This is a genomic window from Niveispirillum lacus (assembly GCF_002251795.1).
GTDB lineage: Bacteria > Pseudomonadota > Alphaproteobacteria > Azospirillales > Azospirillaceae > Niveispirillum > Niveispirillum lacus.
Map to the genome: position 1 here is coordinate 1 of NZ_NOXU01000023.1, position 115,343 is coordinate 115,343.

Annotated in this window: 95 protein-coding genes (1 of these 95 running past the window's edge); 54 read left to right on the forward strand and 41 right to left on the reverse strand. The window is 62.9% G+C overall.

The annotated features are described in order from the left end of the window. Positions 1 to 150: 150 nt before the first annotated feature. Positions 151 to 2,577, reverse strand: a complete 2,427-nt coding sequence (locus CHU95_RS04930) for a TonB-dependent receptor (RefSeq protein ID WP_094454330.1) — start codon at positions 2,575 to 2,577, stop codon at positions 151 to 153. Between the two features lie 492 nt (positions 2,578 to 3,069). Between CHU95_RS04930 and CHU95_RS04935 the strand changes: the two genes are divergently transcribed. The 3 genes from CHU95_RS04935 to CHU95_RS04945 all read left to right on the forward strand — a co-directional run bounded on the left by CHU95_RS04935 (position 3,070) and on the right by CHU95_RS04945 (position 6,259). Further along, the gene (locus CHU95_RS04935) at positions 3,070 to 3,741 is read left to right on the forward strand and encodes a GntR family transcriptional regulator (protein WP_094454332.1); all 672 of its coding nucleotides are present in this window, start codon (positions 3,070 to 3,072) and stop codon (positions 3,739 to 3,741) included. Between the two features lie 174 nt (positions 3,742 to 3,915). Beyond that, the gene (locus tag CHU95_RS04940; protein ID WP_094454334.1) at positions 3,916 to 5,151 is read left to right on the forward strand and encodes an NAD(P)/FAD-dependent oxidoreductase; all 1,236 of its coding nucleotides are present in this window, start codon (positions 3,916 to 3,918) and stop codon (positions 5,149 to 5,151) included. Between the two features lie 136 nt (positions 5,152 to 5,287). Beyond that, positions 5,288 to 6,259, forward strand: coding sequence for an asparaginase (locus CHU95_RS04945; protein WP_165772020.1), 972 nt, complete (start codon positions 5,288 to 5,290; stop codon positions 6,257 to 6,259). A 34-nt stretch (positions 6,260 to 6,293) separates the two neighbouring features. Here CHU95_RS04945 and CHU95_RS04950 read toward each other — a convergent pair whose 3' ends face one another. Together CHU95_RS04950 and CHU95_RS04955 are read right to left on the reverse strand one after the other, a co-directional pair. Further along, entirely contained in the window at positions 6,294 to 6,605 is a 312-nt protein-coding gene (locus CHU95_RS04950) for a Rieske (2Fe-2S) protein (RefSeq protein WP_094454338.1), read from the reverse strand. 13 nt (positions 6,606 to 6,618) lie between these two features. Continuing rightward, positions 6,619 to 7,782: an acyl-CoA dehydrogenase family protein gene (locus tag CHU95_RS04955; RefSeq protein WP_094454340.1), complete on the reverse strand. Its 1,164-nt coding sequence runs from the start codon at positions 7,780 to 7,782 to the stop codon at positions 6,619 to 6,621. A 281-nt stretch (positions 7,783 to 8,063) separates the two neighbouring features. Here CHU95_RS04955 and CHU95_RS04960 point away from each other — a divergent pair, with 281 nt between their 5' ends. The 5 genes from CHU95_RS04960 to CHU95_RS04980 all read left to right on the forward strand — a co-directional run bounded on the left by CHU95_RS04960 (position 8,064) and on the right by CHU95_RS04980 (position 14,031). Next, positions 8,064 to 8,825 (forward strand): SDR family NAD(P)-dependent oxidoreductase, encoded by a 762-nt coding sequence (locus CHU95_RS04960; RefSeq protein WP_094454342.1) that lies wholly within the window; start codon positions 8,064 to 8,066, stop codon positions 8,823 to 8,825. A gap of 17 nt (positions 8,826 to 8,842) precedes the next feature. Then, a complete protein-coding gene (locus CHU95_RS04965) occupies positions 8,843 to 10,141 on the forward strand; it encodes an aromatic ring-hydroxylating oxygenase subunit alpha (RefSeq protein ID WP_207762381.1) in 1,299 nt (432 codons plus the stop codon). A gap of 170 nt (positions 10,142 to 10,311) precedes the next feature. Then, positions 10,312 to 11,280, forward strand: coding sequence for a thiamine pyrophosphate-dependent dehydrogenase E1 component subunit alpha (locus tag CHU95_RS04970; protein WP_094454346.1), 969 nt, complete (start codon positions 10,312 to 10,314; stop codon positions 11,278 to 11,280). Positions 11,281 to 11,294: 14 nt separating this feature from the next. Then, the gene (locus CHU95_RS04975) at positions 11,295 to 12,308 is read left to right on the forward strand and encodes an alpha-ketoacid dehydrogenase subunit beta (RefSeq protein WP_094454348.1); all 1,014 of its coding nucleotides are present in this window, start codon (positions 11,295 to 11,297) and stop codon (positions 12,306 to 12,308) included. Further along, positions 12,301 to 14,031 carry a 2-oxo acid dehydrogenase subunit E2 gene (locus CHU95_RS04980; protein ID WP_165772021.1) on the forward strand — a complete coding sequence of 577 codons (1,731 nt, stop codon included), beginning with the start codon at positions 12,301 to 12,303 and terminating at the stop codon, positions 14,029 to 14,031. Before CHU95_RS04975 ends, CHU95_RS04980 begins: the two co-directional genes overlap by 8 nt. A 188-nt stretch (positions 14,032 to 14,219) precedes the next feature. Here the strand turns inward: CHU95_RS04980 and CHU95_RS04985 are convergent, their stop codons facing one another. The 6 genes from CHU95_RS04985 to CHU95_RS05010 form a co-directional block, all read right to left on the reverse strand. Further along, positions 14,220 to 16,118, reverse strand: coding sequence for an outer membrane protein assembly factor BamB family protein (locus CHU95_RS04985; protein ID WP_094454352.1), 1,899 nt, complete (start codon positions 16,116 to 16,118; stop codon positions 14,220 to 14,222). 39 nt (positions 16,119 to 16,157) lie between these two features. After that, positions 16,158 to 17,018 (reverse strand): SDR family oxidoreductase, encoded by an 861-nt coding sequence (locus tag CHU95_RS04990; RefSeq protein ID WP_094454354.1) that lies wholly within the window; start codon positions 17,016 to 17,018, stop codon positions 16,158 to 16,160. Positions 17,019 to 17,021: 3 nt separating this feature from the next. Further along, positions 17,022 to 18,224 carry an acetyl-CoA acetyltransferase gene (locus tag CHU95_RS04995; RefSeq protein ID WP_094454356.1) on the reverse strand — a complete coding sequence of 401 codons (1,203 nt, stop codon included), beginning with the start codon at positions 18,222 to 18,224 and terminating at the stop codon, positions 17,022 to 17,024. Between the two features lie 12 nt (positions 18,225 to 18,236). Next, entirely contained in the window at positions 18,237 to 19,694 is a 1,458-nt protein-coding gene (locus tag CHU95_RS05000) for a 3-oxoacyl-[acyl-carrier-protein] synthase III C-terminal domain-containing protein (RefSeq protein ID WP_245837880.1), read from the reverse strand. A gap of 87 nt (positions 19,695 to 19,781) precedes the next feature. Then, the gene (locus CHU95_RS05005) at positions 19,782 to 21,002 is read right to left on the reverse strand and encodes an aromatic ring-hydroxylating oxygenase subunit alpha (protein ID WP_094454358.1); all 1,221 of its coding nucleotides are present in this window, start codon (positions 21,000 to 21,002) and stop codon (positions 19,782 to 19,784) included. 126 nt (positions 21,003 to 21,128) lie between these two features. After that, positions 21,129 to 22,313 (reverse strand): CaiB/BaiF CoA transferase family protein, encoded by a 1,185-nt coding sequence (locus tag CHU95_RS05010; protein WP_094454360.1) that lies wholly within the window; start codon positions 22,311 to 22,313, stop codon positions 21,129 to 21,131. Between the two features lie 319 nt (positions 22,314 to 22,632). Here CHU95_RS05010 and CHU95_RS05015 point away from each other — a divergent pair, with 319 nt between their 5' ends. From CHU95_RS05015 to CHU95_RS05030, 4 genes are read left to right on the forward strand one after another with little or no spacing between them, the layout of a single operon-like run. Beyond that, a complete protein-coding gene (locus CHU95_RS05015) occupies positions 22,633 to 24,033 on the forward strand; it encodes an aromatic ring-hydroxylating dioxygenase subunit alpha (RefSeq protein WP_094454362.1) in 1,401 nt (466 codons plus the stop codon). Next, the gene (locus CHU95_RS05020) at positions 24,030 to 24,341 is read left to right on the forward strand and encodes a putative quinol monooxygenase (RefSeq protein ID WP_094454364.1); all 312 of its coding nucleotides are present in this window, start codon (positions 24,030 to 24,032) and stop codon (positions 24,339 to 24,341) included. Before CHU95_RS05015 ends, CHU95_RS05020 begins: the two co-directional genes overlap by 4 nt. Further along, positions 24,338 to 25,990: a class I adenylate-forming enzyme family protein gene (locus tag CHU95_RS05025; protein WP_094454366.1), complete on the forward strand. Its 1,653-nt coding sequence runs from the start codon at positions 24,338 to 24,340 to the stop codon at positions 25,988 to 25,990. Before CHU95_RS05020 ends, CHU95_RS05025 begins: the two co-directional genes overlap by 4 nt. A gap of 15 nt (positions 25,991 to 26,005) precedes the next feature. Further along, positions 26,006 to 26,296 carry a putative quinol monooxygenase gene (locus tag CHU95_RS05030; protein WP_094454368.1) on the forward strand — a complete coding sequence of 97 codons (291 nt, stop codon included), beginning with the start codon at positions 26,006 to 26,008 and terminating at the stop codon, positions 26,294 to 26,296. Positions 26,297 to 26,350: 54 nt separating this feature from the next. Here the strand turns inward: CHU95_RS05030 and CHU95_RS05035 are convergent, their stop codons facing one another. From CHU95_RS05035 to bioD, 3 genes are all read right to left on the reverse strand, one after another. Next, entirely contained in the window at positions 26,351 to 27,277 is a 927-nt protein-coding gene (locus tag CHU95_RS05035; RefSeq protein ID WP_245837886.1) for a diguanylate cyclase domain-containing protein, read from the reverse strand. Continuing rightward, positions 27,274 to 31,029 carry a PAS domain S-box protein gene (locus CHU95_RS05040; RefSeq protein ID WP_094454370.1) on the reverse strand — a complete coding sequence of 1,252 codons (3,756 nt, stop codon included), beginning with the start codon at positions 31,027 to 31,029 and terminating at the stop codon, positions 27,274 to 27,276. Before CHU95_RS05040 ends, CHU95_RS05035 begins: the two co-directional genes overlap by 4 nt. Positions 31,030 to 31,138: 109 nt before the next feature. Continuing rightward, on the reverse strand, positions 31,139 to 31,819 hold the full coding sequence (bioD, locus tag CHU95_RS05045) for a dethiobiotin synthase (RefSeq protein WP_094454607.1): 681 nt from the start codon (positions 31,817 to 31,819) through the stop codon (positions 31,139 to 31,141). Between the two features lie 172 nt (positions 31,820 to 31,991). Here bioD and bioB point away from each other — a divergent pair, with 172 nt between their 5' ends. Genes bioB through CHU95_RS05070 form a run of 5 tightly spaced genes read left to right on the forward strand, consistent with a single transcriptional unit; the run spans position 31,992 to position 36,829 of the window. Then, positions 31,992 to 33,005, forward strand: a complete 1,014-nt coding sequence (bioB, locus tag CHU95_RS05050) for a biotin synthase BioB (protein WP_094454372.1) — start codon at positions 31,992 to 31,994, stop codon at positions 33,003 to 33,005. Next, positions 33,002 to 34,273 carry an adenosylmethionine--8-amino-7-oxononanoate transaminase gene (locus CHU95_RS05055; protein ID WP_094454374.1) on the forward strand — a complete coding sequence of 424 codons (1,272 nt, stop codon included), beginning with the start codon at positions 33,002 to 33,004 and terminating at the stop codon, positions 34,271 to 34,273. The genes bioB and CHU95_RS05055 overlap by 4 nt, the downstream gene beginning before the upstream one ends. Next, positions 34,270 to 35,463, forward strand: a complete 1,194-nt coding sequence (locus tag CHU95_RS05060; protein WP_245837888.1) for an aminotransferase class I/II-fold pyridoxal phosphate-dependent enzyme — start codon at positions 34,270 to 34,272, stop codon at positions 35,461 to 35,463. The genes CHU95_RS05055 and CHU95_RS05060 overlap by 4 nt, the downstream gene beginning before the upstream one ends. Further along, positions 35,460 to 36,080, forward strand: a complete 621-nt coding sequence (locus CHU95_RS05065) for an alpha/beta fold hydrolase (protein ID WP_094454376.1) — start codon at positions 35,460 to 35,462, stop codon at positions 36,078 to 36,080. The genes CHU95_RS05060 and CHU95_RS05065 overlap by 4 nt, the downstream gene beginning before the upstream one ends. Further along, positions 36,074 to 36,829, forward strand: coding sequence for a methyltransferase domain-containing protein (locus tag CHU95_RS05070; protein WP_094454378.1), 756 nt, complete (start codon positions 36,074 to 36,076; stop codon positions 36,827 to 36,829). The genes CHU95_RS05065 and CHU95_RS05070 overlap by 7 nt, the downstream gene beginning before the upstream one ends. On the opposite strand, the gene CHU95_RS05075 is transcribed toward CHU95_RS05070, so the two are convergent. From CHU95_RS05075 to CHU95_RS05105, 6 genes are all read right to left on the reverse strand, one after another. Beyond that, on the reverse strand, positions 36,799 to 37,899 hold the full coding sequence (locus CHU95_RS05075) for a 2OG-Fe(II) oxygenase (protein ID WP_207762382.1): 1,101 nt from the start codon (positions 37,897 to 37,899) through the stop codon (positions 36,799 to 36,801). The two genes, CHU95_RS05070 and CHU95_RS05075, sit on opposite strands and share 31 nt — an antisense overlap. A 284-nt stretch (positions 37,900 to 38,183) precedes the next feature. Further along, the gene (locus CHU95_RS05085; protein ID WP_094454384.1) at positions 38,184 to 38,966 is read right to left on the reverse strand and encodes an anti-sigma factor family protein; all 783 of its coding nucleotides are present in this window, start codon (positions 38,964 to 38,966) and stop codon (positions 38,184 to 38,186) included. Next, positions 38,956 to 39,498, reverse strand: coding sequence for a sigma-70 family RNA polymerase sigma factor (locus tag CHU95_RS05090; RefSeq protein ID WP_094454386.1), 543 nt, complete (start codon positions 39,496 to 39,498; stop codon positions 38,956 to 38,958). The genes CHU95_RS05085 and CHU95_RS05090 overlap by 11 nt, the downstream gene beginning before the upstream one ends. A 141-nt stretch (positions 39,499 to 39,639) precedes the next feature. Next, positions 39,640 to 40,773 (reverse strand): endo-1,4-beta-xylanase, encoded by a 1,134-nt coding sequence (locus tag CHU95_RS05095; RefSeq protein WP_094454388.1) that lies wholly within the window; start codon positions 40,771 to 40,773, stop codon positions 39,640 to 39,642. Between the two features lie 181 nt (positions 40,774 to 40,954). After that, a complete protein-coding gene (locus tag CHU95_RS05100; protein ID WP_094454390.1) occupies positions 40,955 to 42,601 on the reverse strand; it encodes a M28 family metallopeptidase in 1,647 nt (548 codons plus the stop codon). Between the two features lie 152 nt (positions 42,602 to 42,753). Next, positions 42,754 to 43,371: a LysE/ArgO family amino acid transporter gene (locus tag CHU95_RS05105; protein WP_094454392.1), complete on the reverse strand. Its 618-nt coding sequence runs from the start codon at positions 43,369 to 43,371 to the stop codon at positions 42,754 to 42,756. A 65-nt stretch (positions 43,372 to 43,436) separates the two neighbouring features. Here CHU95_RS05105 and CHU95_RS05110 point away from each other — a divergent pair, with 65 nt between their 5' ends. The 3 genes from CHU95_RS05110 (at position 43,437) to CHU95_RS05120 (ending at position 45,366) form a co-directional block, all read left to right on the forward strand. Further along, on the forward strand, positions 43,437 to 43,907 hold the full coding sequence (locus tag CHU95_RS05110; RefSeq protein ID WP_094454394.1) for an Lrp/AsnC family transcriptional regulator: 471 nt from the start codon (positions 43,437 to 43,439) through the stop codon (positions 43,905 to 43,907). After that, the gene (gene yddG, locus CHU95_RS05115) at positions 43,904 to 44,803 is read left to right on the forward strand and encodes an aromatic amino acid exporter YddG (RefSeq protein WP_094454396.1); all 900 of its coding nucleotides are present in this window, start codon (positions 43,904 to 43,906) and stop codon (positions 44,801 to 44,803) included. The genes CHU95_RS05110 and yddG overlap by 4 nt, the downstream gene beginning before the upstream one ends. A 77-nt stretch (positions 44,804 to 44,880) precedes the next feature. Further along, positions 44,881 to 45,366: a DUF417 family protein gene (locus tag CHU95_RS05120; RefSeq protein ID WP_094454398.1), complete on the forward strand. Its 486-nt coding sequence runs from the start codon at positions 44,881 to 44,883 to the stop codon at positions 45,364 to 45,366. 113 nt (positions 45,367 to 45,479) lie between these two features. Here CHU95_RS05120 and CHU95_RS05125 read toward each other — a convergent pair whose 3' ends face one another. The 3 genes from CHU95_RS05125 to CHU95_RS05135 all read right to left on the reverse strand — a co-directional run bounded on the left by CHU95_RS05125 (position 45,480) and on the right by CHU95_RS05135 (position 47,175). Then, positions 45,480 to 45,899, reverse strand: a complete 420-nt coding sequence (locus tag CHU95_RS05125; protein ID WP_094454611.1) for an organic hydroperoxide resistance protein — start codon at positions 45,897 to 45,899, stop codon at positions 45,480 to 45,482. A 260-nt stretch (positions 45,900 to 46,159) separates the two neighbouring features. Further along, a complete protein-coding gene (locus CHU95_RS05130; RefSeq protein WP_094454400.1) occupies positions 46,160 to 46,672 on the reverse strand; it encodes a tellurite resistance TerB family protein in 513 nt (170 codons plus the stop codon). 44 nt (positions 46,673 to 46,716) lie between these two features. Beyond that, positions 46,717 to 47,175, reverse strand: coding sequence for a DUF4112 domain-containing protein (locus tag CHU95_RS05135; protein ID WP_094454402.1), 459 nt, complete (start codon positions 47,173 to 47,175; stop codon positions 46,717 to 46,719). 364 nt (positions 47,176 to 47,539) lie between these two features. Between CHU95_RS05135 and CHU95_RS05140 the strand changes: the two genes are divergently transcribed. Both CHU95_RS05140 and CHU95_RS05145 read left to right on the forward strand, forming a co-directional pair. After that, positions 47,540 to 48,124, forward strand: coding sequence for a 3TM-type holin (locus CHU95_RS05140; protein ID WP_133065434.1), 585 nt, complete (start codon positions 47,540 to 47,542; stop codon positions 48,122 to 48,124). A 107-nt stretch (positions 48,125 to 48,231) separates the two neighbouring features. Then, complete coding sequence (locus CHU95_RS05145; RefSeq protein ID WP_207762384.1) at positions 48,232 to 48,942, forward strand: cupin domain-containing protein; 711 nt, start codon at positions 48,232 to 48,234, stop codon at positions 48,940 to 48,942. A gap of 7 nt (positions 48,943 to 48,949) precedes the next feature. Here the strand turns inward: CHU95_RS05145 and CHU95_RS05150 are convergent, their stop codons facing one another. The 3 genes from CHU95_RS05150 to CHU95_RS05160 all read right to left on the reverse strand — a co-directional run bounded on the left by CHU95_RS05150 (position 48,950) and on the right by CHU95_RS05160 (position 52,396). Next, positions 48,950 to 49,729, reverse strand: coding sequence for a hypothetical protein (locus tag CHU95_RS05150; protein ID WP_094454408.1), 780 nt, complete (start codon positions 49,727 to 49,729; stop codon positions 48,950 to 48,952). Positions 49,730 to 49,807: 78 nt separating this feature from the next. Continuing rightward, the gene (locus CHU95_RS05155) at positions 49,808 to 51,010 is read right to left on the reverse strand and encodes a CaiB/BaiF CoA transferase family protein (RefSeq protein WP_425435948.1); all 1,203 of its coding nucleotides are present in this window, start codon (positions 51,008 to 51,010) and stop codon (positions 49,808 to 49,810) included. Between the two features lie 198 nt (positions 51,011 to 51,208). Then, positions 51,209 to 52,396: an acyl-CoA dehydrogenase gene (locus CHU95_RS05160; RefSeq protein WP_094454615.1), complete on the reverse strand. Its 1,188-nt coding sequence runs from the start codon at positions 52,394 to 52,396 to the stop codon at positions 51,209 to 51,211. 205 nt (positions 52,397 to 52,601) lie between these two features. Here CHU95_RS05160 and CHU95_RS05165 point away from each other — a divergent pair, with 205 nt between their 5' ends. After that, positions 52,602 to 53,486, forward strand: a complete 885-nt coding sequence (locus CHU95_RS05165) for a LysR family transcriptional regulator (protein ID WP_094454409.1) — start codon at positions 52,602 to 52,604, stop codon at positions 53,484 to 53,486. Positions 53,487 to 53,546: 60 nt separating this feature from the next. Here the strand turns inward: CHU95_RS05165 and CHU95_RS05170 are convergent, their stop codons facing one another. Next, positions 53,547 to 56,933 (reverse strand): TonB-dependent receptor, encoded by a 3,387-nt coding sequence (locus CHU95_RS05170; RefSeq protein WP_094454411.1) that lies wholly within the window; start codon positions 56,931 to 56,933, stop codon positions 53,547 to 53,549. A 265-nt stretch (positions 56,934 to 57,198) separates the two neighbouring features. Between CHU95_RS05170 and CHU95_RS05175 the strand changes: the two genes are divergently transcribed. From CHU95_RS05175 to CHU95_RS05190, 4 genes are read left to right on the forward strand one after another with little or no spacing between them, the layout of a single operon-like run. Next, on the forward strand, positions 57,199 to 58,692 hold the full coding sequence (locus CHU95_RS05175; RefSeq protein WP_245837890.1) for a tryptophan halogenase family protein: 1,494 nt from the start codon (positions 57,199 to 57,201) through the stop codon (positions 58,690 to 58,692). Further along, complete coding sequence (locus CHU95_RS05180) at positions 58,689 to 60,122, forward strand: tryptophan 7-halogenase (RefSeq protein WP_094454415.1); 1,434 nt, start codon at positions 58,689 to 58,691, stop codon at positions 60,120 to 60,122. The genes CHU95_RS05175 and CHU95_RS05180 overlap by 4 nt, the downstream gene beginning before the upstream one ends. Further along, positions 60,119 to 61,633, forward strand: coding sequence for a tryptophan halogenase family protein (locus tag CHU95_RS05185; RefSeq protein WP_094454417.1), 1,515 nt, complete (start codon positions 60,119 to 60,121; stop codon positions 61,631 to 61,633). The genes CHU95_RS05180 and CHU95_RS05185 overlap by 4 nt, the downstream gene beginning before the upstream one ends. Next, a complete protein-coding gene (locus CHU95_RS05190) occupies positions 61,630 to 63,138 on the forward strand; it encodes a tryptophan halogenase family protein (RefSeq protein WP_094454419.1) in 1,509 nt (502 codons plus the stop codon). The genes CHU95_RS05185 and CHU95_RS05190 overlap by 4 nt, the downstream gene beginning before the upstream one ends. 37 nt (positions 63,139 to 63,175) lie before the next feature. Here the strand turns inward: CHU95_RS05190 and CHU95_RS05195 are convergent, their stop codons facing one another. Continuing rightward, a complete protein-coding gene (locus CHU95_RS05195) occupies positions 63,176 to 63,586 on the reverse strand; it encodes a hypothetical protein (RefSeq protein WP_133065436.1) in 411 nt (136 codons plus the stop codon). A gap of 365 nt (positions 63,587 to 63,951) precedes the next feature. Between CHU95_RS05195 and CHU95_RS05200 the strand changes: the two genes are divergently transcribed. The 20 genes from CHU95_RS05200 (at position 63,952) to CHU95_RS05290 (ending at position 90,769) form a co-directional block, all read left to right on the forward strand. Continuing rightward, a complete protein-coding gene (locus CHU95_RS05200; protein WP_165772023.1) occupies positions 63,952 to 64,500 on the forward strand; it encodes an RNA polymerase sigma factor in 549 nt (182 codons plus the stop codon). Further along, the gene (locus CHU95_RS05205; protein WP_094454425.1) at positions 64,497 to 65,432 is read left to right on the forward strand and encodes a FecR family protein; all 936 of its coding nucleotides are present in this window, start codon (positions 64,497 to 64,499) and stop codon (positions 65,430 to 65,432) included. The genes CHU95_RS05200 and CHU95_RS05205 overlap by 4 nt, the downstream gene beginning before the upstream one ends. 339 nt (positions 65,433 to 65,771) lie before the next feature. Beyond that, on the forward strand, positions 65,772 to 68,297 hold the full coding sequence (locus tag CHU95_RS05210; protein WP_094454427.1) for a TonB-dependent receptor: 2,526 nt from the start codon (positions 65,772 to 65,774) through the stop codon (positions 68,295 to 68,297). A 35-nt stretch (positions 68,298 to 68,332) separates the two neighbouring features. After that, the gene (locus CHU95_RS05215; RefSeq protein WP_094454429.1) at positions 68,333 to 69,661 is read left to right on the forward strand and encodes a phytase; all 1,329 of its coding nucleotides are present in this window, start codon (positions 68,333 to 68,335) and stop codon (positions 69,659 to 69,661) included. Positions 69,662 to 69,999: 338 nt separating this feature from the next. Continuing rightward, positions 70,000 to 70,563: a Pvc16 family protein gene (locus CHU95_RS05220; RefSeq protein WP_094454431.1), complete on the forward strand. Its 564-nt coding sequence runs from the start codon at positions 70,000 to 70,002 to the stop codon at positions 70,561 to 70,563. Beyond that, complete coding sequence (locus CHU95_RS05225) at positions 70,560 to 71,369, forward strand: hypothetical protein (protein ID WP_094454433.1); 810 nt, start codon at positions 70,560 to 70,562, stop codon at positions 71,367 to 71,369. The genes CHU95_RS05220 and CHU95_RS05225 overlap by 4 nt, the downstream gene beginning before the upstream one ends. A gap of 72 nt (positions 71,370 to 71,441) precedes the next feature. After that, entirely contained in the window at positions 71,442 to 73,019 is a 1,578-nt protein-coding gene (locus tag CHU95_RS05230; RefSeq protein ID WP_207762385.1) for a phage tail sheath family protein, read from the forward strand. A 45-nt stretch (positions 73,020 to 73,064) separates the two neighbouring features. After that, on the forward strand, positions 73,065 to 73,523 hold the full coding sequence (locus tag CHU95_RS05235; protein WP_094454618.1) for a phage tail protein: 459 nt from the start codon (positions 73,065 to 73,067) through the stop codon (positions 73,521 to 73,523). Between the two features lie 3 nt (positions 73,524 to 73,526). Then, a complete protein-coding gene (locus tag CHU95_RS05240; protein ID WP_094454435.1) occupies positions 73,527 to 74,006 on the forward strand; it encodes a phage tail protein in 480 nt (159 codons plus the stop codon). Positions 74,007 to 74,030: 24 nt separating this feature from the next. Continuing rightward, positions 74,031 to 74,201 (forward strand): DUF5908 family protein, encoded by a 171-nt coding sequence (locus tag CHU95_RS22330; RefSeq protein ID WP_165772024.1) that lies wholly within the window; start codon positions 74,031 to 74,033, stop codon positions 74,199 to 74,201. A 9-nt stretch (positions 74,202 to 74,210) separates the two neighbouring features. Continuing rightward, positions 74,211 to 74,891 (forward strand): CIS tube protein, encoded by a 681-nt coding sequence (locus tag CHU95_RS05245; protein ID WP_094454437.1) that lies wholly within the window; start codon positions 74,211 to 74,213, stop codon positions 74,889 to 74,891. Beyond that, entirely contained in the window at positions 74,881 to 76,665 is a 1,785-nt protein-coding gene (gene vgrG, locus CHU95_RS05250; RefSeq protein WP_094454439.1) for a type VI secretion system tip protein VgrG, read from the forward strand. Before CHU95_RS05245 ends, vgrG begins: the two co-directional genes overlap by 11 nt. Before the next feature lie 12 nt (positions 76,666 to 76,677). Then, positions 76,678 to 76,974, forward strand: a complete 297-nt coding sequence (locus tag CHU95_RS05255) for a PAAR domain-containing protein (RefSeq protein ID WP_094454441.1) — start codon at positions 76,678 to 76,680, stop codon at positions 76,972 to 76,974. Between the two features lie 2 nt (positions 76,975 to 76,976). Then, positions 76,977 to 77,411: a GPW/gp25 family protein gene (locus CHU95_RS05260; RefSeq protein WP_094454443.1), complete on the forward strand. Its 435-nt coding sequence runs from the start codon at positions 76,977 to 76,979 to the stop codon at positions 77,409 to 77,411. Beyond that, on the forward strand, positions 77,412 to 80,903 hold the full coding sequence (locus tag CHU95_RS05265) for a baseplate J/gp47 family protein (protein WP_133065437.1): 3,492 nt from the start codon (positions 77,412 to 77,414) through the stop codon (positions 80,901 to 80,903). Between the two features lie 2 nt (positions 80,904 to 80,905). Beyond that, positions 80,906 to 83,527, forward strand: a complete 2,622-nt coding sequence (locus CHU95_RS05270) for a hypothetical protein (RefSeq protein ID WP_094454447.1) — start codon at positions 80,906 to 80,908, stop codon at positions 83,525 to 83,527. After that, positions 83,524 to 86,925 carry a contractile injection system tape measure protein gene (locus CHU95_RS05275; RefSeq protein ID WP_094454449.1) on the forward strand — a complete coding sequence of 1,134 codons (3,402 nt, stop codon included), beginning with the start codon at positions 83,524 to 83,526 and terminating at the stop codon, positions 86,923 to 86,925. The genes CHU95_RS05270 and CHU95_RS05275 overlap by 4 nt, the downstream gene beginning before the upstream one ends. 45 nt (positions 86,926 to 86,970) lie before the next feature. Beyond that, on the forward strand, positions 86,971 to 88,899 hold the full coding sequence (locus CHU95_RS05280) for a hypothetical protein (protein ID WP_094454451.1): 1,929 nt from the start codon (positions 86,971 to 86,973) through the stop codon (positions 88,897 to 88,899). 72 nt (positions 88,900 to 88,971) lie between these two features. Beyond that, positions 88,972 to 89,763 carry a hypothetical protein gene (locus tag CHU95_RS05285; protein ID WP_094454453.1) on the forward strand — a complete coding sequence of 264 codons (792 nt, stop codon included), beginning with the start codon at positions 88,972 to 88,974 and terminating at the stop codon, positions 89,761 to 89,763. A 199-nt stretch (positions 89,764 to 89,962) separates the two neighbouring features. Further along, entirely contained in the window at positions 89,963 to 90,769 is an 807-nt protein-coding gene (locus CHU95_RS05290; RefSeq protein ID WP_133065438.1) for a hypothetical protein, read from the forward strand. Between the two features lie 19 nt (positions 90,770 to 90,788). Here CHU95_RS05290 and CHU95_RS05295 read toward each other — a convergent pair whose 3' ends face one another. Next, entirely contained in the window at positions 90,789 to 91,133 is a 345-nt protein-coding gene (locus CHU95_RS05295) for a lysozyme inhibitor LprI family protein (RefSeq protein WP_165772025.1), read from the reverse strand. Positions 91,134 to 91,326: 193 nt separating this feature from the next. Between CHU95_RS05295 and CHU95_RS05300 the strand changes: the two genes are divergently transcribed. Genes CHU95_RS05300 through CHU95_RS05310 form a run of 3 tightly spaced genes read left to right on the forward strand, consistent with a single transcriptional unit; the run spans position 91,327 to position 93,639 of the window. Further along, positions 91,327 to 91,845, forward strand: a complete 519-nt coding sequence (locus CHU95_RS05300; protein ID WP_094454459.1) for a hypothetical protein — start codon at positions 91,327 to 91,329, stop codon at positions 91,843 to 91,845. Further along, on the forward strand, positions 91,833 to 93,197 hold the full coding sequence (locus tag CHU95_RS05305) for an ATP-binding protein (protein WP_094454461.1): 1,365 nt from the start codon (positions 91,833 to 91,835) through the stop codon (positions 93,195 to 93,197). Before CHU95_RS05300 ends, CHU95_RS05305 begins: the two co-directional genes overlap by 13 nt. 4 nt (positions 93,198 to 93,201) lie before the next feature. Beyond that, positions 93,202 to 93,639: an eCIS core domain-containing protein gene (locus CHU95_RS05310; protein ID WP_094454463.1), complete on the forward strand. Its 438-nt coding sequence runs from the start codon at positions 93,202 to 93,204 to the stop codon at positions 93,637 to 93,639. A gap of 9 nt (positions 93,640 to 93,648) precedes the next feature. Here the strand turns inward: CHU95_RS05310 and CHU95_RS22335 are convergent, their stop codons facing one another. The 11 genes from CHU95_RS22335 to CHU95_RS05370 form a co-directional block, all read right to left on the reverse strand. Further along, positions 93,649 to 95,208 carry a hypothetical protein gene (locus CHU95_RS22335; protein WP_094454465.1) on the reverse strand — a complete coding sequence of 520 codons (1,560 nt, stop codon included), beginning with the start codon at positions 95,206 to 95,208 and terminating at the stop codon, positions 93,649 to 93,651. Further along, positions 95,205 to 95,738 carry a hypothetical protein gene (locus CHU95_RS05320; protein ID WP_094454467.1) on the reverse strand — a complete coding sequence of 178 codons (534 nt, stop codon included), beginning with the start codon at positions 95,736 to 95,738 and terminating at the stop codon, positions 95,205 to 95,207. Before CHU95_RS05320 ends, CHU95_RS22335 begins: the two co-directional genes overlap by 4 nt. Positions 95,739 to 95,753: 15 nt before the next feature. Beyond that, positions 95,754 to 96,320: a glycoside hydrolase family 108 protein gene (locus CHU95_RS05325; RefSeq protein WP_094454469.1), complete on the reverse strand. Its 567-nt coding sequence runs from the start codon at positions 96,318 to 96,320 to the stop codon at positions 95,754 to 95,756. Between the two features lie 45 nt (positions 96,321 to 96,365). Then, the gene (locus CHU95_RS05330) at positions 96,366 to 96,923 is read right to left on the reverse strand and encodes a DUF6623 family protein (protein ID WP_094454471.1); all 558 of its coding nucleotides are present in this window, start codon (positions 96,921 to 96,923) and stop codon (positions 96,366 to 96,368) included. Positions 96,924 to 97,302: 379 nt separating this feature from the next. Then, a complete protein-coding gene (fcl, locus tag CHU95_RS05340) occupies positions 97,303 to 98,277 on the reverse strand; it encodes a GDP-L-fucose synthase (RefSeq protein ID WP_281255149.1) in 975 nt (324 codons plus the stop codon). 132 nt (positions 98,278 to 98,409) lie between these two features. Continuing rightward, complete coding sequence (gene gmd, locus CHU95_RS05345; protein WP_094454477.1) at positions 98,410 to 99,450, reverse strand: GDP-mannose 4,6-dehydratase; 1,041 nt, start codon at positions 99,448 to 99,450, stop codon at positions 98,410 to 98,412. A gap of 118 nt (positions 99,451 to 99,568) precedes the next feature. Further along, positions 99,569 to 100,672, reverse strand: a complete 1,104-nt coding sequence (locus CHU95_RS05350) for a glycosyltransferase family protein (RefSeq protein WP_094454479.1) — start codon at positions 100,670 to 100,672, stop codon at positions 99,569 to 99,571. A 59-nt stretch (positions 100,673 to 100,731) separates the two neighbouring features. Further along, positions 100,732 to 102,429: a SulP family inorganic anion transporter gene (locus CHU95_RS05355; protein ID WP_094454481.1), complete on the reverse strand. Its 1,698-nt coding sequence runs from the start codon at positions 102,427 to 102,429 to the stop codon at positions 100,732 to 100,734. Positions 102,430 to 102,513: 84 nt separating this feature from the next. Next, a complete protein-coding gene (locus CHU95_RS05360) occupies positions 102,514 to 103,794 on the reverse strand; it encodes a TRAP transporter large permease (RefSeq protein ID WP_094454483.1) in 1,281 nt (426 codons plus the stop codon). Beyond that, positions 103,794 to 104,291, reverse strand: coding sequence for a TRAP transporter small permease (locus tag CHU95_RS05365; RefSeq protein ID WP_094454485.1), 498 nt, complete (start codon positions 104,289 to 104,291; stop codon positions 103,794 to 103,796). Before CHU95_RS05365 ends, CHU95_RS05360 begins: the two co-directional genes overlap by 1 nt. Then, positions 104,288 to 105,307: a TRAP transporter substrate-binding protein gene (locus CHU95_RS05370; protein ID WP_094454619.1), complete on the reverse strand. Its 1,020-nt coding sequence runs from the start codon at positions 105,305 to 105,307 to the stop codon at positions 104,288 to 104,290. Before CHU95_RS05370 ends, CHU95_RS05365 begins: the two co-directional genes overlap by 4 nt. Positions 105,308 to 105,519: 212 nt before the next feature. Between CHU95_RS05370 and CHU95_RS05375 the strand changes: the two genes are divergently transcribed. From CHU95_RS05375 to CHU95_RS05385, 3 genes are all read left to right on the forward strand, one after another. Continuing rightward, entirely contained in the window at positions 105,520 to 106,737 is a 1,218-nt protein-coding gene (locus tag CHU95_RS05375; protein WP_094454487.1) for an ROK family transcriptional regulator, read from the forward strand. 144 nt (positions 106,738 to 106,881) lie between these two features. Further along, complete coding sequence (locus CHU95_RS05380; RefSeq protein ID WP_094454489.1) at positions 106,882 to 107,778, forward strand: ROK family protein; 897 nt, start codon at positions 106,882 to 106,884, stop codon at positions 107,776 to 107,778. A gap of 15 nt (positions 107,779 to 107,793) precedes the next feature. Next, positions 107,794 to 108,987, forward strand: coding sequence for an AGE family epimerase/isomerase (locus CHU95_RS05385; protein WP_207762386.1), 1,194 nt, complete (start codon positions 107,794 to 107,796; stop codon positions 108,985 to 108,987). A 300-nt stretch (positions 108,988 to 109,287) separates the two neighbouring features. On the opposite strand, the gene CHU95_RS05390 is transcribed toward CHU95_RS05385, so the two are convergent. Beyond that, positions 109,288 to 111,141: a hypothetical protein gene (locus CHU95_RS05390; protein WP_094454491.1), complete on the reverse strand. Its 1,854-nt coding sequence runs from the start codon at positions 111,139 to 111,141 to the stop codon at positions 109,288 to 109,290. 322 nt (positions 111,142 to 111,463) lie between these two features. Here CHU95_RS05390 and CHU95_RS05395 point away from each other — a divergent pair, with 322 nt between their 5' ends. Beyond that, positions 111,464 to 111,826 (forward strand): hypothetical protein, encoded by a 363-nt coding sequence (locus CHU95_RS05395; protein WP_094454493.1) that lies wholly within the window; start codon positions 111,464 to 111,466, stop codon positions 111,824 to 111,826. Between the two features lie 72 nt (positions 111,827 to 111,898). Here the strand turns inward: CHU95_RS05395 and CHU95_RS05400 are convergent, their stop codons facing one another. Both CHU95_RS05400 and CHU95_RS05405 read right to left on the reverse strand, forming a co-directional pair. After that, complete coding sequence (locus tag CHU95_RS05400; RefSeq protein ID WP_094454495.1) at positions 111,899 to 113,581, reverse strand: glycoside hydrolase family 43 protein; 1,683 nt, start codon at positions 113,579 to 113,581, stop codon at positions 111,899 to 111,901. Positions 113,582 to 113,655: 74 nt separating this feature from the next. Continuing rightward, positions 113,656 to 115,343, reverse strand: partial view of a glycoside hydrolase family 43 protein gene (locus CHU95_RS05405; protein WP_094454497.1) — the 3' portion only. It continues 1 nt past the right edge of the window; the window shows 1,688 of its 1,689 coding nt (coding positions 2–1,689); its start codon straddles the right edge of the window (only 2 of its three bases are visible, at positions 115,342 to 115,343); it ends in the stop codon at positions 113,656 to 113,658.

A 115,343-nucleotide genomic window follows, 5' to 3' on the forward strand; every position in this document is an offset into this window, starting at 1 on the left:
GATTATAAAGGAGAGTCGCACTTCAAAATAGAATCCACCCGACCTATCATAAAAACGCGGTAATTTAAATTACGGAAAATAAAGAAAGGGGCCGGTTGATGACCGGCCCCCCAGTTTGCCTATCGGGAGTTCACGCTTCGACAGGTAACCTTAGAATTTGGCACCCAGGGTCAGCCCGTAATAACGAGGCGGGCCATAGGTGGAGAAGGTCCAGAGCGCGCCGACCACGTTGGTGGCGGTGTTATACCGCTTGTCGGTCAGATTGCGGCCGACAGCCTGGATCGTGTAACGGTCTTCTGCATCGTGCCAGGTGATGGCCGCGTTCAGCAGGGTCTTCTTGACCAGCTTGCTGTCAAATTCCGAACTGACATCGGAATAGACATAGCCGTTTTCATCTTCGAACTGGATGGCGCCGTTAAACAGGATTTCGCCCTTGTCGGCCAGATCCAGGGTGTAGGTGGCATCCAGCGACCATTGCCATTTCGGCGCACGGTTCAAGGGCCGGTTGGAGAAGTCGATATCGATGTCGCCATCGAAATCCGTATCGGCTTCGAACTTGTCATACTGGGCGTCCAGGTAACCCAGGACACCGCGGATTTCCAGCCCGTCCATCGGCAGGATGCTGCCTTCCAGTTCCAACCCCTTCACGGTGGCTTCACCGGCATTAAAGAAGCGGGTTTCCTGCACCTGCTGACCGAAGGAATTGGTCAGGGTGGCGACAAGCCCGCGCTGCATGTCGGTGTAGTTGACATAGAAGGCGGTGGCGTTCAGGCGTGCCCGATTATCCAGGAAGTCGGTCTTGATACCGGCTTCATAACTGTCGGCCAGTTCCGGGTTGGTCGGGCGCGCGCCCAGGGCCGGGATGGCGACACCGGTGGTGCCCGTCTGGTCATTATAGGCGCCCGAGCGGAAGCCACGCGAATAGGTGGCATAGGCCATGAGGTCGTCAGTCACCTGGTACGACGCGCTGGCCCGCCAGGTCGGCTCTGACCAGGTTTCGCTGTCGCGCACCACACCGGTCGGATACTTGTTGAAATCGCCGGCATTCAGAAGTTTGCCCAGCTTGTTCCAGGTGAAATTCGGGTCAAAGGTGCCGGACAGGGCCTGCACGAACACCTGGTTGCGCCCGGCCCAGGCCTTCTTTTCCTTGGTCCAGCGCGCCCCACCGACCAGAGTCAACTTGTCATTCACCTCCCAGGTGACGTCGCCATAAGCGGCATAGGCCTTTTGACGTTCCTGGTTACACAGAACCTGCGGGTTGTTGTTGAAGGTGCCAAACGGCAGCGTCACGCCGAACAGGTCCAGGAAGCCCAGAACCTGTCCCACACAGAAATTGACGTCATTCTTCTGATAGAAGCCGCCCGCCACCATCTGTACGGGGCCGTCCCAGTTGGACGCCATGCGGAATTCCTGCTGGAAGGTCTTGCGCAGGTCGGTCCGGTTGGCGTCAAACAGGGAGATGGGGCCGACCTCACCCGTGTAGGTGCTGGGCAATTGCGAATATTGCTTACGCCAGCCGGTGACGGAGGTCAGGGTGACCTTGTCGGCGTCCCAGTTGATGGTGCTGTAATAGCCATCGACATCGACCTGATGCCCGTCCGACATGTTCAGCAGGCTGTCATCGCGGTTGGTGATACCGGCCTTGTCCAGCGGGTCACCGGCATCCTGGCTGAAGCCGAGATTAAAGAAGGCCCAGCGATTGTCCGAGGGCGTGGTGTTGACCACGGGCACACTGTCGGAATTGTCACGCACCCGCTCCGCCTGGAACAGGGCCTCGACATTTTCCGTGGGTTTCCACAACAGCTTGGCCCGGCCGTTGAAGATGTCCTCACCACCCAGGGTGGAGCCGTCACCACAGCCACGGGCATTGCTGCCAGGCACCGGGCCATAGCAGGCGCCGTTCTTGTAATACCCATCGGACTTGTTATAGGCGGCAACCAGACGCACGCCCAGCTTATCTTCCACCACGGGAAGATTGAGCGATGCCTTGGCCGACCGGGTGCCGAAGCTGCCGGCGGTCAACTGCACTTCGCTGGCCTGATCGGTCAGGGAGGGTTTTTTGGTATAAACGGTGACAACGCCACCGGTGGTGTTCTTGCCGAACAGCGTGCCCTGCGGCCCGCGCAGCACTTCCACCCGCTCCACGTCAAACGTGTCCAAGAGCTGGCTCTGTACACTGGGCATGACAAAATCGTCCAGCATCACGCCCACCGGCGCTTCGGAATAGACGATGATGTCCACCTGGCCGACACCGCGCATGGCGAAGGAGGCGGCATTAAAGCCGGTAACGCGCGCAGCGGAGAAGTTGGGCACATAGGCCGCAATGTCCCCCAGATCCTTGGGCGGGGCGGCATCGAACATGGCCGGGGTAAAGGCCGTCACGGCCACCGGCGTTTCCTGAAGGTTGCTCTGTCGACGGTTGGCCGTCACCACAATCTCGTCCAGCCCGATGGCTTGTGTGCCGGTCTGGGTTCCCCCAGCGGGGGTGGCCTCCTGGGCCAGCACCGGCATCGAGGCAATCATGGCAACGGCACTGGCACACAAGCGCCAACCCGTCACACGGTATGTCCGTGACATCGTCTGTTCCTCCCTTGGTGCCGCGTTCGGCGGCTTTGTCTGTCGCCACAGGCTGGCGACGTTTTTGGGAAATTCCGGCACCCGATCACCGGATACATGAAGCTCTTATCCGCACGGGCGAGCGCCGTGTTTCTGGATACGGTCTGAACAGTATAATATTTTTTTACGGCGCGCAATGTATACGAACGAAGAAAATGTGCGCGGACGCAGGAAGTGGCTTGAGCGCTGCCTGATCCGCCGCCTTTCCGCCCCTTCCGGCGGGTTCGGGGCCCGATCTAGCACCGCTTCTGGACAGGATCAGTGAGAAGAATGCCCGGTTTGAGTATGCAATCTTGGCCTCTTACGTATTCAAATCGCGCCACGATGGCTTGACTTGTCCCCGGCCATGACCGATACATGACACCGGTGCTTCTCCCCTTTGCCGGGGCCGGATGGCGCTTGATTGGCAGAGTTTTACCTTAAGGTGACGCGCGGGCGCGCGGCGGAGGACGGATGAACAAGCCCACACACGTGACCCATGCCGAACATGTGCGTGTGTCCCTGGAGCAGGACATATTCATGGGCCGTCTGCGTCCTGGTTCCCGCCTGGATGAAGAAGTGATCGCCAGCCGGTTTGGCATCTCGCGCACCCCGGTGCGCGAAGCGGTGCTGCAACTTGTGGAATCCGGGCTGGTGGAAAAGCGGCCGCGCCAGGGGGCGGTGGTGGCCAGCATGGATATCCGCCGCATGATCCATATGTTTGAGGTCATGTCGGAACTGGAGGGCCTGTGCGCCAAACTATCCGCCCGCCGCATGTCACCGGAAGAAAAAGCCAAGCTGGCCGAGGTGCACAAGCTGTCGGAGGAACATTACAACGCCGGTCGCCAGGATGAATATTACGCGGCCAGCCGCAAGTTCCATCAGCTTCTGGTCTGGGGCAGCCATAATGATGTGCTGGTGGAGATGACGGACAAGCTGGCGCTGCAACTGGTTCCGTATCGCCGCTATCAGTTGAATTATCCGGGCCGGGCGGATGAAAATCTGCGCGACCATGCCGCCATTCTGGAGGCGGTACAGCAGGGCGATCCGGAAATGGCCTATCGTCGCTTGCGCCAGCATACGACCATCCAGGGCGACATCTTCGCCGAATATATCTCCCTGACAGGGCAGCGGGCGGCGGAATAAGGCTGACATCACGCGGGTGCCGTTCGTCGGGTTTCACGCTGGCAAGGAGGGGCATGTCCCTAACCCTGAAACAGGGCAGGGCGCGGTTTGCCTTGAGATCATTGTTGTTGCGGGAACCGGGGGCGGAAAAGGCCGGCATCAGGACCGGCACGGAACAGAGATGGATCAGGGATAATGGCGCAGGCCGATCATTATGACATCGTCATTGCCGGGGCCGGACAGGCGGCCGCGCAATGTGCCCAATCGCTGCGGCAGGGCGGATTTGCCGGCAGTCTGGCCCTGATCGGGGATGAAAATCACGCCCCTTATGAACGCCCCCCCCTGTCGAAGGATTACCTGTCGGGGAAGCGGGATGCCGCAAAGCTGTTGCTGCGCAAGCCGGATTATTGGCTGGAAAAGCAGGTGACGCTGCTGACCGGGCAGCGGATCGGGGCGGTGGATCGCGGGGCGCGGGTGCTGACCTTGACGCAGGGTCGTCGGGTCACCTATGGCAAGCTGGTCTGGGCCACAGGGGGCCGGCCCCGCCGACTGTCCTGTCCTGGTGCCGACCTGGCCGGTGTGCATGCCATCCGCTCGATCGCCGATATAGACGGGCTGAAGGCCGATCTGGCGCCGGCGGCGCGGGTGGTGATTATTGGCGGCGGTTACATCGGGCTGGAAACCGCCGCGGTGTTGCGCGGCTTGGGTCATCCGGTGACGGTTCTGGAGGCGCAGGATCGTCTGTTGGCCCGTGTCACTTCCCCGCCCGTATCGGCCTATTTCGCCGACCTTCATCGTCGCCACGGGGTGGATGTGCGCTTGTCGGCCCAGGTCGCGGCCCTGCATGGCGGGGCGCGGGTGGAAAGCGTGGAACTGTCTGATGGGGTCCAGGTCCCTGCCGATATCGTGGTGGTGGGCATTGGCATCATCCCCAATGTCGAACCGCTGGCGGCAGCGGGCCTGCCCTGCCCCAACGGGGTGGTGGTCGATGCCCATTGTCGCACCGAGGACCCTGACATTCTGGCCATCGGTGATTGTGCCCTGCATCCCAATCTCTTCGCGGGACGCGCCATCCGCCTGGAATCGGTGCCCAATGCCGTGGATCAGGGCAAGGTGGCGGCCGACACGCTGCTGGGTCAGGGCAAGCCCTACAGCGCGCTGCCCTGGTTCTGGTCTGACCAGTATGACGTGAAGATGCAGGCGGCGGGTCTGGCCATGGACTATGACCGGATCGTGCCGCGCGGCGATCCGTCCGGTCCCGGCTTTGCCGTCCTGTATCTGCGCGCGGGCCGTATCATCGCCATTGACTGTCTGAACGCCCCTCGCGACTTCATCCAGGCCAAAGCCCTGATCACCGGCGGCACGGCGATCGACGCCGACAGGGCGGCCGATCCGGGCGTGGAACTGAAGACCTTGGCCGCTGCCCAGTGAGGGGCTGCTGGCATTGACGGTTGCTTCCGGGCGATTGCGGGGCGCGCGATAATGCCAGGGGTCAGGATGCTTGACCCCTGTTATAAGGCGCCGATCCTGTTCATTGATCGGTGTGACCATGGCCGGCCCCTGCGATATGACCGTCATTTACCTGCTGGGCGGGACCATCCTGTCACTGGCGGGGAAGGCCGATCCTGCCGACAGTGCCGCTCTGCTGCGCACGGCGGGCATCCATCTGGACGGGCCGGTGACGGTGCGCCCGTTCCGCTCTGTCGGCAGCCAGAACCTGACCCTGGCCGATCTGCGGGCGCTGGCCGCCGATATCACGCTTCGCCATGCCGAGGGTGTCCGCGCCTTTGTGGTTGCACAAGGGACGGATACGATGGAGGAAAGCAGCTTCCTTCTGTCGCTGCTGGTCCCGACCACCGCCACCATCATCATGACCGGGTCAATGCGTACCGCCGACGCGCCGGGCGCGGAAGGGCCGGGCAATCTGCGCGATGCGCTGATCGCGGCGCGGTCATTGGCCGGCCATCGCCCTGGCGTGCTGGTGGCCGTCGCCGGTGAACTTCATGATGCGCGGCTGGTTCGCAAAATGGATAGCGGCCGCATCGCGGCCTTTGGCAGCCCGGGCTGGGGCCCGGTGGGCAGCATCATCACCGGTCGTGTGCGCCTGGCCATGACGCCCCTGCCGGCCCCCGGCCCCTATCAGTGGCCGGCGGATCGGGCGGCGCTCCGGGTTGGTCTGCTGACCGTGGCCATGGATGCTGACCCGCTCTGCGTCCAGCCCTATGCCGATGCGGCCTGGGATGGGCTGGTGGTGGAAGCAATGGGATCGGGCCATGTGCCCCAGGCCCTGGCGGCGCCGCTGGCCGCCATCGCCGCGACCAAACCCGTCTTGCTGGTCAGCCGCTGTCCGCAGGGAGACACCGATGCCCACGGTACCTATCAGGGCGATGGCACTGCCGCCTGGCTGATCGCCAATGGTCTGATCGACGCCGGCAGCCTGGACGGGCGCAAGGCCCGCCTGCTCCTGACCGTCCTGCTGGGTGCGGGCCGTGATGTGCGGGCGGAACTGGCGGGGTGGGCCGGTATGGGGGTGGTTTAACCCCGGTATGAGCGGGGCACGGGCCGCAGGGCCCCTACCCTTCCACGGTCACCAGCACCCGTCCATCCGCCACCCGCACCGGGAACAAGGTCAGCGGGCGGTAGCCGGCACCACCCAGGCAGCGGCCCCCATCGCTGAGATCGAAACGGGCGCCATGCAGCGGGCAGGACAGGATGCCATTGCGCAGCCGCCCTTCTTCCAGGGTGCTGGCCGCGTGTGTACACATGTTGCGCACCGCACGTATATCAGAACTGCTGCGGCAGAGCAGGACATCCTCTCCGCCGGCGTCGACGCGCAGTTTGCCGCCATCGGGCAGGTCGGCAAGCGCACAGACATCATGTTCCATGTCTGTTGCCCCCTTATGACCGGCGCTGGTCGAACCGGCGGCCGACCATGGCGGACGCGATATTGATCTTCTGGATATCGACAGCACCGCCGGCGATGCCCCAGCCCCAACTGTCACGCAGACGGCGTTCCATGCCATATTCATGGGAATAACCATATCCGCCCATCAACTGTACCGCTGACCCCGTCACTTCGCGGGCGATTTCATTGGCAAAACATTTGGCGACGGAGCTTTCAAGCAGGGACGGCATCCCGTCCTGGGCATTGTTGGCGGCGCGGTGGATCAGCAGACGGGCGGCTTCCACCTTCATCTTCATTTCGGCCAGCTTGATCTGTACCGCCTGGAACTCCACAATGGCGCGGCCGAACTGTTTACGCTCCTGTACATAGTCGGTGACCTCTTCCAGGGCACCCGATGCCTGGGCCAGCGACATGGTGGCATTGCCGCAGCGTTCCAGATCAAACGCCTCCATCATCTTTTTGAACCCACCCGCGCCGACAATGACATTTTCGCGCGGGATTTCGACCTCATCGAAATAGATGTCGGAACTGGGGATCCCCCGGAACCCCATCAATTGTTCGTTGGCGCCGAACGTCAGGCCCTTCATGCCTTTTTCGACAAAAACGGCCCCGATTCCCTTGGCGCCCGCCTCTTCCGACATGCGGACATAAACCACATAACCATCGGCATGGCCGCCGCCCGAACACCAGCGTTTGGTACCGTTCAGGTACAGTTTGCCGTCGCGTTCGGTGACCTTGCTGGTCAAATCGGTCAGGGCTGATCCGGCCTCTGGTTCCGACATGGCGATGGCCACGATCATGTCGCCGCGACAGACGGCCGGTACCACCCGGTCGCGCAGTTGCTTGGAACCGAAATGTTCGATGGCGCGGACGGGGCCGACGCAGCTTTCAAACACCGGAAAAGCCACGGCAGAGGAGATTTTGGCCAGTTCCTCCAGCACGATCAGGGCTTCAAGATTGCCCAGTCCCATGCCGCCATATTCTGTCGGTATATTTATACCGAGAAACCCCATATCCGCATATTTACGGATCCATTCCTTCGGGCAGGCCTCGCCCGTCAGGTCCAGATGTTTGGCCAGCGGGCGCAACTGTTCCTGGGCAAAGCGGCGCGCGGCCTCCTGCAGCTCCCGCTGCTCCTCTGTCAGTCGGAAATCCATGGACCTCTGTCCTCCCCATCCATGCCGTGGCGGCTTGTTCTTCTGATCGAAAAGCGTCGGCGTGCTGAATTTGCAGGGCCTGCCGCGCGGTGTTGCGCGCTGGCCTCTCCCCATATCTATACGCAGGGACAGTTTTTTGTATACAGAAAAACGCCGATGCTGATATAAAGCCGGCAGAGCATGAAAATCTGCACAGGCGCAGGCTTGCGCGTCCCCCTGTTCCGAAGGAGCATGGGGGCAGAGGCGATGAAGCCCGCGATGCATAGGGAAGGAAAAACGCGATGGATCTGGGTCTGAAGGGCAAAAAGGCCGTTGTCACCGGTGCGACCAAGGGCATTGGGCGCAAGATCGTAGAGACGTTGGCCGATGAAGGTGTGGATATCGCCATCTGCTCCCGCACCGCCGAAGAGGTGGAGGAGACGCTGGCCGTGCTGCGCGCCAAGGGCGTGAATGCCGTGGGCGAGGCCGTGAATGTCCGCGACGGCGAGGCCTACAAGGCGTGGATTGCCAAGGCTGCCGAACAATTAGGGGGCATCGACATCCTGGTGCCCAACGTGTCCGGCGGGGCCGGCATGGACAGCGAAAAGAACTGGCAGCGCAATTTCGAAGTGGATGTGATGGGGTCGGTGCGCGCGGTGGAAACCGCTGTGCCCTTCTTGAAAAAATCCGGTGAAGGCTCGGTGGTGTTCATCGTGTCGACCAATGCCATTGAAACATTTGCGGCCCCCATGGCGTATAACGCGCTGAAGGCCAGCCTGATCACCTATTCCAAGCAATTGGGCCAGTTCCACGGCAAGCGGCGCATCCGTTTCAACGCCCTGTCGCCGGGCCCGATCTTTGTCGAAGGCGGTGCCTGGGACATGATCCAGACCTCCCAGCCTGATTTCTATAATGCCACCATCGCTGCTCATCCGTTTGGCCGTATGGGCACCGCGGAAGAAGTGGCCAGGGCCGTCGCCTTCCTGGCCAGCCCCGCCGCGAGCTGGATCAACGGCACCCACCTGATTGTTGATGGTGGGTATACGAAGGGCGTCCATTTCTGATCCGGGAGCGCCGTATCATGCCGATCAAACGGGTCAAGCCGGGTGACTTCACCCGCACCCCCATCGAAAAAGCCCCGGACCCGCAGTTGGGGAACGCCATCATTGCCAAGGAGCGCTACACCAGCCCCGATTTCATGAAACTGGAATGGGAGCGGATGTGGAAACGCTGCTGGTTGATGGGCTGCCGCGAGGATGACATTCCGGAGCCGGGTGATTATGTCTGCACGGAGATCGGACGCGAGGCGATCTTGATCGTCCGGCAGGCCGATATGTCCATCCGCGCCTTCTACAATGTCTGTCAGCATCGCGGCAACCGGCTGGTTCCGCCGGGTATGGGCAAGCTGAAGACCTTCAAATGCGCCTATCACCATTGGGAATATGGCCTGGACGGTGATTATGTGCGTATCCCGGATAAAGAAACCTTCCCCCAGGGCACGCCCTGCCAGGGGCTGCCGGAGGTGCCGTGTGACACCTGGGGCAGCTTTGTCTGGTACAACCTGAACAAGGATGCCGAGCCATTGGCCGAGTTCCTGGGCGTGATCCCGGAACATCTGGACCCCTATCATTTCGACCGTATGGCCCTGACGCGGGACTGGACCATCGAATGGGATTGCAACTGGAAAGCGTCCGTTGATGCCTTCAACGAGAGCTACCATGTGCAGGGTATCCATCCGCAACTGCTCTATTATCTGGATGATCTGGACATCCAGATCGACTGTTATGACCGGCACAGCCGCTATCTGATCCCCTTCGCCACCACCAGCCCGCGCGTGAAGGAAACCTCAGACATCCCGCCCCTGATCCGCCTGATCATGAAGCAGGCGGGCATGGACCCCGCCGATTTCGACGGTAAGACGCGGGAAGTGCGGCTGGCGGTGCAGAAATGGAAGCGGGAGAATGGGGCGTCACAGGGGTTTGATTATTCGGACCTGAATGACGACCAACTGACCGATGATTACCATTACCTGATCTTCCCCAACATCACCTTGAATGTCCATGCGGATGATCTGATGCTGTTTCGCCAGCGGCCGCATCCGACCGACCCCAACAAGATGTATTACGACCTGCAGAACTTCCGTCTTCTGAAGAAGGGGGAGGAAAAGCCGGAACGGCCCGAACATCGTTTCTACCGCCATGGGGAAAAGTCGCTGGGCCAGGTCTTGGATCAGGACGCCTACAACCTTCCCGGCGTGCAGTTGGGCATGCATTCGGAAGGTTTCCCCGGCCTTTGGCTGGGCGACCAGGAACTGCGCATCCGTCACTTCCACAAGGTCATCGACGATTATGTGTATGGGCCAGCAGGCGGACCGGATTGAGCAGTCCGCCTTCCCGGCGAAGGCCGGGACCCAGGGGCCGCAGCCCCCACCTTGCGGCAGCGTTGATTGACGCAGCTTCGACGTTACTCCTTGTGACCTCTGGGTCCCGGCCTTCGCCGGGAAGGCGTTGGGGGTCATGAAAGCAGTCAGTCCCATCAAGGAACCAACCCATGCAACTCAACCGTGACGCCCTGCTTCAGGCCTATCGGCGCATGCGTACCATCCGTGAGTTCGAGGAACGGCTTCATATCGAGAACCGCACCGGGGAAATTGCGGGCTTCACCCATCTCTATGCCGGCCAGGAAGCCGTGGCGGTCGGGGTGTGCGAACATCTGACCGACAAGGACTGGATCGCCTCCACCCATCGTGGCCATGGCCATTGTATTGCCAAAGGATGCGATGTCGGCGGCATGATGAAGGAGATTTATGGCCGCGCTGACGGGTTGTGCAAAGGCAAGGGTGGCTCCATGCATATTGCCGATCTGGACAAGGGCATGTTGGGCGCCAATGCCATTGTTGGCGGCGGCCCGCCCATTGCGGTGGGGGCGGCCATCGCCGCCAAGCTGGCCGGTGAAGGCCATGTCGCGGTCAGCTTCACCGGCGATGGCGGCTCCAACCAGGGCACCGTGCTGGAAGCGCTGAATATGGCCGCTGTTCTGAAGGTGCCGAAGATTTTCGTGTTCGAGAATAATGGCTATTCCGAACATACGGGGGCTGCCTATGCGCTGGCCGGTCAGGATCTCGGCCGCCGGGTGGAAGGGTTCGGCATTCCGGTCTTCCGCGCCGACGGGTTTGATTTCTTCTCCGTGTACGAGGCGATGCGCCAGGCGCTGGAGATCGCACGCAACGGTGGGGGCCCGGCAGCGGTCTATGCCACCTGCACCCGCTATTTCGGGCATTTCGAGGGTGACCCGCAGAATTACCGCGCCAAGGGCGAGGTGGAGAAGTTCCGCGAGGAAAGCGATTGCCTGACCGGCTTCCGGGCGCGGGTGACAGAGGCGGGCCTGATCGATGCCGCCGCGCTGGACGCCATTGATGCCGATGTGCTGGCCGAGATCGATACCGCGACGGTCGCCGCGAAGTCAGCCGCGCCGCCCACCGCGGCGGATGTGCTGACCGACGTCTATATCAGCTATTGACCGGGAGAGGTTCGATGCCCGTCATCACCCTGCGCGAAGCCCTGAACGAGGCCCTGCATCTTGAAATGGCCCGCGATCCCCGCGTCATCGTCCTGGGCGAGGATGTGTCCGGCGGGGCTGGCGGCACATCCGGTCAGCGCGACGCGGCCGGCGGCATTTTCGGCGTGACCAAGGGTCTGATCCATAAGTTTGGCGATGGCCGCGTCATCGACACGCCGATTTCCGAAAGCTGCATCATTGGCGCGGCCAATGGGGCGGCGCTGGCCGGGCTGCGGCCGGTGGCCGAACTGATGTTTGCCGATTTTGTCGGCGTGGCCATGGACCAGATATTCAATCAGGCGGCCAAGTTCCGCTACATGTTCGGGGGCAAGGCGCGCACGCCGCTGGTCATCCGCATGTCGTTCGGCGCCGGTATGAACTGTGCCGCCCAGCATTCGCAGACCATCTACCCCTTCATGACGGCGGTGCCGGGGCTGAAGGTGGTGGTGCCGTCCAACCCGTACGACGCCAAGGGCCTGCTGCTGACCGCCATCCGCGATGATGATCCGGTGGTGTTCTTCGAACATAAGGCGCTGTACAGCCGTAAGGGCGAGGTGCCGGACGGCGATTACATGATCCCGTTCGGCGAAGCGGCCCTGGTCCGCGAAGGTGAGCATGCCACCATCGTGGCGCTCGGCCGTATGGTGCCCTTTGCCGAAAAGGCGCTGGATAAGCTGAATGCCGAGGGCATCACCTGCGACCTGATTGATCCGCGCACCACCAGCCCGCTGGATGAAGAGACGATCCTGGAAAGCGTGTCGAATACCGGCCGGCTGATTGTGGTGGATGAAAGCCCGCCGCGCTGTTCCGTGGCGTCCGATATCGCCGCGATCGTGGCGCAGAAGGGCTTCCGCGACCTGAAGGCACCCATCGAGATTGTCACCGCCCCCCATACGCCCGTTCCCTTCGCCCGCGAACTGGAACGCGCCTATGTCCCCGGCCCCGCCCAGATTGAGGCCGCTGTTCGCAAGGTGCTGGCTGATGGCTGAGATCCACCCGATCACCCTGCCCAAATGGGGCATCGAAATGTCAGAAGGCACGGTTGCCAACTGGCATATGGCCGTGGGCACGCGTGCCGAGAAGGGCGCCGAGCTGGTCGATATCGAGACGGAAAAGATCGTCAACACCCTGGATCTGGAAGTCGGCGGAACGCTGCGCCGGCAATTGGCCCAGCCCGGCGATGTGCTGCCTGTGGGCGCCCTGATCGCGGTACTGGCCGATGCCGCCGTTCCCGACAGCGCCATTGATGCCTTTGTGGCCGCGTACAAACCCATCGACGTGTCGTTTGAGCCGAAGGAAGAGGGGGGGGCGCCGTCCGCCTCTTCCACTGAAATCGCTTCCAGCCTTCCCCGCGAAAGCGGGGACGCTGGGGCCACGAGCCCGACCGTTGGTGCAAGCGGCCCCTGGACCCCCGCTTTCGCGGGGGAGGCAGCGAAGAGCGACGTCCCCGTTGCTCCCCCCCTCGATCCCGCCATCCTTTCCGCCCGTAACGAGGCGGCGCATGCCAGTCCCCTGGCCCGGCGGCTGGCCAATAAGCTGGGCATTGACCTGTCAACCCTGACCGGGACCGGGCAGAAGGGGCGGATCAGTCAGGAAGATGTGGAGAAGGCGGCCGCTTCACGCGGGTCCGCCTCCCCTGCCCCGGCGCCCGCCGCAGAACCCGCCGCACAGCCGCAACCCACCGGCCCTGAACCCCATGCCAGCCCCATCGCGCAGAAGTTCGCCCGTAAGCTGGGCATGCGTCTGCATGGCATCACGGGCACGGGCGCGCGGGGCCGGGTCTCGCTGGCTGATGTGCAGGCGGCGGCCAAGGCGCGCGGCCTCCTGGCCGTCCCCGCCCCCGTGGTGGTTGCCAGCCCGGCGCCCGCCGCTGGCCCCGCCGCACGCAAGCTGGCCGGTGATCTGGGGGTGGATCTGTCCACTGTCACGCCCACGGGGCCGAAGGGTCATGCCACCAAGCAGGATGTCCGCGACGCCGCTGACCGGGCTGCGGCCCCGACGGCCCCGGTCCCAGCCCCCGACACCGCTTATGACCTGCTGCCGATGACCGGCATGCGCCGGGCCATCGCCACGGCTTTGGTCAATGCCAAGCAGACGATCCCGCATTTTTATCTGACCAGCGACGTCACAGTCGATGCATTGTTATCCTTCCGCGAACAGGTGAATGCACGGGCCAACAGCCCCCGTAAACTGTCGGTCAATGACCTGCTGATCAAGGCGGCGGCCCTGGCGCTGATGGACGTGCCGGATGTCAATGTGCATTGGGCGGAGGATGGCATCCGTCGCTTCCGCACCGCTGATATCTCAGTGGCGGTCGCCGTGGAAGGCGGGCTGCTGACGCCGGTGGTGCGCGGCGCCGACAGGCTGGACCCTTGGTCCATCGCGGCGAAGGCGGCCGACCTGGCCGACCGGGCGCGCAAGCGCACCCTCGCCAGGGAGGAGATCAGCGGCGGCAGCTTTACCATTTCCAACCTGGGCATGTTCGGTATCCGCCAGTTCCAGGCCATTATCAACCCGCCGCAGGGCGCCATCCTGGCCGTCGGCACCACAAGGCGGGAAGCACGCGAAACCGCCGATGGCGGGGTGCGCTTCGCCTCGGTGATGAGCCTGACCTTGTCCTGCGATCACCGCGCCGTCGATGGCGCGCTGGGGGCCAAGTTCCTGGCGGCCCTGGGCCGCCGGCTGGAAGATCCAATCGGGCTGGTACTGTAAAACCGGCCTCGACCAGGCGCCGGCGATAAGGGGATGGGGGATCAGATTGATCCTCCATCCTTTTTTATGGCTGTTACCTGCGCGGTTCCCAAACCCCAAGGGGCATCAGATCAAAAACAAACCCCCTCCCGGCGTCGACCGCCAGGAGGGGGCGTTGAGTAACTGGAACCGGGTGGCTGAAAAAGCCGTTATTTCCCGTCCACGCCGAACACCAGCAACGCATTGCCAGGCATCTTGAAATAAAGCCCATAGCCGGAATTCAGCACCAGATGGCCATCGCCGATGGCGGGGCCGGACCCGCTCATCGAGCCCCCCTTGGCCTCTACACCATTCACGGCCATGACCGGCTGGGTCGTGTCATATTTCCAGACAATCTTGCCCGTGGCCCCGTCATAGGCACGGACCCAGCCATCGGAATGACCGGCAAAGACGATACCGGGCATGGCGGTGATCGCCGCCGTGATGCCGGGATCACAGAATTCGCGGCCCTGGCAGACATCCTCCGCCGGATGGCTCCACAGCAATGCGCCGGACGCGCCATCCACGGCGTAAAGGCCGGGGCGGGGCGGTTCGGTCGGTGTGCTGCCGTCGCGGGCATTGGCCATGTCATAGATCGGCACATAAAGCCGCGAACCTTCCGCCGCCATGCCGAAATGCACCCCGCCCTGCACCCCGCCGCGCCCGACACGCGTGCTCCAGCGGATGGCGCCGGTATCAGGGTCAAAACCATGCACGACACCGCTTTTCTGGCCGCCCAGCAACACCTGTCCGCCACCGGGCAGGTTGGCCAGGATGGGTGAGGCAGCGTAATCCAGGTCCGGACCGCGTTCGGTGGGGCAATTGGGGTGGTCCCCCATCATGCAGGCCACATTCCAGGCATCACGCGCCACGGTCTGGCTGACCCAGCGCCGCTGCCCGGTCTTCAGGTCGAAGGCCATGATGGCATCGCTGTTGCTATCGGCCGGGCTGGAGTAATTCTCCCCCGATCCGACATAGAGCACACCCCGCGCGGCATCCACGGCCGGGCTGTTCCACACCGGGGCACCGGAGGCCGCCAGAATGGCCGTGCCGACACTGGTTGTGCCTTTCTGGGTGGGTTCATCGGGGATTGTGTGGCTTTTCCAGATGGGGGTGCCCGACGCGGTATCCAGGGCCGCGACCGCCCCCCGGAAAGTGCAGCAGGGATAGGCCGGGTCGGCGGCCGCCGTGACCTCCAGCGAGGATACGGGCACATACAGCCGGTCATTGAACAGGGCCGGAGTGCCAGTGATGGTGGCGCTGGAATGGTCATCGACCTTGGTGACCCAGAGCTCCTTGCCCGTCAGGGCATCCAACGCATAGGCCCGTGCCATGACATCGCCAAAATACAGCTTGGGCGCCGTCTGGGTGGTTTCCACCACGATGCCGGTTCGCACCTCGGCCCGCGCCTTGTAGGACCAGCGCACGCAGCCGGTTTCCAGGTCGAACGCATAGACGGTGCCGTCCTTGCTGCCCACAAACACCGCTCCCAAACCGATGGAGGGCTGGGAGCGGGCCCGCATAGCGTTGGGGAAAGCAAAGGCCCATTTCAGGCGCAGCTTCGGCACCTCGGCCGCCGTCAGCCCGGCCACATCACCAGGCACAAACCGGCTGGTATCATGGCCCCAGCCCACCGGGGGGGCCGGACGCGACAGATCAAAATTTGCCGCTGTGCCCACACATTGCCGGGGTTTCGGTTCGCTGGCGAAGGCCTCCAGTTTCTGGCGCGACAGATATTCAGCGATATGCTGACGCTGTTCGGGCGACAGATGGGCAGCCTGTGGCTGCATGATGCCTTCATTCATGGCACTGTACAGCATGGCCGGCGTCATCATTTCCAGCCATGTCCGATGCGGCGCCTTGTAGACCCCGCCCTGGTGGCAGCCGGCGCAGTTTTCCTGATACAGCGGCGCCCCCGGCAGTTTTTCCGGGTCGGCGAAGGCATCACGGCCCGATTGGAACTGATCGGTGGATGTCACCCTTTCCCCACCCGGCGGGGCCGCCAGGGACGTACCGCCGACCAACAGGGCGACAAGGCCCAGCAATCCGATACCCACACGCCCGACCATGGCGTTGCCTCCCGTTTGTTTGTTTTTTCGTCAGGACCGTCAAACCACGTTGAAATAGTCCGGCACACCGCCGGGCCAGACGGTGCCCCACATCTGCATGCCGCCATCAATGGTCAGCATCTCGCCCGTAATGAATTTGCCAGACGGGGCAACCAGATAGACCACACCCTCGGCCACGTCCCAGGCATTGCCCATGCGGCGCATCGGGTTGGTGTCGGCAAAGCGCTTGGTGGCCTCTGGCGGATAGACGTTGAAACCTTCGGTCGCCACGGTGCCCGGCGCCACGCAATTGACCCGGATCTTCAGCGGCGCCCACTCGGTGGCCACGGTCTTGGACAGGTAGATCACCCCGGCGCGCGCCGCACAGGTGTGGGCCGCCTGCGGCATGCCGCGTTCGACATAGGCCACAATATTGACGATGGACCCCGCCTCTCCCCGGTCGCGCCAGCGCCTGGCGGCGGCCTGCATCATGTGCCAGGTGCCGTTCAGGTTGGTGTCGATAACGGCGTTCCAGCCCTTTTTGGAAAAGTCGATCGCCGCCTGCGGGAACTGTCCGCCGCCATTATTGATGACATGGTCGATGCGCCCGAATTCCGCGATGGTGCGGTCCATCAGCGCATCCACTTGGTCGGGATCACGGATGGTCATGGGCATGATGGCGATCTCCCGGCCCAGCAGGCGGCGGATGCCGTCGCGCGTCTCGGCCAGCTTTTCCTCCCGCCGGCCACAGATCATCACCTTGGCGCCCAGCCGCGTGAACAGATAGGCCATGGCCTTGCCCATGCCGCTGCCCCCGCCTGACAGCACCACCACCTGGTCCTCCAGCAGGTCCGGGCGATAAACGGTGGGCAGGCTGGCCAACTCTTCCTCGCTGAAGCCCCATTCTCTGGTTTCGGTCATGGCTTATCCCTCCAGCCGCCCGATAATGGCGACCGATGTGATGTTGCGGTTGGGCAGGCCGCCCAGATTGTGGGTCAGGCCGAAGCGCGGATCGGGCAATTGCCGTTCGCCCGCGCGCCCCTGAAGCTGCAGATAAATCTCGTAGACCATGCGCAGGCCCGTGGCCCCAATCGGGTGGCCGAAACATTTCAGGCCGCCATCAATCTGACAGGGGATCTTGCCGTCGCGGTCAAAGAACCCGTCCATCACGTCGGCAACGGCCCCGCCTTCCGGCGACAGGCCCAGATCCTCCATCACCACCAGTTCGGTGACGGAGAAACAATCATGCACCTCGATCAGCGACAACTCCGCCCGCGGGTCCTTGATGCCCGCCTCCTCATAGGCGCGTTTGGCCGCGATGCGGGTGGTCAAGGTGTAAGACCCGTCCCAGGAGCCATGCGCCAGTTCCACCCCGTTGCTGGGGGCCAGCTGCAGCGCCTTGACGGTCACCGGATTATGCTTGCCCAGGGATTTGGCAATCTCCGGGGTGGTGACGATGGCACAGGCTGCCCCGTCCGATACCCCGGCGCAATCAAACAGGCCCAACGGATAGGCCACCATGCGCGCATCGAGAACCTGCTGCTCGGTGATGGGATTGCGCAGATGCGCCTTGGGGTTCAACGCACCATTGGCGTGACTTTTCACCGAAATATGGGCCATGGCGCGTTTCAGGTCGGCCATGTCCGTCCGCGTGCGCGCGGCATAGGCGGCCCCCAACTGGGCAAAGCCGCCGGGGGCGGTGTTCTGCGGCAGCCAGAGATCCTCAAACGTGCCCTTGGTCCGCTCCGGCAGGCCGCCGAAGCCGGTATCTTTCAGCTTTTCAACACCCATGGCGATGGCGATGTCACAGGCCCCGGCCGCCACGGCATAGACGGCGCCGCGCAACGCCTCCGTCCCCGTGGCACACAGATTTTCCACCCGCGTCACGGGGATGTTGGGCAGACGCAGGGCCATGGACAAAGGCAGGGCGGATTTGCCCACACTCTGTTCATCAAAGAACACGCCCATCCAGCCGGCCTGGATATCGGTCTTGGCGATGCCGGCATCCTGGATACATTCCTGAAACGCTTCCAGCATCAGGTCGTCAGGTCCGGCATCCCAGCGTTCGCCGAAACGCGAACAGCCCATGCCGATGATCGCCACCTTGTCGCGGATACCCTTGGCCATGTGCCGAACCCCTTAAACCGTGGTGGCGACGGCGGGCGTCGCTTTCCAGAAATACCGGCGGAAGCCGCGCTTCTCGTCATCATCCTTCAGGCGGAAGACAAGGCGGACCGGCAGGCCGACCGACAATTGTCCGGCCTGGATATCGGTGAATTCCATCATCACATTGGCACCATTGGCGAACTGGACATTGCCATAGGCCAGCGGTGGGCAGGGGGTGAAGCCCAGCCAATCCTCGGTAAAGGTCTTGACGGCCGCCGGTTCATCGGCCAGCCGGACCGGCGTTTGTGTATTGAATGCGCCACAGGCCGGGTTCACACAGGCGCGGGTGCGCGGGAACTGCACACAGCCGCACGAACCACAGCGCCCGCCGGTCAGCCCATTCACCATGTCGCGCTTGCGATAGGCCACCGTATGGGCCGTGCGCTTGTCATGTTCGGCCCGCATGCCGAAATGGATATCCACCATCCCGGAAAAGGACAGGTGCTTCAGATAGCGATCCTCTGACTGCCGCCGCGCCAGCCAGCCGGCAACCCCGGTGGCCGGGATGAAATCGGCCAGCGCCGGCGTGGTGCGCAACAGGATGGCATCCGCCCCCTGGCCATAGCCAACCAGCAGAACAATCCGACCCGGCGCCGTACGGCCCAGGATATCGGCCAGCATCAATAGCGGATGTGCGGCACCCGTATCCCCGACGGTGGCCGCCAGCGGGTCAACCACGCTGTCAGGGCGCAGGCCCAGCTTCGCCGCCAGCGTCACCTGGATCTTGGCCTGGGTGCCGGGCAGGATGAAATGATCCACCTGATCGGCACCGATCCCGGCCTTCGCCAGTGCCCCCTGAACGACGGCGGGCACAATCTTCAGATAGCCCTCATCGCGTGCCCACCGTTCCTCCAGAACGTAATCAGCAATCTCGCCTTCCGCCCGATAATGGTCCACCAGATCGCGGAACAGGCTGTGCCCGCCCAGGAACTCGGCGATAACGCCCGGTCCCGACCCCACCGTGACGGCGGCGGCCCCGTGGCCATAGGTGAAATCCTGTACAGAGCCAGGCCGGGCCAGCCGTCGGTCACCCGCCGTCAGCAGGGTGGTGCCCGACTGTTCCAGCGCGGCCAACAGCGCGCTGGTCGCGGCGCGCAGACTGCCGGTCGCATCAGCAGGGCGCGTGGTCTCTCCCAGGCCGAGGGCGTCAGTGATCAGGCCGGCATTGGAGCGGTCCTGAAAGGGCAATGTGGTGGACGCAAAGACCAGTCGGTCGGGGCAAAGGGCACGGGCGGTCAGCAGATCGCGGGCGGCTTCCACCGCCATGGTCAGGCTGTCCTCATCCCAGTTGGCCATAGCCCGTTCACCCTTGCCCTGGGCGGCAAGGTTAGGGTCCAGCCAGTCCAGTGCAACCGCCATTGCCTTACGCGACAGACGCAGACGGGGGATATAGGCGCCAAAACCAGTGATGCCGATCGGGTGTTGGGTCACTTGGATGGGACCTTTCGGAAATGGGCGCTGACGCTGCCTTTCTCGCGCGTCACCCCTGCTTTCCCAGGGGTGACGCCTGGGATGGGCTTACGCCGCCTTTGTCGCCTCGATGAACTTACCCAGCACCTGCGCCACCCGCAGATGGTCGGGCACCGCATCGCCGATGCGACGGTCCAGTTCTTCGTGCCAATGGTAAATCCGGCGTTCCTGATAATTCAGGGAAATGCCCGTGAAGCCGCCGCTTTCCACCGATTTCTGGATGCTGTCGGCAAATTGGGTATCCTCTTCCAGGATACGGTCAAAATTGCTGATGCGCGTTTCCCAGATTTCAGGGCGCGGACCCTCGCCCCAGTCGGGGGAGAACCAGCACACCTCAATATACATGCGCCTGATATCAATGGGCCAAAACACGATGAAGGGCATGCCCGTCGGCGCGGGGGGGACTACGATGTTCGGATAGACATTGATCGACACGTTGGCCGTGCGCGGGATCTCACTCACCGTCGGGATGTCGGGCAGACCCTTGGTACCCGGGTCCTGCCAGTCGGGGCGGCGGTTGGGGGTGATCATGCGCGAATGGCCGCCTGGCCACAGGGTCATGAACGACCCGCGATGGTCCAGGAAGCGATCCACCGTGTTCTGGTGGATGGATTTCAGGTGATAGACTTCCAGAAACGCATCCAGCAGAACCTTGACGTTACAATTCACCACCACCCCATGCCGGTCCGCCAGACGCAGGTTTTGTGGCTGAAACTCCGACAGATCTGGGACGACGGGGGCCAGATAGTCCATCAGCGGCCCGGCATTTTCATCCATGTTGATGAAATGCCAGTTGCCGAAATTCTCGCACCGGACCTCGATCAGCGATTTGCACTTCAGGTCCAGCCCGACAAAGTCACGTTTGTCGCGCAGATTGATCAGGTCGCCTTTCAGATTATAGGTCCAGCCATGATAGCCGCAGACCATGCCGCGGCCCTTGCCCTTTTCTTCCGTCACCACCGGCGCGCCCCGGTGACGGCAGGTATTGTAGAAGCAGCGGATCTTGTTATCGTCGCCGCGCACAAAGAACAGAGGATCGCCCAACCGGTCCCATTTCAAAAATGACCCAATCTCCGGCACCTCATCGGCGTGGATGGCATAGACCCAGGTCCGCCGCCACAGGGCCTGACGCTCCAGTTCATAAAAATCTGGATCGACATAACGCCCAGAGGGAATTTCCGGCAGCGCCGGAAAACCATCCGGTGGGCCCTCCCGCGTGGATTCGTAATTCATGCCGGCTTTGATACGGTCGATTTCCAGGGCGTCCATGGTCCTTCCCTTTCCTTCTCTGTCTTCACCCCTGTTCCGTCCTGGGGATAACGGAATAAGCGGGCGCGCATTTTCCGCATACATAGCAGATCGCTCTGCATACAGAAAGCATGTATTTTGTGTACGTCAAACGATCCTGGCCGAACGCAGGGCTGCAATCGCGGCGGCGTCATAGCCCAGTTCGCGCAGGATCACCTCGGTATGCTCACCCACTGTGGGCGGGCGTGACCGGATACTGCCGGGGGTTGCCGACAGGGTGACGGGGGGGCCGGCCACTGGGGCTGGATGTGGCAGGCCGGGATAATCCACCGGCTGCAACAGGCCCAAGGCCTGCACTTGGGCATGGTCCAGCACCTGCTGGGGTGACAGGACGGGGCCACCGGGAATGCCCGCTGCCGCCAGGGCCTCCATCGCCTCATCGGTGCTAAGGTTTCGGCACCAGTCAGCCATGCGGGCGCAGAGAATCTGGTTATTGTCGCCGCGCGCCTGATCGCTGGCGAAGCGTGGATCGGCTTTCCATTCAGGTTCGCCCACCATGTCGCACCAGCGTGCAAACAGGCCGTCGCCCACCGTATGGATCAGGACATGGCCGTCCGTGGTGGCGAACACGTCCGACGGTGCGGATGTCTGGACCCGGTTGCCGGTGCCGACCCGGTTGATGCCGGTCACCGCCTGTTCCACCAGAAAGGCGTTGAACAGGGTCACGCCGGTGGACAGCAGGCTGGCCTGGACAGACTGTCCCCGGCCGGTGGCCCGCTTCTCCATCAGCGCTGCCATGGCGCCCAGGGCAGCAAACATTCCGGTACCGAAATCAACATAGGGTGCGCCGGCCTTCATGGGCTGTTCGGGCGTGCCGGAAAAATACATGGCGCCCGACATGGCCTGCCCGACCCCATCAAACCCCCCGCGCGCCGCCCAGGGGCCCGCGGCACCAAAACTGGAGATCAGGACCGGGATGATGTCAGGCTTGATGGCGCGCAGGCTGTCTTCATCCAGGCCCATGGCAGCCAAGGCCGGCGGCGGCAGGTTGGCGACAACCACATCTGCTGTGGCCACCAGACGCCGCACCACCTCGCGCCCCTCCGGCTTGGTCGGGTTCAGCGTCAAGGAGCGTTTATTGACGCCCATCTGCAGCCATCCCGCCCCTTCGCCCGTGTCAGTCACCGGGGTGATGAACCGGTCCTCGCCGCCGCCCAAACGTTCGACGCGGATGATTTCGGCACCGAAATAACCAAGTAGGGTGGCGCAGTATGGCCCCGCCACATACCGGCCGAAATCCAGAACCCGCACCCCGTTCAGAACCTGTGACACGTTCCATCCTCCCCCGCCGGTCTCCCCGGTCTATTGCTGTGCATACAGGATATAGCCAGTTTCAGTAAATCTGCAAGTGCGCATAAAGTGAGTGTTTCTGCGGATTTTAGCGGCGCTCGCATAGCCACGTATGTCGCACCGCAGCAAAAATCGGCGGTTCCGACTTTTTAATTTTACACACAAAAGGCATTGTGTGTATATTTTTCCAAACCAAACGGGATCGGTTTGGGCACTCGCCCTTTGTCGGCAATGTTGCGACCTGCGCACCCCACCCCCCGACAAGAAGTTCCTGGGAACCCGCGATCTGGGAGGATCATCCATGGATGGGATCAGTTCGTCTTTTGATTATCGCAAGGGCTGGTCGGTCAATCCGAAGGCCAAGCCGGGTGATATCGACGCCAAGGCGCCCTTCATTGACAATGGCACCGAAAAATTCGACCCGGCCCAATATTACGACAAGGGTTGGATGGCGCAGGAATGGGACAAGCTGTGGACCAAGACCTGGCTGATCGCTTGCCCGTCCAGCGATGTGCGCGAGGAAGGGGATTTCGCCACCTTTGAGATCGGCAACGAGAATATCGTGGTGGTCCGGGGTGATGATGGCCAGGTGCGCGCCTTCTATAATGTCTGCCCGCACCGGGGTAACCGGTTGGTGCATACGGCCCTTGGCAGCCTGTCGAACGGATTTGCCTGTTCATTCCATAGCTGGAAATTCAACCTGGATGGCAGCCTGAAAAGCATCACCGACCGCGAGACGTTCCGGCCAGAGGTGGTGTGTCACAATCCGGGCATGAGTGCAGTCAAATGTGAGGAACTGGCCGGTCTGGTGTTTATTTCCATGAACCCGGACGCGCCCGACCTGCGCACCTGGCTGGGGCCGGTCGCGGCGCATCTGGAAAGTTACCAGATCGACAAGATGCATGTGGTCCGTCAGGTGCGCAGTGAATGGGCTGCCAACTGGAAGATTGGTGTCGATGCCTTTTACGAGGTCTATCACCTGCATGCGGTCCATCCGGAAACCCAGGGCGTGATGGAGGATTATTTCGTCCAGTACGACCTGTTCCCCAATGGCATGAGCCGGATGTGCATTCCGTTCTACCGGCCCAGCCCGCGCGTCCCCGACCAGTTGGGCGTGAATGAGGGGCTGAAAATGATGATGCCCGATGCCGCGCTCGACCCGGCCGGCTTCACCGGCACCGCCCAGGAAGTGCGTGAGGCGGCCCAGAAGGCCAAGCGGGAGCGGGCTGAACGGCTGGGTCTGGGCTATGAGAAACTGACCGATGCGCAATTGACCGACAGTTTTGCGTATGGCCTGTTCCCCAATGTGCAGATCGGCTGCCATCCCGAAGGCGTGTTCCTGATGCGATTCATCCCGCATCCGGACGATCCCGAGCGTTTTTTCTACGATATCACCATCCTGTTCCGGCCCGTGGGAGCCGTGGCGGAAGCGGCGGGCAATTATGATGTGCCGGCCTGGATGGGCCTGCCGGAAGGCACGGACATTTCTGGTCGGGTGCGGCCGGATTGTGTGCATGTGCCGCTGGGTGAACCGGCCAATCTGGGGCTGGTGCTGGATCAGGACAGCGAGCTTCTGCCTGTGGTGCAGCAGGGCCTGCGGTCGCGCGGTTTCAACGGCATGCTGTTCGGCGAGCAGGAGCAGCGCCTGCGTCATTTCCATGTCGAACTGAACCGCTACATGGCGGCGGGGGAGCCGCGATGATCTTCTTCATCAGCCGATTTACGGTGAAGCCGGACTGCGAGGCGGAGTTCATCCGCCTCGCCACTTCCCTGACGGAAAAGGTCCGGGCCCATGAGCCGAAGACCCTCTATTACGCCTTCTACCGGGCCGACGGCCCCGGTCGCTTTGTTGTCGTGGAAAGTTTCCCCGACGAGGCGGCAGAACATGAGCATCAATCCACGCCCTGGTTCACCGAGATTGTGCCGCAGATGATCCCGTGTTTCGACGGGCCCTATGTGCGGGAATATTTCCATCCGCTGAACGCATCCGTGAAAGGATCGACGGCATGAGCAAGGCCGACCAGTTCATCCATGCCACCACGCTTGGCGACCTGCTTTTGTCGGCCGCCCGCACCTGGCCCGACACGGACGCGCTGATCTTTCCCGATGAAAGCCTGACCTATCGTGATCTGGCTGCCCGCGCCATGCGCCATGCCAAGGGGCTGATGGCGATGGGCATCAAGCCCGGCGACCATGTCGGCGTGCTGCTGCCTTCCTGTATCGAGTTTGTCGATATCCTGTTCGGCGTGGCCCTGGCCGGTGGGGTGACGGTGCCGATCAATGCCCGTTACCGGGCACATGAATTGGCCTATGTCACCGACAATGCCGATCTGGTCACCATCATCACCACCGAACAGGTTGCCGATCAGCTTAACTTTATCGACCGGTTGTGTGAGGGATTGGACGGTCTGGCTGACCAGACAGACCCGATGGCCCTGGGTCTGAAGGGTTGTCCGCGGTTGCGGTCGATCATCCTGCTGGGCGATGGTGGCCGGCAATTTACCGTCACTGCCGACCAGTTCGGCGCCCTGGCGGACACGGTGACGGACGAGGCCGTGCATGAACGCCGCGCCTTTGCGCGGGTGCGCGCGCCGGGGATCATCTTGTACACCTCCGGCACCACGTCCAACCCCAAGGGCTGCCTGATCAGCCATGAAGCGATTGTCCGCACCTCCCAGGCGTTGGCCGAGCGGTATGAGCTGACCGACCGCGACCGGTTCTGGTCGCCGCTGCCCCTGTTCCATATCGCGGCCATCCTGCCGCTGGTCGCCATCTATGCCAAGGGCGGCACCTATCTGTCGATGCAGCATTTTGATGCCGGCGTGGCGCTGAAAATGCTGGAAACACATAAGGTGACGGCCACTTACCCCTGTTTTGCGCCCATCATGGTGGACCTGATCCACCATCCGGACTTTGCCACCACCGATCTGTCATCCGTGCGCCTGATGAATTCGTCGCTGGCGGTGCAGACAGGGGCGATGAAGGAGATGTTGGCCAAGGCCATGCCCAACTGCATCCAGGTCGGCACCTATGGCCTGTCAGAGGCAGCGGGCACCGTTTGCACCAGCAGCCTTCACGACCCCTACGAGGTGCGCACCACACGGCTGGGCCGGCCTTTGCCGGGGATCGAGGTGAAGATCGTCGATGCCTTTGGTGAGACCCTGCCGGCGGGTCTAAAGGGCGAGATCCTGGTGCGCAGCCCTGGGCTGCTGGACGGCTATTACAAGGACCCGGCGAAAACGGCCGAGGCGCTGCAGGGCGGCTGGCTGCATACGGGCGATGTCGGGTCGCTGGATGCTGACGGCAACATCATGTTCCATGGCCGCACCAAGGACATGCTGAAGGTCGGCGGGGAAAATGTCGCCGCGGCGGAGATCGAAGCCTATATCGGCACCCATCCGGCGGTGAAAATGTGCCAGGTGGTCGGTGCGCCCGATCCCCGTTTGGTGGAGGTGCCGGCCGCCTTCATCGAACTGCATCCGGGCAGCGCGCTGACGGCGCAGGAAGTGCTGGATTATTGCCGCGGCAAAATCTCCAGCTTCAAGGTGCCGCGCCATGTGCGGTTTGTGACCCAATGGCCGATGTCGACCAGCAAGATCCAGAAATACAAGCTGCGTCAGCAACTTGAAGCGGAACTGGCGGCCGGGGCCGCCGCCTGACCGGAAGGAATGCCCATGTATACCATCGTCGCCAAACTTTACGTGAAACCCGAGAAGGAAGCGGAATTCGTCGCCGCCATGTCGGCACTAACCGACAAGGTCCTGGCCAATCAGCCCGACGTCACCGTCTATCTGTTCAAGAAAATCCGCGGCCGCGACCACGCCTATGCTGCCATTGAACAGCACCCGTCCCAGGATTATTTCCGCGACGTCCATTGCACCACGCCCTGGTTTCAGGAACTGGTGCCCGTGGTGATGCCGTGCCTGGCCGAACCGATGGTGCTGGAGGAGTTTGACGATCTGTAAGGGGCAGTGGACGAGGCAAAGCCGCCCGGCATCCGGCGGCAATGCCGGCGGGCCTTACCCCGCCATGGCCACACGGTTGCGGCCGCTGGCCTTCGCGCGGTAAAGCGCCTGGTCGGCGGCGGCGACCAGGGATGCGGCGTCACCGGGACTGGTCAGGGATGCGGCGCCGGCGCTGATGGTGACCAGATCCCCATCAGGTCGGGCAACATGGGCCAGGCACAGGGCGGCCACGGCCCGGCGCAGACGTTCGGCGGCCATGATGGCGGCGTCAGCATCGTGACCGGGCAGCAGGATGGCGAATTCCTCTCCCCCGAACCGGGCCGCAATCTCGCCTGGGCGGCGCAGGGCCCCGGACAGAGCCCCGGCCACCGCCCGCAGGCAATCATCGCCGGCTTGGTGCCCATAAAAATCATTATAGCGCTTGAAATGATCGACATCGGCCAGGATCAGGGACAGGGGCCCCACCCCGCCCTGGACCAGACGCTCTGTTTCCTGGGCCAGCGCGCCGTCAAAGGCGCGGCGGTTGGCAATACCGGTCAGGCCATCCATGGTGGCCAGCCGCATCAGCGCATCCGTGCGCTGTTTCAGGGCCAGATGGGTTCGTACCCGGGCTTCTACGATGTGGGGGTGAAAGGGTTTGGTGATGAAATCCACCGCCCCCGCCGCCAGCGCCCGGATCTCCACCGCTACCCCGGTGTGGGAGGTGACAAACAGGATGGGCACCGCCTCCATCCCCGGCAACCGCCGCAGGGCGGCGCAGGTCTCGAACCCGTCCATCCCTTCCATCTCTGCGTCCAGCAGCACCAGATCAGGATTTTCTGTCCGCGCAGCCGTCAGGGCATCGGCTCCGCCGGTGGCAAAGCGGACATCGCCCAACTCACGGACCACCTGTGCCAACAGGCGGATCGTCCCCACATCGTCATCAACGATCAGGATGCGCGGCTTGTCCGGTGCATGGACAAAGGGCAGGCCAGGGATCAAACAGGAAACTCCCTCTCCAGAAGTGCCAGCGCCTCCTCAAAGCGCAGGGCCTCCACCAGACTGGCGAACTCCCGGACCTTGTCCGTCCCCAGCCGTCGGGTCAAGTCATCCTTTAGCATCTCCAGCGTGTCCAGCGCCGTCAACCGCTTTGCCCGCAAGGCCGCGCGTAACTCATCCAGATCAAGCGGTTCCAGCGGGTCCCCGGTCGGGGGCGGTGGCAGAACGGGCACGGTTTCGGCCGGATGCGGCCGGGGTCGTGCCCGGATGGCCGCCACCAGTGCCGTCAGGTCCCCCGCCAGTGCGGCAAGACCCGCCGCATGGTCCGCCGCCGGTTCCTCCCGCAAGGCGCGTTCAAGCAGCGTTGCCTTTTCGGCAACCGCCAGGGCGGAGATATTGCCCGCCGCACCGCGCAATTCATGCAGCTTGGCGACCGCCCGATCAATCTGTTGGTTCGAAAGCTGGCTGGCAAGCCGTTCGCCCAGCCCGTCGAAACGGGCGACGAACTGGTCCAGGATGGTTTCAAACAGCGCGCGGTTGCCCATGACCCGACCCATGGCCTGTTCCGTATCGATCCCGGCAATGGGCTGTGGCCACGCCAGTACCGGCGGCTGTGTCACCGGGGTTGGCGGCACCACCGCCACCCCGGCAGCCAGCCAGCGGCGCAGCGTGGCCAGGAACAGGGCGGGTACAAAGGGTTTGTCGATATGGTCATCCATGCCTGCATCCAGGCAGGCCCGCAGGTCCTGCTCATGCCCGGCCGCTGTCAGCGCCAGGATGGGCAGGTCACGGCCAACCGCCAGGGCGCGGATGGCGCGGGTGGCGTCCAACCCGTCCATCACCGGCATCTGAAGGTCCATCAGGACAAGGTCAAACCGCTCCCGCTCGACTGCGGCCACGGCTTCGGCCCCGTTTTCCACCAGGGTGGTGACAGCACCGGCCCGATCCAGGAACCCCTTGGCCACAAGCCGGTTCAGGTCATTATCCTCCACCACCAGAATCCGCGCCCCGCCCAGGCCCGACATATCTTCGAACAGGTTGACACTGGCGGCTGGCTGGGTGGGGCTGGTGATGCTGGCCGGCGGATCGACCGGGGTCATGTGCAGATTGATGATGAAGCGGCTGCCCTGCCCCTGGGTGCTTTCGGCCCGGATGGTTCCGCCCATCATCTGCACCAGACGCTGGGTCAAGGCCAGACCCAGGCCCGTGCCCCCATGCTGACGGCGGTGGCTGTCATCGCCCAGGGCGAAGGGCTGGAACAGCCGGGCCACCTGTTCGGGGGCCATGCCGATGCCGGTGTCGCTGACCGTAACCTGCATATCCACCTTGCCATCCGGCTGCATACCGGTGCGGCGCAGGGCGACGGTGATCGTACCGGTCGTCGTGAATTTCACGGCATTGCCGACCAGATTGTCCAGGATCTGCCGCATCCGCCCGGCATCCCCCTGGACCCAGTCCGGCAAGGCGGGGTCCAGGCTGATCTCCAGCGCCACTGGTCGGGTGCGGATGACCGGTGCGAACAGGTCGGCCACGGCCGCCACCGGGTCGGCCAGCCGGAACGGCGCCGGTTCCAGCATCAGCAGTCCGGCATCAATACGTGAATAATCCAGCACGTCATTGACGATGGACAGCAAGGCGCTGGCGGACCGCCGGACACTGTCGATATGGGTGTGCTGGCTGTCGCTCAACGGCTCATCCAGCACCAGATGGGCTGATCCGATGATGCCGTTCAGAGGGGTGCGGATCTCGTGCCCCATATTGGCCAGGAAGGCGGATTTGGCCCGGCTGGACGCTTCGGCCCCTGCCAGCGCATCGCGCAGGCGGGCGGCATCGCGCACCTGCACGGAAATGTCCGTGGCGATGATCAGGTAGCCGGCGATGCCGCCGCTGCGGTCCGCCAGCGTGGTGACGGCCAGCAGCACCGGCAGCCGGGTGCCATCCTTGCGCAGAAAACTCCATTCCCGTGTATCGACACCGCCATGATGGGCATCGGCGGACAGCACATCCATGGCGGACAGCAGCAGATGTTCACCATCGGCATGCATTGCTGCGCCGCGCATCGCCAGTTCGGCAGGATCGTGGAACAGGGCCGGTGTGGCCTTTCCCACCACCTCGTCCGGGGCATAGCCGAGCATGCTTTCGGCGGCGGGGTTGAACAGGGTGATCGTACCGGCCCGGTCACAGGCAATAATGGCGGACCCGGCGCAATGCAGGATGGCGTTGCGCAGGGCGGCCAGGGCCTCGATCTCCATGGTCCGTTCGCGCACCTGCTGTTCCAGTCGGCTGTTGATCTCGCGGATGCTGGTTTCTGCCGCCACCTGTTCGGTAATGTCACGGATGACCAGAGCGGCCCCGTTTATGCCATGGGCTCCCCGTACGGGGGTGGCTGTGACCGACACGTCAATGATGCGGCCGTCGCTGCGCTGGCGGCGGGTACGCAGATTGACCAATATCTCCCCCCGTCCGACACGGTCCAGCAGGTCACGTTCCTGTGGCTCCAGCCCCGGCGGCACAATCAGCGCCAGGGTGGACAGGCCCAGCACATCGGACGGCGCCCGCCCGAACAGGCGGGTCGCGGCAGGGTTCCAACTGGTGATGACACCCTGACCATCCAGGCCGATCACGGCATCGCTGGCGCTGTCGATGATGGCCCCCAGCCAGGCATCGCTGGCCGCCAGTTCCCGGTCGCGGCGATGGGACCGGCGGCTGAACACCAGCAGCAGCGCCATCAGCCCGGCCAATGGCAGGCCCAGTCCGGCCACCCAGTACCGCACCATAGCGGCGTGGGCCGCGATCACCTGATCCGGCACCGCGACAACCAGGGTGACGAACCGGTTAGGGTCCGTCCGGTCCAGCGCCACGCGCTGGCGCATCACATGGATGTGGCCCTCCGCACCATGGAAGGTCATTGCCCCGTTGGCTTCCCGGACGCCGGACTCCAGCGGTTCAAATTCGTCAGACCAGCGCCAGGGACGGCCGCGCGCCATGCCGAAACTGCGGCCCGGATCGGGGTGCAGCAGGAAATTGTCAGCCGCATCAAGAAGGTAAACGCGATAGATCGGGTTGAGGTCATTCACCAGATCAATCATCAGCCCGCGCGCATCAACCGCCATGGTCATGATGCCGAAGGTTGTGCCATCCAGTGCCGGGACGGAGGTTGCCAGCCGCAGCAAGGGCCGGGGCGGATCGGCCACCGACCCGTTCATCCGGCGGTCAAGGTCGATATCGGCAATCACGATATCGCCCACCGGTCGCTGTGCCAGCAGGCCCAGCAGGTCACTGTCCGGATGGGCGCCCCCGGCCTGTCCGGCGCTATGGGCCTGTCCATCATGGCTTTCCACGGCCACCACGGGTTGCTTCTGCCCCACGGCCAGCAAGGCCATGCGTTCAACGCCGGGCCGTGACAGGGCATAACCGGCCAGCACGGTTTCCAGCCGCCGCCGCCAGCGACTGCCCTCGGTATTTTCCTCCGCATCAAAGCCGGTGGCCTCTGCCCGCACGATCCCCGGAATCGGCGGGGACTGGGACAGAAACTGCAATTGCATTCGCAGATCGTCCTGCGTGCGTGTCAGGATGCTGACCCGCTGCAACAGCACGTTACGCTGCCGGACGTCCATTTCCGCCTGATAGCGCTCCCTTTGCTGCTCACCGGCAACCAGGGCAGCAATCAGGACCAGCAGAACCAAAGCTGCCGTGAGCAGAACAATGGTACGCGGGCTCAGCCCGCCATCATCGATGCGGTTGGAAATCTGCAAAACCGGAACCCCTGTGCCCCGGCAGGCGTAGGCCCGCCATCAACTTGTCTGATTGTTGCCAGTAGTGCCACGTCCCCGCACGAAAGATAGATATCCAGGCGGCTAGGGCTTAATCCACATGGCCCAGAAGCTGTGTGATCGCCGGATGTTCGAAGCACCCGGCTGCCAGCCGGGGCAGATAGACAATGGGCAGGCCGTCCAGGAACGGGGCCAGGGTCGCCGCCGTATCGGCCGGTGGTACGGTCCCGCCGGGTGTTTCGGACAGGACCAGGGCCGTCACCCGCAATCCGCGCGCGCGCAGCACCGCATGGGCCGTCAGGATATGGCTGATCGTGCCCAGATAGGTACCGGCCACCAGGATATTGGGCAGACCCAGTTCGGCCATCCAGTCCAGGACGGTGCGCCCATCATCCACCGGGGCCATGACCCCCCCCACCCCTTCGATCAGCAACGGGCCGGTTGCATCGGCAATGCGCCGGCGGCACGCGGCCAGCATGGCGCTGTAAGGCACCTGCCGCCCCTCCAGTCGCGCTGCCATGTTGGGGGCCAGCGGGGCGGCAAATCGCCAGGGCGACACCCGGTCCAGCGTATCAGGCGTCAGGTCCAGGCCCATCGCGTCAATCAGGGCGGCAGGATCGCTGCCCGTCGGGTCCTCCGGATCGATCCCGCTGACCAGTGGCTTGAATGCATCCGGCGCCCGCCCCGCCGCCCGCCAGTGCCGCAGCAGGCAGGCGCTGACAAAGGTCTTGCCGATATCGGTGCCGGTGGCGGTGACAAAATGGGGGCGCATGGTCAAATCCATTGTTTGCTTGTGGAGCAGGTGGTTACCCTACCACCCCCCTTTCCCTCAACCCCCCCATGCAGGATGGGGGATGCTGGCCTGCATTTGGGTCCTGACAGCATCGTGTAACAGGTTTTATACCACTAGCCCTGACCCGCTTTTCCTGTTGAAGGGATGAGAGATGAGCATCGCCGCCACTGCCCCGCACGCCGCCCTGGCCGGCAATCCGATCCGCAATGATTGGACGCAAGGAGAGGTGGAGGCCCTGTTCAACCTGCCCTTCATGGATCTGCTCTATCGTGCCCAGACCCTGCACCGGCAGTTCTTCGACCCGAACGAGGTGCAGATCTCCACGCTGCTGTCGATCAAGACCGGCGGTTGCCCGGAGGATTGCAATTACTGCCCGCAATCGGCGCAGTTCGACACCGGCCTGAAGGCGTCCAAGCTGATGCAGGTCGAAAAGGTGCTGGCCGAGGCGCGCGCTGCTAAGGAACAGGGTGCGTCCCGCTTCTGCATGGGTGCCGCCTGGCGCTCGCCCAAGGATCAGGACCTGGACACGGTCTGCGCCATGGTGGAGGGCGTGAAGGCCATGGGCATGGAGACCTGCGTCACCCTGGGCATGCTGCGTCCCGATCAGGCGCTGAAGCTGAAGGATGCGGGTCTGGATTATTACAACCACAATCTGGACACCTCGCCCGAGCATTACGGCAACATCATCACCACCCGCACCTATCAGGACCGTCTGGACACGCTGGACGCCGTGCGCAATGCCGGCATCAATGTCTGCTGCGGCGGCATCATGGGTCTGGGCGAGGGGCGGGAGGACCGCGCCAGCCTGATCCGTACCCTGGCCACCCTGCCGCAGCACCCGGACAGCGTGCCGATCAACCTGCTGGTCAAGGTGGAGGGCACGCCGCTCGATAAGGCCGAACAGGTCGATCCCATCGAGTTTGTCCGCACCATTGCGGTCGCCCGCATCACCATGCCGGCCAGTGTCGTCCGCCTGTCGGCGGGGCGCGAGGATATGAGCGATGAGATGCAGGCCCTGTGCTTTGCCGCCGGTGCCAATTCCATTTTCTATGGTGAACGCCTGCTGACCACGCCGAACCCGGCCCAGGCGCGGGACGCCAAGCTGTTCCAGAAGCTGGGCCTGCGGTCGATGCAGGTCGAGGTGGAAGCGGACGCCTGCGAATGACAGGCAGCCCCGTCTGGCTGGATGACGGCATGCGGCATGTCTGGCTGCCCTACAGCCAGATGAAACATGCCGACCCACCGTTGCCCGTGGTGGCAACGGAGGGCACGCGCATCCATCTGGCCGATGGGCGTGTGCTGATCGACGGTATCGCCAGTTGGTGGACGGCCTGTCACGGCTATAACCATCCACATCTGCGCGCCGCACTGGAGGCACAGGCAGCGCGGATGCCGCATGTGATGTTCGGCGGCCTCTGCCATGAACCGGCCCTGACACTGGCCACAAGACTGGCCACGCTGTTGCCCGGTGATCTGGAGCGGGTGTTTTTCGCCGAAAGCGGGTCGGTGGCCGTGGAGGTCGCCATGAAAATGGCGATCCAGTACGGATTGAACAGAGGCGAGCGGGGACGGTCCAAGATCCTGTCCTTCACCGGCGGCTATCATGGCGACACCATCGCCACCATGGCGGTCTGCGACCCCGAAGAGGGCATGCATTCCCTGTTCACCGGCCTGCTGCCAGAGCATTTCGTACAGCCCTTGCCCCGCGACGCCGACAGTCTGGCGGCCCTGGAGCGGTTCTTGGACCAGCATGCCGGCCAGATCGCCGCCATTCTGGTGGAACCGCTGGTGCAGGGGGCGGGCGGTATGCTGTTCCATGACATTGCCGTCCTGCGCAGCCTGCGTGATCTGGCCGACCGCTACGGTCTGCTGCTGATCTTTGACGAGATTTTCACAGGGTTTGGCCGCACGGGCACGATGTTTGCCTGTCAGGCGGCAGGCGTGGTGCCCGATATCATCACCCTGTCCAAGGCGCTGACCGGTGGCACCCTGCCCCTGTCCGCGACCATCGCCCGCCGGCATGTCTTCGATGCTTTCTGGTCGGATGACCCCCAAGCTGCATTGATGCACGGGCCGACCTATATGGGTAATGCGCTGGGCTGCGCGGTGGCCAATGCCTCGCTCGACCTCTTCGAATCACACGATCGTATGGCGCAGGTGGCGGCCATTGCGGGCTGGCTGGCGGCGGGACTGGAACCCTGCCGGGGCCTGCCCGGCGTGGTCGATGTCCGCACGCTGGGGGCCATCGGCGTGGTGCAAATGGATAGGATCAATGATTTACGCGCCTTGAAGCGGCTTTTGCTGGCCGAAGGGGTGTGGATACGGCCATTCCGCGATATTCTCTATCTGACGCCGGCCTTTACGGCGACGGAGGAGGATGTGATGCGTCTGACGGGGGCGATCACCCGCGTGCTTGAACGGGGTCACCCATGAGCGGGGCTGCCGGCTGGCTGGACATGCTGGCGGCTCAGGCGCTGGATGCGCTGGACATGGCGGGTCGCCGTCGCACCTTGCGTGCCTATGACCGTGACGGTATCCGCCTGCGTCTGCCCGACGGCAATGTGCTGGTCGATGTGGCGTCCAATGATTATCTGGGTCTGGCCCAGGACCCCGGCATCATTGACCGTGCCGCCGAATATGTGGCCCGGTTCGGGGCGGGCAGCGGCGCGTCGCGCCTGATCTGTGGCACCCTGACCGCGCATCGGGAGGTGGAGGAAAAGCTGGCGGCGTTTTTAGGCACCGAAGCCGCCCTGCTGTTTGGCAGTGGCTTCCAGGCCAATGCCACCCTGCTGCCCGCCCTGGCCGAACTGCTGGGTGGGGAGGCGGAACTGCTGGTCGACCGTCTGTCCCATGCCAGCATTCTGAACGGCGCGTTTTCCCACGGCGTGAAGGCCAAGCGGTTTCGGCATAATGACCTGAACCATCTGGAAGACCTGCTGAAAGAGGGGTCCGGCCCGCGCATGGTGGTGACCGAGTCTGTGTTCAGCATGGATGGCGACCGCGCCGACCTTGCCGCGATTGCCGATCTGGCCGACCGTTACGGCGCGCCCGTCTATCTGGACGAGGCGCATGCCATCGGCGTGCTGGGGCCGGAGGGACGGGGGCTGGCGGCGGAACTGCCAGGCCGTATCGCCGTCACCATGGGCACCCTGGGCAAGGCGTTTGGCGGGTTTGGCGCCTATGTCGCCGGATCACGTCTGTTGATTGATTATCTGACCAACCGCTGCGCCGGGTTCCTTTATACCACGGCCCCGCCGCCGGCCGTGCTGGGTGCGCTGGATGCGGCGCTGGATGTCATCCCGTCGCTGGATATGGAGCGCATGCGGCTGGCCAGCATGGCGGATGCGGTCCGCATGGCGGTACAGGCCATCGGTTATGACACGGGGGCCAGCAGCACCCAGATCATTCCCGTCATTGCCGGCACCGAACAGGCGGCCCTGGGCTTGCAGCAGATTTTGGAGATGGCGGGTTTCCTGGCTGTCGCCATCCGGCCCCCGACCGTGCCCGCTGGCACGTCGCGCCTGCGCCTGTCGCTGTCGGCAGCGCTGGATGATCACACGGCAGGCCAGTTGCTGACCGTTCTGTCCTGTCTGCCACCGCCGGGCCTGGGCCTGCCCGGATGACCAGCCCCCTGTTCCTGTTTGTGCATGGCTGGGCCGGCACACCCCGCCTGTGGGACCCTGTCCGCGTCGAACTGTGCGCGCGGGGCGTGGCGGCGGGAGATATGGTCACAGAGGTACCGCCGGAAGTGACAAAACGCCCTGTGATCGGCATTGGCCATTCCCTGGGGGCCGCCTGGCTGCTGGCCCATGGCCCGGCCCTGGCGGGGTTTGCCGCCATCAACGGCTTCACCCGGTTCAGCGCCGCCCCCGACTTTCCTGTCGGCACGCCGACGCGTGTGCTGTCAACCATGCGCCGCCGGCTGCTGTCCGACCCGGTGGCTGTGCTGACGGATTTCCATGCCCGCGCCGGGCTGCCCCTGCCTGCCGACCCGCCGGTTGCTGATCTTCTGGCACAGGGTCTTGACCTGTTGGGCTCCATTGATGTGCGGCAGGCATTCGGAGTTTTCGCCAGCCCGCATCTGGCCCTGTGCGGGGCCGATGATGTCATCGTCCCGCCGGCCCACAGCGCCGCCTGCTTTGCTGATCCGGTGATGGTGGCCGGGGCGGGTCATGGGCTGCCGGTCACCCATCCCCGTCTCTGCGCTGATCATATCCTGGCCCTGGTGGCGCGATGCTGACGGCGGCGGATAAGGGGCGGGTGGCCGGGCGTTTTGCCGCCGCCGCCGGGGGGTACGATGCCTCGGCCCGGGTGCAGGCGCGCATTGCCGCCACCCTGGCGGACCGGCTGGGCACCCTGCCCCTGGCCGACGGGGCACGGGTGCTGGAAATCGGCTGTGGGACCGGGCTGCTGACGGCGGCGGCGCTGTCGCGGCTGCCGCGGATCGGGTCCTGGCTGGCCAGCGATATAGCGCCCACCATGGTCGCATCCTGCCGCCAGCGACTGTCCCCCGACCCTCGCCTCACCGTGGCGGTGATGGATGGCGAGGCACCCGCCGTGACCGGCCCCTATGACCTGATCTGTTCCAGTCTCGCGCTGCAATGGTTTCCGGATGCGGCGGGTGCGCTGGCGCGCTGGCGCCGGATGCTGGCACCGGGCGGTATGTTGCTGGTGGCGACCCTGGGCGTGGATACGTTCGCGCAATGGCGCGCGGCCCTGGCGGCGGCGGGGGCGCCGGGGGCTGGCCCTGCCTATCCGGATGGGGCCACCCTGTCACGCTGGCTGGGCCCCGGCGGACGCGTGGAGCGGCAGGATTTTGTCGAACATCATGCTGATGCCCGGCATTTCCTGCATGCCCTGCGTGGGATCGGGGCGGATTATGCGCCGACCCGGCTGCCATCTGCCACCCTGCGCCGCGCCATGCGCTTGCTGGATGCAGCGCGGCCGGTGGACATCACCTATGATGTGCGCTGGTTACTGGCGCTGTAACCGCCATTCTGGGGATCGGCCAGGAAAGCCAGATTGGCCCTACGCAGTCGCTCCCCCTCCTCGTCATAGAGGAACGGCAGGAAGGCATAGCGCACACCCCTGGTCACGGGTTTCGCCTCATGCAGCATGGAGCAGGAGAAGGCGATGGCCCCGCCAGTGGGCGCGCGATAGGTGCGGGGGCCGAATTCCGGGAAACACAGATCCCCGCCTTCATACTCTTCTGCGTTCAGATTGATGGTGACAGCAAAGCGACGATGGGCGGTGCCACGTGTGGTATCGTCGCGGTGCGGGCGGAAAAACCCCTGTTCGGCCGCGTCATAGCAGGCAACGATAAAGCGTTCCATGCGTGTGGCCCGGAATTGCAGACACCGGGTCAACATGGGCAACAGCCGTTTTTCAATTCGGGCCCGCGCCTCCATTAACACCGCCGGATCGGTGATCAGCATGTCGCGGCGGCGCTTGAAACTATGGTCGATAATGCCGACCGTCTTGCCATCCTTTTCGCGCATATAGCCGGAATCCTGCCCCCCATTGGCCTTGTACAGGTCGATCAGCAGTCGGCAGAATGCCGGTTCGAACACATGGGGCAGGGTCAGCACCGGCGCCGGCATGTCGGGCGGCGCACACAGGCCCGCCGCCGGCAACAGCTTCACCCATCCCAGAATGGATGGCCCGTCGCCAAGCGGGCCGCGCATCAGCACCCGCAGCATCGGGTCCAGCACCACCCAGCCGCCCGTGCCATCAACCCCATAAAGCCGGGCGATCGCCTGTGCGCCAAATTCCTGAAAAAAGCGTAGGCGTGGCCAAGTGGTACGCGCCGCCGGGGCCGTTTCGGGCGGGATCACGCCAAAGCCGATACAATGCCGCTCCGGCACATCCACGACCCAGGTGGCCAACAGATTGATGGCCTGGGTGGCCGCCTGCTGATCCAGTCCAGGAAACAGCAGCACGACATGCCGCCCGCCCAGGCTGGACAGGTGGAATTCCGCAATTTCGCCACAACGGGTGATGAACCAGGGCGCAGGTTCACCATGACCAGGCTGTGGGTGGGATGGCAGGGGGATAGCCATTGTCATCGCCGGAATCGGCTCTGATGTCCGCGCCAGCGCCATGGCCCGGAGACGGGCCGACGATTGGTCGCGCTGGCGACGGAAGTGCGGCGATCGGTGCCGATCACCAGGACAGGATATTGGGCCAGGGCCGGGCCAAGCCGGCGCTCCCAGACATGGGGCCGGGCGGGCGGACCGCCGGGTTTGAAAGGGCGTGAGGCAATGTGCAGTGTCATAAAATGAAAAACGCATCACGGCGCGTTTTCATCCCGCCAGGACTGGATTTTTTTGCACCAGCAGGGTGTTTATCGGGAAGCCGTATCCAGAGCCTTGTCAACGGCCAGTATCAGCGGTTCCATTTCCGTCGGCAGGTCGCTGGAAATGGCGGCCACGGCGAAATCTTCAGACCGCCACATGCTCACCTCCAGACCATGGAACGCCTCCATGACCGGGCTATCGGGGGCCAGCCCCTCATCCGGGGCGAGTGACAGGGTCATGCGATGGCCAAGAGCATCTTCATAGAGAAGCTGGCCTGCCGGTCCCTCCTCCGTCCCCAGGACCCGCGCGCCGACCAAAGACAGGCCCATCCGGCGAAGGTCGGGAACGGTCACCTCTTCGCCCAGTTTGGTCGTCAGCCAACGGCGAATGTCGTCTGGTCTGGTGCCGGGTATTTCCACGGGCCGGGTAGGATCATTGGCAAAAACGGCATGGGCATCCATCGCTTCCTGCGCATAATCGGGCAGGCCGGCAAAGACGGGCCGTCGCAGCACTTCATTGGCGCCCCAGCCCACGGCCAGCAGCAGCACCGTTGCCGCAACCCGTGACAGGCGTTGGCGCCAGACACTGCGGCGCAGGGCCTGTTCCAGTCCCTGGATCAAGGGTGCCGGCAATGTTGGCCAGGCTGGCTCCGCTGCTGCGGCGGCCAGGGCCAGTTGCTGTTCGGCATAACAGGCCAGCCGTTCATGGGCGTCAGGATTGGCCAGCAGCCAAGCCCGGACCTGCGCTTCGCGCGCGGGTTCCAGTTCGCCATCCAGAAAGGCGTGCAGGTCGCTGTCCTCGATCCCGTCCGCCGCCATGTCATCTGCCATCTCTGCCCCCCTTCAGCAGGCGCAGCATCGGGCCAGACCGTTCTTCACCTTCCAGCGCACGGCGCAGGGCCTCCCGTCCCCTCGCGATCCGCGACATGAAGGTGCCGACGGGAATGCCCAGGCGCTTGGCCGCCTCGTCATATTTCAGGTCTTCAACCGCCACCATGAGGATGGCCTGGCGCTGCCCCTCTGGCAGGGCCTGAAGATGCGTCACCACCTGTGCCGCCTCCACCCGTGCCAGTTGGTCGGCCGGCTGTACCGTTTCCGCCATGCCCTCTGCCAGGATGCCGACAGTGCGCTGGCGCACCTGCTGGTGGCGGCGGCGGCTGATATGGGTGGTGTAGAGAATACGGAACAGCCAGGCCTTCAGATCGCTGCCCGGTCGCCATTGCGTTGCTGATGCCACCGCCTTGGCCAGGCAATCCTGCAACAGATCCTCCGCCTCCTCCGCCGACCGGGTCAGCACGAAGGCATAACGGCGCAGCGCCGTCAGGTGCAGGGTCAGTTCCTGGTGAAAGGGATCATCATGCATCGGGATCTCGTCCGCCTGTCATCAGCATAAACGCGGCAGACGGATTTTTCATCCCGTTGAATGGTGCATCTGTGTCATTTGCCCTCAACCCTCCCATTGACGGGCGCCGATGGGAGGGTGCCGCCAAGGAGCAGCGGTGGACTAACCCCGCGTCACCGCCCCGCGCAAGGACGCGGCAATGGCTTCGCGCAGGGGTTTGGGCTGGAAATTTTCGTCATACGGGCAACAGCGTTGTGGTTTCTTGTCGGTACGCGGGGTGAAACCCTGCAGCCACGAATATTTGTCGACCATGCCCCAGGCCAGAACGTCGCCTGTCTGTTTATAGGACAGCATCATGTCCAGATAGGCACGGGCATAATCGGCCACCCCCTGGTCGCGGGCAACGATGTCGCCGGGCAGCCCCTTGTCGTTGACATCGAATTCGGTGATCAGCAACCCATAGCCCATGCCCACCACCTCATCAATGAAGCGTTTCCAGGCCGCTTCTTCATAGCGCGGGCCACCATCAATCACCATGATATGGGATTGCACCCCCAGCGCATCGACTGGTGTGCCGCGTTTGCGGAACCCTTCCAGCAGGCGCAGCACCCCGTCGCGGTGCTTGGCGTGGCCAGGTTCCCAACTCATGTAGTCATTATAGACAAGCTGGCCCTGCGGCAGCACTTCGCGCGCCTTGTGAAAGGTGATGTCCAACACCGTCTCCGCCGGCACATGGCGGGTGAAGGCGGTTTCGCGCATCAGGCCGGTATCGGCGTCCACTGCTTCATTCACCACATCCCAGGAGGTGATGCGGTTCTTGTAGGAACCGGCAACCATGGCGACATGGTCGGTCAGCATCTTTTCCACGCCCTTGACGGGATCGGCGCCGAAATCATGGCTGTTCAGCCAGGCGGGCAACCATTTGACATGGTGCCAGAGCAATGTGTGGCCCCGGAAGGCCAGTCCCTTTTCTTTGGCGAAATTCAACAGAATTTCTGCCCGGTCGAAACTGAACAGATCGGCGGACGGGCGCAACGCCCCCCATTTCATCTCATTTTCGGCCACCAACAGCCCGCATTCGGCCACCAGCAGGTCACGATAGGCGGGATCGGCGAAGGTCCCGGTCAGGGTGCCGGGACGGCCCGTGCCCACACAGGACCCGAAGCGTCGGCCCGACTGCCGGGCCAGGTCGTTCAGCGACGGACCGGTCGCCGCCGCTCCTGACGGCAACGACATGGCGGCGCCAGCAGCCAGCGCGGTCGTCATGACCTGACGCCGGTTCAGCGATATCGTCATTTGCATCTCCCTGGGCACTGTTATTGTTAGCGGTATCATGACCGGATGATAACAGGGGGAGATGCGGCTGGAAACGGGGTAGTTGGGGTTTTTTGACTGCGTAGAGGATGCTGGCACAGGCAGGGTTTCCCTCACCCTTTCCACCTCGTCAGGCTTGGCAGGGTGAGGGAAAGACCGTTCTTTATTTCCGTTCCGCTGCACTAAGGTCACGTGCAGCGCGGAATTCGCTGTCCGGGCTCCAGTTCGGCCACTCGCGGCCATCGGCCAGACGCCGTCCCAGCGTGTAGAGCAGGCTCATATCCAGCCGGGCCCCTTCCAGGTTCCAGTCCGGCGACCATTCATCATCGGGCTGGTGGTACTTGTCCTTGATATAGGCGTCGCGCCAGGCCTTGCCTGCTGCCACACCGCCATTGACCAGATCCATGCCGCCGCCGAAGGAGATGGCCGGCACGCCAACCTTGGCCAAGGGGAAATGGTCGGAACGGAAAAAGCCGCCGGCTTCCACCCGCGGGTCGGGCGTATAGGTACGACCGACCTTCCCGCCCTCCTCGATCAGCATGTCGAGCAGCCCCAACTTGGCCGTACCGGAAATGGTGAAATCCTTGGCGGGGCCGGGTCCGATCGTGCCATCCATATTGATGACACCCACGGTCTTGGCCAGCGGATAGACCGGGTTGCTGGCATAATAGGTTGAACCCAGCAGGCCCTTCTCCTCTGCTGTCACCGCCAGGAACAGCACCGACCGTTGGGTCGGGCCTGCTGCCTTGAAGGCCCGACCCAGTTCCAGCAGGCTGGCAATGCCCGAGGCATTGTCCAGCGCCCCGTTGAAGATGCTGTCACCATTGGCGTCGGGTTCCCCGACACCAATATGGTCCCAGTGCCCGGAATAGACGATGGTTTCGTCCGGGTAGGTGGTGCCGGTGAGACGGCCCATCACGTTTTTCGAGGTGATGATCTGAGTCTTGACCTGGTAGTCGGCCGACAATGTGGCTTTCAACGGGACCGGCTGGAAACTCTCCTTGCGCGCTTCGGCCCGTAATTTCTCGAAATCAAGACCCGAGGCCTTGAACAGGTCCACCGCCAGGTCGCGCTGGATCCAGCTTTCAAATGGCGTATGCGCCGTGGTTGGATCGGCGCGCACAATGTCAAACATCGTGTTGGGATTGGAACTGGCGACCGTGGCCCAGCCATAAGAGGCGGGCTCGGTTTCATGCACAATGATGACACCGGCGGCACCCAGACGGGCCGCTTCCTCATACTTATAGGTCCAGCGGCCATAATAGGTCATGGCCTTGCCGCCAAACTTGCCTTCCGGGCCTTCAAAATCCGGATCATTGATCAGGACGACCAGGATCTTACCCCTGACGTCCTGGCCCTTAAAGTCGTCCCAACCGCGTTCCGGCGCCTTGATGCCGTACCCGACAAACAGCAGCGGCGCCGCCTTTATGGACACATGGTCCTGGCCCGTCAGCGCCGCGCGTACGGCAATGTCTTTGGCCTGGGTCAGGGAATGGGTCTTGCCGCCATAGGTCAGGGACAGGGTGGGCTTGCCCACAATGTCGGACATGCGCAGCGGCACATCCTGGGTCCAGCCGCGCTTTCCATCCGGGCCGATGCTGCCGCCCGGTTCCAACCCGGCCGCCTGCATCCGGTCGATCAGGAACTCGACGGTCTTTGTCTCCCCCACGGTGGCCGGCGCGCGGCCCTGGAAATCATCGGCCGACATGACGCGGATATCTTCCGATACACGTTTCATATCGAACGAGGGTTCGGCCGCGAAGGCCAAGGTGGAGGTCAGGGCCGCTGTGGCCAGCAATAGGTACTTCATGTCCGATTGAAGCTCCCTGGATTTCGTATACGATCCATAACAGAGAGCCAAAACCTTACCAACTGGTTAAGTGCGTCTGGCGCCAGGGCGGCGATCGCGGCTTAGGCCATCCGCACAAGCACGGGCACGGCACCGACCACCGCAGGGTCGGGTCAGTGCCAGAGGGCACTGCCCAGGGTGTAGGCGCCCAGAAGGCCCAGGATCACCCCGGTGCCGATATTGATCCAATGCACGGTCCGGGCCGTGACATGGCGGCGCAGCAGGGTAACGCCGGCGCAAAGGAACACCCACCAGAGCAGCGAACCGATGAAGATGCCGCCAACCAGGGTCCCATCCTCCACCGGCCCGCGCGTATTGCCGAACCCGACGACCAATGTGCTCATGCCCAGGATGGTGACAGGGTTGGTGGCGGTCAGGAACAGGCCGGAAAAGACCGCCGCAGGCAGATTGCCGGCCACCGGTTCGGCAGCCAGCGGTTTGGGTTCCTGTGTCAGGCTGTGGACCGCCACGATCAGCAGGAACAATCCCCCCACCACTTGCAGCAGCGGCATGTTGTTGGTGATGACATTCAGCACGGCGGTGATACCGAAGGCGGCAATACCGCTGAAAAACGCATCGGCCAGGGCCGCGCCCAGGCCGGTGGCCAAGCCGGTGGGCAGGCCGCGTTCCAGCGACCGGCGGATACAAAGCAGGCCGATCGGTCCCACCGGTGCCGCGATGATGACGCCCAGCACCACGCCGCGCCAGAAAATCCCCATATCGTCGAGCAAATCCAGACCCTTCCGCCTTCAACCGGTTGGCGTGCGGCGCAACATCCGGTTAGGATGGTGGCATCATGCCTGACCGAACCCCCTCCCCGCTCGACCTGCTTGACGATATCGGCCTGCATCTGCTGCGTGAATTGCAGCGGGATGCACGGCTATCCTTCGCCGATCTGGCCCGTCAGGTGGGGCTGACAGCCCCCGCCGTCGCCGAACGTGTGCGCCGGATGGAAGCCACGGGCCTGATACAGGGCTACCGGGCAGAGGTCAACCGCGCCGCCCTGGGGCTGCGCATGACGGCCTTTGTCCGGGTGCGGACCCATCCCGGCCGCGATGCCGAACTGGAACGTTTCGCCGCCGAACAGCGTGAGGTTCTGGAATGCCATGAGGTGGCGGGGGAGGAAAGTTATCTGCTGAAGGTGGGCGCCACCGATGTGCATCATCTCAACCGGTTGCTGGTGCTGCTATCGGCCTTTGGCGCCACCCATTCCACCATGGTGTTGACCACCAAACTGACGGGCCGCGTGCTGGAGCCGTTCGCATGAGTGCCGATGCCATCCCCCCCACGGCACCGGGCTCTGTGCGCCGGGCCACGCTGGTCGGTGGTAGTGCCATCCTGATCTGGTCCACACTGGCGCTGTTGACGGCCCTGGCCGGGCCGGTGCCGCCCTTCCTGCTGGTGGCGCTGTCCTTCGGTCTGGGGGGGCTGGTCAGCCTGGGGGTGATCCTGGTCACCGGTCGTCCGCTGCTGACGGTGATGCGGGCTCCGGCCCCTGTATGGTTGCTGGGGATCGGTGGGCTGTTCGGCTATCATTTTCTTTATTTCCTGGCGCTCCAGACGGCACCGGCGGCCGAAGCCAACCTGATCAATTATCTGTGGCCGCTGCTGATCGTGCTGTTTTCCGGCCTGCTGCCGGGGGAACGGCTGCGGCGGGCCCAGGTGGCGGGTGCGGCAGCGGGGCTGGCAGGTACTTTGCTGCTGGTCACCGGCGGCAAGGGTGTGGCGGTCGCGGCCCAGCATCTGCCGGGCTATCTGGCGGCCTTGGCGGCATCGGTGACGTGGGCTGGCTATTCCGTCCTGTCCCGGCGATTCGGCGCCGTCCCCACAGAGATCGTGGCATTCTTCTGCCTGGCCACCGCCGCCCTGGCCGTGCCCTGTCACCTGATGTTTGAACAGACGGTCTGGCCGCAGGGCCTATGGGGCTGGTCGGTCATTGCCGCCATGGGCATCGGTCCCGTTGGGCTGGCCTTTTTTGTCTGGGACCATGGGGTGAAGCGCGGGGATATCCAGACGCTGGGTGCCCTGTCCTATGCCACGCCCCTGCTGTCCACCGGCCTGCTGATCGTGGCGGGCCGCGCTGCCCTGACCTGGCCGGTCATCGCCGCCTGCCTGTTGATTGTCGGCGGGGCGGTGGTGGCCAGCCGGGGCATGGCGAAGTAGTTTTTTCACCCGGCTCCGTAACCTTTTCTCTCCCCGCCGCGAAGGAACAAGGGATACGGCACGCCAGGGGACCCGCCATGACCATCATCGACACCGCCCTCCACCGCCTTCCGGCACCATCCGCCGCCATCCAGGCATTGCGCTGGTCCATGGTTTTCATCTTCGCGATGTTCGGGATCGCCAAGTTCGCCGCGTATGAGGCCGAGGGTGTGGCCCGCATCGCTGACCATTATTGGCTGTTTGCCTGGATGTATCCGCTCTGGGGTGTGCAAGGGGCCAGCAATGCCATCGGCATCCTGGAATTGTCGGCCGGTGCCCTGATCGCTGCCGGGGCCTGGTCACACCGCGCCGGGCTGATTGGCGGCATCATGGGCGTGGCGACCTTCTTGGTCACACTTAGCTTCGCCATCGGTGCCGACCTCTGGCAGGCGGGCTATGGTTTCCCCTTCATGGGGTCCTTGGCGCAGTTTCTGTTCAAGGACGCGGTGCTGCTGGCCGCCTGTCTGGCCTTGAGCCTGGATGCGGGGCATCGTCTGGCGCGAACGCGAAAGGGCGCCACGTAAACACGCAGCGCCCTTCTTCATTTGCCCCCTCAATCGCCGGGCGGGCGCATCCGCGCCCTTAGGCTTTCGCCGCATGGGCGGCGCGGCGGCAGTCGCCGCCGTCACGCCGGTGATCAAACGATCACCGTCTCCACGCTGATATTGCCCTTGGTGGCGTGGCTGTAGGGGCAGACCTTATGGGCGCGGGCCACCAGATCCTGGGCCGTGGTGGCGTCCAGGCCCGGCAGGCTGACATGCAGCGTGACCGTCAGGCCGAAACCTTCGCCATCATCCCGTGGGCCGATGCCGACATGGGCGGTCACCGCGACGGCTGCGGGCACCGCGATCTTGTCACGGCCACCGACAAATTTCAGGGCGCCGATGAAGCAGGCCGAATAGCCGGCGGCGAACAATTGTTCAGGATTGGTGGCGCCACCGGCCCCACCTAGTTCCTTCGGCGGGGCCAACTTCACATCCAGCAGACCATCATCGCTGCTGGCGCGGCCATCGCGGCCGCCGGTGGCGGTGGCCTTGGCGGTGTAAAGAACCTTCATGATCATCACTCCTGTCTGATCGGCTGTGACGCCGTCAATGTCGTGCGTTAACTATCGCTCACGATTATATCGCACACAACATAAATGATCGCAAACAATTAGATCGTGTGCTATGCAATTTCAGATATTGACAGGGGATTGATCGGGGGACGGGGTGCCAGCGCCAGGATGAAGGCGGCCGCCTTAAAAAAGGCGGCCGCGGGCGCGCGGACCAGGACAGGGGAGCCGGCCCGCGGGACGTGTGCCCGCGGCCGCAACGGTCATGCCGCTTGCCCCGGCATGCCCACCTGGAAACCGGGCTGGTTCATGGGGTGGTTCTTATCCACGAACACCGACCGGTCATTCTTCATCATGATGACTTCAAAATAGGGGCGGAACTGCTCATCGGTGATGCCGAAGGCCTTTTGGGCCTTGTCGAAGAATTCGCGCTCCTCCTGCTCGGCTTCGCCATCCGCCAGGGCGCTGTCGACCAGGTTCATCAGGATGCAAAGGCGCTGTGCCGTGGTCAGAACCGGGGTGGCTTCAGCCAGGAACTGCTCATGGCTGTGGCTGCGCACATACTTCATGGATGCGTTCAGCAGCGCCTGGTTGTTGGCGCCGACACCGATGGTGCCGCCCGACTTCTCGCCGCCAATGACGGCCAGCAAGTGGCCCACTTCTTCGGCATCCATTTCGCCGTCGGCGGCCATGGTATACAGAAGGGAGATGGCAAAGGCCTTGTGGGCCGTCATTGCCTCACCCTTATCGCTTTTGAACATGCTGAACAGGCTCATTTCAGGACCTCATCTGCCAAGATGTTGTTTTATCGGGTTATTTTTTAAAGACGGGTATAGTTCCCGTCGATGATGCCGCCGCGCCCATCGTGGGGCCGGCGGAACGGGTGCTGCCCGTCAAGGTGACGACGCAGAAGATCGACATTGCGGTCATTGGCGCGGAAGAACAGGTCACCGAACCAGCCCACGACGGGAATCGCGCTGATCATGCTGTCGATGACGACATTGCCGGCCATCTTGGTGATCAGCCGTTTCGGTGCCCCCAGCCGCGCACTTTCCCAGACCAGCCAGCCGGCAACGCCGGTGGACACCGCCAGACCGGCGCCGGGGATCAGGTTCAAAGGCGCGTCCAGACCAACCCGCCCGACGATCGGCAGGCTGATGGCGCTGTCCAGCAGCTTGGCCACGCGGTCCAGCCGCCGGCGCACACGCCAGTGATTGTCCTGAAACGCATCAGCGCCAGGATGATCGTAACGGGGGGAATAACGTTCCAGGTTCGACATAAAAGACAGGCTCCTTCACGACCAAGCCATAGCTTCGCCCAAGGAGTCCGACATCACGTGTGGCAAGCGCCATCACGCCAGAGGGGCCCGGACCCAGGATAGCGCTGATGTAAGAAGTGCTGACTGCCGTTCAAGGGCAGGATGTGAGATTTTTATGAATTCGGTTGGTGCCTGTTATCGATCAGAAGATCGACAGCGGCTGATTATCCCTACAGGCGATCAGCGCGGCGACCGGCACCCCTTGTAATAAGGTTATTAGTCCTATATAGTGCCTTTATTCCTTACCTGAAATCCCAATCCGGCGGTGGTGGCCCTGATCGGCTGCCGCCGCCTTTTTCATGCGCATGGCGCGGAAAGGTTCATCATGTTGGGCAAGGTGCTAGGGGCCCTGGTTGGCGGCGGGGCACAGGCGATGGCGGCGGCGGTGACGCCCTTTACCGGTGACAGGTTGCAGGACGAGGCCAGCCGCCATGGCGAGATGCTGGCGCGGTTCCAGCAGTATGGCGTCGAGTTCGCCGACCGGCAAAACCGTACCGGATGGGATAGTTTCATCGACGGGCTGAACCGTCTGCCGCGCCCAGCCATGGCGCTGGGCGTGATCGGCATGTTTGTCTGGGCCTCCGCCGATCCCGCTGGCTTTGCCGTCGCGGCTCAGGCCTGGGCACTGATCCCGGAGGAAATGTGGATCGTGCTGGGCGCGATCATCACCTTCTTTTTCGGTGACCGTACCTTGCTGTCGATCCGGCGCATCGGTGGGCCGAGCGCTGAACAGGTGGCGGCGGTGCTGGCGGCGCGCGCCCGGCTGGACCAGACCCGCGCCGAAAGGTCGCCTGATCCAGCGGTCAGCGCTGAGCAGTATGACCGGGCAATGGCCGACCCGGACATCCCCCTGTCGGATGAAATCATCCAGGAATGGAACCGTCGGCGCGGTAGGACGGGCACCAGATAGGGTTGGCCACGGCATGACCTGCCGCCAGCGATGGCCGGATCGGTGCCCGGCACTGAAGCAAGCTGCCTATCCTGCGGCCGGATCAGCCTTGATGCGGAATGACGGAAATGGACCGGGTTTTCAGCTTTATCGACCTGCGCGCCTTCGCGGCGCGGGCCTTGCCGGCCATGCCGGCCAGTGGGTCCTGGCTGGAGGGGCGCGCGGCGGTACCGCTGGCCCCCGGTCCGGTCAGCCTGTCGGCACTGAAACTGGCGGCGGGCGGGGAACAGGTGCCGCCCCTGCCCTTTGATGAATGTGTCCTGGTCCTTACCGGATCGCTGACCCTGACCGCGGGCGGGGGCAGCGTGACGCTGGGGCCCGACCAGGCGGCGGTGGTGCCGCGTGGGCTGGCGCTGACCTGGACCGCTCCCGCCGGGGCCACCGCCCTAGTGATGCGCAGCGCAGAGCCGGGCACCGCCGGCGCCGACACGGTGGTGGCGGTTGACACCTGCGCACCGCTGGCCCCATCGGGGGCACCGCTGGCTGATCTGCTGCTGACCCCGACCCCATCCTGCCGTAACCATACCGATTACACATCCGGCAGCGGTGTCTTCATGGTCGGTACCTGGGACAGCACGCCCTATCACCGTCGGGCCATGCATTATCGCCATTTTGAGCTGATGCTGCTGCTGGCCGGGTCCGTCACCCTTGTCGACGGGGCCGGGCGCGTGGGCACCTTCAGCAAGGGCGATATTTTTCTGGTCGAACAGGCGGCCGACTGTTCCTGGGAAAGTCGGGATCATGTTGCCAAGATTTATGCCATCCACCGGCCGCGATGATCAGGGCCTAAACCAGCGGCGGCGACACGCTGCCGGGCAGCCAGCGGCCCCGCATATGCTGACGCACAGCACCGCGCAGCTTGCCTGCATAATCATCGATGGCCGGCCCGATCAACGGCAGATCCAGCCGCCTGATCGTGGCGGCGATACCGGCGTCGTCCAGATCATATCCCCACGCCACGCCATGGCGGGCGATTTCCAGTTCCTGCCCCCAGAAATAGACGGCGCCAGCCTGGATATTGGCCTGCATGTGCCGCACCTCTTCAACCCGCCCGTCATTCATCAGGGGCAACCAGATGTCGGGCATCAGCAGGTCGACGGGCTGGTCCGGCACGAAGCTGTAGGCGTCACCTTGCACGAGATGCAGCTTGGCCCGTGCTGATGGCGGCACTTGGGCTGTCAGATCCAGTTCGCGATGCAGGGCAAGGATGGCGGGGTCCAGCTCTACCACTGTCACCCGCGTCACGTCCGGCCGTAGCGCACAGTTGACGGCGGCCCAGCCCATGCCCATGCCGCAGATCAGCACATGGCCATGCGCCAGACGCACCCCGATTTCCTGGCTCTCCAGTTCCATGGGCGATGTGGACATCCAGGTATCGCCATGGCGCAGCAGCGCGACCATGTCACGGACGAGCCGCGTCGGTGTCCAATAGCCTGGGCTGATCGACAGGGCAGCCGCCCGCAGCCGCCAGCCATTGTCCCCGTCGCCCAGCCGATATGTGGGAATGAACAGGTCCGTCTCATAGAATTCCAGGCCGGGCGGCAGGCCGGATTCCTGCATGGTCATCGTGCCAACATCATTTTTCGGTTGCTGATGTTGGCAAGCATTACCACCATGTGGCGGTTGATGGCGAGGGGCTGTTGCCTATGCCACCACACCCGCCGCCTTCAGGTTGGCGATTTGATCGCCGTCCAGGCCCAGCAACGTGGACAGGACCGACACCGTGTCCGCGCCCAGATCGGGCGGGGCGCTGCTGTCGACATTCGGCGTATGGCTGAATTTTACCGGATTGGCCACCCCCGGCACCGTGCCCGCCGCCGCATGCGGCAGGCTCAGGGCCAGACCGCGATGCACCACCTGCGGGTCGGCAAAGGCCTGCGACAGGCTGTTGATCGGTCCCGCCGGCACGTCGGCTTCCTCCAGCGCCGCCAGCCATTCCGCCCCCGGCCGCATCGTCAACCGCTCCGTGAGCCGGCGGGCCAGATCGACGCGGTTGGCGACGCGGGCGCGGTTGCTGGCAAACCGGTCATCGCTGCCCAACTCCGGCACCCCCAGCACGGCACACAGGCGCTGAAACTGCCGGTCATTGCCGACCGCCAGGTTGATATGGCCATCGGCCACGGGGAATGTGTCATAGGGCACGATCGACGGGTGGCCATTGCCCAGGCGTCGCGGATCCCGGCCCGACACCAGCACATTCAGCGCCTGGTTGGCCATGGCGGCCAGCATACAATCCAGCAGGGCCACGTCGATGCGCTGCCCCTGGCCCGTCCGTTCCCGGTGATGCAGGGCGGCCAGGATGGCATTGCCCGCGTAAAGCCCGGTGATGATATCGGCCAGCGCCACACCGGCCTTGGCCGGGCCGCCCTCTGCATCGCCGGTGACGGACATCAGCCCGCTCATTCCCTGGATCAGGAAATCATAGCCCAGGCGCTGCGCATAGGGCCCGTCCTGACCGAAACCGGTGATGGAACAATAGATCAGGCGCGGGTTGAGGGCGGCCAGACTGTCATAATCCAGCCCATACTTCGCCAAGCCCCCGACCTTGTAATTCTCCACCAGCACATCCGACCTCGACGCCAGGTCGCGGATCAGGGCCTGTCCCTCTGTGCTGGTGAAATCCACGGCGATGGACCGCTTGTTGCGGTTGGCCGTCAGGAAATAGGCCGACAGGCTGTCCGGCCCGTCCACGAAGGGAGGGCCCCAGCGGCGGGTGTCATCCCCTTCCCCCGGCCGTTCGACCTTAATGATCTCCGCCCCGAAATCGCCCAGCATCTGGGTCGCCCAGGGGCCGGCCAGAATACGGGACAGGTCCAGAACGCGGATGCCATCAAGCGCTGCCATGATTGAACGCTCCAGAATCATCACCCCAGGCCGGCGACCGCCGGCCCGCCGCGCGTGCGGCGTAAGCCCAGGGCGCGGATGCGCCCGCCCGGCGCCTTTGGGAACATAGAACCACCACCCCAGGCCGGCGACCGCCGGCCCGCCGCGCGTGCGGCGTAAGCCCAGGGCGCGGATGCGCCCGCCCGGCGCCTGAGGGAACATTTAAAAGAAAGCCTGCAGCCCGGTGATGGCGCGGCCCAGGATCAGGGCGTGAACGTCGTGCGTGCCTTCATAGGTGTTGACCGTTTCGAGGTTCACCATGTGGCGGATCACATCAAATTCGCCGGAAATGCCGTTGCCACCGTGCATGTCGCGGGCCATGCGGGCAATATCCAGGGCCTTGCCGCAATTGTTGCGTTTGACGATGGAGATCATTTCCGGCGCCACCTGCCCTGCCTCGAACAGGCGGCCGACGCGCAAGCTGCCCTGCAAACCCAGGCTGATTTCGGTCAGCATATCGGCCAGCTTCTTCTGCACCAACTGTGTACCGGCCAGCGGCTTGCCGAACTGCTTGCGGTCCAGCGTATAGGTGCGGGCGGCGTGGAAACAGGCTTCCGCCGCCCCCATGGAACCCCAGGAAATGCCGTAACGCGCCCGGTTCAGGCAGCCGAACGGTCCCTTCAGACCCGATACATTGGGCAGCAGGGCGTCTTCGCCCACCTCCACCCCATCCATGACGATTTCCCCGGTGACCGAGGCGCGCAAGCTGAGCTTGCCCTCAATCTTGGGCGCTGACAGGCCCTTCATGCCCTTTTCCAGGACGAAGCCCCGGATGGCGCCGTCATGGGCGTCGGATTTGGCCCAGACGACAAAGACATCGGCGATGGGGGAATTGGTGATCCACATCTTGGACCCGGTCAGACGGTAACCGCCGTCAATCCGCTCGGCCCGTGTGCGCATGCCACCGGGGTCGGACCCGGCATCGGGTTCCGTCAGGCCAAAACAGCCAATCCAGTCACCAGAGGCGAGTTTGGGCAGGTATTTGCGCTTCTGCGCCTCGCTGCCATAGGCCTCGATCGGGTACATGACCAGCGAGGATTGTACGCTCATCATGGAGCGATACCCTGAATCCACCCGTTCCACCTCGCGCGCGACCAGGCCATAGGCAACGTAGCCGACACCGGCCCCACCATAGTCGGCGGCCACGGTCACGCCCAGCAGACCCATATCCCCCATCTCTTTGAAGATGGCGGGATCGGTCTGTTCCTTCTCAAACGCCTGGCGCACGCGGGGGCGCAGTTTTTCCTGGGCAAAGGCGTGGGCGCTGTCCCGGATCAGGCGCTCTTCCTCGGTCAGTTGGTCGTTCAGCAGAAATGCATCATCCCAGTGGAACGCGGCTGTACCCGCCATGATCACCAACCCCCTGCATGGATAAGGACCTTAGCGATACGCCCCTTGCTGTCGCGGCGCAAACCAAGATTGCTCACCAACTTGATGAGTATTCTGCATGACGTATGGCGGTTTCCAGGGGATTTTGCCATTCTGATCTCAGGAAGTGGCATGACTGACCTTTCCATCGGGACCGACAGACCCCAACAATCGCTGAGACCCGCCCATGTTTGCCCGCCGCCTGATCCCCAGCACCGCCGCCCTGATCGCGTTTGAGGCGGCGGCCCGCCTGGGTGGCTTTACGGCGGCGGCGGCAGAGTTGAACCAGACGCAGGGCGCCGTCAGCCGGCAGGTCGCGCAGTTGGAGGCGCTGCTGGGTGTGGCGCTGTTCACGCGGGTACGGCAGCGGGTGGTGCTGACACCGGCCGGGCGTTATTTCGCTGATCAGGTGCAGGATATTCTGGGCCGGTTGGGCCATGCAGCGGCGCGCACCATCGCCTTTGACGGGGATGGCGGTACGCTGGATCTGGCGATCCTGCCCACGTTCGGCGCCCGCTGGCTGATCCCGCGTATGGGGGATTTTTTTGCCCGCCACCGCGATGTGACCATCAATTTCTCCACCCGCGTGCGGCCCTTCGACCTGCGGGCGGAGGGCATCGACGCTGCCATCATGGCGGCCCCGCCTTCCCTGCCCGGTCTGGTCCATCATCGCTTCATGGGGGAAATGCTGTTGGCGGTGGCGGCCCCGTCGTTACTGCGCGACCGGGCGGTGACCGGCCCTGCTGATGTCGCTGCCCTGCCGCTGTTGCAGCAGGAGACACGGCCCGATAGCTGGGACCGCTGGTTCACGGCGCACGGGCTACAGCGGGGTGGTGGACAGCCCCTGGTCTTTGAACAGTTCCTGTTGGTCATCCGTGCTGCGGTGGCCGGACTGGGGGCGGCGCTGGTGCCGTCCTTCCTGGTCAAGGATGAACTGGCGGCGGGAGAACTGGTGCCCCTGCCGGGCGGTGAACTGGCCACCGATGGTGGTTATCATCTGGTCTATCCGGCCGACCGCGAGACCTATGGGCCCTTGGTCGCCTTTCGTGAATGGCTGCTGGCGGCACCCTAAAAAAAATGGCGCCGTCATGTGACCGACGGCGCCAAGTCCTTGAGGAGAGAGGGATCAGGGTCAGTAGGTGAAGCGGGCAACAGCCGTGATGCGACGGTCGTTCATGTACCAACCGCGCGGCACCTTCACAATTTCGCCATCCGGGCTGTTAACCACGGCGGACGTCTTGGTGACCTGGTTCAGCAGGTTGGCACCCTGCAGACCGAACTTGAAATTGTCGTTGAAACTGTAGAACAGCGAGGCATCCCACTGGCCGCCCGACTCATTGACGATCGGGTCATAGGGGAAGATCACGTCGCGGATCGTCAGCACAAAATCCGACCGCCAGGAATAAGAAACGCGGGCGGAAATCGGGCCGTAATCCCAGAAGGGTGTGATGTTGAACTGATGCTTGGACAGACCTTGCAAGGGCAATTGCGTGAGATCCACCGTCGTCACCCGGCCGGCACCGACATCCGGGTCGGTTTCCGACAGGGTGCTTTGCGGCACACCCTTGCTGTCGACATAGGTATAGTTGGCCTGCAGACCAACGCCCGACAGGAAGCTGGGCAGGAAATCATAGGTCTGCTGGTAAGACAGCTCGAACCCCTTGATCTTACCCACCTTGTAGGAATTGACCGAGGTGTTGACGATGGCGTCGAACGTTGCCCCGTTATTGGTCAGTGACTGACGGACCGTGTTGTTGGTCAACACACCCTTCAGCCGCTTATAGAACAGCGAGCCGGTCAACTGCCCGACATTGGAGAAGTACCATTCCGCCGTCAGGTCGAAATTGTCGGCGGTCGTGGGCCGCAGATAGGGGTTACCCGCTTCAAACTGACCCTGCATGCGGAAGGAATTGGGAATGGCGTTGCCATTGGCATCGACATTCTGCACCGGGGCCAGATTGACATTATAGTAGTTGCGGACCAGACCCACCGCCGGCGGGGCCACGCCCTTGAAGTAGCTGGCGCGGAACTGGACGCCATCATCCACTTCCAGCTTCATGTTCAGGTTCGGCAACCAGTAGCTATAGTCGATCTTCACTGTGCTGGGGTTCAGCGCGTTGTTCATGAAGGCCCGGGCCTGCGCCCGCACCGCTGGCGTCAGGGTACAGAAGCCCGGTAGCGTCACACCCGCCTGACCCTGGGCAATCTGTGCGGCCGTCGCGGCACAGCTTTCATCGGTGACAAACGTCCCACGGCTGGCCGGGAAGGACTGGAAGCCCGATGAGGTGCGTTCGGTGGTGGTGTAACGCACACCGACATTACCGGTGAGGTTCCAACCATTGGCGAACTCGGTATCGAACTTCGTCAGCAGGTAGGCTGCGTTGTTTTCTTCCCGGATCGGGTTGATTTCACCGGGCAGGAACGGGGTACCGGCAATGACGCCGAACCGGTTGCCCAGCGAATTCCAGCCCGTATTGCGCACCACACCATCCGAGCCGGTTGTCGTGCCCTGCCACTCCCGGGCAATCTGGTTGGCATAAGCGACATAGGCGTCGTAATTCTTCGCCACATTGCCCGAGTAGAATACCCGGCCCTGACCCAGCAGCGGATCGGGGAACTTGCCGCGGAAGAAGTTGCTGAAGGTGTAGTTCTCAATCTGATTCAACGGCGTGCCGCCGGATGTGGTCGGGCTGCCATCGACCGGATCATCCAACCAGACCGGACCACCATTGCCCCACTGTTCGGACAAAACACCCCAGTTATAGGTGGAGAAGCGCGACGTCTGACGCCGGTCAGCATAACGATAGCCGGTCTGCACCGACTTGAAGAAATTGCTGTCTTCGATTTTGTAATCAAGGTCGATGCGGGCAGCATCCGAATTGCCCACGCTGTCCTCGATATGGTCCATCGCCGAACGGTAGAAGGCGTTATACGGATCGGCAAAACTGGTATGGCCAGGGCCGAAATAGCTGGGATTGTTGGCGGTGCCGATGGCGCCCGAGCAACCCGTCGTATAGTTCTGGGCGGGACCGGAGCAGACCTGCGGCGGCCGGAATTCCACGGTGGGATAGCCCTTACCGCCATTCATGTCGATAAACACATCCTGGTAGCTGGAGGTCCACAGACCATTATCCAAAACCCAGGTGCTGGAATTCACATGCTGGTAGTCAAAATTGACACCCAGCTTTTCCGACACGTCCCACCGGAAGTTGAAGCCATAATCATCCGTCACCGCCTTGTCTTCACGGTCACGGCGGATATTGTTGCTCTGTAGACCAGACAGCGGCACGCGCGCATTGCCCGCCGTGTTCTGGTCGGCGCGCCAGCCATTGGGCCCGGTGATCAGGCCGCTTTCAAACATGCCGGAACTGTCAAATTCCAGTGTCGTGCCCGGCACCCGGCGGCTGTCGCCATTGTTCGCCACATTGTCGGTGGCGATTTCGACGGCATGTTCGGTCCAGGATTGGCGCGCGTCGGAGCGCAGGAAGGTGAACACCGCTTCCATGGAACTGTCAGGGCTGCGCCACTGGGCAGCGCCGGCATAGCCATACCGGCGGCGGTCAAATTCCTGGCTGCCGACCACGGCACCACGCGGGAACAGCACCCTGTCGGTGATGGTGGCATTTCCACTCTGTACCACATCGCCCGTGGAGTAAAGATTACGGACACGGAAGCTTGATAGCTGGAAACGGTCAGCGCGGGTTTTTAACTGCGAGCCAACGGCGCTGCCCAGAATGCCGATTTCACCAATTTTGGTGTCCCAGCGGTCGGAATAAAGAATGGACCCGGTCGGCGCCGTCTTTTTCACGAAATCGCCATAGGACATTTCGGCGGATGCGGCCAGCATCCGTTCGGCGCTGTCGAACGGCTTGCGGGTGCGCAGGTTGACAACGCCGGCGATGCCCCCCTCGATACGGTCAGCCGTCGGCGACTTGAACACATCGACGCCGCCCATCAATTCGGACGGCACATCGGCAAAGCCCAGCGCCCGGCCGTTATTGGCGCTGAACGCCTCACGCCCGTTGAATTCGGACCGCACATAGGTCAGGCCGCGCACCACCACACCCGAACCTTCGACCGAGAAATGGTCAGGATCGACACCGGCGGCAAAGCGGTTGATCGACACGCCGGGGATACGCTGGAGCGCTTCCGTGACCGACCGGTCCGGCAGGGCGCCAATATCCTCGGCCGTGACGCTGTCCACGATGCTGTCGGCGTTCTGCTTGATCTCCTGCGCGCTCTGCAGCGACTTGCGGAAACCGGTGACGATGATTTCTTCCAGCTCGGTTGTCGCAGCCGGCGTCGCGGCCTGCGCCACTAGTACAGCGCTGTCATTGCCGGCAACAGAAGAAGCGACCGGCGCCGGGGTCTGCCCCCCCACGGGCGTATCATTCTGATTCTGCTGGGCTTGTGCCGGCAGTACCGTCGCAATGGCGCACAGCGTCGCGATGGAAACCCCGCCCCGCAGCGTCTGGCCAAAGACGTGACCCCGCCGCAACCCCTTCCGGGGGCGATCCATAACACCCATCCCCATTTCCTCCCGTGTTAGCGCTAGCATTTTTGGATTTGCGCTTTCAACAAGCTAAATTGGTAATCATGAGCCGCCTGAACGTCAAGTGCCGTTATGTTAGTGCTAACAAAAAAGCATTCACTGCTATTGCGCCGCAGCAAACCCTTTGATGCGGCGCACACACATTGACCTTCTATTAGGGGGAGCGTTAACATTCGCAGTAATGGGAGGAGCAATGAAAAATCATCACATAAAAAAGCAATCTAACGTACGCGTGCTGATCCTGGGGGGTGGGACCGCTGGCTGGATGGCAGCGGCAGCGCTGTCAGCGAAGCTCGCCGGCACCGGTGTTTCCATACGGCTCGTCGAATCGGCAGAGATTGGCACGGTGGGAGTGGGGGAGGCAACGGTCCCCCATATCCGGCATTTTAATGCCAGCCTGGGCTTTGACGAGGCTGACTTCATGTCGCGTACCGAGGCCACGTTCAAACTGGGGATTGAGTTCCGCGACTGGGGTCGCAAGGGTGACGCCTATATCCATCCGTTCGCCGCCTTCGGGCGCGAGATTGGCGGCGTGCCCTTCCATCACCATTGGACGCGCGCCCGCCGCGCCGGTCGGGTGCCGGCGGACGGTCTGGACGCGGTGTCCCTGCCCATTCAGGCGGCGCGAATGGGCCGCTTTGGCCACCCGTCACCCGACCCGTCCAGTTTTTTCTCCACCTTCTCCTACGCCTATCAGTTCGATGCCGGGCTTTATGCCGGCTATCTGCGTGCCTATGCAGAAGCGCGCGGCGTGGTGCGGACAGAGGGCAAGGTCCAGGACGTGTCCTTGCGCGCCGATGGCCATGTGGAGGCCGTGACCCTGGAAAGCGGCGAACGTCTGGTTGCCGACCTGTTTGTTGATTGCTCGGGTTTCCGGGGCCTGCTCATCGAAGGGGCCCTGAAGACGGGGTATGAGGATTGGACACGATACCTGCCCTGTGATCGGGCGGTGGCCGTGCCCTGCGCCAATGACGGCCCGCCCGCCCCCTATACCCGTGCTACGGCGCGGGATGCCGGCTGGATGTGGCGCATCCCGTTACAGCACCGGGCCGGCAATGGCCATGTCTATTGCAGCGGTTTCATGGATGATGATGCCGCCGAACAGGCGTTGCTGGCCCAACTGGACCACCCCCCGCAGGCTGCGCCCCGCCGCCTGCGTTTCACCACCGGCAAACGCCGGCGGCAATGGGTGGGTAATGTTGTGGCCATCGGCCTGTCAGCGGGGTTCCTCGAACCGCTGGAAAGCACCTCCATTCACCTGATCCAACTGGGCATTGGCCGGCTGCTGGACCTGTTCCCGACCAGCGCGGACATGGACCCGCTGGATGCGGCAGAGTTCAACCGGCTGATGGATCTGGAATATGAGCGGGTGCGGGATTTCATCATCCTGCATTATGTGGCGACCCAGCGCGACGACACCCCCTTCTGGAACCATTGCCGTACGATGGCCATACCCGACAGCCTGGCGACCAAGATGGAGCTGTTCAAACAGCGGGGCATCGTCACGCTGTATCGCGACGGCATGTTCCTGGAACCCAGTTGGATTGCCGTCTATCTGGGGCAGAACATTCTGCCCACCCATGTGGACCCGCGCGCCGCCCTGGTGTCGGATGCGGAAATTGACCGGCTGATCGCGATGGAGGCGGAACATTGCCGCCGGGCGGCCAGTTCCATGCCAGCCCATGGCGAGATCCTGTCGCGTTACAAGGTGCAGGTGACGGCATGAAGCCGCTGCACGATATCACTGTCGCAGGTGCTGGCTTTGTCGGCTGGCTGGCCGCAGCCGCCCTGGCCCGCAATCATGCGGGACGGGGCGGGTCGGTAACGCTGGTGCCGTTGCCCGGTCTTGATGACAGTCTGGACCCGTTCGGACCTGCCACAGCCCTGCTGCCCGGCGGGGTGGAGGGGCTGGCGGCTCTGCTGGGTGTCACCCCGGCCGACATCCTGCGCGCCGGTGACGGTGGTTTCAGCCTGGGCACAGCCTTCCAGGGCTGGGAAGGGCCGGGGTCGGTCAGTTTCCTGCCCTTTGGGCAGACAGGGGCGGACCTGAAAGGTGTCGCTTTTCATCATCTGGTCTGGCGGGCACGGGCCGCCGGGGCTTCGATACGGATGACCGATTATTCCCTGTCCACCCTGGCGGCACAGGCAGAACGTTTTGCCCTGCCCTCGCCTGATCCGCGTTCGGTGCTGTCGACCCTGGCGCCCGGCGGCTTTGCCGATCTGCGTGGCCTGACGGCTCTGGCGCAGCGACAGGCCCTGGCGGCGGGCGCGCGGCTGGCCACGGCCCCGCTGTCGCATGTGCGGCGGGATGCGGCGGGGCGGGTCACGGCCTTGGTCCTGGCCGATGATACCGACATCCCCGCCGATCTGTTCATTGATGCCACGGGGGCCCGCGCTCTGCTGGCCGCCCCCGGCAATGGCTGGCACGATTGGCGCTGCTGGCTGCCCTGTGACCAGTATGCGGTGGAACCGGCCACCGCCGACGGCCCGCCGCCGCCCTATGCCCTGCACAGTGCCGATGCCACCGGTTGGACCCGCCGCATCCCCCTGCGCACAGGGGCCTGGGTGACCAGACTGGGCCGGGGGGCGGGCCGCTTCACCAGCGGACGGCGCGACCTGGCCTGGGACGCGAACACCGTTCTGCTGGGCGCGTCCGCCTGCTTGTTGGACCCGGTGGGCGGGGTGGCCCTGTCGCTGCTGATCACCACCATCCGTCACCTGCTGTCGCATTATCCTGTCACCCCCGGCAGCGGGCCGGAAGCGGCATCCTTCAACAGCCAGGTTGCAGTGGCGATGGACCGGGCACGTGATTTCCTGATCCTGCGGTTCAAGGCCAATGGCCGGACGGGCGAGGCCTTTTGGGACGCGGCCCGCGCCATGGACCTGCCCGATCCGCTGGCCCATAAGATGGCCTTGTATGAGAGCCGGGGCCGCATTCCGCTTTATGACGGGGAACTGTTCGACCGGCCCGACTGGATCAACCTGCTGGACGGTGCCGGCATCCGCGCCCGGCGGTGTGATGTACAGGCCAATGGCTTGAACGACGGGGAGATCATGGCCCATCTGGAACGGTTGCGTGGGGTGCTGCTGCGCGCGGCAGGCGAACTGCCGCCGCATGCACAGGCCCTGGCGCAGCTTCTGGGAGGGACGCCATGACACGCAGCCCCGACCCCATCCGCCAGATCGTGATTGTCGGTGGCGGCACCGCCGGCTGGATGGCCGCCGCCGCCCTGTCGCGCCTGTCGGCCAATGGCACCACCCGCATCACCCTGGTGGAATCAGACGAGATTGGCACCGTCGGCGTGGGCGAGGCTACGATCCCGCCCATCCAGCAATTCAACGCCCTGCTGGGTCTGGACGAAAACGACTTTGTGTCCCAGACCCAGGGCAGCATGAAGCTGGGTATCGCCTTTGAAGGCTGGACCATGGCGCGGCCCCGCTACCTGCACCCGTTCGGGTCTTTCGGCTTTGATATGGAGGCGATCAAGTTCCATCAATTCTGGCTGAAGCTGCACGCCCAAGGCCTGGCCAGCGGCATTGACGATTACAATCTTTGCGCCACCATGGCCAACCGGGAGAAGTTCGCCCGGCCCGTGCCCGATCCGTCTTCGGTGCTGTCGCAGATCACCTACGCCTACCATTTCGATGCCGGCCTCTACGCCGCCTATCTGCGGCGCTACGCGGAGGCGCGGGGTGTCACGCGGATCGAAGGCAAGGTGGCATCGGTGCCCCTGCGCGCCACCGATGGATTCATCGAGGCGGTCGTGCTGACCGATGGGCGGCGGCTGGAGGGCGACCTGTTCATCGATTGCTCCGGCTTCCGGGGCCTGCTGATCGAAGAGGCACTGAACAGCGGGTATGAGGATTGGACGCATTGGCTGCCCTGTGACCGCGCGCTGGCGGTACCGTCCGCCAATGTCGGCCCGCCCAAGCCCTATACCCGCGCCATCGCGCGGGACGGCGGCTGGCAATGGCGCATCCCGCTGCAACACCGCACCGGCAATGGCTATGTCTATTGCAGCCAGTTTGTGAGCGACGAACAGGCCGCCAACACACTGCTCTCCAATCTGGAGGGCCCGGCACTGGCCGATCCCCGCCCGTTGCGCTTCACCACCGGGCGCCGGCGCAAGATGTGGAACCGCAATTGTGTGGCGCTGGGGCTGGCCTCGGGCTTCCTGGAACCGCTGGAAAGCACCTCGATCCACCTGATCCAGGCGGGTATTTCCAAGTTGCTGGCCCTGTTCCCCGACCGGTCCTTCAACCCCACCAATGAGGATGCCTATAACCGGCTGTCCGCGATGCAGTTTGAACAGGTGCGGGATTTCATCATCCTGCATTACGTGGCCAATGACCGCCCGGAACCGTTCTGGCTCCGCGCCGCCGCCATGGACATCCCCGACAGTCTGCGCCAGAAGATCGACCTGTTCCGTGCCTGCGGCCGGTTGTTCCGGTTCGAGGATGAGCTGTTCAGCGAGAATAGTTGGATCGCCGTCCTGCTGGGCCAGGGGGTGTTGCCAGCGCGCTGGGACCCGCTGGTGGACACTATTGATCCCGGCCTTGTCCGCCATAATCTTGACCGTCTGCGCGCCGTCTTTGCCCGCGCCGCCGATGCCATGCCCGGCCATGGCGACTTCCTGGCCCGCACCGCCCCCGTGAGGAAATCATGAGCAGCGACCGCCGTATCCGCCGCATCACCATCGTTGGCGGCGGCACCGCCGGGTGGATGAGTGCCGCCACCTTTGCCCGCCTGCTCGGCCCCGACTATGCCGAGATCACCCTGGTTGAAAGCGACGAGATCGGGATCGTGGGTGTGGGTGAGGCAACCATTCCCCAGATGGCCACCTTCAACCGCATGCTGGGCATCGACGAGGATGAGTTCCTGCGGGAAACCAAGGGCAGTTTCAAGCTGGGTATCCAGTTCGTGGATTGGGGCCGTAAGGGCCACACCTATTTCCACCCGTTCGGCCATATCGGCCTGCATATGGAGGGCGTGTCCTTCCATGCCTTCTGGTTGCGTCTGAAACAGGCGGGACTGGTCGACCGGATCGAGGATTGGTCCTTGCAGGCCACTGCCGGCGCGCGCGGCAAGTTCATGCGCGCCATCAATGCCGGCCGCTCGCCCTTGTCGGAAATCGCCTATGCCTTCCATTTCGATGCCGGGCTCTATGCCCGCTATCTGCGCCGCTATGCCGAAGCGCGGGGTGTGGTGCGGCGGGAGGGCAAAATCACAACCGTGCATCAGCATCCCGAAACCGGCTTTGTGCAATCCGTCGAACTGGCCGATGGCACAAAGGTGGAGGGTGATCTGTTTATTGATTGCTCCGGCTTCCGGGGCCTGCTGATCGAAGGCACCTTAAAAGCCGGTTATGTCGACTGGTCGCATCATCTGCCCTGCAACCGCGCCGTGGCCGTCCCGTGTGAGGGGACCGAGGCCATGACCCCCTATACCCGCTCCACCGCGCGGGCTGCCGGATGGCAATGGCGTATCCCGTTGCAGCACCGGATCGGCAATGGCCATGTCTTCTGTTCCAATTATATGAGCGATGATGAGGCGGTGTCGGTCCTGCTCGCCAATCTGGATGGCAAACCGCTGGCCGACCCGCGCTTCGTGCCGTTCCAGACGGGGCACCGGCGGAAGATGTGGGACAAGAATGTGGTCGCCATCGGCCTGTCGTCAGGGTTCCTGGAACCGCTGGAAAGCACGTCCATCTGGCTGATCCAGTCGGGCCTGTCGCGCCTGATGGCCATGTTCCCGGATCTGGATTTCGATGCGGCGACCCGCGACCGCTATAACCGCATCCTGACCACCGAATATGCCGAAATCCGCGACTTCCTGATCCTGCATTACAAGGCCACCGACCGCGACGACAGCCCGTTCTGGGACTATTGCCGCACCATGCCGGTGCCCGACCGGTTGCAGGAAAAGATGGATGTGTTCATGGCCCATGGCCGTTGTTTTCGGGAGAATGAGGAACTGTTCAACGATACAAGCTGGTTTGCCGTGATGCTGGGCCAGTTGATGATGCCGCGCAGTTACGACCCTGTCGCCAATGTGCTGAGCCTGGAGGAGACAAAGGCGCGGCTAGCCCATATCAAGGACGCGATCAGCAATTCTGCCGAGTACATGCCGAGGCATCGGGATTTCATTAATGAGCATTGCCGGGCGGGGTGACAGGCTTGCGGGGCCTGTTTGGGCCCTGCGACGTTCTTCACTTATGCGCCACTGATCCCGCGCCTTGATGCATGACCTTTTGTCCGCCGCCAAAGCGGGGATCATTTAACGAATCCGGGTTGGCGCTGCGGTAGGCATTGTGCAGCTTGTCGGATTGTTTACGGGCGGTACTGGCGGCCAGTGATTTCTTTGTCGCCTCCTTCCTCAAAGCTTCTACCGGTTTGCGTTTTTCGAGCTGTTCATTCGCCGGCATCGGATTTTTGTTCTTGTGCCGGGTGAAGATTTCTTTGTCCAGCTTGCTGTTGGCCGTGCGGTACGCCAAATCCGCCTGTGCCGCCTCAGCCTCCAGCGCCTTATATTTGGCGACAGACTGATTCAGTTCCTCTTTGGTTGGCGGATCGTTGACCCGCTGGACAACCGGTTGCGCCGGCGATGCCAGCGGGGCCAACCGACGTTGAAGCGGCGGGAGGGAACGATGGTCATGCAGAACCGCATGGCCGTTTGTGGCAGGGCCAGGGTTGGCCTGTGACGGACTGGTTGGCGGCAGGGCGCGCTTTCGCGCCGGCATCAATGGCTTGAACATGGCCGCCCCTGCTCCCTCCGCTAAAAACCCCGTCTATTACAACCATTATAATATAGGACGCATAGACTCAATCGGGCTTTATCAGCGTCACGCCAATGCCGGGGGGCGGATCGGGCCTGGGTGGCACGAACAGGGACCGCTGTGCAACGTCGCACATCCTGTCACAAAACTGACGCTACCGGCATGGTAGCCCCTTTGCCTGTCCAGGGATCGGCCGGGTGGGGATGGTCATGGCCAGGGTGGAGGGTGCAGAAGGAGTGCTGGGGGCGGAGGTGCTGGAAACAGCGCTGCCCCGCCATGGCGACCTGTTGCGCGCCTATTTCCGGGCCCGCCTGCCCTGCCCGCAGGACGCGGAGGACCATGTGCAGGAGGTTTATTCGCGCGTCATTGCGGCCACGGCCGCGCAGACCAGTATCACGAACTGGAAAGGCTTTCTGCTGCGTGCGGCCGCCAACCTGCTGACCGACAGTTTTCGGCGGGACCAGGCGCGGGCCGGCGGGCGGCATGTGCCACTGGAGGATGGCATGCAGGCCGGCAGTGACGATGTGGCCACCCCGGAACGGGTGGTCGCCGCACGCCAGCGTCTGGGCCATGTCCAGCTTGCCTTGGCTGAACTTGACCCGGTCTGCCGCGAGGCTTTTCTGCTGTGCCGGGTGGAAGGAATGAGCCACCGGGATATCGCAAACCGGCTGGGGATTGATGTGGGGGCCGTCACCCGGCATGTGGAACGTGCCCTGCTGCATCTGGCCCGCCGCACCGGTGGCCGGGGGGCGGCATGACCATGCCCGCCGATCATGATCTGCAACAGGCGGCCCGCTGGATGGCGCGACTGCGCGCCGGGCAGGATGCCGCCACCCGTCGTGATTTCCGGCGCTGGTTGGAACAGGACCCCGCCCATGCTGCCGCGATGGAACAGGTGGCCCATGTCTGGGAACAGGCTGGCCCGCCGGCCCCTGCCTGCCGCTTTGCGCGCCCGCAACGACCGTTCGTCACGGGTTTCGCTGCCCTGGCGGCGTGCCTGGCCCTGCTGCTGGCCCTGCCGCCTGCCTGGCTGGCCTGGGCACGGGAAAGCCATGTGACGGCGCGGGGGGAAACCCGGACCGTGTCGCTCTGGGATGGCACTGTTGTCCGCCTGGATGCCGATAGCGCGGTAGAGGTGGCCTATGGGCCCTTCAGTCGGGATATCCGTCTGACACGGGGTGAAGCCTCCTTCACGGTGGCGAAAAGCCATCTGCGCCCCTTCGCCGTGGCGGCCGATCATCTGACGGTGGTGGCCACCGGCACGGAATTCATTGTGGAGGATGGTGTCAGCACGCGCGTCACCCTGCTGGAAGGCGGGGTGGACCTGCGCGATCCGGCCACCGACCGGGTGACAGCACACCTGCGGCCCGGCCAGATGGCGGTGGCTGACGGCACCCGACCGCCGCACATCAGTGCCGCCGACATCGAACAGGCCGGCGCCTGGCGCCAGGGCCGCCTGATCTTTAACCAGACGACCCTGGGCGAGGCGCTGACCCGTTTTGCCCGCTATGGCGGCCCGCGCGTGACCTTGTCGGAGAATGCAGCCGCCCTGCAGGTCAGCGGCGTCTTCGCCACGGGTGATATCGAGAAATTTGTGACCGTGGCGGCCAAACTGCATGGTTTGGCGGTGACCCGCGGGGGCGATGGCGGCCTGACCCTGACGGTGGAACGGTCCAGACGGCGGGGGTAGGTTCAGCCCTGCCCGCCCATCATCAAGAAGATGATGATAGGGACCTTCTCGACAACGGACCGGGGTGCTCTGCCGACAAACACCATCCGGTGGTCGCTCCAAACGACCGGGCGGTAATTCTGCATGAGGGGCGCAATCTTCACCTTCTGCGGTGCCGGGTGGATCACCATCACCCCATCGACGGCCCGCCGATCAAGGGCACCAAGGCGCCCCCCTCCCGTGACACTTCCATGACCCCTGGATGAAAGTTCTGTATCGCCCCGGAAACAGCCGGGCGCCTGCGTCTATTCCCGTGTCCATGCCGGCAATACCCGGCTGTCCCACGGGAGAGTTCAGATCATGCGTATGCGTTCCCTGGCCCTTGGCGTTTCCGCCCTGGCAATCCTGTCCGTTGTGCCCGGTCCGGTGTCGGCCCAGAACCAGACGGTCGCGGCCTCACCCGCCGCTTTCACCCTGGCGCCGCGTGATCTGGGCGATGCGCTGGTCGCCCTTGGGCGGCATTATGGGCGCAACATCCTGTTCACCCCGGCGCAGGTGGCAGGCAAGCGGTCGGCCCCCGTCACTGCTGCCGCTGGCTTTGACGCGGCCCTGACGGCCCTGCTGTCCGGAACGGGCCTGTCGGCGGAGGTGGGGGCCGATGGGTCGGTGACGCTGGCCACCCGCACCGCTGCCGCCGCACCGGCGGCAAACCGCCTCCAGGCCACCCGCGCGCCTGCGGCCACACCCGTCGCCGCCCCAGAACAGACGGAACCGCAGAAGGTCGAGGAGATCATCGTCACCGGGCAGATCTTCTATCGTAACCGCACCCCCGACCCGAACCCGGTCCTGTCCTATGATCTGGAATATTTCCAGCGCTTTGAGCCGGTGTCGGTGGGCGAGATGATGAAGCGTGTGCCGGGTGTCACCTTCGCCGCCGACGTGCTGGAATATGACGCGGTGCAGATGCGCGGCCTGCCGCCGGGTTATACGCAGGTGCTGATCAATGGCCGCCGCCCGCCGGGTGGGGAGGCCGACCGGTCCTTCTTTGTGGACCGTATTCCCGCCGAACTGGTGGAGCGGGTGGAGATCGTGCGCGCGCCGCGCGCTGACCAGCCCTCCGAAGGGGTGGCCGGCACCTTGAATGTGGTGACCAAGGAAAGCGAGGCGTTTGAAGGCGGTTTCGCCAAGGCCGGCGCCCTGATCAACAAGGATGGCAAGGTCCGCCCGTCCTTCGCCGTCGCCTATGCCGACAGTCTGGAAGACATGTCTTACTGGGCGGCGATCAACTATCAGGGCCGGCGCAATCCCAAAAAGAAGGTCACCGATTTTTACGATGGTTCGTTCAGCGAATTTACAGGAAGGGAATTGCAGGATGACACCCGTGACGGCGTCGACATCTCTGCGAATGGCGAGCTGGTGACGCGGCTGGGCGAAGGTGCGCTGCGTTTGACCGGATTGGTGGTCGATACCGACCGCGATGAGGATGAAACCTCCGTCACGTTCGAGGGCGACAGCCCGGCAGAGCTGGAGCAGGAGGAGGTGGAAGTGCAGCGCGAACGCATCGGTCAGCAGACCTACGCCCTGTCGGCGGCCTTCACCCACCCGCTGTCCATCGGCGAACTGGGCCTCGATGCCGGCTGGGCTGGCTATCGCGAGGACAGCAAGACCGAGACAGATGAAGGCGATACGGTGCCGGAGGCCGAACTGGTGGAGCGGGAGACGCTGGACACCACCGACGATGAGTTTTCCGGCACCGTCTATTACAAGTTCACGCAAGGGCGGGTGGAGACCAAGGCCGGCATCGATCTGTTGCACAAGAAGCGCGACACCGCCAACCGCACCTTTGCGCTGGATGATGGTGAGTGGGAGGAGGAAACGGCCCCCGGTGCCGTCTTCACCATCAAGGAACAGCGCTATGATCCCTATCTGCGCTTTTCTTTCGACCTGACCGACCGGGTGACCCTGGATGCCGGGGCCCGCTATGAGATCACGCGCCGCGATGTCCGCAGCGAGGAGGGCAAGGCGGATTATGACAGCGAGGCGTTTAACCCGTCAGCCCATCTGCGCTTTCAGGCCAGCGAGGTGGACCGTTTCCTGTTCTCCGTGGCCCGCACCGTGCGCCGCCCCGATTATGATCTGATCAGCCCCTATCGCCAGGAGGAGGAGCCGGCGGACGAGGATGAACTGATCGGCAATCCGCTGCTGGCCAATGAACGGGCCTGGGGTGTCGATATCGGGTACGAGCGGCAATTGGGCCGGCGCGGCATCATCGGCGCCAATTTCTTCTACCGCGATATCCAGGACCTGATCGAACTGTTCAACACCGGCGAAGAAGCCGACGCCGGTGGCAATGTCTATGAGGCGCGCAACGCCGGCAAGGGTCAGAGCTGGGGTGTGGAAATCGACTTCTCCACCCCGCTGGACTTTGCGGGCCTGCCCGATACCGGCCTGTTCGCCAACTACACCTGGCTGGACAGTGAACTGCGCGACCCCGTTCTGGGCACCAAGCGCCGTTTCAACAACCAGCCGCGCCATGTCTACAATCTGGGCTTCATCCAGACGATCCAGAGCCTGGATGCCAGCCTCGGTGCGTCCCTGTCGGGCCGGTCAAAGGCCAAGGAAGTGTCCTTGGATGAAGAAGTTGATCTCTCCTATGGCAAGGACCTGGAAGCCTTTGTCGAAAAGCGCTTTGCCGACCGGTTCGTGCTGCGTTTTTCTGCCTCCAACCTGCTGAACCGCAAGAAGAAGGAAGGCTTTGTGACCTTCGACGGCGACAGCGTGGCTGACATTATTGATGCCCACCGCGCCGGCGAGGTGGAGGAAAGCGAACGCGAAAGCGAGCAGTCCGGCCGCCTGTTCCAGGTGACCCTGCGCGCGACCTTCTGATCCCCCCTTTCACCTTATTTTCCGGAAAGGCCGCCATGCGCCCCCTGATCCCGCTTGCCCTGATCCTGACACTTGCCGCCTGCGGCAAGGAACCAGCCGCTCCGGTGGCTGCCCCCGACACCCTGCCCCTGGTCAAGCCCGTCGCTGAAACCACGCCCGGCCTGCCCGATGGCGGGGTACCGGGGGATGCGGATGATCCGTCCTTCTGGCTACACCCCGATGACCCGGCCAAGAGCCTGGTGATCACAGCGGCCAAGGATGCTGGCCTGCGGGTCTATGACCTTCAGGGCAAGCTGGTGCAGCGGATCGATGCCGTGCCGGATGGCCGTTACAACAATGTCGATGTCGCCTATGGGTTTCGCCGCCCGGATGGATCGACCATCGACATTGCGGTGGCCAGTGACCGGGGCCGTGACCGGCTGATGGTCTGGGCCATTGACCCGGCCAACGCGGCCGCCCCCCTGACCGATATCACCGATCCCAATCAGGCCCAGGTCTTCCCCACCCGCCTGTCGCCCGATGGCACGGCCGAGGTGGCGAACCCCGTGGCCGATCAGGCCAGCGCCTATGGCCTGACCCTGTGGAAGGACAAGGCGACAGGCGAGGTGCGGGCCGTGGTGGCACAGCGTAATGCGGCGCGTCTGGCCGAGCAGAAACTGGTGGTCCAGGCCGATGGCAGCATCGGGCATGAACGCACCCGCCACTGGGATTTCCCCACCGCCCACAAGGGCCAGGACCTGAGCGTCGAGAATGACAGTGACCCGGCCCTGGACTGGCAGCCGCAGTTTGAAGGGTTGGTGGTGGATGAAGAGGCGGGCATCCTGTTCGCGGGTCAGGAGGATGTGGGCCTGTGGCGCATCAACCTGTCCACCGGCAAGGCGGAGGATAAGCCCTTTTACGAAACGCGCGGATCGGCCAAAAGCCCGTTCAACAACCAAGACAGCCGTATCACCCGCGATGTCGAGGGACTGGCCCTTTATCGCGGGGCTGACGGTACCGGCTACCTGATCGCCTCCAGCCAGGGTGACGCCCATGGTGACCAGAAGGCCCCGGATGCTGCCGGCCTGGATGACAGTTTCGCCATCTTTGAACGCGGTGGACAGAACCGGTATCTGGGCAGTTTCAAGCTGACCGCCAACGGCGCCATCGACGCCGGACAGGAATGCGACGGGGCGGAACTGATCTCGATCCCGTTGCCCGGATATCCGGCTGGGCTTCTGGTCGTTCAGGACGGCTATAATGACGATCTGAACGGCATGAATGGCGAACCAGAAGCCACGAACTTCAAATATATCTCCTGGGCCGACGTGGTGGCAGCCCTGCCACAACTGACCGTCAAGCCAGGTGAATGGTCGCCGCGCTGACCCAACATAGGTTACAAAGGAGCCCCGCCGGTCCCTTCCACCCGGCAGTGAATTGTCAACGATGGCCTGGGCATGGGTGCGGGCCATCGTTCTGATGCCGTCAGGGGCATATTTTCCCGCCTCGCTCCGCGGCCACGCCCTCCCCCATGCCTTAGTCCTGGTCCGCCATCGCCAACAAGGGGTGCCGCCCCACCGCCGCCGGCTGGAAAACCAATCCAGCCTTAGCCGGCGAAGCGTCATCCCGCACCACGAACTGAATTGACAGGCTGAAATTTTCCCATATTTTAACTGTTAGTCATATTACTGCGGTCATACTTCCAAAACGCCCTGGAGGCGATATGCTCGACCGGGCGCTATTGTTCATTCGGGACACTCTCGACGCTCACTTGCGGAGCACGCTGTCTCTATCTGAACCGATTGTTGTTTTGAACCATCTGCAGACCGGGGAGGGGGCCACCAGCCAGAAGAACCAAAATCGCGTTATCATGGCCCTGACCAAGATTGAATACGAGCCGTCCAGGCAATTTTATAATGAAAAAATTGGCAGTAGCGGAAAGACAAATAAGCCACCAGCACAGTATTTTAATTTGAATATTATGATGGCTGCCAATTTTGATGATTATATAGAATCCCTGAAAGTGATGTCGAATGTCATCATGTTCTTTCAGGCCAACAGTAGCTTCAAACGTTCTTTACTGCCGAATATGCCAGCGGAACTCAGCCTGCTGGAAATTGAGATTGAAAACACCTCAGACGCCAAATCCTTTGAAATCTGGAGCGCCCTGGGCGCCACCTATCTGCCATCCCTCATCTACAAGGTCCGTCGTCTGATCATTGATGCCGATCAGATCAGTGGCTTCACCGCTCCTCTCCAGCTTCCGATAACGGAGGTTGCACAATGAGTGACTGCCTTCTGCGACTGCTGATTGACCATGATTGGTATGGTCAACATCCGGTCACCGGGCTTGCCTTGGTGCCAAACCGCGAGACCGAGGCTGTTTTGCGTCGCTTTGACCTGTGGTGGCGACAGACTGCCGGGGGCTGGACCCTGTTCAGTGGTCGCGGCGGCCCGGCAGCGGCAATATTGGATGGCCTTGACCGCGCGTTAAACGGGCGGCCGCTCTGTCTCGGTTTTACCGGTGATCTGACGCATCTTGCCCGTGTCACCGCCTTGCCGGCAGGGGCGACGACCCTGCCCCATTTCACCACGCGGGCCCTTCAGGACAGGACCGACGCGGGCGCGACGGGTTGCATCCTGTCACCACAATCGGGCGCTGGGGTGCCGATGGCGACCGTTTGGTTGTACCCGGCCGACCTCGCACTTGTGCCAGCAGGGACAACCTGGCGGATCTGTTTTCAGGCGGCGCAGGTGCCCTGGGCCTATTTTGTCGTCAATCGCAGTCAGAACCCGCTCCATCAGCCCTTTATTCGGACATCGGACGGGCATCTGCTGTCCGGTCCGACGCAGACCCAGCTCCCCGATGGTGAAAATGCCCTGCGTTTCGATACGGGCGGGCAGCCCTGGACATTCAGCAAAACGCCTGACAGGGGTCTGGGTCTTTACGACTGGTTCCGCTCGCCGCTGTCAGACCAGACAACCGAGATCTGTCTGATCCGGTCCCTGCCCCTGCCGGACCCCGGTTCCATGCTCTGGCACGGCGAGGGGCCGGATCGGCGGATTGAAGCGGCCGCAACTGTTTATCTCTAACGCAGCGTGACCGATGGTGCCGGTTGGGAAACCGCCGGCGCCGACATCACCCCAGACAAGGAAGAGGCGATCTTGGCAACGTATTCGACACCGGGCGTTTACATCAACGAGGTCAACGCCTTCCCAAATTCCGTCGTGCCCATCGCAACCGCCGTGCCTGTTTTCATCGGGTATACACCCCGCGCGGATTACGAAGGCAAATCCTATTACAACAAGCCGGTCCGCATCACCTCTTTTGCGGAATACCAGGCCTATTTCAGCTTGCCCAGCCCACCAGCGCCGGCGGATGCGACCCGTCAATATTCACCGCAATATTACCTGGTGGCACAGGATAAGGAGCCGGAGGTTGGTCCCCATTTCGGGGTCGGTGGCAAATTCTACTCCGTACTGCCCGATCCCAATACGATCTATTATATGTATAACAGCATCCGGCTGTTCTATCAGAATGGCGGGAGCGATGCCTGGATCATCTCCGTCGGCCCCTATGGTCCGCCCAGCGGCAAGCCTTTGGATGATGCCAAGACCCCGTTGGTCAATGCCAACGTCAAGCTGGCCGATCTGCAGCGCGCTCTGGATCTGCTGAAAATCGAACTGGAACCGACAATCTATGTCTGTCCGGAAGCGACATTGCTGCCGGCTGCCGATAATGCCACGCTCACGCAAAGCATGTTGTTGCAGGCACAGGAGCTGCAGACCACCGTCTGTCTGTTCGACGTGATCAATGGCAACCAGCCTGACCCGATTCAGTATACCCAGGATATCGAAGCCTTTCGTAACAGCACCGGCACGCATGGTCTGAAGTACGGGATCTGTTATTACCCGTTCATCGGCACCACCATTATGCAATCCGGCGAGATTGACTTCACCAACCTGTTTGGTGGTGACATCAAACAACTGGCACCGCTGCTGGACAATCCGACAAGCCCCAACCCGGTTGCCGCCAAAATCATCGACATGATCCAGAACCCGCCCGCCACGCCACTGACCACCAGTCAGTTGCATGCGGCCCTGACCAATGCCAGCAAGACCTATGCGCTGATCATCAAGCAGGTGATGAATGTGGCCAATCTGCTGCCACCCAGCGGCGCCATGGCCGGGGTCTATACTGTCAATGACAACACGGCCGGGGTCTGGAACAGCCCTGCCAATACCAGCATCGTCGGCGCGGCCAGTCTGCCCATCAAACTGACGGACAGTCAGCAGGCCAATCTGAACGTGGATGCGGTATCCGGCAAATCCATCAATGCCATTCGTTTCTTCAACGGGCAGGGCATCCTGGTATGGGGCGCGCGCACCCTGGACGGCAACAGTCTGGATTGGCGCTATATCTCGGTCAGGCGCACCATGATCTTCCTGGAACAGTCGGTGAAACTGGCGGCCCGCGCCTATGTGTTTGCGCTGAATAACGCCAATACCTGGGCGGCCGTGAAAAGCATGATTTCCAGCTTTCTCACCGATGTCTGGAAACAAGGCGGGCTGCTGGGCGCCAAACCCAACGATGCCTTCTCCGTATCGGTCGGTCTGGGCACGACGATGACGGCCGAAGACCTGCTGAACGGCTACATGCGCGTGACGGTTCTGGTCTGCGTTGTCCGACCGGCCGAATTCATCGAGATCACGTTCCAGCAGCAGATGGCCAAGTCCGGCTGACCTTCAGCGCCGCCACCGTCACTTGCAAATTAGAGAGGTATGATCATGGCCGGTGAAGTAGAAGATAATGTATGGCCGTTGCCGAAATTTCGCTTTGAAGTGGATTTCGGTTCGGAGTTGAAGGGCATCGCCTTTCAGGAAGTGTCCGGCATGGACGCAGAGGTGCAGATCATCGAATATCGCCACAGCAACAGTCCCCTGTTCTCGGCAATCAAGATGCCGGGCATTGCCAAGTACAGCAATGTCACCATGAAACGCGGCGTGTTCGTGAATGATAATACGTTCTGGAACTGGATGAACGAAATCAAGATGAACACCATCAAACGTCGAACGGTGTTGATCAGGTTGCTGGACGAAAGCGGTAAGGTCACCATGCTGTGGACATTGAATAATGCCTGGCCGACCAAGATCACCAGTACCGATCTGAAATCAGATGGCAACGAGGTGGCGGTGGATACGATTGAAATCGCGCATGAGCAGATTGTGGTGACCAACGGGGGGTAACGGATGCCCGGTCTGCTCTCCAATCTGGCTGATTATGTAGGGTCGCTGAACGAGCTGCAGCCCAGTTTCTACTTCGGGGTCAGCGTTCTGCCCTTTGCCCTGGACGCCGCCTTTCAGGAAGTCTCGGGCCTGTCCAAACAGATGGAAGTGGAGGAAGCGGTCAGCGGTGGCGAGAACCGTTTCGCCTACCGTCTGCCGGGCCGGGTTAAATATGAGAATCTGGTCTTGCGCCGTGGCGTGGCCATCAGCGGGGCCGCCTTTTCGGTCTGGTGTGCGTCGGTCCTGGACAGTGATTTCGCCACACCCGTGAAGACCATGGATGTGCTGGTCACCTTGTACAACCACCAGCATATGCCAACCATGGCCTGGAACGTCATCGGGGCCTATCCGGTGAAATGGAGCATGAGCGACCTGAAATCACAGGAGAATGCCCTGCTGATTGAAACCATCGAACTGGCCTATCGCCGGTATGTGCTGGTTTAGCACTGATCGCAAACAGGAGAAGGCATGCCCGTCGAAATTCGAGAACTGGTCATCAAAACCTCCCTGGAAACCGGGACGGCGGACCGGCAGGCGCAGGAGCGGCGGGCAGAGTTTCAGGCCTTGCGGCGCACCCTGCTGGAGGAATGCGAGCGCATGCTGCGGGAAAACCAGGGCCGCAAGCGCTTTGATCGCTAGGAACAAACCATGGCCAATCTGACCATCACCGGATATAGCGACGAAAAATTCAGCAGCAAGGCACCGGCGCCCAACCAATATGTGGCGATGCTGAACCCGTCCAGTATCGATCTCGGCCGGTCGGTTGAGTATAGCGAGAATAGCAGCGGCACTTCTGCGGCGGCCCCGAAATTCAAGCAATTACCCAGTGAAACCTTGAGTTTTGAATTGACCATTGATTGTACCGGTGTGGTCGATGACACCCGTGTGGACCTGAAGACGGAGTTGGAAACGCTGTCGGCCGTGGTGCGCGATTACAAAAGCGACACGCATCGGCCCAATTATGTGACCGTGGTCTGGGGTGACACGCTGAATTTCAAGGGCGTGCTGACCAACATGAGCGTCAACTACACCTTCTTCAAACCCAATGGCGGGGCGTTGCGCGCCAAGGTGAAGCTGGATTTCCGCTCCTATATCGATGCCTCAACCCTGGCCAAACAACAAAACCAGCAGTCGCCGGATGTGACCCACCATGTCCTGGTGCGGGAGGGTGACAGCCTGCCGCTGATCGCCCAGACAATTTATCGCCGGCCGGATTTTTTTGTGGCCCTGGCCAAGGCCAACCGTCTGGACAAATTCCGGCACCTGGCCGGCGGGACAATTTTGCTGACGCCACCCCTGAAATCCACGGGGGGCAAACATGGCCGATGATCCGGATGGCGGGCTTGCCTCCTACACCATCACTGTAAACGGTACTGCCATCCCCACTGAATATCAGGTGTCGTCGATCGACATTGAACAATCGGTCAACCGTATTGCGCGGGCCGCCATCATGTTGCCGGACGGCGACGCTTCATCCCAGGATTTTGCGGTCAGCAGCGCCGACACCTTTGTCCCCGGCGCCACGATCAGCATCCAGTTGGGCTATGACAATACCAACAAGGAGGTGTTTTCCGGCATCATCACGGGTCAGCGCCTGTCCTTGACGACCGGGGGCCACTCCACCCTGGAAGTGGAATGTCGGGACAAGGCGGTCCTGCTGACTGTGGGGCGGAAATCCTCGGCCTATGCCTCGTCCAAGGATAGTGATGCCATATCGACCATCCTGTCCAATGCCGGGCTCACCGCTGATGTCGCCGCCACGACAGTACAGCAGGAGGCGTTGATCCAATATGACAGCACAGACTGGGATTTCATCGTCACACGTGCCGAAATCAATGGGTTCCTGGTTCTGACCCTGAACGGCACCGTCAAGGTCTTCGACCCGCTCAACCAAACTGATCCGTCGGTCACCATTACCCAGGGTATTGATCTTTTCGGCTTCGATGGTGTGCTGGATGCGGTTGGCCAGGTGGATGAGGTCAGTGCCAGCGCCTGGGATCCGGCCACCCTGAAATTGATCAATGCCAGCGCCAACGCCAGTTTTGCCGGGCCGGGCAACCTGACGACCAAGAAGCTGGCCGGTGATCTGGGCCAGGGTACGCTGAACCTGCAGACGGCGGGCGCTGAAACCAATGATGCCCTGACGGGATGGGCAAAGGCGCAGGTGGCCAAAAGCACGTTGGCGAAGATTGTCGCAACAGCAACCCTTCAAGGGCGATCCGATCTGACACCGGGGCAGACCGTGGCCCTGGCGGGTTTGGGTGGGCGTTTCAACGGCACGCACCTGATAACCGGCATCCGCCACCGTCTGCGTGAGGGCAACTGGACCTGCGACCTGTTGTTGGGCCATGAACGGCAGTGGTTCGTGCAGGAACATGATGTCAGCACGCCCGCGGCGGCGGGCCTCCTGCCTGCGATCAGCGGGTTGTTCTGCGGCACGGTCCTGAAGATCGACAGCGACCCCGGCAATGGCTTCCGGATCCAGGTGGAAATCGCCCTGTTCAATGACAATAATGCCGGCATCTGGGCACGCATGGCGCATTTCCATGCCACCGATGGGGCCGGGGCTTTTTTCCTGCCAGAGGTCGGGGATGAGGTTCTGGTGGGGTTCCTCAATGCCGATCCCCGGTTCCCCGTGATCCTGGGCAGCCTGTACAGCAAGGACCGCAAACCCAACAGCGCCCTGACGCCGGACAGCAAAAACAGTCACAAGGCGGTCTACACCAAAGCCGGCTCGTTCCTGGATTTCAACGACGAAGACAAGATCATCACCCTGTCGACACCGGGCGGCAACAAACTGGTTCTGGATGACAAGAACGGTCAGATCCAGCTTGTCGATCAGAATGGAAACAGCCTCCAGATGGACAGCAGCGCCATTGCCCTGAAAAGCGCGGCCGCCCTGAATGCCCAGGCGGCGACCACCATGTCCTTGAAGGGCGATAATGGCATCACCGCCGAAAGCAGCGGCGGCGATGTCAGTGCCAAGGGCACGAATTTGTCCCTGACCGCCAACGCCCAATTGACCGCCAAAGGCAGTGCCAGCGCCGAAATCCAGGGCGGTGCGCAACTGACGCTGAAGGGCGGCATGGTCATGATCAACTGAAGGAACCACGCCATGCCACCGGCCGCCCGCCTCAGCGATTTTCACCAATGCCCGATGGTCACACCGGGCCTGCCGCCGATCCCGCATGTTGGCGGCCCCATCGCGGCGGGCGCGCCGACTGTGCTGATCTGCAATATGCCAGCGGCCCGGGTTGGTGACATGGCTGTGTGTGTCGGCCCGCCCGACAGTATCGTCAAAGGTTCAGCGACCGTGATGATCGCGGGTATGCCGGCGGCCCGGATGGGGGATACGACCGCCCATGGCGGCACCATTGCGCTGGGGGCGCCCACTGTCATGATCGGGGGCTGACCATGGGCCATGACGCCCCCTTTCTGGGCCGGGGCTGGAGCTTTCCCCCCGTCTTTAATGCCGCCGACGCCAGTCTCAGCATGGTGGCGGGGGTGGAGAACATCGCCCAGTCCCTCAACCTGCTGCTGGCCACCCTGCGTGGCAGCCGTGCCTTGCTGCCCGATTTCGGCAGCAACCTGAACCAGTTCGTCTTTCGCCGCAGCGATGCGCAGACCCTGGAGGAACTTGCCGAGGCGGCGCGTTTCATTCTGTTGCATGGCGAACCGCGCATCGTTGTGGAGGCGGTGACGCCGCAAGCCAGTCCGGATGGCAGCCTGATGCAGTTGGCCATCACTTACCGTGTCACGCAGACCAACACCCGTCACAATCACGTCTATCCGTTTGCGGCCCTGGAAGGCTCTAATCTGGCCCCCCCACCCCAGGTTGGGGGCTCGTAAGTGATGACGACATCCCCGCTCTTGCCGGATCTTGCGGCATTGGACCCGGCCAGCGCACCACTGGACAGCAGAACTGCGCGTGACCGGCTGGCCTTTGTGGCCCGTTTCTCGCGGCTGATCCGGTTCTATACCATCAACAATGTCGAACAAGGCACCTGGCAGCCCTTCATGTTGAAGGATGCGGCCATTCTGTTGGCGACCATTGCCGCCACGGACTATCGCGAGCTGAATGCCCAATATCAGGCCCTGACAGCACCGCCCCATGGGGCCGCCCCACCGCGCCCGGCACAAATCAAGGCGGTTCTGCGACTGCTGCGGCACATGGTGTCCACCCTGGCTCATTGGCTGACATGGCTGGAACAGCAACCAGAGGATTTTCAGCTTCGCTGCTTCCTGGCGCGCGAAGTGAAAAACACGGTCGCCCCTGGTCTGGCCAGGGTTCGCACCCTGCATCAAGCCCTGGCCCTGCATAATTGGATCGAGCCGCCGGATAGCGCCTGGTATGCCGCCTTGGGACCGGCCTGGCAGGTGTTGGGACAGGATGACCCGACCCAGTGTCTCACCGACGGGCATTCGGACCGGGCCCTGGAACAATCTATGGCGGCACTGCGCCATATCTATCTGGAAATCCTGGATGTTCTGATCCAGACCGTCGATGCGGCAGCCCATCAGTATGCGGATGTGGCGACCCAGAAGACCCCCCATCCCGACACTGCCCTGCTGCGGGTCTTTGTTGACCTGATGGCGCATCAGCAACGGGCCTTGAATGATATTGGCCCACGCCATCTGGATTTTTACTATCGCAATGTCCTGCATGTTGAACCACGGGCGGCCCAACCGGACGAGGTTGTGGTCCTGGCAGTTCCGTCGCCCGACCAGCCGATCCAGATCATTCCCGCCGGGACGGGTTTTGCCGCTGGCAAGGACGCCGATGGCAAACCCCTGTTTTTCACCAATCCCGAAACGACCATCATCAATCAGGGGCGCCTTGCCGCCGGGTTCAGCCTGAAGTCAGATCAGGGTCAGGCCGGGTTCAAACCCGGCATTCACGCCACCCGGCTGGCCGACCTGTCGGCCATCCAGCATGATGCATCCGGCCACCCGATTGACCAGTATCTGTTCGCCAGCCCCGATCCCCGGCCCCAGGGCCTGGGATTTTCTATTGCCAGCCCGCTGCTGCTGATGGAATCCGGTGTCCGGTCGATTGTCCTGACACTGGAAATGAACGGGACCGACACCACCCCGCCCGCGACCTGGGACAGTGGTTGGCGCAGTTGGATGACCACGGGCAAGGGCTGGTTTGAAGCGGGCGCCTACGCTTTCCCGCCCCATTTCAGCCCATCCACGGCGGGTAGTCCTGGTCAATTGGTGCTGGAATGGATGCTGCCGGCGGAAGCGCCCGCGTTGCAGGTGCCGGCCAAAGCGGTGGATGGGCAGGACAGTCTGTGGCCACAGCTCAAGGTGGCCTTACCCCCTCTGGCCAGCGCCCATCCATGGCCCCGGATCAGTGCCATTAATCTTGAAATCAAGGTCCGTGATGTCAGCAACCTGACTTTGTGGAGTTCGCAGGCGCCCCTGTCCACAGCCGCCCCCTACCCGTTGGGCCCGGTACCCCAAACGGGCAGCCGCTTCCTGCTCGGCAGCCGCGAAATATTTGCAAAGCCGGTCGACAGGCTCAGCTTGACCCTGGATTGGACGGCGATGCCCGCTGACCTGGGCTCCTGGTACCAGGAATATAACGCATGGCAGGCGGCACTGCGCCCCGAACTGCCCCCGATCCGCAATGACACGATCCGGGGAAGCTGGCATTGGCGGGAACCAGACGGATGGAAAGCCGCCACCGCAACGCCACCGCCGGGGTCCCAGCCCGGCACCCTGTTTCAGGGCAATGGCCGCAGTGTCTTTACGTTCCAGTTGCCAGACCAGCGGCCCCTTCCCTGGCTTGCCACGCAACCAGCGCTTGCCGATCCCTCAACCGCCCTGGGGGGGTATCTGGCCTTTACGCTGGATCAACCGCAACAGGCCTTTGGACACCAGATTTACCCGCAGGTCCTGATCTGGGCCAGCCAGCAGCAGGCACAGGCGTTGATCCAGTCGGCCCAGGGCAAGACAGGCGGCCCCTCCCCACCCGGCACCCCCAATCCGCCCTTCACACCCGGCGTAAAGGCCGCCACCGCCGAATACAGCGCCCGGTGCCGGCTGGTGCCCGGCGCCGATGCCGGTGCCATTGACCTGCCCTGTCCGATGGAATGGCGGCATTACGGCCCCTGGCATACATGGCTGGCCTGGCGCAGCGGCGGACCGGTACCACGTCATGCCCCCTTGGCGCCGGGCCTGGTGGAAACCGGTCTCACGCTGGTGCCCCGCATCGCGGGCGAGGGCTGTCTGCTGCTGGCGGTCGCGGATTTACCCGTCCCCTGCACGCTGCGCCTTTTCGCGGCCGTCACCGATGATGGGGATGAGACGGGCTTTGCGGCCTGGCGTTACGGTCCGGCCGGGTGGATGCCGGCGGATGTCTGGCATGATGGCACGGCCGGCCTTTCCGCATCGGGCATCCTGGAACTGTCCTTGCCTGATCCCTTGGGCGCGCTGCCCCTGTTGCCGGCGCTGGCCCACTGTGCCTGGCTGGCCTTGACGCCCAAGACCGGATGGCGGTCGCTATCCGTGGCTCTGCTGGCACCACAGGCTGTCCGGTTGGTGCGCCGCGATGTTGCGGCAGATGCGGCAGTACTGCCCCCGATCGCGCCAGGCACGATCAGCAAGGCCCCGAACCCAACCCTAGCCAGTGTGCGCCAGCCTTTGGCATCGCACGGCGGGCGGGGGGCGGAAATCACCACAGGCTATACCGGTGCCAATAACTTCCATCGGCGGGTCGCTTTGCGCCTTACCCATAAGGCGCGCGCCCTGACCGCCCGCGATTATGTGCTTCTGGCGCACGAGTTCATGCCGGACCTGTTCCATACCGAACTGCTGCCGAGCGATGGCCCGTCACCGGGGCAGGTGCGGCTGGGGGTGGTTCCACGCATTGCCAATGCCGGGGTGACCGGTGCCTATCGCCCCCGGATCAGTCCGGGCGCACGCACCTCCCTGGCGGCGCAGCTTCAGGCCTGCGCCGCCGATACGACGACGGTCAGTGTCCATAATCTGCAAACCAGTGAGGTCGCTTTATCAGCCAGTCTGGTGGTGTCACATGACGCGCTGGCGGCGTGGCCGTCCTTGCGGCAGAGCTGGAACCTCGCCCTGCGCCTTTACCTTTCGCCCTGGATCAACAGCGATCAGCCCCGATACGATTTGCGGCTGGGCTTGGGAAAGGCCGATATCCTGCGCCGGATTGCGGCGTTCCCCGGCGTTTTTGCGATTGAAGATCTGGGCATCACCCTGACGGCCCCGGACGGGACGCGGGTCGATTTCCAGGGTGACCACCTGGTTGCACCGCCTGGCCAGATCTGGGTTTCCGCCAATGAACACCACCTGACCGTGGCTGCGGGGTGATCATGGGCGACTTCTTCATCCGCAACGAACCGCCGGCCCCGGCTGAAAATCCCTACTGGCTGAAGTCCCAGGGTATTGACGCATTGCAGCAACGGGTGGGTGATCATTGGAGCCTGTATAACGATGTCGATCCCGGCGTCACCCTGCTGGAACATCTTTGCTGGGCCCTGTCGGAAGTGGCCTATTGCGCCGGGTTCCCGATAGAGGATCTGCTGGCCGGCAGGAATGCGCCTCTAGCTGTTCCCGACCAGTTTCCAGATCAGACCGATATCCTGTCCAATCAACCGGTCAGTGCCGACGATTATGGCAAAGCGCTGTTTGACCGGTTGCCCGGACTGCGGGCGCTGCAGATCTTATCGGAACGCGATGGGCAAGGTCATCCAACCGGACGGCAGATTTGCTATCTGGCACCACAACCCCACCTGGATGACGCCGCCATCGCGCAATTGGCCCGATCCGCGTGGCACTATCTGCGCTGCTGGCGACTGCCGGGCCATGATGTTCTGCCGCCCCGGTGGTTAAGTCCCCGGCCCTTGCGTTTGAGCGCCACCATCCTGCTGCTGGATGCCCGGGATGCCGGGGAGATCGCGGATTCCTGTGCATTGGCGCTTGATCGTCTGGCCGCACCCCTTCCGCAGCGTGGCGGTTACCATACCTGGCGCGCCCAGGGCATGGATGGTGCCGCGATCATCAATGGTCCGCGACTGGAACAGGGCTGGATACCCGGTGTTTTGCCCCCGCTGCCGGCGATGGTGCGGATCAGTGCCCTGGCCCGGCTGCTGGCCGATGTGCCGGGTGTGCAGGCTGTCCTGTCCTTGAAACTGCTGGCAGACGGCAAGGAAGAAAAACAGGTGGCCTTGGCCGAACACGAGATCGTGAGCTGGACCCTGGACCTGGAATTCCAGGCAGATAACCGCCACTGCCTGCGGTATCAGGGCCCTTCCCGATCACCCGGCGTTTTGGCGATGAAATCGGCCCATGCCGCCAAGGGCATTGCGGCCGGGATTGACCTCTCAGCCCCGCCTCCCGCTGGACAGTTCCGCAATCTTGCCGACTATCACCCGGTACAACTGACCCTGCCCCCCAATTGGGGACTGACTGGACGGGAGGTTGATCGCAACAGCCTGCAGGTGGCGCATGCGCGCCAACTTCAGGGCTATCTGATGCCCTTTGAACAATTGCTGGCCAATCAGTTCGCACAATTGGCCAATCTGGGCTTTCTGTTCTCCCCGCGCCGACCACCGCCACCGGAGCGCGGGGACCGTCCCGATGACGTTGCGTGGCAACCGCTGGCCCAGACCAGTTTCAGTCAACCGCTCTATCAGATCCCGGATATTCAGGATCTTCTGGCCGGGCAGACCATTTTCGATGATTGGCTGGGTGAGCCGCGCCGGGAGGATAGCTGGCAACAGGTTCAGCTTTATTCCCACAACGCCTATCGGCATGCGCTGGCCACACAGACAGAGGGCGAACATGAAGCGGTGGTCAGCCGCCTGGCCATGCTGCGCCATCTGCTGGCCCGCCATGGTGAGGATACGGACATCTACGACACCATGATCCTGACCTATCAATGGTATGGGGGGCGCGAACGGACCTTGATGATCGTGTATGCGCTCTGGCTGCAAAATCTCAGCTTTCTGGCGCATGCGCGCTGCTGTGCCGCCCGGTATCCGGCACCGGCCCTGCTCTTGCCGGGTGATCCCGCGATCCCGGAGACCGATGCCCGTTTCCAGGCCCGGTTGCTGCCCCAGGCCGGGCGGTCGGCACAGGTGCCCGACGCGCCATGGTGGCAGCGGTTGAAGGCTTGGCCCGATTTCAACGGCCGTCCGGATCTGGAACGGATTGAAACACTGGCGGCGCTGGATGAAGGGTCCTTGGCCGGGATCAGCAGTTTTGAGCTGCGGCTTGGGCTGTTCTTGGATCTGCCAACCTATCTGGGAACCATGGCTGCTGCCCTGTCACGGGCGCTTTATGCGCCCGGCGCCCGGCAATGGCTGGGCACAGGCAGCCACCCCGGCGCCCGGTTTGAGGTGCCGGACTGCGAATTGTTCCTGCTGGGTACGGATGGTGGCGTCTGGTTGTGTGAGGGACGGGATCGGACCGTCCCTGCGCCGGGTGAGGCTTTGCTGGAAATTCGGTGGAACGCGCCGGGCGACCGGGTCGGCTGGCCCGACACCTGGCACATGCCCGGCAGCGGCGCTTTTGCCGCCCCTGTGGGCACACCGGAAGATGAGCGGTTCCTGACCTGCCACGCCCATATTCTGCAACTTCTGTGGTTGGCGACGCAGCGGCGCGGTGTGCTGCTGGTGGAACCGGTGCTGCTGGTGCCTGATGGGCAGATGCCCGATATGGCGACAAGGCTGCGCACCGGCCTGTTCTGGCCGGCATGGGTTCCGCATCTGGCCCGCCATCTGCCCAATGCCATGGAGACCATGCGCCAACGCCATTGGCCAGCCCATGTGGGCCTTGATGCGGTCGGCCTGCCCTTTGCCCGGATGGCGGCCCTGATCCCGGCTTTTGTCGCGTGGCAGAACCTCTATGGCCAGCCCGAACCGGACCCGGCAGCCCTGGCCGCCCACGCCCAGGATCTCGCATCAAAGCTGGCGCAGGCGAGGTCCCCATGATCACCGCCCCGCCCTCGCCACACCATCTGGTGGCCCGCCTTGTCTGGGACAGTGCCTATGACCACCCGTCCAGCGTCCGCGAACAGCAGGACTGGCTTTCCGATTTCTCGCACAGACTGCTGCCGGACCTGCTGGCGCGGGTTTTTGACCGTTGCTGTCCAACGGGTCAGACATGGCGTTGTGAACATTTGGAAGTGGATCTTGGGCCGATCCTGCTGTCGCGCGCCAGCCATGACCTGCCCCACCGGCTGGCCACGGAACTGACCAGCGCACTATGGCGTCGTTTCGGCAGTGTGACCGACGCGGCGCCCTTTTCCCCTGGTGACACGCCGCAGTCGCCGGGTGCAACAGGAGACCGGGCGCGCACCGCCCATGATGATATCGACCTGACAGACCAGGACATCCTGGCCTTGCTGGAACATCTGCTGCTGCACGGGGCCCTGCCCTGGTGGCAGAAGAACCGGATTGCGTTCCTGTCATTATGGACATTGGCGCTGGAGCGCGACAGGCCGGCCCTGCAGGGGCTGTTGCGACGGATTGCGGTACAGGAAAAGGTGCGTTTGCGCCTGATATGGCTGCTGGGGCTGGACCGGTTGCCGCACCTGATCATGCTGGCCGATCCCACCCATGCCGATGCGCTGGTCCATTGGGTCAATGATCTGGTTGCGCGCCATCTCGAAGATAGGTTGGTTCAGGATGACACAACCGGTTTCGAGCGGGCGGCATGGTTGGCCCTTCTCACCTGTCTGTTCACCGATCGCGGCAGTCTTTTCAACCTGACCGATTTCGCCCGCGCACATTTACGTCACCTGGCCCGTCACTACGGCATTGCTTATGAGACGTTGCTGGATCGTCTGGCCCGCATCAGTGAACGAGCCGCACCGACCCTTCCGCCCCGTTTCCTGAAACTGATCCGGTCCATTCTCGCGATTGATCTGCCGGTCTTTGCCGCTGGCGCCACCGCGTCCCCAACAGAGGGTCCTGTCGAGCGCGACTGGCACGATTGGTCACAGATGCTGTCGCGCGGCCAGGCAGAGCGGCACATCAACGCCCATGGAAGCCATGCCGGTGGCCGCGTTCGGTTCCAAACCTTGTTCCGTATTCTGGCCGCCCGTGATGGTCGCCGGATGGTGCGGACAATGCTGGCGGCGGGGGCGCCGGCCGGTCCAGTTCTGGCCCGGTTCCTGGATGACCCGTCCCTGCGGCGGACGGTCACGCTTCTGCAACCCAACGAGGCGGAATTCATCCTCGCCCATGTGGCCCACAGCCAGCATCTGGCCCAGCAGCGACATTGGCCGCGCCGCGCCGTTTGGGCGGTTGTGCTGACCTTCCTGCTGTCTGAACACACTTCCCGGTTTGAACGGCGGCTGCTGGTGGAGCGAACGCTGCGGGAAGGCTGCCAACGCCACGGAACAGACCTCGCCACCGCGCTGGATCTGCTGATCGCCTATGCGCAGGTCGCCGGTTCCGACCCCCGCCATTATGTGCTGCTTCAGATCCTGCTGGACTTGCAGGCTGGGTTGGGGCCGTTGGCGGCAGGACCGACCACCCGGTACCGCAACAGGACCACTCACCGGCGGGCGCCGGATCTGGCCCCACCGCACGGGCCGGCGGCAGATGATCTTGACAGCGAGGCCGCCCTTACGGCGGCACAGACGATGCTGTCCACCGGGGCTCTGCCGGTTTGCCTGGTCTGGAAGGCCCTGCGCTGGCGCCTGCGTATGGGACGGACCACAACCGACCTGCCGGCGATCTTGCGCCACATGCCGCTGGCGGGCCTGTGGGCGCTCTTGCCATCGGCGGACCTGCGCCGCTGGTTGCGGGCACAGCCCGACCGGGCGCATCTGCTGCCACAATTATCGAATGTTCCGGCGGCGCGGCGCTGGTTGTCGCGGCTGGTCCCCCCTGCCTTGCGACCGGTGGAGACGCTGGTAGACCAGGCTGCCCGCTGGTTCGGCAGCGCCGGTCAGCCCCCCGCCCCCCGCCCCCTGCTGGAGCCGGTGCTTTGGCAACTGGCACTGGACCCGAGAGGGGCAGCCATCGCCCCTCCCCGCTTTCTGGCCCACTGCCTGCTATTATGGTGCCAGCGTCTGGGCCGCAGTGTGGCCGCAACGGCCATGCGCGGGCTTGCCGCCCCTCCTTCTCCCCTCTGGCAACAGGCCTTTGGTATCTTGCTGGACTGGACGGAAGGGCACGCCATAGCCTTGCCCGCGCCGACGGCTTCCGGCAAAGGACGGCATGAACCACCCGATGCCTGGGGTCAGTGGCTGGCGACGCCGCAGGGGCAGGCGCAGCTAGTGCGCCTGCTGTGCCGGCAGGCAGCGCCGGCCCTGCATCGCCGCCATGGCATATCATCCCTGCCGGCGGTCGGGGCACCCGAACAGCGGCTGGCGATGGCCCTTTATCAATGGGCCTGGACCCGGCCGGATGGTTTCCGGCGGTTGTTGAGCAAGCCATGGCGCCGGCAGGCCCTGCGGCCCCGGCTGGAAGCGCGGCTGCGGGCTGCCCTGTCCCTGTCACATCTGTTGGATCTGACAGGGCGGGAACCAAGCGCATCGCCATCCGCGCGCCGGATCACAAGGCTGGTCAGTGAATGGCAGGCATGGCAACGCCGTCTGAACCTGCCCCATGCCGACCGGCGGGAGACCTGGCTGTGGCGCATCGTCTGGCAGGCTTGGTTGGACCAGGACTGGCGCGCGTTGGAGCCGGCCCGAATGTTGGCCGCGTTCCGGCAGTTTTTCCTGCCCCAGGTCGGTTTGAACGCGGCGCAACTGGATATACGGCTTCTGGCCGCGCAACCCCCCGCCGCCATCCGGTCCGCCTTTCCACCACACAAACTGGAAAAACCAACCATGGCATCGTCACCGGACGCGACCAATACCCTGATCGACAATCAGCGTCTCAAGATTGCCAATGCCGGGCTGGTGCTGCTGCAATCCTATCTGCCCATCCTGTTCGACCGGCTGGGATTGGTGCGTGACCAGCACTTTGTTTCGGTCGATGCCCAACAGCGGGCAGTTCTGGCGCTGCAGGTGCTGGCCACCGGTTTCGCCGAGGCCGAGGAACCCTTTCTGGTTCTGAACAAGGTGCTGTGTGGGCTGCAGCCGGCCGACCCGGTGCCCGTGCGAGCCGATTTCACCGCCACCGACAGGGCGATGATGGACAGTCTGTTACAGGCTGTCATCGGCCATTGGCCGAGATGCGGTGCCAGCAGCCTTGATGGCTTCCGCGGCAACTGGCTGGTGCGCGACGGTGTCCTGTCCGACAGCACCGACCATTGGAACCTGACGGTACAGCGGCGGGCCTATGACCTGCTGCTCATTCAAAGCCCGTTTTCTTATGCCGTGATCAAGCTGCCATGGATGGCCAAGGCCCTCTACGTGACCTGGCCAACGTGAAATCTGTCCTGTTTCAGCCATTCTACGCCGACAAGGGGAAGCACGATGAACAGTTATGATGACAATCTGCGTGAGAGCCTGACCCGAAGCCTCGGCGCGTTGGCCGACCAGCAAGCCGCCTTGCTGCATGGGCGATCCCAAGCCGAAGCGGACCTTTACCATGCCAAGGGGGCGGTGCTGGCCGCCCGTGACCGGTTGGAAGCCGATCAACGTCACCGCGACGAACGCCGCACCGTTCATCACGGTGCCAGGCGCGCCCACGACCAGGCAACCGCCCTTTACAATACGCTGGTTCTGGCCAAGAGCGGCAGCGACAGTGCCATCACCAACACGGCGACGGCGGCAAAGAACCTGCAATCCAGCGCCGATGCCATCATGCAACTGGCATCGACCATCGGCGCCGCCTTGAACGTGGCCAGCGCCGCCCTTTACGATACCGAGCTTTATCACCAGATCGCCCGCGTCAACACCAACCTTAACCGTGTTGCCAACCAGGCCCGGTTTCTGGCGTTGAAAGGAACCGAAGTGTCAAGCAAATGCGCCGAAAGCATTGTCGGCGCGCTGACAGATCAGGGTGCGGGTGTGCAGGCCCGGCTTGGCGATCTGCTGACCCAGGTCCAGGCGAGCCTGGATACAAAGGTGGCCGCCGTCAATAATGACGAAACGGCCCTCAACACCGCCCTGGCGGATGAATTCTCGGCCCACAATGTGCTGCGCGAGACGGTGGCGCGGCACGAAACAATGTCGACCATGCTGACCAATGCCCGCCGATACGCCAACATGGATCTGCGGGTTGATGTTCTGACGGCAAAACAGATCAAGGTCTATTTTACGCCATTCAAGGCACCAGTGGCCACCGGCGACCGGCCGATGCCGCCATCGCCAAAGCCCAAGATCTTCCTGGCCATTGTTCCACAGAACCTTGCCGCCCCGTTCAGCACCGATCGCGCCGCGCAGTTGTTCAGCAAGTGGGACGGGGTTCCGGGCAATTTTACCCCGGTCGATCCGGGGGAAACGGTTTTGTCGCTGAAACGGGATGTCTATGGAAACACCATCACCAGTGACACGGCCTACACGGCCTTTCTCTATATCGAACCCAGTGTTGAATATAAGCGCTATCTGGGCAATTTCGGCGACTATCTCTCCCTTTCCAGTGCGCCGTTCACCCCATTGACCCCCCTGCCGGGACCCGTCTTTGCGGGGGTTGGACAGGGCCAGCAGCAGTTGCTTTTGGCTGTTGCCGATGACGGACAGGCCGGCGGATCGTCGGGCCCGCTGCTTTCAGCGTTGGAGGAGGGAGCCGCGGAACTGGATGAGCTGGCGGCGTGGCTCCAGGCCAATGGCGCGATCCTGCCCCCGGACCTGGCCCTGGCGCTTGATGCTGTGGTGCCGCCGTTTGTTGCCCTGCTCAAGGCCGATATCGCGGCGTTACGGGCTGGCAGGTCCGGTGGCGGCAATGCCAGTGTCAGCGTGCTGCTGACCTTGCTGGACACGACGCCGGAACCGACAAACACCCTGGCAGAATTGGGCAGCCTGCGACGGTTGCTGCCGGAACTGGGCCGTCTGATGGCCAAGGCCGCCCAGCAGGAGAGCCAGATCGGTTCGAAATTGGACCTGCGCTGCATTCTGATTGATGAAGCGATCGACAATGCCCTTGCCGATCCGGCCCGCAAGGACCTCCTGCCGCCCTATTTTACGGTGGACACCGCGCGCGGTGTCGCGCCGGCCAATTATGTGCAGGCACAGCCGCTTGCCGATCCGCCAGCGGGGGCAACGCCGCCCGCAAGCCTCCAGCAGGACAGCATCCTGTGGTACGCCGTCGATATCACCCCGGAAAACAAGGACTGTTTCGGCAATCCGCTTCTGCCGGGTCATCGGTATGCGCCGGTCATTCTGGCCACGCTGCGCGGGTCTGATGCGTCAGGTTGGCAAGACACCCTGACCCGGCTTCACCATGTCTGGCATTGCACCTGAAACATCCAGGCCGTGCCGCGGGTTCGGCGACGACGCCCGCCGAAACCAATCCCATGCTCACAGGAGACCGCCATGACCCCCTTCATGATCCCCGACATCGCCCAGTTAAAACAGGCCGAGATTAACGCCCTCACCGACGCTGTCGCCCGCTTGCAGCGCGAAGTGGTGACCCGGCAGACCGTCATCGACAATCTGTCAGCCCGGGCCCAGCATTTCCAGGACCGGTTGACCGAGGCCGATACTGCCCGTGCCACCGCCCTGGCAACCTTGAACCAGGCCCAGTCGGCGCAATCCGCCGCCAACGGGCTTGCCGGCGCCTGCCTGGAATCCCACCACCAGGTGACGGCGGTGGATGAAAGCCTGACCAATGTGGCCGACGCCGAGGCGGACCTGCTGCGTCAACTGACCTTTGTCATCAATCTGCTGGAGAAGGCGGGCCAACTGGCCAACAAACAGAAGGCGTCGAACCCGCTGATCCCGGATACGCTGATCGACCAGTTAAGCCGGGCTGCCGGCGACTGTGCCAATGTGGTGGCGCTTGCCCTTGTTGCCCAGGATAGCTGCCTGACCGCAAGCGCTGGCCTGTCCGTCACACGCGGCACGCTGGATCTGGCCCGGTCACAGGCCGATCACCTGCGTCATGACCTGCAACCCGGCAAACATCATGAGGCCGGTGTTCTGGGCCATCTCGAACGGCTGTATCAACGCAGCGCCGATCATTACAACGCCGCCCTTGCGGTCAGCACCAATGCCACGGCCCAGCTTGACCACGCCAATGCGGCCCTGGCCACCGCGAAGGCAAGGCTCGCGTCATTACAGGCCGGTCTGGCGGCGGTGATGGCGGTGGATGCAAAGGCGGCGTGACGGCCCTGTGATGAATAACCGCGTTTCTGGCTGTGCTGATGACCTTGATCCCATATCACCGCCCGCCTGTAAAAATGCCGGTGCCACAGGCAATGGGTAATCGACCTTGAGAAAAGAATAATAAAATCAGGCAGAAGAGAAAAAAGCATCCCTATATACGACAACATCAGCACAGCAGCGGTAATTGATGGAGATAGAGATGGGTTTCGTTCCATATCAACTCAGATCAGTGAATAATAATAAACATAGAAACAATAATACGAAATTATCACTAATAGATTATCGAAGTGGCGTTCAGCCAACGCAACTGACTGACAATCGGAAGCATGATAAAACGCCGCACCAGTTAAAAAGTAAAGTCACCAACAAAGGTCAATACTATAAGTGGGGCAATAAACAGCAAACGCTTGTTGGCGAAACCATGATTGCTTTCCTGGACCCGGCCTATCCGTTGCAAGGCCAATCTGCGGCTTTGAACAGCGATCAGGACGATATGATGAGTTGGATTAAATCCCAAAACAATATCAATGCCGCAGGGGCGGTGAAGGGGCACCTGTTAAACGATAATCTTGGTGGGACTGCCATGAATGCAAACCTGTTCCCGCTGACAAAAGCAGCAAATGCCGTTCATCTGAAAACGGCGGAGAATGATGTAAAAAATAAGGTATGGAATGACCAGACACCGACATATTATTATGTTGATGCTGAGATTGGTGGCGGCACCATTGATAAGTTAACGGGTGAGATCGGGGACTGGAACATGCACACCAATAAAGTGAGCAATTTACGGTCGTTTACGGTTGTATCTCACCTCAAAAAACCTAATGATATGGAAACAGCCAACCCTGATGACAATGATTATGTAAAGGCAGAGCAACGCAATGCTGCGGCCTTCAGCCATGGGTTGGCACTGAAACCACATTCTAGAGTATCTGAACTGAACGATGATTGGGCTGGCTTAAGAGACATTAGCGGGTCGACAACAAAATTTACATATGAAAGCTAACAAATTTCGATAGACGTTGTTATTTTAACTTCTCAACCCTATCCTTCGTCGTTTCCGCCAGGCAGGCATTTAATACCGCACCATACATGGTTCCACCCTGTACCGCGGCCGCTTCGGCCTTGCAGTGGCTATCACGATATTTGATCCAGTCGCGTTGCGCCTGCTTTAAGGCGTCCTGGCGCGCGGGGTCCAGCGTGGCCATGACCTCCTTATAGCGCTCATTCAACTGCTTGTCCGCCTGGGCGTAGGCTTCAGCAGCACATGTGTTCATCGCGGCCTGATCAACAGCATTCTCACAGTCATCAGCGTAAGCCGGCGTAATCCCAAACAGAATGACCAGCATCATAGCGGATAGACAACGCATGTTCGGTTCCTTCCGGGCGCCTGACATTAAAAGCGTATCCAGCCGGCATCAGCGATGCAAACGTTTTCGGGCATAGGCCATAATTTTATTTATGGTTATATTTTTGCTGTCGGCACAGCCCGCATTGCGAGTGATGTTTGTTTAATTTATCATATGACTGTGTTGACATCAGACGCGGCTACGGAGAGATGCGTTGAGCGCCTACACCCCCGGCACCCCGTTCCAACTGATCTGGAATGATGGTCAAACGGACATGTTGCTGGAGGTGCCCGTGGCCGGTGCCAATGTTCTGGTCACCAAACATCCCTTGCATGGCAATTCCGGCACCAATGCCTGGGTCCAGAAGCGGGAGGGCGGTCGCCTCTATCTGCTGGACGCAACGGGCAAGGCCACTGCCTTCTGTCTGGATGTCAACCTGCCCGATCAGCATGAAGTTAACGGCGTCTTTCCCGATGCCTGTGGGTGTCTGGTCTATCTGAACACCGATATCCCGCAACGCCAGACACAATTATGGCAGGTCACCGACCGTGGTGATGGCAGTTGCTTTGTGCAGAATATCGGCCTGTCCCTTTCCATCCAGTTTGGGCCGGGTGCTGGCCCCTATGTGCTGGATTCCGGGGGCAACAACCAGCAGGGCGGGGCGGCGAAACTGTGGAAAAAGGATGCGGGCAACCGTAACCAATATTGGCAGTTACGGGTATGTCCGGTGTGACGGAACTCTCGGTCAATCTGCGGGCCTTGGACCAGGAACTGGACTGGTTTGCCACCATCCTGCAGGCGCAGGTGGAAACTTATCTTTCGGCGGACCCGGACCCCTGGGTTTTGCATCGACATCCCCCGCCCGATATCGGGCAGACACCGTCGGCCCTTGGCCGACTGGTGACGGAATGGGGTCTGGGCGTGCCTGAACGGATCGCGCTGGCCCTGACACTGGCCCCGCATCTGCGACCGCAAATGCTGGACATCCTGCTTCTGACCAGCAGCCAAACCGGGCGAGTGCTGACGGAATTCGGCGGCATGAACGAGGGGGCATCCCGGGGGTTTCTGCCGACCGGACAGACGCTGGCCTTTGTGCTGTCCGCGGGCAATCGCGATGCTTGGGCTGATTATCACCATCTGACCGACCGGAACCACCGGCTCATGCGGGAACAGATGCTGCGACTGGATGGGGACAGTGATCGTCTGCCGCAGATTGCCAGCCCCTTGCGCCTGTCAGAGGCGTGGCTTCACTATCTGTTGACGGGGGAACCGGCACGACCGGAAACGGAGCATGATTTCCCGGCCCGTCCGATCCACTGCGCCCAGGGCTGGAACGATCTGGTACTCGACCCGCAGACCATGGCGCAGTTAAACGAAATACGCCTCTGGCTGACCTATGGGCAGCGCGTCCTGACCGAATACCGATTGGCGGACAAGATCAAACCGGGCTATCGCGCCCTGTTTTTCGGCCCGCCGGGAACTGGCAAGACCCTGTCCGCCTGCCTTCTGGGCAAGGTGACCAACCGCGAGGTCTATCGCGTCGATGCCTCCATGGTTGTGTCCAAATATATCGGGGAGACCGAGAAAAATCTGGGCCGCGTGTTCGATGTGGCGCAATATCGTGACTGGCTGCTGTTTTTTGACGAGGCCGACGCGCTGTTCGGCAAGCGGACCACCGCCAGCACGTCGAATGACCGCCACGCCAATCAGCAGACCGCTTACCTTCTGCAACGGATCGAAGATTTCCCTGGGGTGGTGATCCTGTCCACCAATCTGCGGGCCAATATGGATGAAGCCTTTACCCGTCGATTCCAGTCCATGATCCAGTTCCCGATGCCGGGCCCGGCAGAGCGTCTGCGCCTCTGGCAGGCCGCCTTTGCCGGCAGTGTCGATCTGGCGCCGGACATCGACTTGAATGAGCTTGCGGAACGCGCCGAGGTTGCGGGCGGGGCGGTGATCAATGTCCTGCGCGCCGTCACGCTGACTGCGGCCGCGACCAACAGCAAGGTGATCTCCCGCACGAACCTGATCGACGCGCTGCGGCGCGAATTGGCGAAAGACAGCAAAAGCCTGCAATGGAGATAGGGCGATGGCCGATTTTGTATCGCTGACCAAGCAGCACGCCGCAAAGACAGGACACACCGCCTTAGCGTCAACGGTCCTTCAGGACCGGCGCGGGGACACCCTTCCCCGACAGTTGAAGGATGAACGCTCGCGCGGCGGCCTGCCTCAACAACTGGCGCATGGCATCGAAAGACTTTCAGGCGTGTCGATGGCTGGTGTGCGGGTCCATTACAACTCGTCCAAGCCGCAGGCCATGCAGGCCCATGCCTATGCCCAGGGCCGGGATATCCATCTGGCCAGCGGTCAGGAAAAACATCTGCCCCACGAAGCCTGGCATGTGGTGCAGCAAAGCCAAGGTCGGGTCAAACCGACGGCAACGGTCAACGGCACCAGCATCAATGACAGCCCCACACTGGAGCGGGAAGCAGATGTGATGGGCCATCGTGCCATGCAGGGCACCTGACCGCAGGGGTCAGCGACCCTCGATCTGATTGCGCGACAATCGATCCAGATCCGCCTTCATGCTTTGCACCAGCCGGGTCAGGCTGTCGATCGTACGGCGACTTTCTTCTGCTGCACGCTGGGATTCCGCCATGACCTGCGCCATGGCCTCGGATTGTTTGTCCAGCTTGTCCTGCAATGCGCCGACGCTGGATTGCAGTTTGGCGGCCGTATCCTGTTGTTTCGCCAGGGCGCTATCCATTCCCTTCACCCGTTCCTGCAAGGCCTTGCTCACCCCGTCATCGGCGGGCGGCGGGGCCGGGGGCGGGGGCGGGGGGGGAGGTGCAGCCAACGGTGCGGGCGGGGGGGCGACGGGTTGGGACAGTGACGGCGGCGCGCTTGCAGGACCGGCCGCGACCGACACTGGCCCGGCCGTGGTAGGGTCCGGCGCCGGTGGCGCAGCGGACGCGACCGCCAGCAAGGAGGGCGGGGTAGCGGCTGCGTCACCGGCGGGTGGTGGGGACGAACCGGTGCCCAGGAACTTGCCCATGATCGTCGCCAGCAGATCGGCATTCGGAAGGCCGCTATTGCGCAACCATGACCCGGCCTGGGCCTTAACCTCCGTCTGGGCGGCTGACAACAACTGGCCCGCCAACTGTTTTCCTTGCTCCGGTACCTGCAGCGTGGACAGCGCGGCCGACAGGTCGGCACTGCCCGCCCCCCCGGCCCGTTTGGCCGCCAACAGCCGCCCCCCGCCCAGCAGTGCCCCGCTGATCAGCATCCATATGGCGCCCCAGGACGACGCATGCTGATCAATCGGGCGCTGAACGCTGGCGGTTGCTGCGGGCGGAACCGGAATGGTTTGTGGCGCGACACCTGCCGCTGATGGGGCATTGGTGCGGGGCGGGGGGCATTGGTTCTCCCCTTCCTCATCCTCAGGGTCGGGCTGACCCGCCTTTGCCGGGTCACAGACAAACCCCGGCTGCGCCGCCGCTTGGCTGTTGGCGCTTGCCGCCGGTTTGGACACCACCATTGTCGGCGCAGGGTTGCCGGACACGGGTTGCAGCGTCAGCGCTGATTGAACAGCCAGAAACACTGTCACTGCTGCGGCCAGGCTGGCCAGGGCATAGTGCCCGTCCAGCAATTTGTGCCACGATTTGCGCGGCTGTGGCCAGGATGGTATCCGCCCCAGCAGCAAGGGGGGCACGGTCGCCGCCAGGATCATCAATGGCAGGGCGATGCCGTTGGCCATTTCCTGTCTGGTCTGCGCACTGCTCAGCCCCAGGGCGATACAGGCCCAGATCGACAGGCCCAGCGGCCAGATCAGCAGCAAGGGCAACCAATCCACGCTGAAACGATGCTGGGCTGTGCTGAAAAACCCAAGGGCTCTGCCGGTGATCATGACGCCGATGGCCAGGAACAACAGCAGAAAACCAATCACGCCGATGGCCCAACTATCGTGAATTGGCACATCACGTAGCCAGTGGATGACGGTAAACACACAGGCATAAATCGAGACCACATGCACCGCAGCCAGCCGCACCAGCAAAACGACGATCATATTGCGGGCGCCGGGCGCCGGGCTGGTCATCGCTCCTCCCCGCCGATCTGTTTGACAATGGCCTCGTTGATGCGGGCAATGCCCTGGGCCGATGAACTGCCACGAAACTGGATCTCCACCTCAGCGGTAGCCTGTTTTTCTCCACCGGCATTGGCCAGATCCAGCATCAGCAAGGACGCACCGTCCGGCCCGGTCTTCTCATGCAGACCGGTTTTCAGGCGGATAACAAAATTCTCCACGGCCACATCATGATGATTGGCCAGCAGAAAAAGCGGCACCTCGCGCAGGATGGGGGTGCCATTGGGGCCGGGCAACGGTACCTGGACCGTCTTGGGGGTCATGCGGCCTGTTTGCGGGTCCAATGGGAAATAACGGGCCAGAAGGTGTTCCAACGAACTATCACAGGCCTGACGCACCTGGGTAACGACGGACGCGTGAACCGTTTCCAGCAGAGCCGGCAAGGAAATCAGGGCGGGTTCGGCCGGCGGGCCGCTCTTTGCTGCCCCTGCGGTGGCAGGGTCGCTCTTGTCGGGTTCATGGTCGTGGTCCGGATCTGTCATCGGGGCCGCTCCTGCTCAATTGCCGGTTTCACAGGCGGGCGTCGTGCGTCCCGGCACCACGACATCCGGAAACGAATTGACGCGCGCAATCCACCCCTTCAGAAAAACGCGCAGAACAGGATGCTCCTGTGCCAGTTCACGGTAATAACTGATCCGCCCTGACTTATACTCCATATAGACTTCGGTGGAGTCGTGATCATTGAGCGAGCTCATGATCCGCCGCGTCAACCGGCTGGGGTGATAATTATTGCCAAGCGTGTTCAGGATTTTCACAAATAACTCAATGGCGTGATATCCAGCATTGACATGGAAGTCACAGAATATGTTGGCCAGATTCTGATATTGTATCTCATCACCAAAGATCGGGTCCCAATATTCCACTTTATAAATCCGACCAGCCTGCTCGTCGGTCATTTTCTTAAGATTGGCCAGCGTTGGCGCCATATTCAACAAATGCGCATACTTTTTGAATGTATAGAAGGTGATGCCCTTGTTGGTCGCCCCTCCCGGATCATGGGGATTATCGACCCACCCTCCCTCATTCCGCAGGACAATGGGCAGAAACTGAGAAAAGTCAGCCATATTTCTTCCCTTTACGGAGTGTTCGGACCCCGCGTGATGGCGCGTTCAAACCCTCATTTCAAACTCGCAGCCGACCGCACTGATCTCGATCTGGCGGGCAATGTCGGCGAAAGCGCATTCAAGCGTCAGACCCAGACTGCGGGCCACAAGACATGAAGGGTCAAGGGCGATACGCACGTCCCCCCACGCCGTCTGGTGGATATCCAATTTTTCACGACGGGTCAGGGTGCGTTCACAATCATGCACAGTAAGGGATTGGATTCGCGCGCCTTTCTGCGCCCTGAACCGGACCCAGACGGCCGCCACCGGCAGCGCGGCGCCTGTATCCAACACCGGCGCCGGAACGGCGAAATGCAGTTGAACATCCGACCAGGACCGGCCGTTCACGATCCGGGCATTTCCCTCCACCCGATCACGCTCCAACCCCTGGGCATCGGCAACGGTGGCGCTGGTGCCGTGAACCCAACTGATGGGGTTCTGCTGGCTGCCGGCCCGTGCCAGACCTGTCCCGAGACCCAGACCGGCCCCGACACTAAGCGCGGCACCAAAGAACGAACGGCGGTTGCCGATGGTGAACTGTGTCTCCTGCTTTGTGTCCACCATTCACCCCCTGCGGGCGCTGTTCTGCACCCCACAACGTCAATCCCTGGCGTCGGGTATATTACCCATTATATTTTATATATCAATTTCCTTATTCTGCGCCATTTATAGGGGCAATGGTCGTATCCGTGATGAAACGCCCGACCATGACCGCAAACAGGGCCGGGGCTGGGGAAAGATAAAACGGGTTTCCAGTGGCGGAAATACGCGCCGGCAACACCTGTTCATCAAGGCCTGCGCTGGCCCATGTCTGTTTCAGATGGTTACAGAAGGGGCGGCGGCGCGTTCTGCGCACTTCTGGGACGGGATGTCCGGGCAGAACTGGACATCGCCGGTGCCAGGAAAGCGAACACCGGCGAGGGCAGTGGCCGTGAACGGATCATCAATGTCCGATGCCGCGCAGCCCGCCTTTGGTTTCCTGGTCCAGGAACCAGTCATAGGTAAGGCGCAGACCCTCTGCCAGGCTGGTGCGGGCGGTCCAGCCCAGCCGCGCCAGCTTGCTGTTATCCATCAGTTTGCGCGGGGTGCCGTCGGGTTTGGTCGCGTCAAAGATAAAACGGCCCTGCCATCCGACCGTGGCCGCCACCTGTTCAGCCAAGGTGCGGATCGACACTTCCTGACCGGTGCCGATATTCACATGGTCGTGTCCGCTGTAATTCTTCAGAAGATGGACCAACCCGTCGGCCAGATCATCGACATAGAGGAATTCACGCATCGGTTTGCCGGTACCCCAGATGGTAACCTCGGACAGCTTGTCGCGCTTGGCGTCATGCAGGCGGGACATCAGGGCCGGCAGGACATGGCTGGCCTGGGGATGGAAATTGTCGCCAATGCCATAGAGGTTGGTCGGCATGGCCGCGATATAGTCGCAACCATGCTGCTTGCGGTAGGCCTGGCACAGCTTGATGCCGGCGATCTTGGCGATCGCATACCATTCGTTGGTCGGTTCCAGCGGGCCGGTCAGCAGGGCATCCTCGGTCATCGGCTGCGGTGCCAGCTTGGGATAGATGCAGGATGATCCCAGGAACAGCAGCTTTTCCACATTGGCCCGGAACGACGCCTGGACGATATTTGTCTCGATCATCAGGTTGTCGTACAGGAAATCCGCCGGGTAGCTGTTATTGGCCAGGATGCCCCCCACCTTGGCCGCCGCGATGATGACCGTGTCCGGCTTGTGGGCGGCGACCCACTCCTCCACCGCCGCCTGACGGGTCAGGTCCAGCGTGTCGCGACCCGCCGTCAGGATGGTGCAGCCTTCGGATTGCAGACGGCGGACAACGGCGCCCCCCACCATGCCACGATGGCCGGATACCCAGACGCGCTTGCCCGTCAGATCATAGGGCTTGTGGTCGCTCATCATCGGTTCCTTTTCCCTCAAATGCCGGGCGGGTGCATCGGCACCCTTGTCTGTTGCGGCCCCATGCCGGGCGACGGTGTCACCACTGGCGCGCGGCTTACGGTTCGCCGAAAACCATGCCAGCCCGTCAGATCAGGCCAGCAACTTCACGTCGGATTCCACCATGTCCTTCACCAGATCGGGGAAGGAGGTGGTGTGGGTCCAGCTCAGCTTGGCCTTGGCCTTGGTGGGATCGCCCAGCAGCAGGTCGACCTCGGTCGGGCGGAAATAGCGCGGGTCGATGCGGACCAGGGTCGCCCCCGTTGTGGCGTCCAGACCGACCTCGTCCACCCCCTCGCCGCGCCATTCGATGGTCTTGCCGACATGGCCAAAGGCCCGTTCCACAAACTCGCGCACCGTGTGCGTCTCGCCCGTGGCCAGCACGTAATCCTCGGCCTTTTCCTGCTGCAGGATGCGCCACATGCCCTCGACATAGTCGCGGGCATGGCCCCAGTCGCGCTTGGCGTCCAGATTGCCCAGATACAGGCAATCCTGCTTGCCATGATGGATGGCAGCGACGGCGCGGGTGATCTTGCGGGTCACAAAGGTTTCGCCCCGGATCGGGCTTTCATGGTTGAACAGGATGCCGTTGCTGGCATGCATGCCATAGGCTTCGCGGTAATTGACCGTGATCCAGTAGGCATAGAGCTTGGCAGCGGCATAGGGGCTGCGCGGATAAAACGGCGTCGTCTCCCGCTGCGGCGTCTCCTGCACCAGACCATACAGTTCGGAGGTCGAGGCCTGATAGAAACGGGTCTTGTCTTCCCGCTTCAGGATGCGGATGGCTTCCAGCAGGCGCAGCGTGCCAATCCCATCGGCATTGGCCGTATATTCCGGGGTCTCAAAGCTGACCTGGACATGGGATTGGGCGGCCAGATTGTAAATCTCGTCCGGCTGGGTTTCCTGCACAATGCGGATCAGGTTGGTGCTGTCGGTCAGGTCGCCATAATGAAGCTGGAATCGCACATCCTTTTCATGGATGTCCTGATACAGATGGTCGATGCGGGCCGTGTTCAGCGAGGAGGATCGGCGCTTCAGCCCATGGACGATATAGCCCTTGGCCAGCAGCAGTTCAGACAGATAGGCACCATCCTGGCCGGTGACGCCGGTGATCAAGGCAACCTTACGCGACATGCTTCCACTCTCCGGGTGATGGCGGGCCATCACCATTAAAGAAACCGCCTGAGCGCCCCGTCAGCGGCGAACAAACCGTGCTTCTACCGCGTCGCGGCAGGCTTGTGAACCCGTGGCATCAATCTGCGGTCGAGCCCAGCCTCTCCAAGGCCTGAAACACCGCTTCGGCATCGCCGACATCGGCACGGATATAACGCTGGCCGTCGCGCTGGCCCTGACGGCAGATCAGGTCCACGTCAGACAGGGGCGAGCCGATATAGAGCACATCCTTGCCCGATGCGATGCAGCCATAGGTCTTTGACGGGATGACAAAGGCCACGAATCCATCGCGCAGGGTGATCAGATGCGCATCCGGCGTCACCAGCAGCCGGCCCAGATCGCCAAACGGGACCGGCCGGCCCCGCACCACCGGCAAGCCCTCGGCCCGCAGCCTTTCTTCGACCACATCCGCACCGGCCCCAACCGCGTTCAGCCACAAGCCGACAGTGCCGCTGCCCGTGCGGTGATGGCGGATATAGGCGGTGATGAACGTGTCGGTATCATGCGCCACCCCCCAGTTGCCGGAATAGAGCAGCACCTTGCGGCCCGCCAGTTCTTCCGGCACCGGCAGTGCCACCTCATCGCCGGTCAGTTCTACCGGCGGCGGGTCACGTTTCAGCACGATATTGGATGCCGGAATGCCGTAATGGCGCAGCAGGCGCACCTGGTCCTCGCCCGAGGCCTCAAACATCTGAACCCGGCGGCGCAGCCAGACGGTAAGCGCCAGGGCCGCATCCAGCAGTTTTGACGGCCTGTTGCGCGCGGCAATCAGGCATTCCGGATGAAAATCCGCAATCCGGTAAATCAGCTTCTTGCGCAGAACCACATTCAGCGGCACCAGGAAATGCAGCAGGAAGGGCGGAGAGCCTGTGAACAGGATCTCATCCGCCGCCGACAGATATTTCCAGGCGCGCACGATCAGCATGGCATTGGTCCGCACGGTCCAGGCCAGACGCCGGGCCAGGCTGGCCCGGTCCAGCGGCGGGGCCGGCAGGCGCAAGGTACGGACCCTGCCAGGGCCGACCACTTGTTCTTCCAGGCTGGCCTGATTGCCGGAGGTGAGGCCGACCAGGGTGACATCATAGCCAAGGGCCGCGCGGTCACGACAATGCATCACGGCATATTGGCCAACGGCGCCGAAATCGGGGGGCAACCAGTCACACAGGTAAACAAGCTTGGTCATCGCTCAACCGCATGGGCATCTGCACAAGCGCGGCATTGACCGCGAAAGCCGCTTGCCTGTCAATCCGCCCCGCTCGCCGGGCTGCTTCCCACACGGCCGCCGGCCCCTTTGGTCAGCAGATGCGCAGCCTCCGCCTTGGCCCGTGTCCTGTCGCCGGCGAAGATTACGGCCCCCTTGCGATGACGCAGACCCAGGCCATGCAGCACGCTGAGCGGTTGACGCTGCACGGCGGCCATCACCACATGCGCCCCGCGCCTGTCGGCCCGCGCCACCAGGGTGGCCAGCGCATCTGCCCCCGTCGCATCCAGCATCGGCACACCGCCCATATCCAGGATCAGCACACGCGGCGCCCCCCCGGTACGGTCCAGCACATCCAGCAGCTTGCGCGCGGCCCCGAAAAACATCGGCCCGTCAATCCGGTACAGGGCGACCCCGGCAGGCAGACCGTCGGTCAGACCCGGCTGTTCGCCGGCATCCGACACCGCCACCGTTTCCGACATGCGGTGCATGAACAGCAGGGCCGCCATCACCACCCCCACCTCGATCGCCACCGTCAGGTCAATGACGATGGTCAGGATGAAGGTGGTCAGCAGCACCACCCGGTCGCTGATCGGGGCGGTGCGCAACTGATGCAGGAAACGGCCGGCGTCGCTCATGTTCCAGGCCACCACCACCAGCACGGCCGCCAGCACCGCCAGCGGCACATAGGCGGCCAGCCCGCTGAAAGCCAGCATGAACAGCAGCAGGAATACCGCATGCAACATGCCCGACACGGGCGAACGGGCGCCGGATCGGATATTGGTGACGGTGCGGGCAATGGCCCCCGTGGCCGGCAGCCCGCCGACCAGGGCCGATGCGGTATTGGCCACCCCCTGGGCCAGCAATTCGGCATTGGGCCGGTGTCGCCGCCCCGTCATCCCATCCGCCACCACCGCCGACAACAGCGATTCCACCCCCGCCAGGAAGGCGATGGTCAGGGCCGCCGGCAGCAGGGTTGTCAACCGCTCCACCGTGATCACCGGCAGGGTTGGCATCGGCAGATGGTCAGGAATGCCGCCAAAACGCGATCCGATGGTTTCCACCGGCAGCCCCAGGGCAAAGGCCAGGATCGAGCCCAGCACCACCGCCACCAGAAAACCAGGGACCTTCGGCAGCCAGCGGCGCAAGGCCAGGATCAGGGCCAAGGCCCCCAGCCCCAGGATGGCCGCCACCCCGATACTGTCGCGCGCGGCCCAGAAGGCGGGCCATTTATCAATGAAGTCCGCCGGCACCGCCCCCATCGACAGGCCCAGCAGATCCTTGACCTGACTGGAAAAGATGATGACCGCGATACCCGTGGTGAAGCCGGTGACCACCGGTTCCGGGATATATTTGATCCACTGACCCAGGCGCAGCAGGGCGGCTGCCACCAGGATCAACCCGGCCATCAGGGTGGCCAGAACCAGACCATCATAACCATGCTGGTGGATCACCCCGACCACAACCACCACAAAGGCGCCCGTCGGTCCCCCGATCTGCACCCGGCTGCCGCCCAGCACAGAAATCAGGAACCCGGCCACCACAGCGGTGATCAACCCCTTGTCGGGTGTCGTGCCCGAGGCAATCGCCAGTGCCATGGCCAGCGGCAGCGCCACAATGGCCACCGTCAGCCCGGCCACGGCATCTGCCCGCAGCGCCGCCAGCCCATAACCCTCGCGCAGGGTGGTGACCAGCTTGGGCAGAAGTTCCCGGCCAAGGGAAACAGGCGTGGCGCTCATCGGCGGCCCTCCGGAACAACAGAAGGATTTATGTAGTTCCGGAAGGTTCCGCCTTTTAAGGGCTGTTGGTCAAGCCCTGCCCCGTTACTTGAACATCCCCGGCAGGGCCAGCGAGAGGGCCGGCACATAGGTGACCAGCAGCAGCGTGATCAGCAGAGCGACATAGAAGGGGAAAATGGTCTTCACCGCCTGTTCGATCTTGATCTTGGCCACCGCCGCGCCGACGAACAGCACCGATCCCACGGGCGGGGTCACCAGACCAATGCCCAGATTGAGCATCATGATGATGCCGAAATGCACCGGGTCCACCCCGACCTGCATGGCCACCGGCAGCAGGATGGGTGTGGTGATCACGATCAGGGGCGACATGTCCATGAAGGTGCCCAGCAGCAGCAGGGCAATATTGATGATCAACAGCACCAGGATCGGGTTATCGGTCAGGGTGGTGATCAGATTGGCCAGTTGCGCCGGTGCTTCCATGATGGCCAGCGCATAGCCGAAGGCCGTGGCCGCGCCGATGATCATCAGCACCATGGCCGTCACCCGCACCGACTGGGTCACCGCCTCCAGGAACTTGGTCAGACCCAGGGAACGATAGACCAGGGCACCGACCAGGATCGTGTAGACCACGGCGATGGCCGAGGATTCGGTGGGCGTGAAAATGCCCGACAGGATGCCGCCCATGATGATCACGGCCGTCATGATGCCGGGCATGGCATAGATCGCGGCGTTGAACAGGGCGCGGAAACCGGGGAATGTGCCCGTCGGATAGTTCCGCCGCCGCGCCACCAGCCAGGCCGCCAGCCCCAGCAATGTTGCCGCCAGCAGGCCCGGCACCACACCGGCCAGAAACAGGTCGCTGATCGACACACCGATGCCGCTGGCAGCCGAATAGATGATCATATTGTGCGAGGGCGGGATCAGCAGGCCGACAATGGCCGCCGTCACCGTGACATTGACCGCATAATCGCTGTCATAACCCCTTTCGCGCATCAAGGGGATCAAGGTGGAACCCATGGCGCTGGCACTGGCGATGGCCGAGCCGGAAACAGCACCGAACAGGGTGGAGGCACCGACATTGACCAGACCCAGGCCGCCGCGCGCCGGGGCAAAAACGGCACCCGCCACCCGTACAAGCTGTTCGGCAATGCCCGACCGGTACATCAGGTCACCGGCAAAGATGAAGAAGGGGATGGCCATCAGCGAAAACACGCTGATGCCCGAGGCCATACGCTGAAACACCACCACCAGCGGAATGTCGAGGGCCAGAAAACAGGCGATGGCAGAGCCCAGCAGCGCGAAGGCCACCGGCACACCCAGCATCAGCAGCAGAATCAGGGCGATGCCCAGGATTGCGATTTCCATCAGGCCATCTCCTTATCCGCGGCGTTTTTCCCGCCCAGTTCCACCAGGACACGTTCAAATGCGAACAAAACGATCAGGCCGCCCGCCAAGGGCAGGCCCAGATAGGCAAAACCGCGTGACAGGCCCAGCGACGGGATCACGTGGCCCCAGGTGCGGGCCACCAATTCACCCCCCCAATACAGCATGGCGGCACCGATGGCGCCGACCACCAGATCGGCCAGGATGCGCATACCCCGGCGGGCGGTGGGCGGCAGGGCGTCTTCCACCGCCGTGATGCGGATATGGAATCCTTCGCGCACACCCACGGCAGCGGCCAGGGTGACGAACCAGATCATCAAGGTCAGGGCCGCCTGCTCGGACCAGGATGGGCTGGAATTCAGAATAAACCGACCAAACACCTGCCAGGATACGATGGCTGTCATGGCCACCAGGCCCAGCCCGGCCAGCGCGATCAGCAGGTTGGACGCCCATTGTGTGATGATTGCCAGGTTTTTCATCCCGGGACCCCCTGTGTGCCGGCGCTGTCGCCCATCGCTTGAATTTCGGCCACCAGCCGCTTCTGTTCGGGCGAAGTGACAAACCGGTCCCAGACCGGCCGCATCAGGTCGGAGAAGGCCGCGATATCGGCGATCTCATTGACCTTCACCCCACCGGCCAGCAGCTTGGCCGTCGCATCCTCCACCCGCTTGTCCCAGAGGGTGCGCATGAAGGGCACGGATTCGCGCGCCGTCTGTTGCACCAGATCACGGTCGGCCGGCGACAGTTTTTCCCAGCGCGCCATCGACATGACCAGGATTTCCGGGGCCATCACATGCCGGCTCAGGCTGTAGAATGGTGCCGCCTCGAAATGCCGGCCGGTGAAATAGGACGGTTGATTGTTTTCCGCCCCGTCAATCACCCCCTGCACCAGGGCCTGATAGACCTCGCCCACATCCATCGGTGTGGCATCCGCCCCCAGCGCCTTGACCATCGTCACGAACAGGTCGGAATTCTGCACCCGGATCTTCAGACCCTTGAGATCAGCCGGCGTCTGGATGGGGCGCTTGGTGTTGTAGAAACTGCGCTCGCCGCTGTCATAAAAACACAAGCCGACCATGCCGTGGGGCCGCAGACTGTCCAGGATCGCCTGGCCCACCGGCCCGTCCAGGGCCTGACGCATATGCGCGGTAGAGCGGAACAGGAAGGGCAATGACGGGATCACCGTCATCGGCTCGATGGCGGTCAGCGGCGCCAGATTGACCCGGTTCATGTCCAGGCCGCCAAAGGTGGTGATTTCCAGCGTGTCGCGCTCGGCCCCCAACTGTCCGCCGGCATAGACATGGATGCGCAGGCGCCCGCCTGTGCGTGTCTCCAGCAGACGCCCCATCTCATTCACGGCCTGGACCGTCGGATAATCGGAGGGGTGGGTATCGCTGGAGGTCAGAACCCGGCTGCCTTCCCGGTCACAGCCGGATAACAGGACAGCAGCGCCTAACCCCGTCGTCCCCGAAAGGACGGCGCGGCGTGATATCATGTGTTTCATATCCTGCACCTGATCCGCTGTGACGAGGCACAATTGTGCTGCCTCCCCGTCACTTTAGTTCTGTTTATGACTTATGGTAACCGGTATCATAACCAGATGCAATATACCGAACACGGCCAGACACCCCAACCATCCATTGCCCCGATCGGTCTGTCGGCGTATTCCGGAGGCAGCAGCATATTCCCGGAAAGCGGCCTGTCCCGATGCATCCCGATCTCTCGCCCTCTATCCCTGCCGCCGTGGGCGCCAGCCTGTCAGGGACCAACCTGGAACGGGCGGGCGACCATAATCAGCGGGTGACCTTACAGGCCATCCGGGTCGGCGGTCCCATCACGCGCGCCGAACTGGCGGAAATCACCGGCCTGACGGCGCCGGCCATCGCCAATATCACCAAACGCCTCCTGGTCGAGGGGCTGATCGTCGAGGCGGGCCGCCTGCTGGGTCAGCGGGGACAGCCGGCGATGAAGCTGGCCATCAATCCCAATGGCTGCTTTTCCGTCGGGCTGAATATCGACCGTGATCATATCAGCCTGGTGGTGCTGGATCTGGCCGGGCAGGTGCGGGCGCGCGCCACCCGAGAGGTGGATTATGCCCTGCCGGATGAGGTGGCGGAATTCGCCCGCACCGAACTGTCGGCCATTCTGGCCACCGGCACCATTAAGGCCAAGCGGCTGGTCGGGCTGGGCGTGGCCCTGCCCGATGATCTGGGCAAGGTGCATCTGCCACATCAGCCCGACGATTACGCCATCTGGGACCGGACCGACCTGCGGACGCTGTTTTCCGGCCTGCCGCCGCTGCCGGTGCTGGTGGAGAATGATGCCGCCGCCGCCGCCCTGGGCGAAGCACAGTTTGGCCTGGGCCTGCGCCATCCCAGCTTTTTCTACCTGCTGATCAGCCAGGGGCTGGGCGGGGGGTTGGTGCTGGATGGCCAGTATTTCCGCGGGGCGGAGGGGCGCAGCGGCGAGATCGGCTTCCTGCCCGTACGTCCTGCCACCGGCCCGGCCTACAGCCTGCAGGACGCCGTCTCCCTGTCGGCCCTGTTTAACCATATGGCCGCGCGCGGCTACCGGCTGACCCAGCCCGACGATCTTTTGTCGCTGGACAAGGGCGGTCAGGCGGCCTTGGCCGACTGGATCGCCAAGGCGGCAGGCCTGCTGTCGGGGCCCATGCTGTCCATCTCCTGCCTGATCAACCCGCAGGCCGTGTTTGTCGGCGGTCGGCTGCCGGGGCCGGTGGTCGATGACCTGGTGGCGGCGACCAACAGCCGTATGGCCGCCGAATGCGGACAGGTGCCGATCCTGGCCCCGCTGCGCCGGGCCGCGATGGCCGCCGACGCCCCGGCCGTGGGCGCCGCCATCCTGCCTTTCAATCAGCGCCTCCTGCCCGGCCGGTCGGTGCTGATGAAGACCGCCGAAGATTAAGACCGCTACGCAACCGGGCCGATCGGCGGCGGCCAGGCAGGCCATCGCCGCCCGGTATCTGTTTACCCGCGATTAAATAAATCAAATTGTCTATTAGGCTTGCCGCTGCTAGGCTCCCGCCAAAAATCAGGGGGATAGCGGTTCATGGTCAGGATCGGCATTGATTTCGGCGGTACCAAGATCGAGGCGGCGGCCCTGTCGCCGGCGGGGGATTTCCTGTCCCGGCTGCGGGCACCCAATCCTGGCACCTATGACGCTGCCATCACAACGGTGCGCGATCTGGTCGCCCGGACAGAGGCGGATGTGGGCCCGGCGGCCAGTGTCGGACTGGGCGTACCGGGGTCGATAAACCCGGCCACCGGCCTGATGCGCAATGCCAATTCCACCTATTTGAACGGCCGCGACTTCACCGCTGACCTGACGGCGGCCCTGGGCAGGCCCGTGCGGCTGGCCAATGATGCCAACTGCCTGGCCCTGTCCGAGGCGGTGGATGGGGCGGCGGCGGGCTGCCGGGTGGCCTTCGCCATCATCATCGGCACCGGCTGCGGCGGTGGCCTGGTGGTGGATGGCAGGCTGGTCGAAGGGGCGAACGGCATCGGTGGGGAATGGGGCCACATGCCCCTGCCCTGGCCCACCGCTGACGAGGTGCCCGGCCCCGCCTGCTGGTGCGGGCAGTCGGGCTGTCTGGAAACCTGGGTATCGGGTACGGGTCTGCGCCGCGACCATGCCGCAGTGACCGGCAATGACCAGCCCGGCGAATGGATCATCCAGGCCGCGCGGGCCGGCGATGCGGGGGCGGCGGCGGCCCTGGACCGCTATATCCACCGGCTGGGCCGGTCCATGGCGGTGATCAGCAACATTGTCGATCCGGACATGTTCGTGTTAGGTGGCGGCCTGTCGAATGTCGCCGAACTGTATGAACGGCTGGTGCCGGTGATCCGTGCGCATGTGTTCTGTGACACCTGGCGCGCGGGCATCGCACCGGCGCGGTGGGGCGACAGTTCGGGGGTGCGCGGGGCGGCGCGCCTGTGGCAATCCTGACCGGGAACCAACCTGATGACCAACATCCCCTCTTCTTCAGCCCCGCCGATGCCCCCCTTGATGGCCGATATCGTCCAGCGCCGGGACCGGTTGATCGCCTGGGTGCGGCATCATGCCTATCCGCTGTGGTGGGAACAGGGCTATGACCATGCGCGGGGCGGCTTTCATGAAAAGCTGGACCAGACGGGTCGCCCTGTCGACGCCCCCCGCCGGGCACGGGTGCAACCGCGTCAGATTTATTCCTATGCCCTGGCCCCGACCCTGGGCTGGACCGGTCCGGCCCGCGCCATCGTCGAACAGGCCCTGGCCACCTATCTGTCGCGCTACCGGCGCGATGACGGGCTGTTCCGCACCCTGGTGGCGGCGGACGGGTCGGCGCTGGATGACAGCGTCGATCTCTATGACCAGGCCTTTGCCCTGTTCGGCCTGTGCCACGCCGCCCAGGCCCTGGGGGAGCTGTCGGCGTTGCAGCCGGTAGCCGTCAGCCTGCGGGACCGGTTGATGGCCCGCTGTGCGCATCAGGGCGGGTTTGCCAATCTGGACCCCGGCGCCAGCACCTTGCAATCCAACCCCAACATGCATCTGTTCGAGGCATCGCTGGCCTGGGAAGCCGCCGGCGGCGATGCCGGCTGGGCGACCATGGCCGACGGCATTGCCGGTCTGGCCCTGACCCGCTTCATTGACGCCCGAACCGGCGCCCTGCGCGAATTCTTCGACCGCACCTGGCAGCCGGCGCCCGGCCTACCGGGGCGCGTCGTCGAACCCGGCCATCAGTTTGAATGGGCCTGGCTGCTGCTGCGCTGGGGCCAGCTTCGCGGACGGGACGACGCGATCAAGGCGGGCCTGCGCCTGCTGACGATTGCGGAAACCCATGGGGTGGACCCGGCGCGCGGCGTGGGTTTCAACAGCCTGCTGGATGATTTCTCCATCCATGACCACAATGCCCGCCTGTGGCCGCAGACAGAGCGGATCAAGGCCGCCGTCCTGGCCGCCGAGATCACGGGCGACCCCGGCTTCTGGACCGTCGCCACCCAGGGCGCTGACGGCCTGCTGCGCTATCTCGACACCCCGGTCCAGGGCCTGTGGTGGGACAAGCTCTCCCCGGCCGGCATCTTTACCGACGAACCGGCACCGGCCAGCAGCTTCTACCATATTACCTGCGCCATCGCCGAACTGGACCGGGCGGTCACCACCGCCCTGGCAGCCTGAGCCGCAGCGACCGTGCCAGGCCAGCGCCAGCATTCGGAGGGGCAGGGTTCGCCCCTCCGAATGATCCGGACCTGTGAAACAGTGTAAACCGGCAAATCCGCACGGTTTCAGCGGACAATGGCGGCCAGCGCCGAACGCGGGCATGCTGATGCAACAGCGTGCAACAGAAAAACGCGGGGTGTTTCATAGGGGAGAGGCTGGCAGCAGCCACTCCGCCTCCCGGCGGCACGCGGGCGGAACTGTGGTGCCAAGATTGGCATGATAGCACGGGTTGGGGGAAAAGTCAGCCGTTGGGGTGGGTCAAGGCGTCAGCAGTTTTGCCCGCGCGGTCTGAAGACGTAACTCGGCCTCGGCGATTGAGGCCGCCGCCGTCACCCTCGCCAACTCTGCATTCAGGTCATCCATGGGATCGGTGGTTGGGGTGAGCTTATTGGTCGTTTCCTGAATACCGGCAGCCAGCGACAGGGCATCTGCCCGCTGCTTGAGCAGCTTGAGCTTGCGGTCCTCAATCCCCGTCCGTGTGTTCAGCGCTGTATCAGCAAGGCCCTTCAAAGCATTGGCAAACTCAAGCCCGCTTTCCTCCGGCTGTGCAAAAGTGCCGGTGAGCAGCGAACCATCCTCCGCGAATGTGGCCTTCAGCTCCGACTTCTCACCAAAACCGGCACTGAGCGGTAGCGCAAGATACCTTCCCAGTTGAGGTACCGAGATATCGGCGGTGTGAATAACCCGATCCTGCGACAGAACCGATTGCGGCCCGATATTGGCAGTTGTCATGTCTACTTTCAACTTCGCCGGTTCGACGTAAATAATGCCCTCATTCGCATTGATGTGATTTTTCGGGACTTCTGATTCGCAGGTCGCGTCTGACGATGTGCAGTTCGAGTCTGAACTTACTGCTGGAATTGATAATGCTGATTCTCCCGGGTATTTCGGCTTCATATCACGTTCTTTTATTTTTACTTCTGATATTTTCGTGAAGACATTCTCTATCGCGGATTTACTGCTGCATGTTTCATTTAACTGGCTACGGCACGGACGGTTCGAAAGCGAAGGTTCGGCGCGGAGACGTGTATGATTGCCATGTCCATCAATGAAATGACGAGCAAGGAAACTGCCAGGATTGGGGGAAAAAAGAACTATACCACCCGCCAGTAATTCCGGATTAATTTGGCCGCTGTTAAATGCCATATCGGTTTTATTGTTACTTTGAATAACGGAATGGTTAGCCGGAATTGTTTGCTGGCTGTCGTTATTTGGTGTAGGATATTTTATTTCACTATATATTTTAGAACTACCGAGCGGCAGGGTCAACTGTGCATCAATGTCGGATAATTCAGCCGTTACTTTGTCAAGCTGCACTGAGTACTTTTCTTTCTGAACCTTGAGGCTATCTAATTTGGCGGAGTCCGCCTTGGGGTCGGCACCTAGTTTGGCCGCCTCCGCGGTTACATTATCCAATAAACTGATAAGTTCGTTTCGCTTTGCCGCCGCCGCTTTGCGATCAGTGACGAGCGAATAGGTTGCCGGTGTGCAGGCTGCAAAACTTATTCTCTCGGTGATCTTCCTTGGAGCATCCTTCTTGGCATCTTTCTTATCGTCGGCGCTGGCAATTTCCATGAGGGAGCGATCAGACAGGCCGCCAGCGGCACCAAGGACCGCACCCGGAGCGCCTGTGGCAAAAAGGGCGGCTGAACCGAGGGCGGAAGCCACCGCTGCTATGGCCTGCGGCGTCTGGTCAGCCATGGAAGCGTTGATCGATTTCAGCATGCCATTAGGGTGACGCTCCAATGATATCGAGGATGTCTTTAAAAACTGCTGCAGCTCCCGGTAATCAATCAGGATTGTCTGATGAGCGACTTGTGTGGCCGACAAAGAGCCACCGACAACAAACTTGATCTCTGTAACCGGCTTGACCCCCTTCGGTTCGATTTGGGCAAGTACCTTCTCCAGCTCTGTATCCACCGCACAGTCGCGGATGGTTACATAAGCGGTCGGCCTGATCACAGCGGCCGGCAGATTATAAATAAATCCGGCGGGAACGGCATTTATATTGGTAGATGACGGTCCGTTCTTCAACTCCGACACCGTAAGTGATGTCTCACATCCAGTCAGGAGAACGGCACAGAACGGGAGGAGCATTGCCATTCGTTTCATTCTACCTTCTCCTTTATCTAGAGTGGCTTCCTGTGACCTAAGGTGCGTGATTTGATTTTATGCACTGCGAAGGCGCATGCATTATGGTTAACGGCGATTAAGAAATATGCCTTGTGTGAGCAAAAATGGAAATAGGAATCATTCTAATCGGCGCTTATGACCAATCACTACGTCATTGGTTGATTGCTGATCAGCATAAACCCCAAAGAGATGATCGGCATAGCGATCAGGCGACCATGGGTCATAGGAATTAATTCTTTACACCCGCCCTGCCCCGCGCCCATACTCCAGCATCGCCCATCACCCGGTCAGGAGCCCCCCCATGGATGCGTTCAGTACGGATACCCTGACAGGGGCGGGCATGGGATTGGCGGCGGCGGGGGCGCTGGCGGGGCTGCGCTGGTTGGTCATGGGTAAGGCGCGGGAGATTGACGGGCTGCCGGCACAGGTGCAGGCGCTGCGCCTGGATCTGGTGCGCACAGGCGCCCGGTTGGACCGGGCCGAGGCCGATATCGCCAATGACAAGGCCGGGCGGCGGGCCTTTGGCACCGTGGAAATCCTGGTCAGCAAGATCAGCGCCGATATCGGCCATCTGTCGGCTGACCTGCAAAAACTGTCCGACCGGCATGAACGCGGCAATCAGGAGATCTGGGCCGCCATCGACCGGATGCGCGGGGCGGGATAATGCCCGCCCTCCACCGTTCCCCCCTGCCCCGGCCTTGCCCAGGCCTGGAAAGGGGGGAAACGGTGGCGGTGCTCACCGTGCGCGGCTGGCAAAGGGGCCGACCATGACCCCGATAAAACCGCCGGCCTTCTTGGTGGACAGGATGGTGCCGTCGGCACCGGTCAGCACACGCTGCCAGTCGGCCCCGTCGGCGGCCACGTCGAAATCATAGTCCCCGCCGCGCGCCGTGATGCGCAGGCGATAGGAGGCGGCGGCCTTGACCGGTGCGCTGCCCAGCACCTTGCCATCGGCAGGGACATCCTTGCCTGCACGCGCCGCCACGCGGGCCAGCAATTGCCCGCCCTCCTTCTCGATGGTGAAGCGCATCCAGTTTTCATCACTCTGCACCGCGGCCAGACCGGCGCGGTCGCCGGCCCGGCCGGGGGTGAAGACCAGTTCGGTGGTGATGGTGGCATTGTGATGCTGTTGACGCCGCGCCCAGAAGGCGGGGTTGCCATAATCGGACAGGCCGACCGGTTGCAAGGTCAAGGTCAGCGCCCCGTCAGACAGCCGATACCAGTCCCCTTTGGGATTGCGCGCCATCATCCAATAGGGGGGCAGCCTGTCGCCATCAAACTCGTCGCGCACCTGGAAGGCACCCGTGGTCGGCACCTTGGGTACCGGTTGCGGCGGCAGGTCGGGTTTGGCATGGGTCAGGGGAATGGCCTGGCCCGGCTCTGTCATACGCGGCCAGCCATCGACCCAGCGCACGGGCATCAGGAAGGTTTCCCGTCCGGTATTGTACAGATCATCGCCATAGGGGCGGATGGCCAGGAAGGTGGCCCACCATTCACCCTTGGGGGTGACGACAAAATCGGCATGGCCGGCAGAGGTGATGGGGAAGGGCCGGGCCGGGTCCAAATCACGCTGCGTCAGGATCGGGTTGGACGGGGCGGGGGTGAAGGGGCCCATGGGGCTGGTGCCGCGCAGCACCACCTGCGAATGGTTGATGGCCGTCCCGCCTTCGGCACAGATCAGGTAATAATACCCATCCTTTTTGAAGATATGCGGGCCTTCGATCCAGATCGGCTTGGTCGAGAGATCCACACCACCATTGACCAGCACCTTGCGCGGGCCGATGGTTTTCATGCTTTTCAGGTCCAGTTCCTGCACCCAGATGGCGCGGTGCCCCTCATAAAGCGGCTGACCCTCCGGCGGGCCATTATTGAGGATATAGGTGCGGCCATCCTCATCGAAAAAGATCGACGGGTCGATGCCACCCACCAGATCGGGCAGCCAGACCGGGTTCGACCAGGGGCCCTTCGGGTCCTTGGCGGTGATGATAAAATTGCCGCCGCAATCAACACAGGTGTTCAGGATGTAAAAGGTGCCGTCATGATAATCAATGGCCGGGGCAAACACGCCGCGCGACAGGCCCAGCGCCTTAAAATCCAACTGGTCCGGGCGGTCGATGGCATTGCCGATCTGGGTCCAGTTCACCAGATCGCGGGAATGGAACACGGGGATGCCGGGGAACCAGGAAAAGGTTGAGGTGACCAGGTAATAATCCTCCCCTACCCGCGTGATGGAAGGGTCAGGATAAAAACCGTTCAGGATGGGATTGCGATACTCACCAGGTTTCGCCGTCACCACCGCGTCGGACGGGTCCGCCCCCTGATATTCCAGCCAGTTGAACCGCGCCGTCTCGGCGGCCAGGGCGACCGGTGCTGAAAACAGACCCATGGTTAGAGCCAGGGCCGCCATCCATCCACGCATGTTTCCTCCTGCTTTCTGGTTTTTGAATGACGCCGCCGGTCAGGGCGGAGCGGTTGCCCCGCCCTGACCGACCTTCACCGCCCCGCCTCCGCATAGGGGCCCACCAGCACACCCATAAAGCCGCGCGCGATGGCCGTGGACAGGATGGTGCCGTCGGCATCGGTCAGGACCGGTTTCCATCCATCCTGACCCGTGCCCACCGCAAAATCATAGGAACCGCCCCGCGCCGTGACGCGCAGGCGCAGCGGCCCCTCGCCGGGAACCGGTTGCCGGGCCAGGATACGGCCGGGCTTGGGGTCATTCTCCCCGGCGCGGACGGCAACAACCAGGGTGCGCACACCGTCCAGCCGCTCCACCGTATAGCGGAACCAGGATTCGTCATTCTGCACGACAGCCAGACCCGCCCGCTCACCGGGCCGGTCGGGGGTGAAGGACAGTTCGGTGGTGAAGCTGGCGTCCCGGTGCTGCTGCCGACGGGCCCACAGGCTGGGGCTGGCGCGGTCGGACAGGGTCACGGCCTGGGGCGTCAGGACCAGTGCCCCTTCCGACAGGCGCCACCAGGCCCCGTCCAGCCGGCGCGGCGTCATCCAGTAAAGCGGCAGGGTCGGGCCTTCAAACTCGTCCCGGATGGTGAACGGGCCGGCGGTGGGAATGGCGGCCGGCGGCTGGGCCGGCAGGTCGGGTTTCAGATGCTGGCGTGGAATGGCCGTGCCGGGGGGCAGGATGCGCGGCCAGCCATCCACCCAGCGCACGGGCAGCAGGAAGGTCTCCCGCCCGGTATTGAACATTTCCCCCCCGGCATAGGGGCGCACGGCCAGGAACACCGCCCACCAGTCACCCTTCTGCGTTTCCACCAGATCGGCATGACCCGCCGCTTCGATCGGGTTGGGGCGCTTGGGGTCCAGGTCGCGCTGCGTCAGGATCGGGTTGGTGGGGCCGGGCGTATAGGGACCGGTGGGGGTGGGGGCGCGCCAGATCATCTGGGCATGGCTGGTGCCGGTCCCGCCTTCCGCCGCAGTCAGGTAATAAAAACCGTCCTTTTTATAAAGATGCGGACCCTCGACATAACCGGGTTTGGTGCTGATATCGACACCCCCATTGACGATCATCGTGCGCGGGCCGATGGTCTTCAGGTTCTTGGCGTCAAATTCCTGAATCCAGATGGCACGATGCCCGTCATAGGCCTCCTTGTCGCCTTCCGGCAGGTCATTGTTCAAGATCCAGGCGCGGCCATCCTCATCAAAGAACAAGGACGGGTCGATGCCATCGCGCAGGTCGGGCAGCCAGACCGGGTCGGACCAGGGACCGGCCGGGTCCTTGGCCGTCACCACAAAGTTCCCGCCGCTGTAGAAGCTGGTATTGACGATGTAGAACAGGCCTTCATGGTAACTGATTGCCGGGGCAAACAGCCCGCCCGTCAGACCACCCTGGCCGAAATTCATCAGTCCGGGCCGGGCGATGGCGTTGGAAATCTGGGTCCAGTTGACCAGATCGCGGGAATGAAACACCGGCAGACCGGGCAGCCAGCCAAAGCTGGAATTGACCAGATAATAATCCTCGCCCACCCGCGTGACCGACGGGTCGGGATAGAAACCCGCAATGATGGGATTGCGATACGCATTGGCCGCAACCGTCTTGGGGTCCGCCGGGTCTGAACCCCGATATTCGAACCAGTCAAACCGCGCCTCGCCCGCATATCCGACGCCGGATGTGCCCAGCACTAACCCCACCGCCAGCAGCGATGCCCATCGACCCAACCGCA

Coding starts and splice junctions, on each gene's coding strand:
- CHU95_RS04930 (WP_094454330.1), bottom strand. CDS start 2,577: ATGTCACGGACATACCGTGTGACGGGTTGGCGCTTGTGTGCCAGTGCC.
- CHU95_RS04935 (WP_094454332.1), top strand. CDS start 3,070: ATGAACAAGCCCACACACGTGACCCATGCCGAACATGTGCGTGTGTCC.
- CHU95_RS04940 (WP_094454334.1), top strand. CDS start 3,916: ATGGCGCAGGCCGATCATTATGACATCGTCATTGCCGGGGCCGGACAG.
- CHU95_RS04945 (WP_165772020.1), top strand. CDS start 5,288: ATGACCGTCATTTACCTGCTGGGCGGGACCATCCTGTCACTGGCGGGG.
- CHU95_RS04950 (WP_094454338.1), bottom strand. CDS start 6,605: ATGGAACATGATGTCTGTGCGCTTGCCGACCTGCCCGATGGCGGCAAA.
- CHU95_RS04955 (WP_094454340.1), bottom strand. CDS start 7,782: ATGGATTTCCGACTGACAGAGGAGCAGCGGGAGCTGCAGGAGGCCGCG.
- CHU95_RS04960 (WP_094454342.1), top strand. CDS start 8,064: ATGGATCTGGGTCTGAAGGGCAAAAAGGCCGTTGTCACCGGTGCGACC.
- CHU95_RS04965 (WP_207762381.1), top strand. CDS start 8,843: ATGCCGATCAAACGGGTCAAGCCGGGTGACTTCACCCGCACCCCCATC.
- CHU95_RS04970 (WP_094454346.1), top strand. CDS start 10,312: ATGCAACTCAACCGTGACGCCCTGCTTCAGGCCTATCGGCGCATGCGT.
- CHU95_RS04975 (WP_094454348.1), top strand. CDS start 11,295: ATGCCCGTCATCACCCTGCGCGAAGCCCTGAACGAGGCCCTGCATCTT.
- CHU95_RS04980 (WP_165772021.1), top strand. CDS start 12,301: ATGGCTGAGATCCACCCGATCACCCTGCCCAAATGGGGCATCGAAATG.
- CHU95_RS04985 (WP_094454352.1), bottom strand. CDS start 16,118: ATGGTCGGGCGTGTGGGTATCGGATTGCTGGGCCTTGTCGCCCTGTTG.
- CHU95_RS04990 (WP_094454354.1), bottom strand. CDS start 17,018: ATGACCGAAACCAGAGAATGGGGCTTCAGCGAGGAAGAGTTGGCCAGC.
- CHU95_RS04995 (WP_094454356.1), bottom strand. CDS start 18,224: ATGGCCAAGGGTATCCGCGACAAGGTGGCGATCATCGGCATGGGCTGT.
- CHU95_RS05005 (WP_094454358.1), bottom strand. CDS start 21,002: ATGGACGCCCTGGAAATCGACCGTATCAAAGCCGGCATGAATTACGAA.
- CHU95_RS05015 (WP_094454362.1), top strand. CDS start 22,633: ATGGATGGGATCAGTTCGTCTTTTGATTATCGCAAGGGCTGGTCGGTC.
- CHU95_RS05020 (WP_094454364.1), top strand. CDS start 24,030: ATGATCTTCTTCATCAGCCGATTTACGGTGAAGCCGGACTGCGAGGCG.
- CHU95_RS05025 (WP_094454366.1), top strand. CDS start 24,338: ATGAGCAAGGCCGACCAGTTCATCCATGCCACCACGCTTGGCGACCTG.
- CHU95_RS05030 (WP_094454368.1), top strand. CDS start 26,006: ATGTATACCATCGTCGCCAAACTTTACGTGAAACCCGAGAAGGAAGCG.
- bioD (WP_094454607.1), bottom strand. CDS start 31,819: ATGCGCCCCCATTTTGTCACCGCCACCGGCACCGATATCGGCAAGACC.
- bioB (WP_094454372.1), top strand. CDS start 31,992: ATGAGCATCGCCGCCACTGCCCCGCACGCCGCCCTGGCCGGCAATCCG.
- CHU95_RS05055 (WP_094454374.1), top strand. CDS start 33,002: ATGACAGGCAGCCCCGTCTGGCTGGATGACGGCATGCGGCATGTCTGG.
- CHU95_RS05060 (WP_245837888.1), top strand. CDS start 34,270: ATGAGCGGGGCTGCCGGCTGGCTGGACATGCTGGCGGCTCAGGCGCTG.
- CHU95_RS05065 (WP_094454376.1), top strand. CDS start 35,460: ATGACCAGCCCCCTGTTCCTGTTTGTGCATGGCTGGGCCGGCACACCC.
- CHU95_RS05070 (WP_094454378.1), top strand. CDS start 36,074: ATGCTGACGGCGGCGGATAAGGGGCGGGTGGCCGGGCGTTTTGCCGCC.
- CHU95_RS05075 (WP_207762382.1), bottom strand. CDS start 37,899: ATGGCTATCCCCCTGCCATCCCACCCACAGCCTGGTCATGGTGAACCT.
- CHU95_RS05085 (WP_094454384.1), bottom strand. CDS start 38,966: ATGGCAGATGACATGGCGGCGGACGGGATCGAGGACAGCGACCTGCAC.
- CHU95_RS05090 (WP_094454386.1), bottom strand. CDS start 39,498: ATGCATGATGATCCCTTTCACCAGGAACTGACCCTGCACCTGACGGCG.
- CHU95_RS05095 (WP_094454388.1), bottom strand. CDS start 40,773: ATGACGATATCGCTGAACCGGCGTCAGGTCATGACGACCGCGCTGGCT.
- CHU95_RS05100 (WP_094454390.1), bottom strand. CDS start 42,601: ATGAAGTACCTATTGCTGGCCACAGCGGCCCTGACCTCCACCTTGGCC.
- CHU95_RS05110 (WP_094454394.1), top strand. CDS start 43,437: ATGCCTGACCGAACCCCCTCCCCGCTCGACCTGCTTGACGATATCGGC.
- yddG (WP_094454396.1), top strand. CDS start 43,904: ATGAGTGCCGATGCCATCCCCCCCACGGCACCGGGCTCTGTGCGCCGG.
- CHU95_RS05120 (WP_094454398.1), top strand. CDS start 44,881: ATGACCATCATCGACACCGCCCTCCACCGCCTTCCGGCACCATCCGCC.
- CHU95_RS05125 (WP_094454611.1), bottom strand. CDS start 45,899: ATGAAGGTTCTTTACACCGCCAAGGCCACCGCCACCGGCGGCCGCGAT.
- CHU95_RS05130 (WP_094454400.1), bottom strand. CDS start 46,672: ATGAGCCTGTTCAGCATGTTCAAAAGCGATAAGGGTGAGGCAATGACG.
- CHU95_RS05135 (WP_094454402.1), bottom strand. CDS start 47,175: ATGTCGAACCTGGAACGTTATTCCCCCCGTTACGATCATCCTGGCGCT.
- CHU95_RS05140 (WP_133065434.1), top strand. CDS start 47,540: ATGTTGGGCAAGGTGCTAGGGGCCCTGGTTGGCGGCGGGGCACAGGCG.
- CHU95_RS05145 (WP_207762384.1), top strand. CDS start 48,232: ATGGACCGGGTTTTCAGCTTTATCGACCTGCGCGCCTTCGCGGCGCGG.
- CHU95_RS05150 (WP_094454408.1), bottom strand. CDS start 49,729: ATGACCATGCAGGAATCCGGCCTGCCGCCCGGCCTGGAATTCTATGAG.
- CHU95_RS05160 (WP_094454615.1), bottom strand. CDS start 52,396: ATGGCGGGTACAGCCGCGTTCCACTGGGATGATGCATTTCTGCTGAAC.
- CHU95_RS05165 (WP_094454409.1), top strand. CDS start 52,602: ATGTTTGCCCGCCGCCTGATCCCCAGCACCGCCGCCCTGATCGCGTTT.
- CHU95_RS05170 (WP_094454411.1), bottom strand. CDS start 56,933: ATGGATCGCCCCCGGAAGGGGTTGCGGCGGGGTCACGTCTTTGGCCAG.
- CHU95_RS05180 (WP_094454415.1), top strand. CDS start 58,689: ATGAAGCCGCTGCACGATATCACTGTCGCAGGTGCTGGCTTTGTCGGC.
- CHU95_RS05185 (WP_094454417.1), top strand. CDS start 60,119: ATGACACGCAGCCCCGACCCCATCCGCCAGATCGTGATTGTCGGTGGC.
- CHU95_RS05190 (WP_094454419.1), top strand. CDS start 61,630: ATGAGCAGCGACCGCCGTATCCGCCGCATCACCATCGTTGGCGGCGGC.
- CHU95_RS05200 (WP_165772023.1), top strand. CDS start 63,952: ATGGCCAGGGTGGAGGGTGCAGAAGGAGTGCTGGGGGCGGAGGTGCTG.
- CHU95_RS05205 (WP_094454425.1), top strand. CDS start 64,497: ATGACCATGCCCGCCGATCATGATCTGCAACAGGCGGCCCGCTGGATG.
- CHU95_RS05210 (WP_094454427.1), top strand. CDS start 65,772: ATGCGTATGCGTTCCCTGGCCCTTGGCGTTTCCGCCCTGGCAATCCTG.
- CHU95_RS05215 (WP_094454429.1), top strand. CDS start 68,333: ATGCGCCCCCTGATCCCGCTTGCCCTGATCCTGACACTTGCCGCCTGC.
- CHU95_RS05220 (WP_094454431.1), top strand. CDS start 70,000: ATGCTCGACCGGGCGCTATTGTTCATTCGGGACACTCTCGACGCTCAC.
- CHU95_RS05225 (WP_094454433.1), top strand. CDS start 70,560: ATGAGTGACTGCCTTCTGCGACTGCTGATTGACCATGATTGGTATGGT.
- CHU95_RS05235 (WP_094454618.1), top strand. CDS start 73,065: ATGGCCGGTGAAGTAGAAGATAATGTATGGCCGTTGCCGAAATTTCGC.
- CHU95_RS05240 (WP_094454435.1), top strand. CDS start 73,527: ATGCCCGGTCTGCTCTCCAATCTGGCTGATTATGTAGGGTCGCTGAAC.
- CHU95_RS22330 (WP_165772024.1), top strand. CDS start 74,031: ATGCCCGTCGAAATTCGAGAACTGGTCATCAAAACCTCCCTGGAAACC.
- CHU95_RS05245 (WP_094454437.1), top strand. CDS start 74,211: ATGGCCAATCTGACCATCACCGGATATAGCGACGAAAAATTCAGCAGC.
- vgrG (WP_094454439.1), top strand. CDS start 74,881: ATGGCCGATGATCCGGATGGCGGGCTTGCCTCCTACACCATCACTGTA.
- CHU95_RS05255 (WP_094454441.1), top strand. CDS start 76,678: ATGCCACCGGCCGCCCGCCTCAGCGATTTTCACCAATGCCCGATGGTC.
- CHU95_RS05260 (WP_094454443.1), top strand. CDS start 76,977: ATGGGCCATGACGCCCCCTTTCTGGGCCGGGGCTGGAGCTTTCCCCCC.
- CHU95_RS05270 (WP_094454447.1), top strand. CDS start 80,906: ATGGGCGACTTCTTCATCCGCAACGAACCGCCGGCCCCGGCTGAAAAT.
- CHU95_RS05275 (WP_094454449.1), top strand. CDS start 83,524: ATGATCACCGCCCCGCCCTCGCCACACCATCTGGTGGCCCGCCTTGTC.
- CHU95_RS05280 (WP_094454451.1), top strand. CDS start 86,971: ATGAACAGTTATGATGACAATCTGCGTGAGAGCCTGACCCGAAGCCTC.
- CHU95_RS05285 (WP_094454453.1), top strand. CDS start 88,972: ATGACCCCCTTCATGATCCCCGACATCGCCCAGTTAAAACAGGCCGAG.
- CHU95_RS05290 (WP_133065438.1), top strand. CDS start 89,963: ATGGGTTTCGTTCCATATCAACTCAGATCAGTGAATAATAATAAACAT.
- CHU95_RS05295 (WP_165772025.1), bottom strand. CDS start 91,133: ATGCGTTGTCTATCCGCTATGATGCTGGTCATTCTGTTTGGGATTACG.
- CHU95_RS05305 (WP_094454461.1), top strand. CDS start 91,833: ATGTCCGGTGTGACGGAACTCTCGGTCAATCTGCGGGCCTTGGACCAG.
- CHU95_RS05310 (WP_094454463.1), top strand. CDS start 93,202: ATGGCCGATTTTGTATCGCTGACCAAGCAGCACGCCGCAAAGACAGGA.
- CHU95_RS22335 (WP_094454465.1), bottom strand. CDS start 95,208: ATGACCAGCCCGGCGCCCGGCGCCCGCAATATGATCGTCGTTTTGCTG.
- CHU95_RS05320 (WP_094454467.1), bottom strand. CDS start 95,738: ATGACAGATCCGGACCACGACCATGAACCCGACAAGAGCGACCCTGCC.
- CHU95_RS05325 (WP_094454469.1), bottom strand. CDS start 96,320: ATGGCTGACTTTTCTCAGTTTCTGCCCATTGTCCTGCGGAATGAGGGA.
- CHU95_RS05330 (WP_094454471.1), bottom strand. CDS start 96,923: ATGGTGGACACAAAGCAGGAGACACAGTTCACCATCGGCAACCGCCGT.
- fcl (WP_281255149.1), bottom strand. CDS start 98,277: ATGAGCGACCACAAGCCCTATGATCTGACGGGCAAGCGCGTCTGGGTA.
- gmd (WP_094454477.1), bottom strand. CDS start 99,450: ATGTCGCGTAAGGTTGCCTTGATCACCGGCGTCACCGGCCAGGATGGT.
- CHU95_RS05350 (WP_094454479.1), bottom strand. CDS start 100,672: ATGACCAAGCTTGTTTACCTGTGTGACTGGTTGCCCCCCGATTTCGGC.
- CHU95_RS05355 (WP_094454481.1), bottom strand. CDS start 102,429: ATGAGCGCCACGCCTGTTTCCCTTGGCCGGGAACTTCTGCCCAAGCTG.
- CHU95_RS05360 (WP_094454483.1), bottom strand. CDS start 103,794: ATGGAAATCGCAATCCTGGGCATCGCCCTGATTCTGCTGCTGATGCTG.
- CHU95_RS05365 (WP_094454485.1), bottom strand. CDS start 104,291: ATGAAAAACCTGGCAATCATCACACAATGGGCGTCCAACCTGCTGATC.
- CHU95_RS05370 (WP_094454619.1), bottom strand. CDS start 105,307: ATGATATCACGCCGCGCCGTCCTTTCGGGGACGACGGGGTTAGGCGCT.
- CHU95_RS05375 (WP_094454487.1), top strand. CDS start 105,520: ATGCATCCCGATCTCTCGCCCTCTATCCCTGCCGCCGTGGGCGCCAGC.
- CHU95_RS05380 (WP_094454489.1), top strand. CDS start 106,882: ATGGTCAGGATCGGCATTGATTTCGGCGGTACCAAGATCGAGGCGGCG.
- CHU95_RS05385 (WP_207762386.1), top strand. CDS start 107,794: ATGACCAACATCCCCTCTTCTTCAGCCCCGCCGATGCCCCCCTTGATG.
- CHU95_RS05390 (WP_094454491.1), bottom strand. CDS start 111,141: ATGAAACGAATGGCAATGCTCCTCCCGTTCTGTGCCGTTCTCCTGACT.
- CHU95_RS05395 (WP_094454493.1), top strand. CDS start 111,464: ATGGATGCGTTCAGTACGGATACCCTGACAGGGGCGGGCATGGGATTG.
- CHU95_RS05400 (WP_094454495.1), bottom strand. CDS start 113,581: ATGCGTGGATGGATGGCGGCCCTGGCTCTAACCATGGGTCTGTTTTCA.